Source organism: Paenibacillus sp. tmac-D7 (assembly GCF_006519665.1).
GTDB lineage: Bacteria > Bacillota > Bacilli > Paenibacillales > NBRC-103111 > Paenibacillus_G > Paenibacillus_G validus.
On record NZ_VIDW01000008.1, the window covers coordinates 57672 to 169870 of the forward strand.

113 protein-coding genes, 3 pseudogenes and 1 riboswitch (1 of these 117 only partly in view) are annotated in these 112199 nt (G+C 50.9%); of the genes and pseudogenes, 18 read left to right on the plus strand and 98 right to left on the minus strand.

The features are described from left to right. The 26 genes from FKP33_RS08000 to FKP33_RS08120 form a co-directional block, all read right to left on the minus strand. On the minus strand, nt 1-795 hold the 5' portion of the coding sequence (locus FKP33_RS08000) for a carbohydrate ABC transporter permease (RefSeq protein ID WP_127607514.1). Its footprint begins 21 nt before the window's first position; only the first 795 of its 816 coding nucleotides appear in the window; it begins with the start codon at nt 793-795; its stop codon lies off the left edge, out of view. A gap of 12 nt (nt 796-807) precedes the next feature. After that, nucleotides 808-1713 carry a carbohydrate ABC transporter permease gene (locus FKP33_RS08005; protein WP_127607516.1) on the minus strand — a complete coding sequence of 302 codons (906 nt, stop codon included), beginning with the start codon at nt 1711-1713 and terminating at the stop codon, nt 808-810. A gap of 72 nt (nt 1714-1785) precedes the next feature. Further along, complete coding sequence (locus tag FKP33_RS08010) at nt 1786-3129, minus strand: ABC transporter substrate-binding protein (RefSeq protein ID WP_054795686.1); 1344 nt, start codon at nt 3127-3129, stop codon at nt 1786-1788. Between the two features lie 90 nt (nt 3130-3219). Next, complete coding sequence (locus FKP33_RS08015; protein ID WP_141334449.1) at nt 3220-4233, minus strand: LacI family DNA-binding transcriptional regulator; 1014 nt, start codon at nt 4231-4233, stop codon at nt 3220-3222. A gap of 80 nt (nt 4234-4313) precedes the next feature. Next, the gene (locus FKP33_RS08020) at nt 4314-5678 is read right to left on the minus strand and encodes a glycosyltransferase family 4 protein (protein WP_141334450.1); all 1365 of its coding nucleotides are present in this window, start codon (nt 5676-5678) and stop codon (nt 4314-4316) included. Nucleotides 5679-5894: 216 nt separating this feature from the next. Further along, nucleotides 5895-6587 carry a TerC family protein gene (locus FKP33_RS08025; protein WP_141334451.1) on the minus strand — a complete coding sequence of 231 codons (693 nt, stop codon included), beginning with the start codon at nt 6585-6587 and terminating at the stop codon, nt 5895-5897. Between the two features lie 169 nt (nt 6588-6756). Further along, nucleotides 6757-7980 (minus strand): benzoate/H(+) symporter BenE family transporter, encoded by a 1224-nt coding sequence (locus FKP33_RS08030; protein WP_141334452.1) that lies wholly within the window; start codon nt 7978-7980, stop codon nt 6757-6759. Continuing rightward, on the minus strand, nt 7977-8690 hold the full coding sequence (locus FKP33_RS08035) for an ABC transporter ATP-binding protein (RefSeq protein WP_483874533.1): 714 nt from the start codon (nt 8688-8690) through the stop codon (nt 7977-7979). The genes FKP33_RS08030 and FKP33_RS08035 overlap by 4 nt, the downstream gene beginning before the upstream one ends. 5 nt (nt 8691-8695) lie before the next feature. Beyond that, a complete protein-coding gene (locus FKP33_RS08040) occupies nt 8696-9457 on the minus strand; it encodes an ABC transporter ATP-binding protein (protein WP_127607527.1) in 762 nt (253 codons plus the stop codon). Between the two features lie 19 nt (nt 9458-9476). After that, nucleotides 9477-10340, minus strand: a complete 864-nt coding sequence (locus FKP33_RS08045; protein ID WP_141334454.1) for a branched-chain amino acid ABC transporter permease — start codon at nt 10338-10340, stop codon at nt 9477-9479. 3 nt (nt 10341-10343) lie between these two features. After that, nucleotides 10344-11228: a branched-chain amino acid ABC transporter permease gene (locus FKP33_RS08050; protein ID WP_141334455.1), complete on the minus strand. Its 885-nt coding sequence runs from the start codon at nt 11226-11228 to the stop codon at nt 10344-10346. Between the two features lie 13 nt (nt 11229-11241). Then, nucleotides 11242-12471, minus strand: coding sequence for an ABC transporter substrate-binding protein (locus tag FKP33_RS08055; protein ID WP_127607531.1), 1230 nt, complete (start codon nt 12469-12471; stop codon nt 11242-11244). A gap of 462 nt (nt 12472-12933) precedes the next feature. After that, on the minus strand, nt 12934-13914 hold the full coding sequence (locus FKP33_RS08060; RefSeq protein WP_054795673.1) for a beta-ketoacyl-ACP synthase III: 981 nt from the start codon (nt 13912-13914) through the stop codon (nt 12934-12936). Between the two features lie 17 nt (nt 13915-13931). Then, complete coding sequence (locus tag FKP33_RS08065) at nt 13932-14717, minus strand: enoyl-CoA hydratase-related protein (RefSeq protein ID WP_054799015.1); 786 nt, start codon at nt 14715-14717, stop codon at nt 13932-13934. Nucleotides 14718-14731: 14 nt separating this feature from the next. Next, nucleotides 14732-15703, minus strand: a complete 972-nt coding sequence (locus FKP33_RS08070; RefSeq protein ID WP_141334456.1) for an MBL fold metallo-hydrolase — start codon at nt 15701-15703, stop codon at nt 14732-14734. A gap of 48 nt (nt 15704-15751) precedes the next feature. Next, nucleotides 15752-16201: an acyl-CoA thioesterase gene (locus tag FKP33_RS08075; RefSeq protein ID WP_054795670.1), complete on the minus strand. Its 450-nt coding sequence runs from the start codon at nt 16199-16201 to the stop codon at nt 15752-15754. A gap of 115 nt (nt 16202-16316) precedes the next feature. Continuing rightward, nucleotides 16317-17096: an enoyl-CoA hydratase/isomerase family protein gene (locus tag FKP33_RS08080; protein WP_054795669.1), complete on the minus strand. Its 780-nt coding sequence runs from the start codon at nt 17094-17096 to the stop codon at nt 16317-16319. 26 nt (nt 17097-17122) lie between these two features. Then, a complete protein-coding gene (locus FKP33_RS08085; RefSeq protein ID WP_127607537.1) occupies nt 17123-18598 on the minus strand; it encodes an aldehyde dehydrogenase family protein in 1476 nt (491 codons plus the stop codon). Nucleotides 18599-18611: 13 nt separating this feature from the next. Next, nucleotides 18612-19811, minus strand: a complete 1200-nt coding sequence (locus FKP33_RS08090) for a thiolase family protein (RefSeq protein ID WP_054799013.1) — start codon at nt 19809-19811, stop codon at nt 18612-18614. Further along, nucleotides 19808-20557, minus strand: coding sequence for a 3-hydroxyacyl-CoA dehydrogenase family protein (locus FKP33_RS08095; protein ID WP_141334457.1), 750 nt, complete (start codon nt 20555-20557; stop codon nt 19808-19810). Before FKP33_RS08095 ends, FKP33_RS08090 begins: the two co-directional genes overlap by 4 nt. Next, nucleotides 20541-21404, minus strand: a complete 864-nt coding sequence (locus tag FKP33_RS08100; RefSeq protein WP_054795668.1) for a 3-hydroxyacyl-CoA dehydrogenase NAD-binding domain-containing protein — start codon at nt 21402-21404, stop codon at nt 20541-20543. The genes FKP33_RS08095 and FKP33_RS08100 overlap by 17 nt, the downstream gene beginning before the upstream one ends. Before the next feature lie 12 nt (nt 21405-21416). Then, on the minus strand, nt 21417-21593 hold the full coding sequence (locus FKP33_RS27050; RefSeq protein WP_164751797.1) for a PaaD-like zinc ribbon domain-containing protein: 177 nt from the start codon (nt 21591-21593) through the stop codon (nt 21417-21419). Then, nucleotides 21586-22221 (minus strand): Phenylacetic acid catabolic protein, encoded by a 636-nt coding sequence (locus FKP33_RS08105; protein WP_141334458.1) that lies wholly within the window; start codon nt 22219-22221, stop codon nt 21586-21588. The genes FKP33_RS27050 and FKP33_RS08105 overlap by 8 nt, the downstream gene beginning before the upstream one ends. Then, nucleotides 22218-22454: a hypothetical protein gene (locus FKP33_RS08110; RefSeq protein WP_141334459.1), complete on the minus strand. Its 237-nt coding sequence runs from the start codon at nt 22452-22454 to the stop codon at nt 22218-22220. Before FKP33_RS08110 ends, FKP33_RS08105 begins: the two co-directional genes overlap by 4 nt. Then, nucleotides 22451-22777, minus strand: a complete 327-nt coding sequence (locus FKP33_RS08115) for a metal-sulfur cluster assembly factor (protein ID WP_127607543.1) — start codon at nt 22775-22777, stop codon at nt 22451-22453. Before FKP33_RS08115 ends, FKP33_RS08110 begins: the two co-directional genes overlap by 4 nt. Nucleotide 22778: 1 nt before the next feature. Beyond that, nucleotides 22779-23714, minus strand: coding sequence for a Phenylacetic acid catabolic protein (locus FKP33_RS08120; protein ID WP_141334460.1), 936 nt, complete (start codon nt 23712-23714; stop codon nt 22779-22781). A 262-nt stretch (nt 23715-23976) separates the two neighbouring features. Here FKP33_RS08120 and FKP33_RS08125 point away from each other — a divergent pair, with 262 nt between their 5' ends. Then, complete coding sequence (locus tag FKP33_RS08125) at nt 23977-24426, plus strand: hotdog fold thioesterase (protein ID WP_141334530.1); 450 nt, start codon at nt 23977-23979, stop codon at nt 24424-24426. Here FKP33_RS08125 and FKP33_RS08130 read toward each other — a convergent pair. The 16 genes from FKP33_RS08130 to FKP33_RS08205 form a co-directional block, all read right to left on the minus strand. Continuing rightward, entirely contained in the window at nt 24399-25379 is a 981-nt protein-coding gene (locus tag FKP33_RS08130) for an MBL fold metallo-hydrolase (RefSeq protein ID WP_141334461.1), read from the minus strand. The two genes, FKP33_RS08125 and FKP33_RS08130, sit on opposite strands and share 28 nt — an antisense overlap. 29 nt (nt 25380-25408) lie before the next feature. After that, the gene (locus FKP33_RS08135) at nt 25409-27175 is read right to left on the minus strand and encodes an adenine deaminase C-terminal domain-containing protein (RefSeq protein WP_141334462.1); all 1767 of its coding nucleotides are present in this window, start codon (nt 27173-27175) and stop codon (nt 25409-25411) included. 95 nt (nt 27176-27270) lie between these two features. Beyond that, nucleotides 27271-28143, minus strand: a complete 873-nt coding sequence (locus tag FKP33_RS08140) for a PaaX family transcriptional regulator (RefSeq protein WP_054799011.1) — start codon at nt 28141-28143, stop codon at nt 27271-27273. Nucleotides 28144-28266: 123 nt separating this feature from the next. Beyond that, nucleotides 28267-29835, minus strand: a complete 1569-nt coding sequence (locus tag FKP33_RS08145) for a benzoate-CoA ligase family protein (protein ID WP_141334463.1) — start codon at nt 29833-29835, stop codon at nt 28267-28269. A 115-nt stretch (nt 29836-29950) separates the two neighbouring features. Next, complete coding sequence (locus FKP33_RS08150; protein WP_127607555.1) at nt 29951-30748, minus strand: enoyl-CoA hydratase/isomerase family protein; 798 nt, start codon at nt 30746-30748, stop codon at nt 29951-29953. Between the two features lie 412 nt (nt 30749-31160). After that, complete coding sequence (locus tag FKP33_RS08155; protein ID WP_127607557.1) at nt 31161-31421, minus strand: YciI family protein; 261 nt, start codon at nt 31419-31421, stop codon at nt 31161-31163. Between the two features lie 72 nt (nt 31422-31493). Then, a complete protein-coding gene (locus FKP33_RS08160) occupies nt 31494-32399 on the minus strand; it encodes an alpha/beta hydrolase (RefSeq protein WP_141334464.1) in 906 nt (301 codons plus the stop codon). A gap of 95 nt (nt 32400-32494) precedes the next feature. After that, complete coding sequence (gene pobA, locus FKP33_RS08165; RefSeq protein WP_141334465.1) at nt 32495-33679, minus strand: 4-hydroxybenzoate 3-monooxygenase; 1185 nt, start codon at nt 33677-33679, stop codon at nt 32495-32497. A 32-nt stretch (nt 33680-33711) separates the two neighbouring features. Continuing rightward, nucleotides 33712-34650, minus strand: a complete 939-nt coding sequence (locus tag FKP33_RS08170) for an amidohydrolase family protein (protein ID WP_141334466.1) — start codon at nt 34648-34650, stop codon at nt 33712-33714. Between the two features lie 34 nt (nt 34651-34684). Continuing rightward, nucleotides 34685-34876, minus strand: coding sequence for a 4-oxalocrotonate tautomerase (locus FKP33_RS08175; RefSeq protein WP_127607562.1), 192 nt, complete (start codon nt 34874-34876; stop codon nt 34685-34687). Between the two features lie 17 nt (nt 34877-34893). After that, nucleotides 34894-35676 (minus strand): 2-keto-4-pentenoate hydratase, encoded by a 783-nt coding sequence (locus tag FKP33_RS08180; RefSeq protein WP_127607564.1) that lies wholly within the window; start codon nt 35674-35676, stop codon nt 34894-34896. Between the two features lie 20 nt (nt 35677-35696). Then, entirely contained in the window at nt 35697-36710 is a 1014-nt protein-coding gene (dmpG, locus tag FKP33_RS08185) for a 4-hydroxy-2-oxovalerate aldolase (protein ID WP_054795663.1), read from the minus strand. Between the two features lie 16 nt (nt 36711-36726). After that, nucleotides 36727-37611: an acetaldehyde dehydrogenase (acetylating) gene (locus tag FKP33_RS08190; RefSeq protein ID WP_141334467.1), complete on the minus strand. Its 885-nt coding sequence runs from the start codon at nt 37609-37611 to the stop codon at nt 36727-36729. A gap of 44 nt (nt 37612-37655) precedes the next feature. Then, complete coding sequence (locus FKP33_RS08195) at nt 37656-38438, minus strand: 2-keto-4-pentenoate hydratase (RefSeq protein WP_127607566.1); 783 nt, start codon at nt 38436-38438, stop codon at nt 37656-37658. Nucleotides 38439-38459: 21 nt separating this feature from the next. Next, nucleotides 38460-39920, minus strand: a complete 1461-nt coding sequence (locus FKP33_RS08200; protein WP_054795661.1) for an aldehyde dehydrogenase — start codon at nt 39918-39920, stop codon at nt 38460-38462. Nucleotides 39921-39949: 29 nt separating this feature from the next. Beyond that, a complete protein-coding gene (locus FKP33_RS08205) occupies nt 39950-40750 on the minus strand; it encodes a DODA-type extradiol aromatic ring-opening family dioxygenase (protein WP_054795660.1) in 801 nt (266 codons plus the stop codon). 232 nt (nt 40751-40982) lie between these two features. On the opposite strand from FKP33_RS08205, the gene FKP33_RS08210 reads away from it, so the two are divergent. Together FKP33_RS08210 and FKP33_RS08215 are read left to right on the plus strand one after the other, a co-directional pair. Beyond that, the gene (locus FKP33_RS08210) at nt 40983-41759 is read left to right on the plus strand and encodes an IclR family transcriptional regulator (protein ID WP_141334468.1); all 777 of its coding nucleotides are present in this window, start codon (nt 40983-40985) and stop codon (nt 41757-41759) included. Nucleotides 41760-41778: 19 nt separating this feature from the next. Beyond that, the gene (locus FKP33_RS08215) at nt 41779-43020 is read left to right on the plus strand and encodes an MFS transporter (protein ID WP_236595839.1); all 1242 of its coding nucleotides are present in this window, start codon (nt 41779-41781) and stop codon (nt 43018-43020) included. Nucleotides 43021-43065: 45 nt separating this feature from the next. On the opposite strand, the gene FKP33_RS08220 is transcribed toward FKP33_RS08215, so the two are convergent. Both FKP33_RS08220 and iolG read right to left on the minus strand, forming a co-directional pair. Next, on the minus strand, nt 43066-44067 hold the full coding sequence (locus FKP33_RS08220) for a Gfo/Idh/MocA family protein (protein WP_258313410.1): 1002 nt from the start codon (nt 44065-44067) through the stop codon (nt 43066-43068). A 56-nt stretch (nt 44068-44123) separates the two neighbouring features. Continuing rightward, nucleotides 44124-45131 carry an inositol 2-dehydrogenase gene (gene iolG, locus FKP33_RS08225; protein ID WP_141334469.1) on the minus strand — a complete coding sequence of 336 codons (1008 nt, stop codon included), beginning with the start codon at nt 45129-45131 and terminating at the stop codon, nt 44124-44126. Nucleotides 45132-45311: 180 nt separating this feature from the next. Between iolG and FKP33_RS08230 the strand changes: the two genes are divergently transcribed. Beyond that, nucleotides 45312-46184: a helix-turn-helix domain-containing protein gene (locus FKP33_RS08230; RefSeq protein WP_181410080.1), complete on the plus strand. Its 873-nt coding sequence runs from the start codon at nt 45312-45314 to the stop codon at nt 46182-46184. A 17-nt stretch (nt 46185-46201) separates the two neighbouring features. Here FKP33_RS08230 and FKP33_RS08235 read toward each other — a convergent pair whose 3' ends face one another. The 4 genes from FKP33_RS08235 to FKP33_RS08245 form a co-directional block, all read right to left on the minus strand. Further along, nucleotides 46202-47602 carry an MFS transporter gene (locus tag FKP33_RS08235; RefSeq protein WP_141334471.1) on the minus strand — a complete coding sequence of 467 codons (1401 nt, stop codon included), beginning with the start codon at nt 47600-47602 and terminating at the stop codon, nt 46202-46204. Nucleotides 47603-47787: 185 nt separating this feature from the next. Beyond that, on the minus strand, nt 47788-48336 hold the full coding sequence (locus FKP33_RS08240) for a DoxX family protein (protein ID WP_141334472.1): 549 nt from the start codon (nt 48334-48336) through the stop codon (nt 47788-47790). 369 nt (nt 48337-48705) lie between these two features. Continuing rightward, entirely contained in the window at nt 48706-48855 is a 150-nt protein-coding gene (locus tag FKP33_RS27055; RefSeq protein ID WP_181410081.1) for a hypothetical protein, read from the minus strand. A 147-nt stretch (nt 48856-49002) separates the two neighbouring features. Then, nucleotides 49003-49713: a Crp/Fnr family transcriptional regulator gene (locus FKP33_RS08245; protein ID WP_141334473.1), complete on the minus strand. Its 711-nt coding sequence runs from the start codon at nt 49711-49713 to the stop codon at nt 49003-49005. A 299-nt stretch (nt 49714-50012) separates the two neighbouring features. On the opposite strand from FKP33_RS08245, the gene FKP33_RS08250 reads away from it, so the two are divergent. The 3 genes from FKP33_RS08250 to FKP33_RS08260 all read left to right on the plus strand — a co-directional run bounded on the left by FKP33_RS08250 (nt 50013) and on the right by FKP33_RS08260 (nt 52294). After that, nucleotides 50013-50453, plus strand: coding sequence for a GAF domain-containing protein (locus tag FKP33_RS08250; protein ID WP_141334474.1), 441 nt, complete (start codon nt 50013-50015; stop codon nt 50451-50453). A 90-nt stretch (nt 50454-50543) separates the two neighbouring features. After that, nucleotides 50544-51197 (plus strand): response regulator, encoded by a 654-nt coding sequence (locus FKP33_RS08255; RefSeq protein WP_127609336.1) that lies wholly within the window; start codon nt 50544-50546, stop codon nt 51195-51197. Nucleotides 51198-51223: 26 nt separating this feature from the next. After that, on the plus strand, nt 51224-52294 hold the full coding sequence (locus FKP33_RS08260; RefSeq protein ID WP_141334475.1) for a PAS domain-containing sensor histidine kinase: 1071 nt from the start codon (nt 51224-51226) through the stop codon (nt 52292-52294). Nucleotides 52295-52304: 10 nt separating this feature from the next. On the opposite strand, the gene mobA is transcribed toward FKP33_RS08260, so the two are convergent. Then, on the minus strand, nt 52305-52907 hold the full coding sequence (gene mobA, locus FKP33_RS08265) for a molybdenum cofactor guanylyltransferase (protein ID WP_141334476.1): 603 nt from the start codon (nt 52905-52907) through the stop codon (nt 52305-52307). Between the two features lie 243 nt (nt 52908-53150). Here mobA and FKP33_RS08270 point away from each other — a divergent pair, with 243 nt between their 5' ends. Continuing rightward, nucleotides 53151-53528 (plus strand): hypothetical protein, encoded by a 378-nt coding sequence (locus tag FKP33_RS08270; RefSeq protein WP_054795651.1) that lies wholly within the window; start codon nt 53151-53153, stop codon nt 53526-53528. 119 nt (nt 53529-53647) lie between these two features. Here the strand turns inward: FKP33_RS08270 and FKP33_RS08275 are convergent, their stop codons facing one another. The 8 genes from FKP33_RS08275 to FKP33_RS08310 all read right to left on the minus strand — a co-directional run bounded on the left by FKP33_RS08275 (nt 53648) and on the right by FKP33_RS08310 (nt 62654). Then, nucleotides 53648-54499, minus strand: a complete 852-nt coding sequence (locus FKP33_RS08275) for a C40 family peptidase (protein ID WP_236595837.1) — start codon at nt 54497-54499, stop codon at nt 53648-53650. Between the two features lies 1 nt (nt 54500). After that, nucleotides 54501-54645: riboswitch (cyclic di-AMP (ydaO/yuaA leader) on the minus strand. A gap of 218 nt (nt 54646-54863) precedes the next feature. Further along, the gene (locus tag FKP33_RS08280; RefSeq protein WP_372814173.1) at nt 54864-55820 is read right to left on the minus strand and encodes a formylglycine-generating enzyme family protein; all 957 of its coding nucleotides are present in this window, start codon (nt 55818-55820) and stop codon (nt 54864-54866) included. A gap of 31 nt (nt 55821-55851) precedes the next feature. Then, complete coding sequence (locus FKP33_RS08285) at nt 55852-57330, minus strand: sulfatase family protein (RefSeq protein ID WP_141334478.1); 1479 nt, start codon at nt 57328-57330, stop codon at nt 55852-55854. A 30-nt stretch (nt 57331-57360) separates the two neighbouring features. Next, nucleotides 57361-58182, minus strand: coding sequence for a carbohydrate ABC transporter permease (locus tag FKP33_RS08290; RefSeq protein ID WP_141334479.1), 822 nt, complete (start codon nt 58180-58182; stop codon nt 57361-57363). 11 nt (nt 58183-58193) lie between these two features. Then, the gene (locus FKP33_RS08295) at nt 58194-59111 is read right to left on the minus strand and encodes a carbohydrate ABC transporter permease (protein ID WP_141334480.1); all 918 of its coding nucleotides are present in this window, start codon (nt 59109-59111) and stop codon (nt 58194-58196) included. 80 nt (nt 59112-59191) lie between these two features. Then, on the minus strand, nt 59192-60493 hold the full coding sequence (locus FKP33_RS08300; protein ID WP_181410082.1) for an ABC transporter substrate-binding protein: 1302 nt from the start codon (nt 60491-60493) through the stop codon (nt 59192-59194). A gap of 263 nt (nt 60494-60756) precedes the next feature. Continuing rightward, nucleotides 60757-61905: an ROK family transcriptional regulator gene (locus tag FKP33_RS08305; protein ID WP_141334482.1), complete on the minus strand. Its 1149-nt coding sequence runs from the start codon at nt 61903-61905 to the stop codon at nt 60757-60759. Between the two features lie 302 nt (nt 61906-62207). After that, entirely contained in the window at nt 62208-62654 is a 447-nt protein-coding gene (locus FKP33_RS08310; protein ID WP_127609344.1) for a GreA/GreB family elongation factor, read from the minus strand. A gap of 304 nt (nt 62655-62958) precedes the next feature. Between FKP33_RS08310 and FKP33_RS08315 the strand changes: the two genes are divergently transcribed. Next, nucleotides 62959-63159, plus strand: a complete 201-nt coding sequence (locus FKP33_RS08315; RefSeq protein ID WP_141334483.1) for a sporulation protein Cse60 — start codon at nt 62959-62961, stop codon at nt 63157-63159. 83 nt (nt 63160-63242) lie between these two features. Here FKP33_RS08315 and FKP33_RS08320 read toward each other — a convergent pair whose 3' ends face one another. The 4 genes and pseudogenes from FKP33_RS08320 to FKP33_RS08335 all read right to left on the minus strand — a co-directional run. Further along, nucleotides 63243-63575: an antibiotic biosynthesis monooxygenase gene (locus FKP33_RS08320; protein WP_054795643.1), complete on the minus strand. Its 333-nt coding sequence runs from the start codon at nt 63573-63575 to the stop codon at nt 63243-63245. Between the two features lie 220 nt (nt 63576-63795). Beyond that, the gene (locus tag FKP33_RS08325; RefSeq protein WP_141334484.1) at nt 63796-64614 is read right to left on the minus strand and encodes a YheC/YheD family protein; all 819 of its coding nucleotides are present in this window, start codon (nt 64612-64614) and stop codon (nt 63796-63798) included. Between the two features lie 118 nt (nt 64615-64732). Continuing rightward, nucleotides 64733-65899 carry a YheC/YheD family endospore coat-associated protein gene (locus FKP33_RS08330; RefSeq protein ID WP_141334485.1) on the minus strand — a complete coding sequence of 389 codons (1167 nt, stop codon included), beginning with the start codon at nt 65897-65899 and terminating at the stop codon, nt 64733-64735. 36 nt (nt 65900-65935) lie between these two features. Then, nucleotides 65936-66265 (minus strand): annotated as a pseudogene (locus FKP33_RS08335) (KamA family radical SAM protein); the annotation flags it as partial. A 56-nt stretch (nt 66266-66321) separates the two neighbouring features. Between FKP33_RS08335 and FKP33_RS27430 the strand changes: the two are divergent. Beyond that, the gene (locus tag FKP33_RS27430) at nt 66322-66450 is read left to right on the plus strand and encodes a hypothetical protein (RefSeq protein WP_258313411.1); all 129 of its coding nucleotides are present in this window, start codon (nt 66322-66324) and stop codon (nt 66448-66450) included. Here FKP33_RS27430 and FKP33_RS08340 read toward each other — a convergent pair. The 13 genes from FKP33_RS08340 to FKP33_RS08395 all read right to left on the minus strand — a co-directional run bounded on the left by FKP33_RS08340 (nt 66422) and on the right by FKP33_RS08395 (nt 80241). After that, nucleotides 66422-70018, minus strand: a complete 3597-nt coding sequence (locus FKP33_RS08340) for a tetratricopeptide repeat protein (RefSeq protein ID WP_141334486.1) — start codon at nt 70016-70018, stop codon at nt 66422-66424. The genes FKP33_RS27430 and FKP33_RS08340 overlap by 29 nt on opposite strands. A 36-nt stretch (nt 70019-70054) precedes the next feature. After that, nucleotides 70055-71164, minus strand: a complete 1110-nt coding sequence (locus FKP33_RS08345) for a PD-(D/E)XK nuclease family protein (RefSeq protein ID WP_141334487.1) — start codon at nt 71162-71164, stop codon at nt 70055-70057. Nucleotides 71165-71216: 52 nt separating this feature from the next. Next, on the minus strand, nt 71217-72458 hold the full coding sequence (locus FKP33_RS08350) for a DnaJ domain-containing protein (RefSeq protein WP_127609356.1): 1242 nt from the start codon (nt 72456-72458) through the stop codon (nt 71217-71219). Between the two features lie 221 nt (nt 72459-72679). Then, nucleotides 72680-74563, minus strand: a complete 1884-nt coding sequence (locus FKP33_RS08355) for an ATP-binding protein (RefSeq protein WP_141334488.1) — start codon at nt 74561-74563, stop codon at nt 72680-72682. 12 nt (nt 74564-74575) lie between these two features. Further along, nucleotides 74576-74854, minus strand: a complete 279-nt coding sequence (locus tag FKP33_RS08360; protein ID WP_054795622.1) for a hypothetical protein — start codon at nt 74852-74854, stop codon at nt 74576-74578. A 128-nt stretch (nt 74855-74982) separates the two neighbouring features. Then, nucleotides 74983-75435: a hypothetical protein gene (locus FKP33_RS08365; protein ID WP_127609360.1), complete on the minus strand. Its 453-nt coding sequence runs from the start codon at nt 75433-75435 to the stop codon at nt 74983-74985. A gap of 23 nt (nt 75436-75458) precedes the next feature. Next, a complete protein-coding gene (locus FKP33_RS08370) occupies nt 75459-75983 on the minus strand; it encodes a hypothetical protein (RefSeq protein WP_141334489.1) in 525 nt (174 codons plus the stop codon). 237 nt (nt 75984-76220) lie between these two features. Then, on the minus strand, nt 76221-77249 hold the full coding sequence (locus tag FKP33_RS08375; RefSeq protein ID WP_141334490.1) for a hypothetical protein: 1029 nt from the start codon (nt 77247-77249) through the stop codon (nt 76221-76223). 156 nt (nt 77250-77405) lie between these two features. Next, a complete protein-coding gene (locus FKP33_RS08380) occupies nt 77406-78638 on the minus strand; it encodes an aminopeptidase (protein WP_127609365.1) in 1233 nt (410 codons plus the stop codon). 225 nt (nt 78639-78863) lie between these two features. After that, the gene (locus tag FKP33_RS27625; RefSeq protein WP_306439342.1) at nt 78864-79130 is read right to left on the minus strand and encodes a DoxX family protein; all 267 of its coding nucleotides are present in this window, start codon (nt 79128-79130) and stop codon (nt 78864-78866) included. After that, on the minus strand, nt 79106-79237 hold the full coding sequence (locus FKP33_RS27630; protein ID WP_258313415.1) for a DoxX family protein: 132 nt from the start codon (nt 79235-79237) through the stop codon (nt 79106-79108). The genes FKP33_RS27625 and FKP33_RS27630 overlap by 25 nt, the downstream gene beginning before the upstream one ends. 159 nt (nt 79238-79396) lie before the next feature. After that, the gene (locus tag FKP33_RS08390) at nt 79397-79672 is read right to left on the minus strand and encodes an NAD(P)-dependent oxidoreductase (RefSeq protein WP_127609369.1); all 276 of its coding nucleotides are present in this window, start codon (nt 79670-79672) and stop codon (nt 79397-79399) included. A gap of 137 nt (nt 79673-79809) precedes the next feature. Then, nucleotides 79810-80241: an RrF2 family transcriptional regulator gene (locus FKP33_RS08395; protein ID WP_127609371.1), complete on the minus strand. Its 432-nt coding sequence runs from the start codon at nt 80239-80241 to the stop codon at nt 79810-79812. 243 nt (nt 80242-80484) lie between these two features. Here FKP33_RS08395 and FKP33_RS28065 point away from each other — a divergent pair, with 243 nt between their 5' ends. The 3 genes from FKP33_RS28065 to FKP33_RS08410 all read left to right on the plus strand — a co-directional run bounded on the left by FKP33_RS28065 (nt 80485) and on the right by FKP33_RS08410 (nt 82509). Continuing rightward, the gene (locus FKP33_RS28065; RefSeq protein WP_181410083.1) at nt 80485-80814 is read left to right on the plus strand and encodes a cytochrome P450; all 330 of its coding nucleotides are present in this window, start codon (nt 80485-80487) and stop codon (nt 80812-80814) included. A 145-nt stretch (nt 80815-80959) separates the two neighbouring features. After that, a complete protein-coding gene (locus FKP33_RS08405) occupies nt 80960-81547 on the plus strand; it encodes a TetR/AcrR family transcriptional regulator (RefSeq protein ID WP_141334492.1) in 588 nt (195 codons plus the stop codon). A 23-nt stretch (nt 81548-81570) separates the two neighbouring features. After that, nucleotides 81571-82509: an SDR family NAD(P)-dependent oxidoreductase gene (locus FKP33_RS08410; protein WP_141334493.1), complete on the plus strand. Its 939-nt coding sequence runs from the start codon at nt 81571-81573 to the stop codon at nt 82507-82509. A gap of 32 nt (nt 82510-82541) precedes the next feature. On the opposite strand, the gene FKP33_RS08415 is transcribed toward FKP33_RS08410, so the two are convergent. From FKP33_RS08415 to FKP33_RS27440, 11 genes and pseudogenes are all read right to left on the minus strand, one after another. Next, the gene (locus FKP33_RS08415; RefSeq protein WP_141334494.1) at nt 82542-82802 is read right to left on the minus strand and encodes a metal-sensitive transcriptional regulator; all 261 of its coding nucleotides are present in this window, start codon (nt 82800-82802) and stop codon (nt 82542-82544) included. A 91-nt stretch (nt 82803-82893) separates the two neighbouring features. After that, nucleotides 82894-83375, minus strand: a pseudogene (locus FKP33_RS08420) (DsrE/DsrF/DrsH-like family protein). Between the two features lie 171 nt (nt 83376-83546). After that, nucleotides 83547-84452: a rhodanese-like domain-containing protein gene (locus FKP33_RS08425; protein WP_141334495.1), complete on the minus strand. Its 906-nt coding sequence runs from the start codon at nt 84450-84452 to the stop codon at nt 83547-83549. Nucleotides 84453-84824: 372 nt separating this feature from the next. After that, entirely contained in the window at nt 84825-85946 is a 1122-nt protein-coding gene (locus FKP33_RS08430; protein ID WP_141334496.1) for a fatty acid desaturase family protein, read from the minus strand. Beyond that, complete coding sequence (locus FKP33_RS08435; RefSeq protein WP_141334497.1) at nt 85931-86908, minus strand: sugar phosphate isomerase/epimerase family protein; 978 nt, start codon at nt 86906-86908, stop codon at nt 85931-85933. The genes FKP33_RS08430 and FKP33_RS08435 overlap by 16 nt, the downstream gene beginning before the upstream one ends. Before the next feature lie 119 nt (nt 86909-87027). After that, complete coding sequence (locus FKP33_RS08440) at nt 87028-88026, minus strand: sugar ABC transporter substrate-binding protein (protein WP_054795615.1); 999 nt, start codon at nt 88024-88026, stop codon at nt 87028-87030. A 223-nt stretch (nt 88027-88249) separates the two neighbouring features. Next, the gene (locus FKP33_RS08445; RefSeq protein WP_141334498.1) at nt 88250-89248 is read right to left on the minus strand and encodes a LacI family DNA-binding transcriptional regulator; all 999 of its coding nucleotides are present in this window, start codon (nt 89246-89248) and stop codon (nt 88250-88252) included. A gap of 152 nt (nt 89249-89400) precedes the next feature. Continuing rightward, entirely contained in the window at nt 89401-90420 is a 1020-nt protein-coding gene (locus tag FKP33_RS08450) for a Gfo/Idh/MocA family oxidoreductase (protein ID WP_141334499.1), read from the minus strand. 102 nt (nt 90421-90522) lie between these two features. Next, entirely contained in the window at nt 90523-91518 is a 996-nt protein-coding gene (locus FKP33_RS08455) for a Gfo/Idh/MocA family protein (protein ID WP_141334500.1), read from the minus strand. A 137-nt stretch (nt 91519-91655) separates the two neighbouring features. Beyond that, complete coding sequence (locus FKP33_RS27435) at nt 91656-92111, minus strand: type 2 periplasmic-binding domain-containing protein (RefSeq protein WP_219996643.1); 456 nt, start codon at nt 92109-92111, stop codon at nt 91656-91658. Next, entirely contained in the window at nt 92015-92692 is a 678-nt protein-coding gene (locus FKP33_RS27440; protein WP_258313414.1) for an ABC transporter substrate-binding protein, read from the minus strand. Before FKP33_RS27440 ends, FKP33_RS27435 begins: the two co-directional genes overlap by 97 nt. A gap of 23 nt (nt 92693-92715) precedes the next feature. Between FKP33_RS27440 and FKP33_RS27965 the strand changes: the two are divergent. Then, nucleotides 92716-92898: pseudogene (locus FKP33_RS27965) on the plus strand (ABC transporter substrate-binding protein); the annotation flags it as partial. A 136-nt stretch (nt 92899-93034) separates the two neighbouring features. On the opposite strand, the gene FKP33_RS08470 reads toward FKP33_RS27965, so the two are convergent. From FKP33_RS08470 to FKP33_RS08485, 4 genes are all read right to left on the minus strand, one after another. Continuing rightward, complete coding sequence (locus tag FKP33_RS08470; RefSeq protein ID WP_181410084.1) at nt 93035-93487, minus strand: helix-turn-helix domain-containing protein; 453 nt, start codon at nt 93485-93487, stop codon at nt 93035-93037. 280 nt (nt 93488-93767) lie between these two features. Next, complete coding sequence (gene sigK, locus FKP33_RS08475; RefSeq protein ID WP_141334503.1) at nt 93768-94304, minus strand: RNA polymerase sporulation sigma factor SigK; 537 nt, start codon at nt 94302-94304, stop codon at nt 93768-93770. Beyond that, nucleotides 94258-95901, minus strand: coding sequence for a recombinase family protein (locus tag FKP33_RS08480; RefSeq protein WP_141334504.1), 1644 nt, complete (start codon nt 95899-95901; stop codon nt 94258-94260). The genes sigK and FKP33_RS08480 overlap by 47 nt, the downstream gene beginning before the upstream one ends. 266 nt (nt 95902-96167) lie before the next feature. Further along, entirely contained in the window at nt 96168-96932 is a 765-nt protein-coding gene (locus FKP33_RS08485) for a hypothetical protein (protein WP_141334505.1), read from the minus strand. A gap of 274 nt (nt 96933-97206) precedes the next feature. Between FKP33_RS08485 and FKP33_RS27060 the strand changes: the two genes are divergently transcribed. From FKP33_RS27060 to FKP33_RS08500, 4 genes are read left to right on the plus strand one after another with little or no spacing between them, the layout of a single operon-like run. Next, on the plus strand, nt 97207-98112 hold the full coding sequence (locus FKP33_RS27060) for a hypothetical protein (RefSeq protein WP_181410085.1): 906 nt from the start codon (nt 97207-97209) through the stop codon (nt 98110-98112). Between the two features lie 23 nt (nt 98113-98135). Next, on the plus strand, nt 98136-98711 hold the full coding sequence (locus FKP33_RS08490) for a tyrosine-type recombinase/integrase (RefSeq protein ID WP_181410086.1): 576 nt from the start codon (nt 98136-98138) through the stop codon (nt 98709-98711). Nucleotides 98712-98723: 12 nt separating this feature from the next. Further along, nucleotides 98724-99851, plus strand: coding sequence for a tyrosine-type recombinase/integrase (locus tag FKP33_RS08495; protein WP_141334507.1), 1128 nt, complete (start codon nt 98724-98726; stop codon nt 99849-99851). After that, the gene (locus FKP33_RS08500; protein WP_141334508.1) at nt 99848-100789 is read left to right on the plus strand and encodes a tyrosine-type recombinase/integrase; all 942 of its coding nucleotides are present in this window, start codon (nt 99848-99850) and stop codon (nt 100787-100789) included. The genes FKP33_RS08495 and FKP33_RS08500 overlap by 4 nt, the downstream gene beginning before the upstream one ends. A 433-nt stretch (nt 100790-101222) precedes the next feature. Here the strand turns inward: FKP33_RS08500 and FKP33_RS08505 are convergent, their stop codons facing one another. The 9 genes from FKP33_RS08505 to FKP33_RS08545 all read right to left on the minus strand — a co-directional run bounded on the left by FKP33_RS08505 (nt 101223) and on the right by FKP33_RS08545 (nt 112045). After that, entirely contained in the window at nt 101223-103307 is a 2085-nt protein-coding gene (locus FKP33_RS08505; protein WP_141334509.1) for a DEAD/DEAH box helicase, read from the minus strand. Nucleotide 103308: 1 nt separating this feature from the next. After that, nucleotides 103309-104913, minus strand: a complete 1605-nt coding sequence (locus tag FKP33_RS08510) for a BREX system ATP-binding domain-containing protein (protein WP_141334510.1) — start codon at nt 104911-104913, stop codon at nt 103309-103311. A 3-nt stretch (nt 104914-104916) separates the two neighbouring features. Next, nucleotides 104917-105120, minus strand: a complete 204-nt coding sequence (locus tag FKP33_RS08515) for a hypothetical protein (protein WP_141334511.1) — start codon at nt 105118-105120, stop codon at nt 104917-104919. 68 nt (nt 105121-105188) lie between these two features. Next, nucleotides 105189-106136, minus strand: a complete 948-nt coding sequence (locus FKP33_RS08520; protein ID WP_141334512.1) for a BREX system ATP-binding domain-containing protein — start codon at nt 106134-106136, stop codon at nt 105189-105191. Further along, nucleotides 106133-107296 (minus strand): BREX system ATP-binding domain-containing protein, encoded by a 1164-nt coding sequence (locus FKP33_RS08525; protein ID WP_181410088.1) that lies wholly within the window; start codon nt 107294-107296, stop codon nt 106133-106135. Before FKP33_RS08525 ends, FKP33_RS08520 begins: the two co-directional genes overlap by 4 nt. Nucleotides 107297-107322: 26 nt before the next feature. Beyond that, on the minus strand, nt 107323-108135 hold the full coding sequence (locus FKP33_RS08530; RefSeq protein ID WP_141334514.1) for a hypothetical protein: 813 nt from the start codon (nt 108133-108135) through the stop codon (nt 107323-107325). A gap of 14 nt (nt 108136-108149) precedes the next feature. Further along, nucleotides 108150-110330, minus strand: a complete 2181-nt coding sequence (locus tag FKP33_RS08535; protein ID WP_141334515.1) for a HelD family protein — start codon at nt 110328-110330, stop codon at nt 108150-108152. Nucleotides 110331-110453: 123 nt separating this feature from the next. Next, nucleotides 110454-111236, minus strand: a complete 783-nt coding sequence (locus FKP33_RS08540; protein ID WP_141334516.1) for a M20/M25/M40 family metallo-hydrolase — start codon at nt 111234-111236, stop codon at nt 110454-110456. After that, a complete protein-coding gene (locus FKP33_RS08545; protein ID WP_141334518.1) occupies nt 111236-112045 on the minus strand; it encodes a hypothetical protein in 810 nt (269 codons plus the stop codon). The genes FKP33_RS08540 and FKP33_RS08545 overlap by 1 nt, the downstream gene beginning before the upstream one ends. Nucleotides 112046-112199 lie beyond the last annotated feature (154 nt).

The window sequence follows — 112199 nt, forward strand, 5'->3', positions numbered from 1 at the left end:
CATCAGGCCTTTGACAAATTGCTTCTGTACGCTGAGGAATAAAATCAGCACCGGAATCAGCGAAAGTACGTTCGCGGCCAAAATCCGTGACCATGGAATCGCGATGCTCTCCTGCGCCAATAGGGCGAGCCGCAGCGGAATCGTGAATTTGTCTTCGGATTGAAGCAGCACGAGAGGCATTGTAAAGGAATTCCAGTTATGCACAAACTCGACAATGATCAAAGTAATGATCGCCGGTTTAATAAGAGGAAGCACGATCTGATAAAACAGGCGGAACTCCCCGCTGCCGTCGATTCTCGCGGCTTCCAGCATTTCCGTAGGCACATCGTCAATGTACTGCTTCGTGAAAAAGATCCCGAACACCGTTACGCTGAAAGGCACGATCAAGCTGATCAGACTGTCGTATATCCCCATCTTCGTAATGATGAAATAGAGCGGCAGCAGCAGCACCGTCGGTGGAACGGTCATGGTGGCGATCAAGGCGATGAACAGCACATTTTTGCCGAAAAATTGCTTCTTGGCAAAAGCGTAGCCGGCCATACTGGTAAATATCACGATGAGTGCGGTCGTGGAAATGGTCACGATCATCGAGTTCATGAACGTCGTGCCGAATTTCAGCGCTTCCCAGATTTCAGGGTAATTGCTCCATTCGAGATGTTCCGGCCAAAATGTCGGAGGAAACCGCGTAATTTCCGAGTCGCTTTTCAAACTGGACACGAACAACCAGTAAAGCGGCAGAAAAAAGATCAGGCCTAAAGCCCAAAGCACGATCGAAGACAGCCAATTTTTTTTCATCGTTTCCCCCTCCTATCCTAACCGTTTGTCGACTATTTTTTTCTGAACGATCGTGATGATGAGCACCAGGAAGAACAAAATATAGGACATCGCTGCGGAAGATCCGATCCTGTAATATTTGAACGCCTCATTATAAATGAGGAACGGTACAGTCGTCGTCGAATCGGCAGGTCCTCCGCCGGTCATGATGTAGATTTCCTGAAACACATTGAGCGAATCGATCAGCAACAGGATGAACACGACTAACGAGATGCGGCCGAGAAGAGGCCATGTGATTAAACGCAGCCGTTGAAAAGGCGTGACCCCGTCAACATCGGCCGCTTCATACAAATCTTTCGGAATATTTTGCAGACCGGCCAAATAAATCAGCATGAAATAGCCGATTTTTTTCCAGCAGGTCATGATGGCAATGACCGGCATGGCCCAAACCGTGCTGGCCAGCCAATTCGGACCCGAGATGCCGAACAAGTTCAACAGCGCATTGATTAAACCGCGGTCCCCGTTAAAGAGAAACATGAAAATCAAGCTGGCGCTGACTACCGATAAAATATAAGGAATAAAGAAAACGGTGCGGACCAGATTGACCCCTTTTAATTTCTGGTTAAGAAGAAGTGCCAGGCACGCCGAGGCGAACATCGTAACCGGAATGAAAATAATGCTGAAATAAACGGTATTTACAAGCGCTTTAATAAACAGCTCATTCTGCAAAACCCTTGCATACTGATCGAATCCGACAAAGGCGCCGGGAATTTCGAAAAGCCCTGAATTTTTCAGCGTAATGGGCTTAATATCCTTAAAGCTGGCGATAAAGGACCAGATGATCGGATAGATCAAAAAAAGTCCGAGAATGATGACCGAAGGCAAAATAAACACATAGCTGGTCCAGTCTCCGATCCTGCTGCGGATTCTTTTTTTCATGTTTTGCCTCCTTAGGCAAGCAGAGCACCTAGCTGGTTAGGTGCTCTGTCCTGACTTGATTACTGGATGGACTTACTTCGCTTTTAAAATGGCGTTGCCTTTTTCTTCGAGCGTTTTCAAGCCTTGTTCGGCCGTGATGGCGCCGGAAACAACCTGGTTCAGTACGCTTTGATAGACTTCCGCCTCCACTTGAGCCCACTGTGGAACCGGCGTCGATATGCTCGGGTATTCCAGGCCTTTGATAAAGACGAGGAATTCCGGATGCTCTTTAAAATAAGGCAAGTCGTAAAGGTCTTTGCGAATCGGCACGCGGAACGGGTAGAAGTTGCCGTCGTCGGCTTTTTCCCCCTTCATTACCAGCTCCTGTCCTTCTTTAGAGCCCAGGAACTTGATCAGCTTCACGGAAGCGGACAGCTTGTCGCCTTTCACGCCCGTCGGCACGGAAAGCATGTAAGGTCCGATATCGGCTGCTTTGCCTGCAGGTCCGGCCGGCACTTCGGCCGTTGCGACTTCAAATTTGTTGGCCGCCTTCCAAGCATCGGGAACCCCCCATGGTCCTTGGAATTGCATAGCCACCACCTGATTGCGGAAATCGGCCATAACAGCCCCGCCGTCTTTATTCACTGTATCCGGAGGCGATACTTCTTTGACGAGCTTCGTATAAAATTCCAATGCCTTCTTGCCCTCAGGAGAGTTCAAGCCGACCTGATAATTGCCCTTGCCGTCATCTTTGACAATGTTCGCTCCGGCTTGATTCATGAACATATTGACCATCCAGGTAATATCGTAAACTTGCTTCCCGACGAGTCCTATGCCATATTGATCCGGTTTGCCGTCACCGTTCGTATCGACGGTCAATTTCTTGGCGGCGTCATAAAGCTCATCCCACGTTTTCGGCGGATTTTTAATACCGGCTTTGTCGAACAACGTCTTATTATAAATTAACTGAACGGAATGTCCGAGCCATGGAAAGCCGTAAAGCTTGCCGTCCCAAGTCCCCAAATCCCAAAGCTGCTGATAGTAGTTGTCCTTCTCCGCATTCAAATCCTTCGACAGATCAAGGTACGCTCCTTGCGGCGCAAGACCGCGAACGTCGCGGTAAGCGATCTGCATGACTTCCGGAGCATCTCCGCTCAAAATTTGAGTCAACAGCTTTTGACCGTTTTGGGCGCTGCCGAGCAGTTCAACTTTAACATCCTGGTTTTTCTTCTCGAACTCGTCCAGGATGACGCGAATCGCTTTGCCGCGCGGCGAATCGCTTGCCCATGCGATCTGCATGCGGATTTGGGTCGTTTTACCCGGCTCCGCTTGCGCTTGCTCTCCTGCGGTATTAGCCGATTCCGGTTTGGCGGACCCGCAAGCGGTCAGTGAAATAGCGAGCGTGCCAGCGACTACAACTTTTGGCCATTTGTTCATATGAGGTAACTCTCCCCTTTTTAGGTACTTTTATATAAAAATCCAATCATCAGCACCTTTGCCAACGTTGGCATTTTTATCTAAAAAAATTTAGGTCGACTGTCTTTCGCAAATCATCGGTGAGATCAGCACACGCGTGCCGTTTTTTTCAGCCCCGTCAAGCTGCTTGACCAGGAGCTGCATGACCGTCTGAGCCATGGATGTAATCGACTGGTCGATGGTCGTGATCGGAGGATGATAAAATTCCCCCATCTCGGTCTTATCGATGCCGAGTACGGCAACCTGCTCCGGAATGCGCAGTCCTTGCTCGTAAACCGCGCGGTATACGCCGATAGCCCTTTCATCGCCGGAGATAAAAATGGCGTCCGGATGCTGCGGCAAGGCCAGCGCCTCCTTCGTCCGCAGATAAGCCGATTCAATGCTTGACACATCGTACAGAATGTTCCACTCGATCGCCTGTTCTTGATGTGCGGAGAAATAGCGGCTGATTCCTTGCGCCCGTTCCTGATTCACGATGTAATCCGCATGGCCCAGCAAGAACAGGATGTTCTTGCGGCCCTTCGAGGCCAAATATTGGGCGGCCAGGTAACCGGCGGACACATTGTCCAAATCCACATAGGAGGTGTCGAAATGATCCATGTCTTTTCCCAGAATAACGAATGGGATTTGTCGTTCCCGCAAATACTCCACCCGTTTATCTTTTTCTTTGGTGTCGAACATGACCGCACCGTCAGCCATGCCGTGCTTCAATAGATAAAATCCGTCGTTCTCGTTCTCCTCATAGCTCTCGGCCGATGAAGAGGAAATAATCAGACGGTAATCCATCCGGTGCGCTTCCTTCATCATCTTCTGCAGAATTTCATTATGAAAAGCGCCCCAAAACCGTCCGCTATGCTGATCTACGAAAGCAATCAAGGTGTTTGTCTTCTTCTCCCTCAGGCTTTTGGCCAGCATGTTGGCTTTAAAGCCGGTTTCTGCGACCACCTTGAGGATTTTCTCTCTCGTTTCCGCCTTCACATGGGGATCTTCGTTAATGACGCGGGAAACGGTTCGAATAGACACGCCTGCCAGCTTTGCCACATCTTTGATTGTTTGCGTTTTCATTTAGGGTCCCTTACTCGAATCTAGTTTATGCCATCGTTGGCATTTATAATTGTAACCGTTCTCGCTCGGGGTGTCAATATCTAGCTTTTTGAAACCGGCGTTTTAAAAAGTCCAGTTAAAATTTGCTTCAGCGCATCGTAGGAATAACGCTCTTCCCCTAATCGAAAGTTTTGTTCCATGCGGGCGTTGCGGAATTCGCCATCCTGTAAATAACGGAGCACTTCCCGGCCGGCCGCCTCCATCACTTTGCTTTCCACATGGACCAATCCTTCTTCGTCTACCGTATGCTCGCTGCCCAAGGATACGATGTGAAACCCGCATGGCTTAATGTCTGTTCCATATACCGGATATTCGTATACGGCCATCGGCTTCTTCGCATACAGGCCTTCGAGGAACTGGTTGCCCCAGCCTTCCAAAACACTCGGGTACGTGATAAAGTCCGCATGCACGTAAGCGTCCCACAACGAGTAAAGCTTCTTGCCGTTTCTGGTAACGCGGGTCGCTTCGATCCATTCGTTAATATACAGCAGCTTCACCTTCTGCCTCTCGGCTCTTCGGTTCAAGCCTTCCACGTACGCTGCCGAGGCTTCCTGAAGACCTGCGAGCACAAGCACGATTTCCCCGTCATCCCCGAGCATTCTCCCGTCATAAAGCGGGCTTTCTTTCAACAGCTTCATATTGTCCGGCTTACCGACCTCTGCCGCCAAATCAATCGCAAGCTCAATCGCTTTCCGTTCGGCGATCCGGGTTGCCTGCAGGAAAAGGATGTCGTTATCTTTCACGCCGATCACCTTGCGAAAATCGCCGTTGTAATCGTCGAGCGTCCAGGCAGGAGCGGTAAAGTCGAATACGTTAGGCACGACGGTCGACGGTTGTCCGGTGCGCTTCAGCAGCTCCTCTTGAGCGATTTTATTAATCACGACTTGCTTGACATTCGGAAGCTTCGGCGGAAAATATTGCTCCAGCCAGTCTGAGATGCAGGCATCGGTCGGATTGCTGTACCTTGTCCGCTCCCAATGGAAATCATGATTGTGCGCGATGCAGGCGATGTTCCTCTTGCGCGCGACTTCCGCGAAAGCAATCCCTGCAGGCAGCCCCCAGCCTAACGACCAAATATTGTTGGGCACCAGCATATCCAGCTTGTATTCGTCAATCGCACGGCACAGCGCTTCCTCGATCCGGGCCGCAAACGCCAGTACATCCTCCCGGAATGCCTCGGCATCGGGATAATCCGAGAGCCGGTCGTAGGCGTTGGCGACGAATTTGTTGTTGACCGGGTGCTGATAGTGCAGCTCTTCGAGCACAATCCCTTCTTCTTCTCCCAAACTTCCGGCTAACAGATACACCCGATGACCCAATTCCTTGAGAACCTTCTTCCATTTTTCCATTTCCAAGGAAACGCCGTCGGTCTCCCCGACACGAAAGTGACATAATGCAATATTCATGCTGTGGGTTCCTCCTAAAACATAAAGTTTTCATGATGCAAGCTGGCGGCTTGCATTTTTGCCAACGTTGGCAAAAATGATGATAACCTGATTCTAAACGAATTTATCCGAAAAAACAATTCATTATTTCATACAAAAGCCCGAAATGCCTGCTCTGAGGCATTTCGGGCTTGTTAGCCGAATCCGGCCATTGGGTAACGGCCGGAAGCGGGGCGATCAGGAAGCGGCCGATGTAGCGTTCCCTTCGCCATCTTCTTTTTTCTTGCCGAGCAGTTTGCCGGCAATCACAACGACAATAGCCAGCACGATCGGAATGATGTAATGTCCGGCATGGAAATACGTTTCGAACCAGTGTCCCACCGCTTTATCCGTCAGCATCATTTCCCCTGCCGTATAACCGAGCAGGCCGGCTCCAAACCAGACAATAATCGGGAAACGGGTCATCAGCGTCATGAGAAGCTGACTGCCCCAAATAATCAACGGGATACTGATGGTAAGCCCCAGCGCGATCAGGAGCACGTTGCCTCCCGCCGCTCCCGCGACAGCAAGCACATTATCCAGGCTCATAACCAGATCGGCGATCATAATCGTCTTAATCGCTTCGGCTATGGTATTTCCCGATTTCAGATGCTCTTCTTCTCCTTCGCCTTTCACCAGCTTGACCGCAATGTAGAGCAGCAAAAGTCCCCCAAGCACTTGCACATAAGGAATGGCAAGCAGCCAAACCGCCACAAACGTCAGGATGATCCGCAAACCGATCGCACCGAAGCTTCCCCAGAAGATCGCACGTTTCTGTTGGCGCGCAGGCAACGCACGGCAGGCAAGCGCAATCACTACCGCATTATCACCGCTCAATACGATGTTGATGAGGATCAATTTTAATAAGCCTACCAATAAATCGCCTTCCATACTTCGACTCTCCTTTAGTAGTTACTCATTTATGTCTATTACATTATAGTGCAGACCTGTCTGTTGTAAAAGAAAAAAAAATAGAAAGCTGAACAAGTCCAACCGCTCCAAAAATAAGAACCCCTCACCCCGGGCTATCGGTTTGGGGTGAAGGGTTTATTCAGCGCCGTTACTTCGTTACAACGGCCTTGATGTTGATTTTGCGCCAATCCTGCTTCTCCAGGATGAACGAGAACACGATTCCGCCAGCCAATCCCCAGAACGGCGCTCCGATCCTGAATAACGTGATATCCGATAAGGTAATCATGAAGGCAAACAGAGCGCCCAATTTATGACCGGCCGAGAAACTCATTTGCAGGGAATTCACGAGCACTCCGATCATGGCCAATCCCCCGAGCAGCTTAATCAAGGAGGCGGGGATCGAATCCGTCAAGAGCACAGCCATCGGCGCCAATAAACCGAATAAGACCCACAATGCCCCCATCACGATCGACCCCAGGTAACGGTGTTCCTTGGGTCCGTTCTTCTCATCGGTCAGAATCGCCGTCATCGGACCGGCAATACAGGCTGAATGTGCGCCCATCAACGCATTCGCCAAAGAACCGATTCCGCTCCATCGGGTCATCGCATTCACCGGCGGCTCGTACCCGTCTCCTCTGAGAACCCCGATGCCTTGCGCGTTCTGGACGGCGATAACGGTCATCGCCAGCGGAATGACAAGCTCGCCGACGGTGCTCCAATCGAACGCGGGACTATACACATGCGGCTTCGCTATCCGGAATACGATCTCTCCTGCGGGACTCCCCCCGAAAAAAATGAGCCAGACGGCGGAAACGGCGATGGCCCCCAGAATGGGAGGAATCCGTTTGGCCCACCGGGTGAAATAGGACAAAACCAGAAACGTAAGCAGCGTCAAGCCGTTCAGCAACGGAGCGTCTTTCAGCGAGGTCACGACATTGGACCCGAAGGGGAGTAAGACACCCGAAACCATCCCCATCATAATCGGCAGCGGAATCGATTTCATCAGCTTCTCCACCAGGCCGACCATGCCAAGCAGGAGAATCAGCAGCCCCGTCAGCACATAAGCCCCGATGACGACGTTGAAGGGATGGTTGGAAAGCGACGTACCTACAAGGACAGCGCCCGGGATGGAGAAAGCTACCGCAATAGGCTGCTTGTACAAGACGGACAGCATGATCGTCAGCGCCCCGCCGGTCGCATAGACGGCGAACACCCAGGAGGAAGTCGCTTCCGGCTGGAGCTGTCCCTGTGCGGCCGATTGCAGAATGATCAGAAACGGCCCGGTGACGCCAAACAACCAAGCGATAAAGCCGCTCGTACAATGATTCATGGAAAACGGGTTCAAGCTTGTAAATCGGAACCGGCCTTTCATGCGCTATGAGCGCCTCCGAGATACGCTTGCAGGATCATGTCGTTATGCAGCAAGGCATTCGCCCGGTCGGACAGCTTGATGCCTCCGTTTTCAATGACGTACCCGCGGTCGGCAATGCGCAGCGCCTGGCGGGCATTTTGTTCCACGAGCAGGATGGTCATGCCGCTGGCTTTCAACGTCTGAATCAACCCGAAAATTTCTTTAATCACGAGGGGAGCGAGACCCAGGGAAGGCTCATCGAGCATCAGCAACTTGGGCTGCGCCATCAATCCGCGCGCGATCGCAAGCATCTGCTGCTGTCCTCCGGAAAGCGTCCCTGCCGGATGATGCCTGCGGTCTCTCAGCAGAGGAAAAATGTCATAGACATGTGCCAATAAATGCGGCGTATCTTGCTTGCTTGCATACATGCCGCCGGTGAGCAGATTGTCTTCGATCGTCATCCTTTTCAGAATCGCCCGGCCTTCCGGAACATGGACCAGCCCCGACTTTACGATCACATGCGTCTGTTCTTGATGGATGGGCGCGCCGTTGAAACGGATTTCCCCGTTCGTAGGCCGGATGATTCCGGAAATCGTCTTGAGCAGCGTGCTCTTCCCCGCTCCGTTCGACCCGATGAGAGCGACAACCTCTCCTTCGTATACGTCCAGATTTACGCCCCGAAGCGCTTGAATTTGCCCATATGCGGCAGAAGCTGCCTTCACTTCAAGAATCGCGGTCATACGGCCTCCTCCTCCTCGCTTCCCAAATAAGCTTCAAGCACAGCCGGATGATGCCTGATGTCCTGCGGCGTTCCCTCCGCGATTTTTTGGCCGAAATTAATGACGGTGACGATGTCGGAAATCTTCATGACCACGGACATGTCATGCTCGATAAGCAGAACCGTCACTCCATGATCGCGTATCGTCAAGATGAACTCGTTCAATTGCGCGCTCTCTTCCGGATTAAGCCCGGCCGCCGGCTCATCCAGCAAAATTAACTTGGCCCCGGAGCAAACCGCCCTGCCGATTTCCAAACGTTTCTGCTCCCCGTACGAGAGCTGGCTCGCCGGCAAATCTCGCTTACGCTCAAAACACAGCAAGTCAAGCACTCTTTCCAATTCGCCCTCAAGGCTCTGACGCTTGTTCCCATGCAGGTAAGGAATCAGGCTGGACAGGCCGAAGGAGATTTGCGTGCCTTGACCCATCCGCAAGTTTTCCTCTACCGTCATATGCGAGAACAGCCGGATGTTTTGAAAGTTCCGGCTGATCCCGAGCTTGGCGATCCGATGCGGCTTTAACGGATTCAACAACGTTTGTTCGAAGCGAATGTCGCCGGAATCCGGTTTGTATAAGCCGGTGATCAGGTTGAACAGCGTCGTCTTCCCCGCACCGTTCGGGCCGATAATGCTGTGAATCCGCCCGGCCTTCACGTGCAGATTCAGGCCGGATATGACATCCATTCCACCGAAGCGTTTAGACAAATTTTGAATGTTCAGCATGGACGGGTGAATCCCTCCTTTAGCGAAGTGAGGATATGGATGAAGGCGACTGCCGCTGTTTGCGCGCGAACCGGCTGCGGATCCTTTTCACCGTCTTCTCCGAAATGAGACCCTGAGGCCGTACCGCCATCATGACGACGATGATGATCCCGTACACAACCAGCCTCCATTCCTCGAGCCCCCGGAAAATTTCAGGAATCAGCGTGAGAAGGAACGCGCCCGTCACCGCTCCCCAAGGGGTCTGGTACCCGCCGATCAGCACGTAGAACAAGATGAGCAGCGACGTATGAAAACCGAAGCTTTGCGGATCGATGAAAAACATGTAGTGGGCGTAATAGGCGCCGGCGATACCGGCAATGCCCGCACTGATCGTAAACGCGCATATTTTGAAAAACGTGACGTTCAATCCCATCGATTGGGCAGCGACTTCATCCTGCTCCACGGCCTTGAACGCCCAGCCTAACCGCGTGCGGTTCATATATAAGACGGCGGCAAGCACGACGACCGTGCCGACGGCCACATTCGCAAGTGTCGTTCCCGACATCCCGCTCAGCCCGGAGGCGCCTCCGATATAGTCCACATTGCGCAGCACGACCTCGATCATTTCATTAAATCCGAGCGTTCCCACGGCCAGGTAAATGCCTTTAATCCGCAGCGCCGGAAAGCCGATCGCAAACCCGACGAGTGCCGCAGCCGCAGCCCCTGCCAGAAACGATAGAACAAGCGGAATGGAGAAATGGACCGTCAGGATGGAAGAGACATAGGCGCCTAGTGCCATAAATGCTCCATGCCCCAAGGAAAGCTGCCCGGTCGCCATCGTCACGTACAAGCTTAACGCGAGGATAATGTTGATTCCTGCAAATATAAAAATCGATTGCTCCATCGGCTACACCCTTTCCGTCTGCACGCTTGAACCCATTAATCCGGTTGGGCGGAACAATAAGATAAGAATGAGCATCCCCCAAACGACGGCATCGGCGTACTCGGTCAAACCGAGCGGAAGCGCGATAGCCATGACCTCAAGCAGTCCCATCAAAATACCGCCGATCATCGCGCCCCTGATGTTCCCTAAGCCGCCGATGATCATGACCGCCAAGCCCTTCAGTCCGACCATCGTTCCCATAAACGGGGACACCGTTTCGAAACGGATCGCGTACAGCATGCCGGCGACTGCCGCCAGCAGCGAGGCCAAGACGAAGGTCGAAACGACGACGAAGCGTACATGGACGCCCAGCAGCTTCGCCGCCGTTTCGCTTTCCGAGAGCGCTCTCATCGAACGCCCCAGTTTGGTGCTTTTCATAATATAGCTTAGGCCCATCATGGAGACGAGCGATACGAGCAGCAGGATCATTTGCGGACTGCTGATCAGCACTTCGCCGATTTGCAAATTCGACAGGTGGATGACAGAAGGAACGGACTTGGCGTCGGAACCGGACAAATTGACGACCAGTTCGGAAATGACGATGCCAAGCGCAATTGTGCTTGCCAGCGGTGCATAATGATAATCCCGCCGAATCGGCCGGAAACTGACGAGCTCGATCACCATGCCGAGCGCAATGGAGCCTGCCAGAACGATCGGAACGGCGGCGTACAGCGGGAGGTGAACTTTATCGATCAGGATATAGACCATAATGCCCGATGTCATGAAAACTTCGCTGTGAGCCAAATTCATCATGCTGAGTACCCCGAATATCAGGGTGAACCCGATCGCCAGTAGCGAGTACAAGCTTCCCTGCAGCAGGCCGTTAATCAACTGCTGGATCAACTCCATGGTGGCGCCTCCCTTACTTTAACGGAGCGTAGTTCCCGTCTTTTATCGTAACCGTATGCACTTCCTTGACGCCGTCGCCTTCCGCATCAATCGTCATTTTGCCTTGCGTGCCTTCATAGTCCTTCAGCTTTTCCCAGCCGGATCTCACCGTTTCGCGCAGCTTCTTCACATCGCTGTCTCCATTCAAGCCGGCGTCTTTAAGCTGTTTGGCAATAATTTGGATATTGTCGTACGCATTCACCGCATACGGATCCGGCTTTGAAGCATCCGGTGTCAGCTTTACCGCTTCCGGCTCGAACTTTTTCAGAAACTCCTGGGCCTGCGCCCGGTCGATTTCCGGATACCAGTAAGTGCCTACCACGATATCTTTAGCCGCCTCGCCGGCTAATTTCGGGAAAGCCGACGCATAGATGCCAACCGTACCGATGATCGGAACGTTCACGCCCTGCCTTCTCAGCTCTTTCACCAACCCGGCCCCTTCTTGATACAAGACGCTGACGGCGATAGCCTCCGGCTTCATGCCTTTGACCTTGGTGACGATCGCGCTATAATCGGTATCTCCTGTCTTAATAGCCAGAGGATTGCTCTTGTTGACCCATTCAAAGCCGTTCTTCTCTATCGCGACAGGCAGCACATCCACACCCGCCGATTTGGAGACGGCGTCCTTCTCGTCATAAATAACGGCAAATTTCTTGACGTTGTAATGCTTGGCGAATACCGGAAGCGCCGTACTCAGCAGCTTGTCGTCCGTCATGGAGTTCCGGAACGCCCATGGACGATTGGCTGCGGAAATACCCGGCTTGGCGGAAGCGTAAGAGATGATCGGAATCTTCAGCTCGTTGGCGATCGGAAACGTCACCTCGGCTTCACCGCTGAAATGGGGGCCGGAAATCGCAACGACGTTTTCCTTTTCAAGCTTCCGCGTCAACAGCACCGCCTGCTTGTTGTCGCCGGCCGTATCCTCAGTCACCAATTCAAGCTTGCTGCCGTTAATGCCGCCTGCGGCGTTGATTTCATCGACTGCGATTTTAGTGGCGATTTCCTCTTTTTCTCCGTAATCTTTCCCTTTTCCCGTTTTCGGCACAAGAAAGCCGATTTTGATCGGTTTCGCTGTCGCCGTCTTCTCCTGATTTGCGCTTGGCGCGCTTGCCGGTTTCGTATCGGCCGAGCCACAGGCGCTCAACACGGAAATGACCAAACTTGCGATTGCCGCCAAACGAACCACTTTTTTCCCAAAACTCATTTTGTTTGCCCCCTCAAGAGTATTTGGTACCGCTTTCAATAAGAAGTATGCGTCACACCTGTGTACCCATGATGAAACACGACATGATCACAAGCGTTTTATGAACTTTCGTAAAATAAACATATCATATCAGAATGTGGCAAACACGGCAGTCTTCCAGGATCATGCTTTGAAAATACGGAGCGATGGCAATGAAGTGATCCAAGATCACTTGAAGCCCTCCTTTATCGGTTGCCGGATCGGAAGCGGTTTCAAAAACTGGGCGGGGGGACACCTCCCTATATCATTATGTTTTTGTAACTTTCGTGTTATATCCATAATATAATATGATCCCCGTCACACCGTCAATGCCCAAGTTTAAATCTTTTTCACGGCGGGTGCCGCATCTACGCAAACAGGCGCACAGCAAGGCAATCTGCCTCCGGTCTTGTCCGAAGTCCGATCGCCGCGTGCCGGCTGCCGCTAATAGTGCAATAATGCGGAGCCCCAGCCTAAGCCTCCGCCGAATGCCGCTAAAGCCACGACATCTCCTCGCTTGATTTTGTTTGCCTTCACCGACCGGTCCATGGCCAAAGGGATGGTTGCGGCCGAATTGTTGCCGAAATACCGGATCGTGCTGATCATTTTATGCTCCGGGACTTCGAGCGTTCTTCCTACGGCATCAATGATTCTTTGATTCGCCTGATGCGGAATCACCCAATCGACCTGCTCCAGCGTATACCGGCAATGCTCCAGCGTTTCCATGATGCTCTGGCTCATCAGGTTGACCGCCAGTCTGAAGATGCGGTTGCCGTTCATGTGAATTTTATTTTTGTTGCTTTCATCGCCGGCCCCCGGGTACCTGCTGCCGCCTCCGGGAACGATCGCAGCGTCGAAGTATTCGCCGTTGGCATGAACCGCCGTATGCAGCAGTCCGAGCGTGCCGCCGCCTTCTTCACGCGATAATACGAAGGCGCCCGCTCCATCGGCAAAAATGATGCAGGTCGAGCGGTCCGTATAGTCCGTAATCCGCGATAACGTATCCGCGCCAACGACGAGTACGTGCCGGTGCGGACCGGCTTTGACAAACTTCTCGGCGACGTGCAGCGACGCGATAAAGCCCGTGCACGCTAAATGGACGTCAAATGCGGTGACTTGCCGGCAGCCGAGCCGCTGCTGCAGCTGACAGGCTACGGGCGGAAACGGATGGTCCGGCGTTTCGGTGGCCACGATAATCATATCGATATCGGCGGCGGTAATTCCCGCGCTTTGAATCGCTTCCAGTGCGGCAAAATAGGCCAAATCGGAAGTGGCCTGATCATCCGTAACGATTCTGCGTTCGGCTATACCCGTTCTTTCGAGGATCCATTGGTCCGAGGTATCCACCAGCTTCTCCAGATCGTGATTGGTTACTATATGCTCAGGGACATAAGAGCCGGTCCCGCTGACAATCGCCTTGTACATGCGCACACCCCGCTTTGCTATTCGCCTGTAAACACAGGCTTTCTTTTCTCTTGAAAGGCAGCCAGAGCCTCCACCCGATCCTTGGTCGGAATGATGACCTCATAGGCTTTGGATTCAAAATCCAGCCCCGTCTGCAGATCGCCTCCCGCTCCCACATCGATCGCGCGCTTGGCTTGATAGACCGCAAGCGGAGCATTGTTCAATATTTCGCCCGCCAGCTTCCCGCACAGCTCGGCCAGGTGTGCCTGATCGTCGGCCACCGCGTTCACGAACCCGATGGCGTGCGCCTCGTCGGCCGTTATTTTGCGGGCGGTAAGAATCAGCTCCTTCGCTTTGGAAGGGCCGATTAACCGGGGCAGCCGCTGCGTGCCGCCCGCGCCCGGAATAATCCCCAGACTGACCTCCGTAAGCCCCATCAATGCTCCGCGGATCGCATAGCGGAAGTCGCATGCCAGTGCAAGCTCGAACCCGCCGCCGAAGGCATAGCCGCTTATTGCGGCAATCGAAGGCTGCGGCAGCCGTTCCAAGGCGCTGAATACATCGCGGATTTTCCTGACGTTGCGGCGAACCTGCTGTTCATTTAACGATTTCCGTTCCTTCAGATCGGCGCCCGCGGAGAAAGCGCGCCCCTCGGCTTCCACAATGACGACGCGGATCGCTTTCGGATCGTTGGCAATTTCGTCCAAAATATTATCCAAACAAACGAGCGTTTCATAATTAAACGTGTTCAGTTCCTCCGGACGGTTCAATCGGATGCAGCCGACATGACCCCGTCTTTCCAATAGGACAGGTTGATCTCCCACCTTCGTTCCCCTCCCTACGCTTCATAGTGCCAGACGCCGCTGCGCATAGCCTTCCCGATTGACGCTTTGGACTCCGCATAATCCAACAAACCGATAATCTCCGACATGACCGCCGAGAATTCAGAATCATATTTATGCGGATATAAAACTTGCGCCAATTGAAAGGCCGTCGTGCTTCCGCTGCGAATGTAAGCTTTCAATTTCTCCGCCTTTTCCTCAATGCGCGCCAACCGCTTGCCGATAAGCTCATGAGGCCGGTCCACCGGCTCGCCATGACCGGTATAGACGATGTCCGCCTTCAGCTCCAGGCACTTCGTCAAGGACCGGGCGTAAGCAACCAGCGTCGGTATCCGATTCCCTTCCCGGTCCGGTTCGACAAAGGCGTTGCTGGAAATATGCCTGATTAGATGATCGCCGGCAAACAGCCTCTTTTCCCGCTCATCCCAGAAGGCAAGATGATCCGGCGAATGGCCGGGAACCTCGATGACCCGGTAAGCTCCGATCCGGTCCGATTCCCGGAGCGTCCGGATGGGGGCCTTTATTTTACTTGGATCGTTGTTCCTGATCGCGCGTTGAAGGCGTGCGGCATGTCGTTCTCCTGCTTCCCCGCAGCCCATTTCCCGGTATAACCGCTTGTAGAAGCTTGCGCGCATGGACAAAAAATCGGGTTCTCTCGTTAATCGCGGAACCGCCTCCGGATGTGCATAAACGGGGACATCCGTGAGCGCCGTAATCCGATTGACCAACCCGGTATGGTCCGGATGGCTGTGCGTAATTAAAATTTGCGACAAATCGCGCAAAGCGAACCCGGCTCTCTCCAGAGCGCCATGGAGCGCATCCCAGCAAGCCTCGGAGTCGTCCCCGGCGTCGATTAACGTAAGCGTACGCTCATCGGACACCAGAAACATATTGACGTCGCCCACGTCGTAAGGCGTCGGCGCAACGACCGGAATGACACGGCGGGAAGCCGTAACTTCACCGTTCATCAGATATTCACTTCCCTACGTTTGTGCTTTGAACGGCCCGATAGCCTCTCAAGCGTTCAACCATGGATTAATTTGAACCGTCTCGGCGGCCGTATCCTCTTCCAGCAGCGCGCGGGCTTCGTCCGGAATCGGCACGGCAAAGATGCGATCCCCCTCCTGCTTGACCCAGCCCCGCAATTCGTAGCCGTGCCCCGTTCTCGCTTCTCCCCGGAATACCTCGTGATTCAGCTTCACCGTTCTGCGGTTGACCTCCGTTACCTCGGTGGCAATGGTGATGATATCGTCATAATACAGCGGTTTCTCGAAGGTGCAGCGCACATCGAGCAATGGGAGAATGATGCCGTGCTTCTCGCCAAGCTCGGCAGGCGGGAGACCGATGCTCCGGAAAAATTGATGGCCGGCGATATCGAACCATTTGAAATAGTTCGGATAATAAACGATCCCCGCCTTGTCCGTATCCCCGAAATTGACCCTGATTTGAAACCGGTTGCGTCTCATTCGCACGTCTCCTTATTGCCGGTTACCCAACGTTTCAAAAAAACGATATGGATTATGAACATCCATAATCCATATCGCATTCCGGCGCTTATTCAGATCGTACCGGCGGTTCCTGTTATTGGCCTTGCCAGTTCGGCTGGCGCTTCTCCAGGAAGGCCGCCAAGCCTTCCTTCGCATCGGCGGAACGGAACAAGAGGTTTTGCAGCTCGCCCTCGTATCGGATGGCAACGTTGAGCGGCATTTCGATCCCGTTCTGGATCGACAGCTTGATGTTCGAAACGGCGTACGTGGCGCTGTTTGCAATTTTACGCGCATATTCCAGCGTCTTCTCTCTCGTCTGTTCTTGCGGGAACACTTTATTGACAAGTCCGATATGAAGGGCTTCCTCCGGCGTCAACAGGTCGGCCGAAACGTTCAGATCAAGCGCGCGCGACGGCCCGATCAGGCGGGCAAGGCGCTGAGTGCCGCCCGTTCCGGCAAGCACGCCGAGCGTCACTTCCGGCAAACCGATCTTGCCGGCTTTGTCGCCCATGAAGCGCAGGTCGCAGCCGAGCGCCATCTCCAGACCTCCGCCAACCGTATGCCCTTCGAGGCAGGCGATGAACACTTGCGGCGAGCGCGCGATTTTATCGAGCGTTTCGTTGCAGAACAAGCAAAATTGCGTTTTGAACTTCGGATCGGCCGCTTTCAGGAAGTTGATGTCCGCGCCGGCCGAGAAGAAATTCGGCGTATCGCTCAGCAGGACCGCGACTTTAATGGAAGGATCGAAGCGGATATCGTCGATCGCGGCATTTAATTCTCTGTAGAAGTCCAGACTGTAAGAGTTCGTTTTGTTGATATGAAGGTGAATTTCGGCAATTCCGCTTTCTTTCGTCAACGTTAAATTTTGTCCCATGATCAGTTCCTCTTTTCTTATATGGATTAGAGTCCGAATAAATTAAGCGGCTTCGGCCCGACGTAAGAAACGACGCTTTTCGTTTCGGTATACAAGTTGAGCGTTTCAAGAGCCAGCTCGCGCCCGAAGCCGGACTGCTTATAGCCCCCGAACGGAGTGCCGGGAAATGCCGAAATTGGTGAGTTGACCATCACGATACCCGCCTTGATTGCGCTTGCCACGCGATGGGCTTTGCCGTGGTCCTTCGTCCATATCGCCGAACCGAGGCCGAAGATCGTATCGTTGGCCTGACGGATGACGTCCTGCTCATCGTGAAACTTCATGACGACGACGACCGGTCCGAAAATTTCCTCCTGCGCGACGCGCATATCGTTGCGGACATTGCCGATGACGGTCGGCATGTACCAGTGGCCCTTCTCGAATTCCGGCCCTTCCGGACGTTTGCCGCCGAGCAGCACTTCCGCCCCTTCTTCGACCGCAAGTTTTACATACCCGTCAATGACCCGCTCATGGCTAGCCGAGATGACCGCTCCCATATGCACGCCTTCGGCGAACGGATCGCCGACGCGCAGGCGCTTCGCCTTCTCGATGAACTTCTCCATGAACCGGTCATAAATGTTCGCGTGTACAAACAAGCGGGACCGCGCTTCACAGGATTGGCCTGTATTATAGAAGATTCCGTATAAGGAGCCGTCTACCGCACCGTCGATATCGCAATCGTCGAACACGATGTTCGGCGATTTCCCGCCGAGCTCCAGCGTGATCCGTTTTATCGTTTTCGAAGCGCGCGCCATAATGTCTTTACCCGTTTCCGTTTCGCCGGTAAACGCAATCTTGTCGATGCCCGGGTGCTCCGTCATATAGGGTCCGATTTCCGAACCGCTGCCTGTAATAACGTTGACCACACCCGCAGGAACGCCGGCCTCCTGGCAAATCTCCGCAAGCATGTAAGCGGTAATCGGGGTAGGGCTGGCCGGTTTCAGAACGACCGTACAACCGGTAGCCAGCGCAGGCGCAATTTTCCAGGCGGCCATCATCAAAGGATAGTTCCAGGGAATGATTTGTCCGCATACGCCGACCGGTTCCTTCACGGTATAGTTAAAAAATCCGTTCGGCACTTGATTGACGTCTCCGCTTTGCGTCATGGCTGCAGCCGCGTAAAACTCGAAGTCCTCTATCGCTTGACCGATCTGCCCCTTGGCGGCGCTGACCGTTTTACCGCTGTTCAGCACTTCCGCTTTAATTAATTCCGGCAGGCGCTCGGTCATGATGCTCGCGATTTTAATCATGATCTTGGCTCGGCGAGCCGCATTCATTTTCGGCCATTTGCCTTGCTCGAACGCCGCTCTCGCGGCGGCAACCGCCTTATCCACGTCTTCCCGGTTCGCTTTGGCGACCGTGCCGATCACCTCGCCGGTGGCAGGGTTGAACGTTTCAATGACTTCCCCGCTGCTGCTTTCCACAAATTCACCGTTGATGAATAAAGGATAATGCTGCTTCATCGAACCTACCCCCTCAGTCCCATTTTTCCACAATTGTGGCGATTCCCTGGCCGACGCCGATACACATGGAAGCCAAGGCATACCGGCAATCCCGCCGTTTCATTTCGTGCACCAGCGTCGTCATGATCCGGGCGCCGCTGCATCCCAGAGGATGCCCGAGCGCGATAGCCCCGCCGTTCACATTGACCCGCTCCGCATCAAGCCCGAGCTCCTTCACGCAAGCTAAAGACTGCGAGGCGAAAGCTTCGTTCAATTCGACCAGATCGATCTGGTTCGCGGTGAGTCCCGCCTTCTGCAGCGCTTTGCGGACGGCGGGTATAGGTCCCACCCCCATGTAATCGGGATGGACGCCTGCCGTCGCCGAAGTCACGATCCGGGCTATCGGCCGCAAGCCCAGCCGTTCCGCCGTCTGTCTCTCCATCACGAGAAGCGCGCTCGCTCCGTCGTTGATGCCGGAGGAATTGCCGGCCGTTACGGTGCCGTTCTTGCGGAACGCGGGCTTTAATTCAGCCAGCTTCTCCAGCGTCGCATCCGCCCGCGGATGCTCGTCGGTATCGAACAGAACCGTGTCGCCCTTGCGCTTGATCGGGAACGGAACGATCTCATCCTTGAACTTTCCTTCGCGGATCGCCTGCTGGGCGCGCTGCTGGCTGGTCAAGGCGAATGCGTCCTGTTCCTCGCGGCTGATCCCGTATTTGCTTGCGACATTCTCCGCCGTCTCTCCGAGCGTGATCGGCGGGTATTTCTCTTCCATGACCGGATTCACAATCCGCCAGCCCAGCATCGTATCATAGAGCGTCTGGTTGCCTCGAGCCCCGGAATGCTCCGGCTTGAGCATGACATAAGGCGCTCGGGTCATACTCTCCGTGCCGCCGGCAATAAACACGTCCCCGATATCGGCTTTGATCGCGTTCGCCGCCTGATTGACGGCCTCCAGCCCCGATCCGCACAGTCTGTTCACGGTAACCCCGGGTATCGATAAGGGGAGACCGGCCAGCAGCACCGCCATTCGGGCCACGTTCCGGTTATCTTCACCCGCCTGATTCGCGCAGCCGAAGAACACGTCTTCAATCCGTTCCGGCTCCACCCGGCTGCGGTTCAGCAGCTCGCGAATCACGTGAGCCGCCAGATCGTCCGGCCGCGTATCCTTCAACGTTCCGTTGTATTTGCCGATCGGCGTTCGAACGGCATCCACAATGACAGCTTCCCTCATGATGGAAACTTCCTCTCTTCCGGGTAAGTGTAAAATCCGCGGCCGCTTTGAAGGCCGAGCCGCTTCGCGTACAGAAGCTTCCGCAGCAGCGGCGCGGGACGATAGCGGTCTTCGCCGATTTCGCGGTGAAGGCCGTTCAGGACGGCGACAATATCATCCACGCCGACCGTATCCGCCCATTCCAACGGCCCCATCGGATAGTTCGTTCCTTGTCGCATCGCCGTGTCGATGTCCTGCGGCGATGCGATGCCTTCCATCAGCCCGAAGGCCGCTTCATTGATGATCAGGGACAAGATCCGCGCATAAACCAGGCCGACCTCATCCTGCACCGTCTCGGTTTGTTTCCCCAAGGCTTCAAAAAAACGGGCGGCCTGGCGTAATTTCGATTCCTCCGTCTGCAAGGCGGGAGCGATTTCAACCAGCTCCGACTTCTCGATCGTAGCGAACGCCGAGAAGCCGACTAACCGCGTGGAATCTTGAAGCCAAGATGCGCTTTCGGTCGCGCTGATCCCGAGCACGGTGGAAAGAATCAGCGTATCCCCGCCTGCGGCATAGGTTTCCGCCGATGCGAGATTTGCTCTCTTTTGCGCCAAATCGGCATTCGTCGTCTCCACGATGACGTCCATCTCCCGTTCAAGGCGGCTGCCGTCCGACAGCTGCACGCGTCCCGAATCGGAGCAAAGCTTGCGTAATGCCGCTGCCAGGGAGTTATTCCCCAGAATAAGAACGTTAGGGAGTTCCCTCATACGAATAATACCCCTCTCCGGTTTTTCTCCCCAGCCGGCCCGATTGCGCCATGCGCTGCTGATAGTAATGGGGACGGAAGCGCGGATCCCCGTAAAAGGCTTCATACACCGACACGGTCGTGGAGAAGTTGATATCGATCCCAATTAAGTCCTGCAGTTCAAAAGGCCCCATCCGGAACTGCCCGCTCCGCTTCATAATGCGGTCAATTTGCTCCGCCGTGGCAATGCGGTCCCCGAGAATGCGAAGCGCTTCGTTGTAGAAGGGGCGCGCCACCCGATTGACGATGAAGCCGGGCGTGTCCGCGCAAGATACCGCAGACTTCCCGATCGACGCGGCGAACTCAAGCAGCGCCCGTATCGTTTCCTCGCTCGTTCGAATGCCCTTCACCACCTCGACCAGCGGCATGAGCGGGGCCGGATTGAAGAAATGCAAGCCGGCCACCCGAGCCGGAAGACTCGTTTCGGCTGCGATCGCCGTGATCGAGAACGAGGACGTATTCGACGCCAATATCGTTTCCCCGGGACAGCTTTCGTCGAGCTTCCGGAACACATCCCGCTTGATGTCCATCGATTCGGGCACCGCTTCGATCACGAGCTGGCATTCCTGCATATCCGAGAGCCGCACCGTTGTCCGGATGGCGCCCTTCACATCTGCGGCCGCTTCGGCCGACAATTTGCCCTTCTCCGCCAATCGGTCGATTTGCCTGTCTATGGCTGCCTTGGACTTGTTGACGATTTCTTCGCTTCGATCGAAAAGAACGACCTGATAACCGTGCTGAGCCGTCGTCTGCGCGATACCGGCCCCCATCGTGCCGGAACCGATGACCCCAACCGATCGTATAACCATGTCCCTCACTCCTTATGATTCGTCCGGGTGCTCCTCTTGCCAACGAACGAATTCAAAGACGCTTTTACATGCGTTGCAATAATATTGGCGGACGAGCTGGGCCGTGCCGAACGGCGCGATCAGCGTGACGTCCTTGGATTCGCAGAAGCAGCAGAACGGTTCGGCGCATCTCTCTTCCCGGTCAACCATGGGCCGCCGTCCTGTGCGCCACGTCCGCCTCGATCATTTGATCGAACCGGGCGGTCAACGCCGTGCCCGCTTTCATGTAACCGCTTGCATAAAGCTCTTGATCCGCCTCCAGCTTGACCAGCCATGCGCGCGCTTCGGCCACTCTTTCCTGCAGCGCTTCACGAAACTTGCGCGGTACCGCCCCTGTATCGTTCGCCAGCTGAACCGCCCAGCCTCTACAGTAGGCGACATGATCGCCCTGCTCTCTCAGCAGCTTATGAATGCGCATGACGATATCCGGGTGACCGGCTTCAAACATCGCCTGAAGGACCAAATTAAAGCTCACGTTGATCGTGTAAGCGGATGCAATTAATCCGATCCAATCGGTCGTGTTCCCGGCGAAACGGAACGCTTTACCCGTCTGGTCGCGAACGTCCTGCTTCTTTCCGGTTAAGCCTTTCAGATCGAAGGCCCAATTATATAACAACCTCGCATGACCGAGTTCACCTTGCGCCATCGCAATCGATGACAGGCTTGCTTCCAAATTCGGCCCGCCGACCCCGATTTCCACCAATCGGTCGCCCAGTACAAACTTATTGTCCGCGATCGTCTCCACGATGTGAATAAAAGAGTCTCTGCCTTTCGTCATCGCCCGTCACCCCATTTTTCGAAAAGCCCTTCAGGCTGTCGGATCCAAGTTATTTCCTCTCTCGGAACGACGCACATTTCCACCCAATCTTCCTCGTCATACACGAAGGTCGCGTATACCTTCGCAAGCTGGTCCGTCTCGGCCGCAACGGTGCCGACCATGACCAAGTCGTCGCCGCGTTTAATCCTGGTAAACACGTTGTATTCCTTCTTCTGCTTGCTGCTGCTGTTCATCGCGCGCTAACCCCCCACGTTTTTAATTTCTCGCGAGCAGCCGCCGAAAGGCGATCTACGGTCCAAGGAGGGCTCCAAACGACATTCATGCGCACTTGTTCAACTCCGGGTTCCTTCAACAAACGTTTTTGAATATCGCCCTCAATCCATTCCATACAAGCACAGGAGGCGGCGGTATAGGTCATCGTAACTTCCGCTTCGCCGTCTTGAACCGAAATCCCGTAGATTAATCCCATATCGACGACACTGACCGGGAATTCCGGATCCATCACTTCATATAGAGCATTCCAGCAGCGTTTCTCGATCAGGCTAATCTCGCTCATCTCAGACCACCTCTTGGCGAAGCGCTTCCAGTTCGTGGGCCCCCCGTTGAATGCGGTTTACAAATTCCTGATTGCGCGGGCCTCTGTTCTTAAAGCGCTGAATCACGTTATCCCAGGTATCCGGCTGATCGTACAGCCATTTCTTCTGGTCAGCATCGAATTTGCACGGGAACGGTACGTCCAGCACGTATTTCTGCTGCGCATCGTCGTAATGCGCCGGCGGCTTCAATCCGATTGACTCCAGGAACGGAACGGCCGTCGACAACCATTTTTGGCGAAGCCCGTCGTTCGTCTTGCCTTTGAGCTTATAGTCAAGCTGCGCGGAGCGGCTCTTCAATTCGTCGGAAACGCCGAAGAACTCCAGCGCCATCAGGAACATCCAATCCATCGCTCTGCGAACCTGGTCCGCCGTCTCCGGATGGTCCATGGCCGCCTTCAGAATGATTTCGCCATTGCGCAGATGGAACAATTCCTCTTTATCCACTTTCACAAGCGCCCGCTTCCACGGTCCGTACGAGGTATGCTCGAAAGCGTCGCCGAGGAGCGTATAGCCCGCGCGGTCAAACAAAGCGTTGAACATGCCGAGCTCCACCCAATTTTCCAGCTCGAAATCGAAGGCGTACGGATTTTTCCACTTGTTGGCCGGCCGGTCGTACACGATGGAATCGACATTTTCCCCAAGATCTTTCAGCAGGCGGTACGCGATATGCGCGTGTCCGATTTCATCCTGCATGATCGCCAGCGCCGTAATTTTGTGGTTCAGCGTAGGAGCTTGATCATACACGGTCAACAAGGGCGGTACGCTTAACAGCTCCGTATCGCCGACAATAAGCAGTGTTTGTTTTAAGGCTTGCAAATACGCCTCATCCATATCCTCCATACGTTCAACAAAAAAACCGGCATTCACTTTTTCTTTGAGTAAAGCGGAACGATCCATAACATTCACCCCATTACGTTTATTTCACTTTCGTTTCATATACATAATATATCAACGATCCAACTTGTAGTCAATACGTTTATTTTACGTTCGTGATAAAAATGTAATAAAAGATCCCCGTTCGTCAGAAACGGGGATCTTTGGGGAAGCGCCAAGATCATGCTATAATATAGGTTCATTCAAAACCCGGAAGGAGTCCATCACGTTCATGGCATCCCCACACGATTTTGTCGTATCGGACGAATTATTGCAAAAATACGAAATGACCCGAACGGAATTGGCGAATCGGCTGAACGCTCATCTGCAGCATACTTTATTGGGAGCTCTGGACATGCGTTACACCGAACTAAGCGCGGATCGGGTCGTCATGCGTATGCCCGTCAGTGCAAAAACAAGGCAGCTGTTCGGATTTTTGCACGGCGGAGCCTCGGTCGCGCTGGCCGAAACGGCCGCCTCGGTCGCTGCCTTGCTCAATATCGACTCGCGTACGCACGCCGCCTTCGGAATGGAAATCAACGCCAACCACATCCGCAGCAAAAAAGACGGCACGGTAACCGCCACAGCGGTTCCTTTGCACAAAGGACGCACCTCGATGGTATGGGATGTCCGGATTACCGACGAGCAGGAGAACCTGATTTGCGTATCGCGGTGTACGGTTGCCGTCGTCCCTATTCGCGAAGCCGATCAGGAAAGCTGGCCCGCATTTCCGTAGTAATAATGCCTGCCCTCCCGGATCTCGCTGGACAAGCGTCCCGCATCCTCCAGATACACCAAATGCGCCAACGTTTCCGCGAGCGCAAACCGCCATTGGTGCGCGTTTAATTCCCTGTGCCCGAACAAAACCAGGGCCGTTTCGTATGCAGTTCGGCCGCCGGAAGCGAGCTGAAGCACACGTTCAAGACGGCCTTCATGATGCGCCAATATTTCATCGATCCGCTGCCGCGTATCTGGAATGACGTCCGCATGAGACGTTAAAGCCAGCTGAATGTCCAGCGATTTCAGCCGGTTTAACGATTCGATGTACAGCTTCAGCGGATTGGGCGAGGCGTTCGGCCATCGGCTGATATTCGGAGTAATTTTGTGCAAAACGTGGTCGCCGGCAAACAGCAGCTTATGTTCGGGCTGGTACAAGCATACATGCCCGTCGCTATGCCCGGGGGTAATGAGGATGTCCCAGTCCATGTCGGCCAGCCGCACCGTTTGCTGCGCGAGCGGCGTAATGACGGGGAGCCGCACCCCGCCGGACAATACTTTCATTTGCGCCTTAACCTGCTCCGCCAGCTCATCCGGCATGCCGTGCGAAAGGCACATCTGCCTGACCTCCTCGGCTTGGGTGCTCCCGGGTGACCATACCTGCTTCGCCATGGTCATTTCCTGGGGGCTCATGTAGACGGGAGCTCCCGTCCAATCTTGAAGCAGCCCCGCTAAACCGAGATGATCCGGGTGAAAATGCGTCACGTACAGGCTGTGCACCGCTTTCGGGTCGATCCGCAGCCGGTCGAATACCGATTTCCAGGCTCGAACGGCCTCCTCATGCTGCATCCCCGCATCGACAATGCTCCACCCCCTGCGGTCTCGAAACAAATAGCAGTACACAAACTTCATCGGGAACGGCACCGGTATAGGAAGGCGGAATAATCCCTCCCGAATCTCACGGATCTCCATCAGGTTCTCTCCCTCTTATTCATTCGTCCTTAACCTTGGAGCGGAACGGGCGGCCGAAGTACAGAATGGCTTTTCACATCGTAAACCCCCAAAGGAACAATACGCAGACCGGGTAAAAAATCACAGGTCAAAAACAAGAGCGTGTATAAAATGTCATGAAACGGATAGCCTAGCCTCTTCAAAGCGGCCAGCAATTCATTCTGGTAGTTGACGGCTTGAGCAAAGGACGTATGATCCGTCATCATGCCGCCGACCGGCAGCGGAATCTCAAGCGCGAGCTTGCCGTCCTGTACAATGGCGATGCCGCCGCCCATCTCATGAACGCTTGCCGCGGCGCGAGCCATGGCTTCCGGGTTTTTGCCGATCGCGAGCAAATCCGTCGGGGTGTTGTACGTGGAAGCCATCCCCTCCAGCTTGTCGGCAAATCCTTCGATCAGTCCGTTCGTTCTCCACTTGCCGAAACGATCGATCAACGCCACATGCAGCAGCCCGTCTTTGCCGGCAATGTCGGCATACCCGTCCTTGGACGGAAGCGTCGTCTCCATCCCCTTCGTAATGACGGTGCTCCGGAAGCCGATGACGGGAACAGGCACATCCGGGTTCGGATGAGGGAAGCGGTATATATCCGGATTCGCCAGAACGGACTTCTCCACCTCCAGGCATCGGCCGATCCTATACCGGCTCCAGTCGATGTGCGGCAGCTCCTTCTGCAAACTTCCTCCCTCGAACACCGTCTCGCCGCCGGAAATGACGAGGCTCGGCTCGAATTGCTCCAAATCCGGCAAAATGATAATGTCCGCTCGCCGCGAAGGCGCAATGCCCCCGATTTCTTCATCCAGCCGCAGGAAGGTAGCTGCATTGACCGTTACCAATTGTATCGCTTGGACAGGCGGCAGTCCGAGCCGGACCGCTTTGCGCACCAGGCCGTTGACGAAGCCTTCTTCCAGGATAAATGCGGGATGCGGGCCGTCCGTCGTCATCAGCAGCCGGTGCGTGTCGACCTTCCCCTCCGTAATCGCCTTAATCAGCTCTTCCAAATCGGGACGAAGCGAGCTGTTTCTCAGGTTGGTCCATAACCCGAGTCTTAACCGGTCCAGCGTTTCCTGCGCGGTGATCGCCTCGTGGCAGGCACTGATGCCGGAAGCTGCAATCGCATTCAACTTCTCATAGGAGCAGCCTGCCGTATGTCCATCCGACAATTTCCCACGCTTCTTCGCGTATTCAATCGTTTCAATCAGAAAGGGGTCGCCCTCATACAGCAGAGGCCATCTCGTAACTTCCGCGGTCCCGACGACCTCCTCCATATCCAGCAGCATCCGCAGGTCAGCGTGGTTAAACCAGTCCCGCTCCCCGATGAATTCCGCCTGCGAAACCAGACGCGCAAGCCAGAGCTGGTTGCCCGGCAATTCGCGCAAATCTTCCACCATCCGTTTAAAGCCCTGTGCACCCATATGCAAATAGAAAAAGAGATTGTCGTTCACTATCGTCGTCGTTCCGGTCGAGACGCTTTGAGCGGCCAGACTGACCGGATTATAGATGACCCATGGATGGGCATGCACTTCGATAAAACCCGGGCAAACGAATTGGCCTGCGGCATCGATCACGCGCGTGTTCTCGCCGACCATCGCGCAGCTCTCTCCGACATAGGCGATCCGGTCCTTATACACGGCAACGTTCTGCGGCAGCAGCTCGCCCGAATACACATTGACGACTGTGCCGCCCTGGATAAAGAGATCGGCCGGCCGCTGGCCTTTCGACACTTCGATGAGTTCATAACGATTGGCTCTCCATTTCAACGTGACAACCTCCTCCTATATGGCAAAGTCCCCCTATCCCAGCGAGAGGGGGACTTTGCCCATATCCGAACAGCCTTGTTCGGCTATCCGGAGCCTTACATTTCCACAAAAGGATTAATCGCGTGTTCGCGGTCGCCGACAACTTCATGCCCCGGGGCCTGCTCGATGACGGATTCAAAATATCGAACCGCCCCGACCGATACGATTTGGTGAACGCTTCGAAACAATTCCCGTGCCGTATTTCCCGTCCAATCGCCCGGCAGCAGCTCGGAAGGAAAGAGCGGATCCAGGAAAAGGAACTTCCGGTATTCATGAACAAGCTCCGTCCGCTCAATAAAGCAATCCCGGTCCGTCAAGGAATTGTCCCATATCCGGGCCTGAAGCTCGGCGAATTTCTCCCGGTATTTCTGGATGAAAGGAACATACTCGTTCGCAATCGCTTCAAAATCCCAGCCGCGCTTCACCACTTCGCTGTCGCTGTGAGACATGACGGTGCTTGCGCTAAACAGCATCGTGTAGGCTTCCAATTGATACGTCTTGATCATTTCGAGCGTCTGCCGCTCGAGCGGGTTCGGGCTTACCCAGGTGCTGTTGGATATCATGCCGAACCCGGTCCAGACCAATTCCTTGCGGACTTGATTTCTCAGCTCCCGCTTCTCCTCCGGCATGGAATACGTAAGAATGCGCCAATAGCCGTCCCACTTGTGAGGCGTTATCGTATACACCTTCTTAACCCCGTCTTCGATTCTTCGCTTGCCCTTGTCCGTTAACCGGTAATAGCTGTTCAGCCCCATTTTGCGAACTTGAAAAAGCTCCTGCTGAACCATGCGAAGCGTCGCGCCGCGGACGGAAGACTCGGAAATGCCAAATTCACCCATCAGCTTAATCAGGCTTCCAATCCAAATTTCCCCTCCGTAATATTGAACATAATCGCCGAACAACGTAAACATCAGTGATCTGGGCTTCATGCTGGGTTCTCCTTATATACGACCATTTTTCGAATTACAATCACTGATACTAGATTATGCCAGTTCGTTTACGAATTCAAGGCGTTTCCGGCGAGAAATGGACGAAGGCCCTCTTCAGGATGATTAAGATCCGGTCCGTAATTTAAAACGCTGAATTTTACCCGACTGTGTCTTCGGAAGCTCATTCACAAACTCGATCAGCTTCGGGGATTTATAGGAGGCAAGCTCGTTCTTGACGAAAGCTTGCAGCTCGGACTTCAAACTTTCGTGAGCAACGATCCCCTCCTTCAGTACGACATAAGCTTTCGAGACCGTAAGATCATCCTCCAGCTTCACTCCTACGACGGCAACCTCAAAAACGGTTTCATGTTTGATTAAAGCGTTTTCAATTTCAACGGGGGAGACCCAGATGCCATTCACCTTGATCATGTCGTCCGACCGTCCGCAGTACCAGAAATAGCCATCCTCATCCATATAATATTTATCGCCGGTATGCAGCCATTCTCCGATAAACTTACGTTTGTTCTCCTCATGCAGGTTCCAATACCCGTGGGCGATGCTGTCCCCCTTCACGAGCAGGTCGCCGACCTCCATAGCCGATGCGGGCATCCCGAGTTCGTTCACGACTTTCGCATCGTATCCGGGAACGATCTTGCCGGTGCTGCCTGGCCGAATATCCCCGATACCATTGGACAAAAAGATATGCAGCACTTCCGAAGAACCGATGCCGTCCAAAATATCAAGGCCGTACAGCTGCTTCCATTTCTTCATGAACTGCGCAGGCAGCGCTTCTCCGGCCGATATGCAGATTCGCACCGAGGAGAGATCGTATTTGCGCTGCGAACGTTCTGTCAGATCGATCATCGATCCGTATAAGGTAGGAACGCCAAAAAACACGGTCGGCCTGTATTTCTCGATCGTTTCGAGCACAACATCGGGCTTCGGACGTCCCTTAAGCAGAACGGTCGAAGCGCCTGCGCCGAACGGGAAATACATGCCGTTGCCTAACCCGTAAGCAAAATATAGTTTGGAAGCCGAGAACGTGATATCGCTTTCGTTCAATTGGAGCACATTTCGGGCGTAAGCGTTAAAGGCATACTCCATATCATGCTGCAAATGAATGATCCCTTTCGGATTGCCTGTGCTTCCGGAGCTGTACAACCAGAAGGCGGAATCGCTGTGCGTCGTATGCGCCCCTTCCAAGTTCGTCGATTCTCCGTTCGTCAATTGACGGTAATCCATCACGTCAGCTTCATGGTTAGCGCTTTCATGAATGACGATTACATGCTTGACATAACGCAACCGATCCCGGATGTCGCGGATTCGATACCATAAGCTTTGATGGGCCACAATGACCTTGGCTCTGCTGTTATTCAGAAAATACTCGTAATCTGCCGGAGCCATCGCCGTGTTGACCGGAATAGGAACGGCGCCGACCTTCACGGCCCCGAAGAAGCTTTCCACGAATTCCGGCGCATCGTCGCATAAGAGCAGCACACGGTCTTCCATCGTAATGCCCAATCGGAGCAGCGCATTGCCGAACCGGTGAACCGCCTGCTGCAGCTCGTCGTAGGTGATGGAGATATCCTGGAAGTAGATGGCGACTTTATGTCCTAGCCCGTTTTCCACATTTCGGTCTATAAAACGAGAAGCGGCATTATAAGGCAAACCCATTCCTTTCAACGTATCCATTGCATCCTCACCTTCAATCTGAAGTTGAGCGGCAATATTCTTTTTTTAGTCTGTCATCTAAAAATATTGCCGCGCAAGTACGCTCTCCACCATACTTTTCGCAAGATAGGCTCTGTTATTGTCCCTTCCAGTTCGGTTGACGCTTCTCAAGGAATGCGCTCAAGCCTTCTTTGGCGTCTTCCGAACGGAACAGCAGGTTTTGCAGCTCGCCCTCGTAACGAATGGCAACGTTCAGCGGCATTTCGATGCCGTTCTGAATCGACAGCTTAATATTGGATACGGCATAGGAGGCGCTGTTCGCCAGCTTCCGGGCGTATTCCAGCGTCAGCTCCCTTGCTTGCTCCTGAGGGAACACTTTGTTAACCAAGCCGATCTCAAGCGCCTCCTGCGGCGTCAGCAGATCGGCGGATATATTCAAATCAAGCGCGCGGGAAGGACCGATCAGACGGGCCAAACGTTGGGTGCCGCCCGTGCCGGCAAGAACGCCCAGCGTAACTTCAGGCAATCCGATTTTACCCGATTTGTCGCCCATAAACCGGAGGTCGCAGCCGAGAGCCATCTCCAATCCGCCGCCAACGGTATGCCCTTCCAGACAAGCGATGAACACTTGCGGCGAGCGCGCGATTTTATCCAATGTTTCGTTGCAGAACAAACAGAATTGCGTTTTGAATTTCGGGTCCGCCGCCTTCAGGAAGTTAATGTCCGCACCCGCAGAGAAAAAATTCGGCACGTCGCTCATCAAGACGGCAACCTTGATGCTCGGATCGAAACGGATATCGTCGATAGCCGCGTTAAGCGCTTTGTAAAACTCTAGGCTGTAGGAGTTCGTTTTGTTGATATGAAGATGAATTTCGGCGATGCCGTCTTCCTTCTTTAGCGTCAGCAAGCTTTCTTGTTTCGTTTCAGTTGCCATAGGGTATAGCCTCCTCTTAATATTATGTTTTTAATTCAACCGTCTACAATACATAATATACACAATTAACCGTTTACATTCAACAACTGAAAATCAACCAAACCACGCGTATATATGCGGAAAATAGGAGTAAATCTTGGATATGCTCCCTTATTCTCATATATTACGTTTTTTAGACGAATGTTCAATAAACATTTTACTCTCTCTTTTCGGTCGAATGCCGAATGGGAACGATCCCCTCACTCGCATAATTATTCCATGTCCGTATGGCAATTCCCTGCTGAACGGTCTTCCAACTTTCCCGCATTCCGGTTGGGTAGGCGCGCAATCTACAAAAAAAAGCCTGAATCATAAGATTCAGGCCTGCTGTTGAAACACCCGTATGTTTTTTATCCCAACCATCAGCTCACTTCTACTGCACCATATCCCACTCGTGAACTTCATAGGAGCGTGCGCCGGAACGCACATAGGGATCGTTCTCGGCCCACGTCCGCACGTCTTCTATCGCCTCGGCTTTATAAATGACCATACCTCCCCAGCCATCGGCAAACCGGCCATTGGCGAATATGTGCCCCTGTGCACGCTGCTCTGCAAGGTAGGCCAAATGCTCATTTCTATGCACCTGGCTTTTTTCTGCATCAAGCATCGGCAAAAAAACGACGAACATTTTCATGACGGAAACCTCTTTCTATACGTTATCTTTCAAGCAACCTCGTACGAAAATGGAAGCTGCATACTTTTCTCGTTATACATATGCCGTCAAAAATTTTCGGACGATCTCTAGGACGTCAGGCGTCCAGAAGCGGATGCCGTGCCCGGCGCCTTTCACTTTGTAGAACGTGACGTCTTGTCCCGCTTCTTTCAACGCTTCGTACAGCAATACGCTTTGATTAAACGGAACCAGCTCATCCTGGTCTCCGTGCATGATCAGGAACGGCGGCAACGCTTTTTCCCTGGAAATATAGGTGATCGGATTCGCTCTCGAAACTTTGTCCGGATGCTCCTGAATAGGACCGCCGATGAGCAAGGATTCAGGCGAGTCCCCGGCATCATGGTCCACTTTGGAAGGATACTTGTTCATTTGCAGCAAATCCGTAGGGCCGTAGAAATCGACGACGGCTTTCACTCCGCTGGACTGCTCCGTATACCGGTCCGATTCGAACTCCGCAAAACCTTCGCATACGCCGACTAAAGCGGATAGATGTCCGCCCGACGAATCTCCCCATACGGCAACCCGTGCAGGGTCAATCTGATACTTGTCGGCATTGGCCCTCAAATAGCGGATGGCTGTCTTAACGTCTTGAATTTGTGCAGGAAACGTTGCTTCGAGGGAATGCCGGTATTCGACACTCGCCACAACATACCCGTGATGGGCGAAGTCGGACAATTGAGGAATAGCCATATACAGACTTTGAGGAAGCCAGCCCGATCCTTGTACATACACCAGTAACGGATAAGGCCCCTTTGCTCGGGAAGGCATGACGATATTTATCTTTAAGGAGCGGTCTTCGTATTGAGCATACTCGATATCGGGCAAATATACACACGCATAGCCGTCATTTTGATCGCCATATACGATCTGCATGCCCTCCGGACTTTCTTGATCTGCAGGAACATGCATATCCCTGAATTTTATTTTCGGTGCAGACATCGGTCGGAGCTCCTTTATTCTGTATTGGGTAACGTCCACAAACTAAAGCAGCCTTGATCCTGTAGACCAGATCAAGGACGCTCAAGCGACTCCCGTTAAAACTCCATAGGCAGTCCGATATAATTTTCCGCGAGACTGGTCGATGCGGCACGCGAAGACGTGACGTAATCCAGCTCGGCCAATTGAATACCTCGTTCGAATGGTGTATGTCCTATGTCCCGGTGCAGCATCGTGGTCATGAACCAAGAGAAGCGCTCCGCCTTCCAGATGCGCCGCAAGCAAATTTCCGTATACCGATTGAGGATATCCGTCTTTCCAGCCTTGTAAAACGCTTCAAGCCCCCGCGCCAGCACTTGCACGTCTGCCGCTGCGAGATTCAGCCCCTTAGCCCCTGTCGGCGGCACGATATGAGCGGCATCGCCGGCCAAGAACAGTCTTCCGTACTGCATCGGGTCGCAAACGAAGCTGCGCATCGAAACGATGCCTTTTTGAAAAATCGGACCTTCGATGAGCTTAAACCCGTCCTTCGTCTCAAGCCTTGTGTGCAGCTCCGACCAAATCCGGTCGTCGGACCAGTTGTCGATATGGTCTTTGGCGTCGACTTGAAGATACAGCCGCTGAATTTGCGGGGAACGGGTGCTGACCAGCGCAAAGCCCTGTTCATGGTTCGCATAGATGAGCTCATGCGACGATGGAGGCGCTTCCACAAGGACGCCCAACCAACTGAACGGATAGATCTTCTGATATTCCTTGCGGACCGATTGCGGGATCGCCGGACGGCTCGGGCCGTGAAACCCGTCGCAGCCGGCAATATAATCGCATGCGATCTCTTGCAGTTCGCCGTCCTTATTCGGGCGGAATCGTATTTTGGGCGCGCTTGTATCCACATCGTGAAGACTTACGTCTCCGACATTGAAGTAAATTTGGCCCCCTGCTTGAAGCCGTGCCGCAACCAAATCTTTAATGACCTCGTGCTGCGCATAAACCGTGACATACTTGCCCCCGGTGAGCTCGTGAACATTGACCCGATGCCCGGTTCCGTTGAACCGCAGCTCAAATCCTTCGTGAAAATGCCCTTCTTTCATCATTCTTACGCCCACGCCCATCTGATTCATGAGATCCACTGTACCTTGTTCGAGCACGCCTGCACGGATCGTTCCCTCGATCTCCTCGCGGGTCCGGCTCTCGATAATAACGGACTCGATGCCTTGCAAATACAGCAGATGGGAGAGCAACAGCCCGGCAGGACCGGCTCCGATAATGCCAACCTGAGTACGCATAAATACCTCCTGTTGCTCCTTGATAGCGGTTATTATTTGTTCATCAGGGATTGAAAACCTTTCGCTCCGTTGATTGCCGGAGGCCACTCACATAAGTCGAACGGATAATCCGTGCCCGGCACAACCCGATCCTCTCCGACCAATTCCACCAAGTAGTTCAATCCATCGGGATTCCAGAGCACCGTATCATACCAGAATCGCCGGATCTGCTCCTGCGGCGATTGCTGCAGGTGGGCGAATGCCCCGCCCCACTTCTCATACCCTTTGGCCAGCCTTCCGATTTGGTAAGGAAGAAAGCCTCCGCCGTGCGCAAGCAGTACTTTGGCGTCCGGGTAACGTTCAAGCGTCCCGCTCAGCAGCAGGTCCGTGGCGCTAACGGTCGTTTCCCACGGTACGCCGATCAGGTTGGGCATCATCCGTTTGCTTAATCGCGGATCGCTGCACAACAAGGGATGAACGAATACGACGGCTTTCCGCCGGTTGGCCGCTTCCCAGAAAGGAGTGAAGCGCTCTTCGCTTAACAGGTGGCCGGACCAGGAGGAGGCCAGGATGGCTCCCTGAAGTCCGCCGTCCATGGCCCGCTCCAATTCCCGGGCAGCCGCCTCCGGATCGTTCATCGGCAGCGTAGCCAGTCCAGATAATCGGCCCGGATGGCTCCGCGCCCACTCCGCCAAGCTATCGTTATAAACGGCAGCCAGCTCCTTGGTGATGTCCGCTGGGAAATCATACAGAAACAGCTGGGGGATCGGGGAAACCAAGGAGTGGACAACCCCTTGCTTCCCCTGCTCTTCCAAATATAGAAGCGGATTCACGAACGCTTCCTTCAGCTCGAATTCCCAGTTTCCGTTGACGCTCAGGAACTCGGCTTTGTTCGGGTCCTTCTTGACCCAGCTGGCGTTAACCGAAGCCTTGTTCTCTTGCAGCCACCGCAGCACGTCGGGAGGGATAAAATGCGTATGAACATCGTACATCTTCAAGACCTCCAGGTAAGCTGATGGATACGTTTTACTTCCGTCTCTCCGATACCGGAACCCCGGCGATACCCCAGTGCGTCTTCGGAACTTCCGTGACGAGCACCCGGATATTTTCTTTCGGGGCATCCAGCTCTTCGGACACCGTATCGGTCACGCGGGCAATCAGGCTTTTCACTTTTTCAGGCGGACGGCCCTCCAGAATCTGGATGTTAATAATCGGCATATCTGATCATTCCTTTGCTATTCTTTTACAATAAAATCGACGGTACCCAGTCCATCGAACTTGGCCGAAACGGAGTCGCCCACATTCAGCATGACGGCGCCCGTTATTCCGCCGCTCAAAATAATTTGTCCGGCTTTCAGCTTCAGCCCTTTTCTTGCGAGCATATTGGCCAGCATCGCGACGGAGTTCGCCGGATGCCCGACGACAGCGGCTCCTGCGCCAAGATCCTTGATTTGTCCGTTAATGCTCAACGTAACACCGAGTAAGTCCAGCTCCAGATTGTCGGGACGCTTAATCGTGCTGCCAAAGAAAACTCTGGACGAAGAAGCGTTGTCTGCAATGACATCGGGAAGCGTAAACTGGAAGTTTTGGTAACGGCTGTCGATGATCTCGAGCGCAGGCAGCACGTAGTCCGTAGCCGCGAGCACTTGAGCTCCCGTAATGCCGGGGCCCTCGATATCTTTGCCCAGTACGAAAGCAATCTCCGCCTCCACCTTCGGGTGAATGAGATCGCTTATGGCAAGCTCCTGACCGTTCACTACCATATAATCGAAAATATATCCGTAAATAGGCTCGTTCACATTCATTTGCTTCATCTTCGCTTGGCTGGTTAACCCCATCTTCGGACCTACGATGCGGTAGCCTTCTTCCAGCTTCATATGCACCAATTGCTCTTGAATGGCATAACCGGCTTCAACGGTCAAATCGGGATGCTCGTTCGTTAGCTTGAGCACCTCTTTCTTCTCCACTTCCGCATTAATCAGGAAGCGGGCGAGGTCTTTGATAACAGTCTTATCCATCTTCGTCCTCCCGAATTTGTTTAGTTGCGTTGTTTGGCCAGCTCTGCGGCCACATCCACGATCATATCTTCTTGACCGCCAACGACTTTACGCTTGCCCAATTCAATTAACACATCCCGCGAGTCGATGTTGAACCGTTTAGCCGCGCGCTGTGCGTGAAGCAGGAAGCTCGAGTATACGCCCGCGTAGCCAAGCACCAGATTATCGCGGGTAATTTCTTGAGGAACCTGCAAAATCGGCGCAATCACTTCTTCTGCGACGTCCATAATTTTATAGAGATCGATCCCGGTCCGGATGCCCATATGCTCAAGCACGGCAATCAGCACTTCCGTTTGCGTATTGCCTGCGCCGGCTCCCAGGCAGCGGATGCTGCCGTCGATGCGTTTGGCCCCTTCTTCGATCGCAGCCAGCGTGTTGGCCATGGCCAGAGACAAATTGTTATGGCCGTGAAAGCCGACGTCCACCTGCAGGTTTTGACGAAGCGCGCGAACTCTTTCCTTGACCTGATGCGGGAGCAAGGCCCCTGCGGAATCGAACATGTATACCGCATCCGCACCGTAGCTTTCCATTAATTTGGCTTGCTCGACAAGCTTGTCGACCGGCGCCATATGCGACATCATCAGGAAGCCAACCGTTTCCAGTCCCAGCTCTTTAGCCTTGGACAGATGCTGCGCCGCAACGTCCGCTTCCGTCACATGCGTTCCGATCCGGGCCATCTTGACTCCAAGCTTGGCCGCTTCCTTCAATTCATGGACCGTACCGATGCCCGGTAATACAAGCACCGCGATTTTGGAGTCGCCGCTGACGGAGACGGCCGCTTCAATTAGCTCCATTTCATTCGTATGGGACAAGCCGTATTGCAGGGAAGAGCCGCCCAAGCCGTCGCCGTGGGACACTTCGATATAGGGGACACCCGCTTCGCCGAGCGCCTTGGCCACCTTCGCGACTTGCTCAACCGTATATTGATGGGCGATGGCATGGCTGCCGTCGCGGAGGGCCACTTCCGTAATCAGTAGATCGCGTTCTGTCGTCATCTTCGAGCTCGCCTCCTTACTTAGTCGTTTGGGCCAGACGGTGGCGTGCGATTTCTTCCGCCACTTTGACCGCAGCTGCCGTCATAATATCGAGATTACCGGAATAGGTAGGCAGGTAGTCGCCCGCCCCTTCCACCTCGAGAAACACCGTTACTTTGTTGCCGTCAAAAATCGGAGCCGTCCGAAGCCGGTACCCCGGTACGTACGATTGAATGGAGGCTACCATCTCTTCGATCGAGCGGCTAATCGCCTCTTCGTCCATCTTGTCGGGGTCGACTAAGGCATAAACGGTATCGCGCATCAGAATCGGCGGTTCGGCGGGGTTCAGAATGATGATCGCCTTGCCCTTCTTCGCTCCACCGATGCTTTCGATGCCGTGGGCCGTCGTTTCCGTAAACTCGTCGATGTTGGCACGGGTGCCGGGACCCGCGCTCTTGCTGGAAATGGTCGCGACAATTTCCGCATATTCCACCGGACACACCCGGTTCACAGCATGAACGATCGGGATCGTCGCTTGACCGCCGCAGGTGACCAAATTGACGTTATCCGCTTCGATATGCTCCTTGAGGTTGACCGTCGGTACGACCAGCGCGCCTACAGCGGCCGGCGTCAAATCCATGGCCAGCTTCCCTGCGTTTCGCAGCGCCTTCGCATGACGAATGTGGGCTTTAGCCGAAGTGGCGTCGAATACGATATCCGCCAGCTCCGGTCTTTCCAGAAAGCCCTGCAGACCGTTCTCAATGGCAACGTATCCCCGTTCTTTCGCACGAGCCAATCCATCCGACGCCGGATCAATCCCGATCATCGTCGTCATTTCCAATACTTCGGACCGCTCAAGCTTATACATTAAATCCGTGCCGATGTTGCCTGAACCAAGCACGGCGACTTTTATCTTGGACATGACATGCACCATCCCTTCATTATGTGTCCTGAAACCAAATAGCTTTAACCTTCGAAGCTTACGCTGACCTCGCCCAAGTGGGCAAGCCGCGCGCGGAAATGATCTCCCGGCTTGGCATGAACAGCTGCGGACAACGCGCCCGACAAAATCACTTCGCCGGCTTTCAGCGTAATGCCGAACTCGAACAATTTGTTGGCGAGCCACGCCACGCACGCTGCAGGATCTCCGAGAGCCGCGGCGCCTACGCCGGTATTCATAATCTCGCCGTTCTTATACAGCACCGAACCTACGAGAGTCAGATCGACGGCATCCGGCTTGACCGGTTTGCCCCCAAGGACATAAAGTCCGGAGGATGCGTTATCCGCAACCGTATCCTGGAGCTTGATCTTCCAATCGGCCACCCGGCTGTCAACAATTTCAAGCGCAGGCAGCACGTAATCGGTTGCGAGCAGCACATCCAGCGCCGTTACGTGCGGGCCGATCAAATCTTGTTTCAGCACAAACGCGATTTCCGCCTCGACTCTCGGCTGGAGCAAGCGGGAGAACGGAATGACTCCGCCGTTCTCCACAACCATATCGTCCAGCAGATGTCCGTAATCGGGCTGATCCACCTTCAGCAGCTGTTGCATCGCCAAGGAAGTCAGACCGATCTTCTTCCCTACGATGACGCTGCCTGCCTTCACTTTCTTATCGATATTGATAAGCTGCACCTGGTAAGCGTCTTGTATGGTCAGATCGGGGTCTAATGAAGTAAGCGGATCTACGCCCTTGCCTTGCCGGACCGCCTGCTCCAAATGATCTGCATAGTTGATCCATTTGCCATCCATTCGATTGTACCACCTGTCTGATTAGAGTTTGATGCAAATATTGGTTAACTCGGAGTAGAACTCGAAGCTGTGTACGCCTCCCTCGCGCCCGATGCCGCTTTGCTTCATACCGCCGAACGGCGTGCGAAGATCGCGGAGGAACCACGTGTTCACCCAGACGATACCGGCTTCGATCTGACCGGCCACCCGGTGCGCCCGGCGCAAATCGTTCGTCCATACGGAGGCGCTGAGCCCGTAATGCGTATCGTTAATTTGCTCGAGCACTTCTTCTTCCGTATCAAACGGAATGACCGTAACGACCGGTCCGAAAATTTCTTCTTTGACGACGCGGCAGTCGCGAGTGAGCCCGGTAATGATCGTCGGCTCCAGGTAGTAGCCTTTCTCCAAGCCTGCCGGACGTTTGCCGCCGTGCAGGATCGTGCCGCCTTCTTCGACGGCCAGTTTAATATAGCCGGTCACGCGCTCATAGTGCTCTTCGCTGATCAAGGCGCCGACTTTCGTCTTCGCGTCGAACGGATCGCCGACGACCAGCTCCTTCGTTTTGGCAACGAATTTATCCAGGAACGCTTCATAGGCGGAACGTTCAACATAAATTCTGGAGCCGCACAAACATACCTCGCCTTGGTTGATAAAGCTCGATTTGAGCGTCGTCTCGATCACTTCATCCAGATTGGAATCGGCGAAGATGACATTCGGATTTTTGCCTCCGAGCTCGTAGGACAACCGTTTCAACGATTTGGCTGCGGCAGCCATGATGATTTTCCCTGTCGTCGTTTCTCCGGTAAAGCTGATTGCATTCACATCCGGATGCTCGGTCAAGGCCGCGCCCGCCGAATTCGGGCCGAAGCCATGCACCAGATTCACGACGCCGTCCGGCACGCCCGCATCGCGACAAATTTCGGCCATTACCGTCGCCGTCATCGGCGTAAGCTCCGCCGGCTTCATGACGACCGTGTTACCGGCAGCAAGCGCAGGGGCCAGCTTCCAAGTCATCAAGAGAAGAGGCAGGTTCCACGGGTTAATGAGCCCGATAACCCCGACCGGACGGCGGATGGCATAGTTGATCGCCACATCGTCCATTTGGGTCGCTTCGTTCGTAATCGTGCGGATATAATCCGAGAAGAAGTGGAAGTTATACGCCGCCCGCGGAATGTCGATGCTGCCGGACAACCAGGTCGGTTTGCCGGTATCCAGCGATTCCAGTACGGAAAGCTCCTCTTTCCGCTCCAGAATCAGATCGCCTACCTTGCGCAGGATGGCGATGCGTTCATTCGCGGTCATCTTCTTCCAAGGACCGTTCAGCGCCTTACGGGCGGCTTGGACCGCCAGTTCGATTTCGGCCGCTCCACCTTCCGCAACGGTCCCCAGCTTCTCTTCCGTCGCCGGATTGATATTGTCGAACGTTTTCCCGTCAAGCGAAGGTACAAATTGGCCGTTAATAAAATGTAAACAATCGATTGGTTTCACCTTGGTTTGCTGCATGTCGAATTCTCCTCATCTATCTATATAATTTAAGATACGAACGAAATAATGGCGTTGGCGCTGCCGGAAGATTGGCCGTAGCCCCAGAACTCCGCGCGCTGCTTATCATCCAGCACACCCAGCAAAGCGGCCAAATGGCGGCCTCCCGATTCAACACCAGCGATTCGCGCGTATTGGGTCAACATTTCGCGGGCAGCGGTGTAATCTCCATTCATTAAATAGCCGATGAATTGGTTATCCATCGCCTGTTCCGACCGGGTCGGCATATGCTCACGGCCCCGGACCAGGTTGTGGGACAAGGCGCCGCTGCTGACGAACACCGCCCGTTTCTCGCTTTCCCTCAGCACTTTGCCGATTTGAAGGCCCCATTGATACGATTCTTCCAGGCTGGAAGCCAAGCACACCGATAAACTGATGACGGAGATGTCCTGGTTCGGAACCATGTAACGAAGCGGAACAACCGTACCGTAATCCCAAACATAAGTCGGATCGTTGATCTCCAGAATGGGAATACCGGCCGCTTTGCCCGCAGCCACCAGCTTGCGCGCCAACTCCTCATCGCCTGGATAGTCATACGGCACATCCGAGATAAGATCCGGGCACTCCATCGCCGTCAAGATTCCGGAATGCCTCGGGGTTGCATCCACGTAGTGATGAAAGGTTGCCGGAAAGTGACAAGACATCAGCACAACTACATCCGTCTTAAGCTCCTTGATGCGGTCCCGCATCTGCTTGAGTCCCTTAACCAAATCCTGTTGGAAGTCAGGCGTATTGGGTTCATGACAAATGCTTGGAACGTGCGCGGCTAACATAGCCATTTCCAAAGACATATGATCCCTCCCTAAATTTACCTTGATGAAAGCACTTACAATGGTTATGATTCAATATTACTCACTTCCGGTTCTGCAATCAACATCGCCGTTCCTCTATATGCAACGAGCTTTATTATTTTTTTCTCCTTCCTTTCGCCGTTCCGCTCATGCTATACTTGTTTTCAAAAAAATTCGTGCCGTATTCTTGTATAGGCAACAACAAACGAATGAGGCCATGTGGGGGATTTGTATGCCTGACAAACCAGCAGGGGAATCTACGCTTTCATCCGTCAAAAATTCGCTGCGGATCTTGAATAGCTTTACGAACGAGGAGCCTGAAAAACGGGTGATCGATTTAGCGAATGAGCTTCAGCTTGGAAAAAGCACCGTTAGCCGATTGTTAAGCACGCTGGCGAGCGAGGGCTTCGTCACCAAAGACCCCGAAACCCAGAAATACAGGCTGGGCTTACGGATCCTTACGCTAAACAGCATTGTCATTGCAAACCTGGAGGTTAATAAGGAAGCCCGTCCGATTCTCCGCAATCTGGTGAATGAAACCGGAGAAGCGGCCCATATTGCCGTATTGGAAAACCAGGAGGTCGTCTATACCGAGCAAATCGAGTGCTCCCATCCGGTACGTATCCTGTCTTATGTCGGACGCCGCAACCCGGTTCATTGCACCAGCTCCGGTAAACTTTTGTACGCTTTTTTAGACCGCGTGGCTATCGTGAAGCTGCTGCAGCAAGAACTGAAGGCGTATACGCCTAATACGATCACCGATCCTGATATCTTGAAAAAGGAACTGATGGAAATCAAACAGGCGGAATTTTGCTACAGCGATTGCGAGTTTTTACAGGACGTCGTCTCCTTTGCGGCTCCGATCCGCGATTATACGGGAAAGGTGATCGCCGCGATCTCTTTGGTAGGCCCGAAGCACCGGATTCTAAAGCATCAGCATGCAACCATCAAAAACAAGGTGATCAAGGCGGCCAAAGAAATTTCCAGAAATCTCGGGTATATGGCGTAAGGAAAGAGGGGCGGCTCGTGTGACAAAATTTCATTACGCGTGGATCATTCTTTTCATGTCGTTCGCAGGCGTATTGGGAGCCCAGGGAGTCCGTTTATCATTCGGTGCCTTTGTCGAGCCCTGGCAGCAGGCATTTGGCGTAGGCCGCGATTCGATCTCTCTCGTTTCCGCCGTCAGCTTTATCGTTTACGGGGTGACCGTCCCCATCTTCGGCAAACTGACGGACCGCTTCGGGGTTACGCGCGTGTTTGCATTCAGCGTGTTATTTACCGGCCTATGCACGATCGCCGTCGGCTTTACAAGCGACTTGTGGGAGCTTGCCCTCGTATACGGCGTTGCCGCGTCCATCGGATTCGGCGGCGCGTCCGGCGTCGTTGCGACCGTTGCGGTTACGCGATGGTTTGCCGCCAAGCGCGGCCTCGCTTACGGCATATTAGAGGCGGGCTTCGGTGCCGGACAGATGATCATCGCACCCGCTTCCCTGCTTCTGATCCATTCGATCGGATGGGAGCGCACCTCCGTCTATATGGGCTTGATGCTGATCGTCCTGTGTCCCGTATTGCTCGCTTTCTATCGTTCCAAACCGTCGGAGAAAGGCATGCTTCCCTTGGGGGGCGTGCAGGCTGAAGAGCCAGCGCCAAGTAGGCTTGAGCCTGCCAAGAAAGCTTCGACCCTGCACATCTTGAAGCTGCGTTCCTTTTGGCTGCTGTTCATTCCCTTCTTCATTTGCGGATACACCACAACCGGGCTGATGGATACGCACCTGATCGCTTACTGCAGGGGCGCCGGATACTCCACGGCTTTAACGGGAACCGCGGTCAGCGTGCTGGCGGCTTTCAATATCGTCGGATGTCTGCTATCGGGTAAAATAGCCGACCGCTGGAACCCTGCGATGATTTTAACCGTGTTATATCTCATTCGCGCCGCCACGCTGCCGATTCTCTTCCTGACATTCGATCCAGTTTGGCTGCTGGTGTTTTCCATTCTGTTCGGACTTGTCGATTTCGCCACGGTTGCTCCAACGACACTTTTGACCGCGGACCTGTTTCAAACGAACTCGCTTGGGCTCGTCCTCGGTCTTCTCACCTTGGGCCATCAGTTCGGTTCGGCCCTCGGAGCTTATTTCCCGGGCTGGCTGTATACGCAAACCGGCAATTACACGCTGCCTTTTCTTACGGCGGCGATTCTGCTCGTCTTCGCTTCCCTGTTAAACCTGATGTTTCCGCAAGCCGTGACGAAAAAAAGCGACCTTCCCTGCTGAAGGTCGCTTTCTTGTTAACGTATATTCGCCCGTACGGCGCGATGTTTATCTTATGCTTACCGGAGCGTGGTTATGGCTGGCTATAGAGGCGAGACAAGCATCGATCACTTTCATGTTACGGATGCTGCCTTCCGTGCCGTATCTTGGTTGGGTCCGGTCCAGAAGGCAGCTGGAAAGATGCTCCACGCCGAGCTTATAGTAGTTGCCGTAATGTCTTTCCTCCTGCATGTTCCCTTGCTGATCCGTCAGTTGGATAAGGCCTTCGCCGTCCGTTTGCGGGATGAAAGCTTTCGGAACGCGAATCGTCCCCCGGGTCCCTACAATTTCATACTCATGGCGCGTGGACATATTCATTCCGCAGTCAAAATAGGATTTCGTGCCGTTCGCAAAGTCAAGTATGGCAATAGCTGACAAATCAACCTGGTGGGACGCTGAAATACGGCCCCAGCTGGAGACACTTTCAGGCTCGCCCATGATTTCCCTAATCGCGTGGATACAATAGCAGCCGATATCGTATATACTTCCGCCGCCATTCTGAGGATGGAGACGGAAGTTGCCTTCGAGCTTTTTCAGCATAAAGGTAAAGGAGGAACGCATCAAGACGACCTCGCCGATGGCGCCGGATCGAACCATCTCTTTGACCCTCTGGTGCTGCGGGTGGAATTGATACATCAAGGCTTCCATAAAAAGAACATGATGCCGCTCGCATACGTCGATCATTTCGCTTGTTTCCCCAGCGGTCAATGCCGCCGGTTTCTCGCACAATACATGTTTGCCGCGAATCGCGGCAGCTTTCACCCATTTCGAATGCAGTCCGTTCGGCAGAGGAATATAAACCATGTCGATGTCCGGGTCATCCAACAGCTCCTCGTAAGTTCCATAAGCTTTAGGAATCCGGTACTTTGCGGCAAACTCCCGCTCCTTCCCGCTCCCGCTCGCAATGGCTGCAAGGGTGGCGTTGGAAGCCGATTGGATCGCAGGTATGACTTGAGTCTCGGCAATTTCCGCCGTACCCAAAATTCCCCAATTTATTTTATCGCTCATCATATTCCCCTCTCCTTTGCTGTCATCTTCATGCCTTGATCCCCTTTCGGATGCAAAACCTAGCCGGGGAGACGGACGGTTTGTCCCGTCTCGAACGATTTTTGGGCGGACAGCGCGATTTCAAGCGCTATTTTCCCATCGATTTCATTGACGGAGGGCGCTTCGCTTTTTCTTAGACAATCGACGAAATGATTCATTTCATTCAAATAAGCATCTTTAAACCGCTCCGGAAAAGCGGGCACAATATCATGGGTGCTTCCTCTCTTGGTCAGTATTTGAACGTCATGATAGCGTAAGGACCCGATGAGCAGGCTGCCTTCGCTGCCTATGACTTCTCCCCGAATATCGTACCCGTAGAAAGCATTCCGGCTGGCTTCTATATCCGCAGCGGTGCCGGAGTCGAACGCTACATAGGTAAGCGCCTGGTCGACGTCACCGTATTGTTCCATAAAGGAGTGGACCAGAATGTTCCCATGCGCCGAGACGGAAGTGACTTCCGCATTCAACAAAAATCGGGCGATGTCAAAATCGTGGATCGACATATCGAGGAAAATGCCCCCGCTGTTTTGGATAAATGCCGCAGGCGGAGAGCCCGGGTCGCGGGATACCCCTTTAAAATAAAGGGGCGTTCCGATGTCTCCGGCCTGTATTCTTCGCTGGGCTTCCCTATAAGCGCTGTCAAATCTCCTCATAAAACCGACCTGACAAACGACGTTGTTCTCTTTGATGACCCGAATCGCCCGGTCGGCTTCCTCTAAGTCATGGGTAAGCGGTTTTTCAATAAAAATATGTTTCCCGTGCTTCGCCGCTTGTTCGATCATATCCGCGTGCGTGCTTGTCGGCGTTGCTATAATAACCGCATCAATCGCAGGGTCTTCAAAAACTTCTTGATGATGTATCGCCGATTTCTCTATACCCAATTCACGGGCAACGGTTTCCGCCCGATTCTCGAATGGATCCAGAACGCTTACCAGCTTTGCTCCTTTCACTTTTGTGGCCAAATTTTCAGCGTGCCAATAACCAAGACGTCCCAGTCCAAGGACCGCGCAGCGTATTTGCTCCTTCATTGTCTACACTCCTCGATGTTTAATGGTGCTATATATACAAGAATAGCTGCCCAAGCCCCAAGTAAACATTCGATTTTGTGATTAAAAATTATACTTTTGTTGTTATTTTTTATGTTAAACTACATATGTATGCGCAATTATTTCACAGAAAGCGGCTGATCCTTCGTGGAGCAATTGTTTATGATCTCGAACCTGATTGGCTCGATACGGCTGGTGGACCTTCAATACACAATAGGACATAAAGGATATGCCTACGGCTCTCACCGCCATACGATTTTCGAGTTTATGTATGTCATTTCAGGTCAATTCGAACAAATCGTCAACGGACAGCCCTACGTATTAGGCACGGGGGACTGTCTCATCATCAAGCCCGGCATGTTCCATCATACCCCTCCTATTCATGAGGATGCCGAGTGGTTTGTTTTCCATTTTGAAGTGGAAGATAAACGAATACATGAAATTCTTCAACTGATCCAACACCCTGTCATTAAGAAGGACAAAGAAAAAAGTATCCACAACTTTGTGAATACCTTTATTGATGAATATGGGTACTTTCTCCATAATCTAAGTGCGCCGGAAACCGAAAAAACGTCTGAATCGAAGTATGCGGCCGTCATTATGCTGAAGGTTCAATCCTCGATTCTGAATCTGATCAGTCTGTTATCCGACTATTTCTATCATCAATCGGAATCCTCCGCTCCGCCATCGATTCAACCCTCACTGCTTAATTTGGCCCACGAGGCCGCTTACTGGATTGAAAAAAGAGCCATCGACCCCATAAGAATCGGTGAGCTGGCGAGTCAATTAAATGTCGACCGTTCCCATTTAACGAATTGTTTCAAAAAGGTTTATGGCATTTCGCCTCGGGGGTATTTGACAAAAGTGAGAATTCGAATGGCGAAAGGCTTGCTGACGGATACCGATTGGAGCATCGAAAAAATCTCTCAGGAGCTCCAATTTTCCTCCCCTGCTCATTTCATTAAATTTTTTCTTAAAGATGTCGGTCTGACGCCGTTAAAGTTTCGCAATCATACGAAGACAAGGACGGTTTAAGATAAGGGTTCATTTCCTTATTCGGCGTATGGCGTCTGGGGACGATGGCTCGGCATTTTCAAGGATAAAACCAGGATAGCCACGCTGATGACGGCACAAACGGCAGCCATCGTGTGCAGTCGCTGTGTCGAGAACTCGCTGCTGAAGATCGCTCCCAGCAAGCTGGAAGAAAGAATCGTCCCCATGAATCTGGAGGTCATGAACAAGCCTGAAGCGATTCCCGTCTCCTTCGTAGACACGTAGGAATAGAGCGCCGTCTGCAAACCGAGATTCTGAAAGCCGTTGCTGATTCCGAATACGGATAAGAAGGCAAAAATCACATAGGGCAAGGTGTTGTCGTGCAAGAGCAGCAAGAGCAGCGAGCCGGCCATAACGAATAGCGAACCTGCGATTAGCGGACTTTTGGAACCGGATTTGTCGATCCATCTGCCCACCCATGGCGTTACAAACACGCTGAATCCGGATACGGCCAGCATAATCAAACCGACCCGCTGCGCATCGAAGTGCCGAACTTGCTGCAAATAAGAGGGAATGCTGAACATCACCGAATAGAACACGATATTCACACAAATAAACTGGATATAAACCATGCATACGTTTAGATTGTTTTTCAGAAAAAACACATCAATAAACGGCTGCTTCCGCCGCTTTTCAAACTGATAAAATAAAAAGCTCATCACCAGGCTGACGATAAGCAGCCAGACGTTAAGGCCCTGTTCGAAGGATAGAAAGAAAAACAGCCAGCTCACAATCAGCGCGGTGAAAAAGACGATTCCCCAAAGATCCAGACCTCCGGAAGCGATCGGTTTGCGAGGGCCGTCCTTCGGCAAAATCTTGATGGACATGAAGAAAGATATGAGAATGACGGGGAAATTCACAAAGAAAATGGCCGGCCAATCTCCGTATTGGATCAAGAACCCTCCGATCGAAGGTCCAAAGGCAGCTGACGTTGAAGAGAAGATCGACATGACGCTCAGCGCTCTCGCCTGATTATCCGTAATACTGCTGCGGATCATGCCCATCCCCGCAGGAAACAGCGAAGACGTGCCGATTGCCTGGATGACGCGAAAGGCCATCAGCCAGCCGATGCTTGGAGAAAATGGAGCCAGCATCGACGAGATCGTCACCAGCAGCAGACCCAGCAGAAATATGCGCTTGCGCCCGAGCATATCGCTCAGCTTTCCCATAACAGGCTGTGCGACGGCGCTTGCTACGTAATAAGTGGCGATGAGCCAGGATATGGCGCTATACGGCACTTGGAATTCTTGCTGCAGCCTGGAGAAGGCAACCGAGATCATCGTCGTATTCAATGGATTTAAGAGCACTCCGAAGCCTATGGCTGTAATTAATAACATCTGACTTTGGGGAGACATCTGCCCCTGCTTATGACGCATCTCGGTCTCAGAGGGTTTAGACATTCGCGATCGCTCTTTTCTCTCTATTAGTTTGGAATCTTTCAGGCACGACGAACTGACGTTAAACTGAGTGTAACATGCCCGGCTGCTCCTTGCCAGTACGTTACACTCGAATTGCCGTTCGGCGAGCTGTTCGCAGAAACAGGGGAGCAGGTCGTCAAGTCGACCTGCTCCCCTGTTTCTGCTTATCAAACTCGTGCCGGTTTGATTACGCCTCCGGTTCCGTTCGGGTTATTCTTCTTTCCAGCTTTATTACGGGTGACAAGTTTACGGAGCAGCGGGAGCAAGTAATAATCCAGACCTAATTTACCGGCGTTGGCCCCCGCCATGAACAAGATCCCGCCGATTAGAACGAACCACGGGTTCGTGCTTACCGTGCCCGCGAACATGAACATGAAGTTCATCAGAAGTCCGAAGAAAGCGGCCGCGGTAGTTAAAGCCCCGAGGATTAAACCAAGACCGACTAAAAATTCGCCAAGCGGTATGAGGAAGTTAATCATCTTTACGTTCGGAACGGCAAAGGTGTTGATGAAAGCGGTGAAGGTCGGGTACACCAGCTCATTCGTCGCTTTATCGATTACCGGTTTGGCGACCGCGTTATTCAAGAAACCGCCTGCATTGAATCCCCCCGTTAATTTTTGCCATCCATGTGTGAGCCACTCGTAACCGAGATACAACCGGATGAATAAAAGGACCACAGCTGCGTATTTATTTTCTCTAAGACATTGAACGAACATGACGATCATCTCCTCGTTGTGAAATTTTTCACTTGATTTGGCGCAATAAACGAACCTTGATTATTTCGACTCTCGCCGGGATCGGAATTGGGATCGGAAATGTTTCATCTCTCATTTTCCTTTCGTTGTGGTGTGGTTTTGCTTCCCGTCTACACCTTTATTGTACTACAGGGTTGCTGGCGCAGCTGTGATCTAAATCACCGGGTGAGCCGAAACCGGCCAATGACTTTCCTGCTTCTGAAGGCAGCCCGATTCCAGACGGTATGACGGTATGACGGGGCACCCGGTTCAGAAACTTCCTTATCGCGAATGCCGGTACCGACCGGACCGGCATTCGATCATCTATATGAGCCTTGCAAAGTCTCAGGCTTATAACGGCTCCCCGGCAGCCCGATCCTCGCCTGCAGGCCTGTTATCGCCTTCACGAACCGGCGGCTCTACCTTGCAATCCTCGCAAATCCAGCTTTCCCCTACCGGACCCTTGCCTGTTTTTTTGGCGCACTTTTCACAAGTAATCATCTGCAGCACTCTCCTTTATCAAGGTTTATACGTACTTACACCGTACTTCTTCCCGGGCGAAGCCGCTGTGATCTTCCTCACAATGTGAAGTCAACGAGGCTGTAAGGTTGGTTGCGGCATCATAGGGGCGGTTCTCGCCCCCCATTCTTACATGCGGCAAATTTCTTTCGGGCAGCTCTCGCATTGACAAACATCGCGAAGATACGTTAAGTCCTTGATTAGAATATGCCCGTCTTTATATTCAACGACGTCTTCTTTTCTCAAATCGCTTAACATCCGGTTCACGCTTTCCCTCGTCGCCCCAATCATATCGGCCATTTCCGAATTGTTGATCTTCAGGTCGACAAATATATGATCTTCTTTCAGGACGCCGTAGGAGTTGCTGAGCCGAATGAGCAGTGAACATAGCGCGCCGGTTTTGCCGAACATCATCAAATCCCGAAACTTGGTCTGGGTCAAGCGGTGCATCAAGCCCATCCACTTCATGAACTCCACAGCCAAGTCCCCGTGCTGCCACAGCAGCACCTCCAGGTCTTTGCGCTGAATGATGCCGATCTTGCCGGGCTCGGTGACTTCCGCGCTGAAGGTATGCACCGAGTCTTGAAATGGATCCAATTGCCCGAATAAATCGCCTTCTTGATGCAGGTACATCGTCAGACTTCTTCCGCTATCGGTTGTCTTCGTCGTCCGGACCCGGCCGCTGATAATAAAGTACAGCTTCTCCGCCGAATCCCCTTCCCAGAACAGATAAGATCCTTTCTCCACCTGCTTTATATACATAATGCTTTGCAGCTTATCGAAACTATCCTTGGAAATAACGTCCAAAATGCCGCAGGTTGGATTGACTTGAGCCATCATGTCGCCGTCCTCCTTCGAACTGTTTGCGCTATAGGTATCATATAACGGCCAGCCACTTATTCACATCGGGGGTTCTCCTGATTTATGAGGGGAGAATCTCCCGATCCCGGTGTCAGAAGAGGCGCAGAAAACCCCGATTTCATTCCTTTTACCTTCGTATTCGGCGCTTGGGCATCAGGAGATCCCCGAAACACATTTAGGGGTTTTCCCTGAATTACAAAGAGAGGCGGAAAGACTATAATGGGAGGTAATGAAAACGGTTCAACCGTAAAAGCTGCAGTGGGGGGAGGAGGCCTGACATGCCGGCATTCATACAGATCATTACCGGGGAGCTGGAAGCCTTGTGCCGCGCAACCTCCAGCGACTTCTCCGCCTTATCTTTCGCGCCGAATCATGAACCTCGTATTCGCTGGAAGTATGCTTTCGGCAATCGCAGCGAACGCTATAAGCAGATGGTTGTAAAACCCGGATTGGGTCCGGGCGGTTTGACCCTGAGAACAGGCAAAACGACCCGTTGGACGGATTTTCCGGCTGCCCGGCCCGGCTTGCCGATGGAATGTCCCCTCGTTGCCTCCGAGCTGCTTCATGCCGCCGCGGCGGTTCCGATCACCATGCGCGAGACGGTATACGGCGTGCTCCTGATCGCAAGACGCTCGGCCGAAGCTTACGCGGACAGCGACATCGACACGCTTTATCAACATGTTCAAACGCTGCAATCGCTCCTCGAGCCTACTTTATGAATCCAAGCAGAATGCTTATTGCTGGGGTTCTTTTATTTTTGTTAAGATAGATGAAGATTCGGTTGGTGACGATAGGGAGAGGAATCCATCATGGTTAAAATCTTAGTAGTGGACGATCATGCGGTGGTCCGTTCAGGGCTGAAAATGCTGTTGGAAGGCAAAGCGGAGTTCCAAGTGATCGGCGAAGCCGCTGACGGAGACGAAGCGATCCAAGCCGTGAACGCCTTGCGGCCGGATGTCGTGCTCATGGATTTGAATATGCCTCAGGGCAAAGACGGGCTCACGGCAACCGCCGAGCTGAAGAAGCTTCACCCGGATGTGGCCGTACTCATCTTAACCATGCATGATGACGATGAGTATTTGTTCCGCGGCATCCATGCCGGAGCGTCAGGCTATATCCTGAAGAGCGCGCCGCATGAGGAGCTGCTGACGGCGATTCGCTCGGTTTCCGCCGGGAACGCTTACCTGTATCCAACCGCAACCAAGCGTCTGATGGGAGAATATTTGGAGAAGTTGAAACACGGGGACAGCACCAATACGTACGAGACGCTCTCAGACCGTGAGAAAGAAGTATTAGGGTTAATCGCCAAAGGCTACAGCAATAAAGAAATCGCAGAGCAGCTCGTCATCAGTGTGAAAACGGTGGAAACGCATAAGAGCAACGTGATGGAGAAGCTGGGCCTCAGAACAAGACCCGAGCTTGTGAAATATGCCGTCAAAAAAGGTCTTCTCAGCTTCGAATAATCGACGTAGGTAGGTGATTCCTTGCCATGCTAGGACAAGACGTAGACCGACTCTTGCAGCATCTGGACGAGCACATTCTCGACCCCGGCTTCCGCGATACGTTGAAGCATTCGTTAAAGCAGCTGGTTGATATCAAATTTGCATTGGACGAATCCTCCATCGTAGCGGTTACCGACCGCCGCGGAGTCATCCGATACATTAACGATAAGTTTTGTGAGATTTCCAAATACGAGCGGGAAGAGCTTATCGGCCAGGACCACCGGATCATCAATTCCGGATTTCACGACAAAAGCTTCATGGCCGATCTGTGGAAGACCATTACCTCGGGAAACGTCTGGCGCGGCGAGATCAAAAATAGAGCGAAGGACGGCACCTATTACTGGGTCCATACGACGATTGTCCCCTTTTTGAATGAACAAGGCATTCCGTATCAGTATTTGGCCATCCGCAATGAAGTCACCCAGTTGAAAAAAATCGAGGAAGAGCTGCAGCACATGATGACGCACATGATGAAGGTGCAGGAGGAAGAACGAAGACGGTTCTCGCGGGAGCTTCACGACGGCATCGGGCAAAGCATCTTTTCGCTGCTGATCCAGCTGGATCGCCTCATCAGCGAAACCCGGATGACCGAGCTGAAGCAGCTTCGCAATCATGTAGCCGCGGTCATTGAAGATGTGCGCGGACTGGCCTGGGAGCTTCGCCCTTCGGTGCTGGATGACCTCGGCGTCGTACCGGCGCTCCGGACCTATATCGACAATTACTCCAACCATTACGGAATTCGCGTCCATTTCCGCAGCAACCTGCGCCAACGTCTCGATGCCAATAAAGAAACGACCATCTACCGGATCGTTCAGGAGGCCCTGACGAACACCGCGAAATATGCGGATGTAGCTGAAGCCCGCGTCGAGCTGCTCGAACACGATACCTATGTCGAAGCGCATGTGGAGGACGATGGGAAGGGCTTTGTCCGCGATACCTCGTCCCAAGGCGTCGGGCTGTTCAGTATGGAAGAAAGGGCCCGCAGCGTCTACGGCACATTCACGGTCCGTTCCAGGCCCGGGCATGGAACGAAGGTTTCATTCATCGTACCGAAATGAAAGGCCGACTTCACAGCGGCCTTCCTCCAAGCCATAACTTCTCATCGTCTTCCTTCGTCTTGATCGAGGCGACGAACCGGCTGTCGATGGCTTTCTCTTCAAAAGCGGACTCCTGCAGCTCACACCAGTATAACTGCTTTAAGAGCGTGGAGAGCGTCGCTTCGTCTTGCTCCAGCAAGGCGCCGATCTTCACCGCGCAGCTGCGGTCGTACACCCCGTGCAGCGGATGCGCGCTGCCGCCTATGGCAGGGATGGCCGCTTCAAACCCTTCCTGCTCACGGGCGAGCAGCAATTCCGCCGCCTTCGAAGAGATATAAGGCATGTCGCAGCTGACAACCCATACATGCGGTTGCTGCGCTAAGGTTAAGCCCGCGTGCATCCCGCTTAGGGGACCCTTGCCGGGGAAATAGTCCGTAATGATTCGAACCCCCCGGTCTACCTTTCGCAGGAAGGGGGTCGGATCGTTCGTAGCGATGATGATCTCCTCACAGCATTTTTCCATCTCACGAATTTGACGCTCCACGATCGTCATGTTGTCCAGCATGAAGAACGCCTTGTTTTCTCCGTTCGCCCCCCGGTTTCGCCCCCCTGCCAATATCAGTCCGGACATCATAACCATTCACTCCTTCTCTGCATTGGGCTTGTTTTATATGCTTATTACATCATTTCCGCTGTCCAAAGGCAGTGATTTGCATCACTTCCGAAAGACGGTACACACCATGCGGTTCTCCGATAAGGTTTCCATGTTTTTGACAGCAGGCTTCGACAGCTTCCTTAGAAAAACTTGTGTACTATTAAACTAGCAGATGAAACTAGCAGCAATACCGTCATTTTCTATGTAAAGGAGGCCGTTACGTTGGCAAATGAGGTATTCCAGGAAGAAGAGTTGAAGTATCTGTTGCCGTTCGGACCCAGAGAAAACCATGAGACGCCCGCTCCTTCGAAGAAACCGAAACTAACCATTCGATATCTCCATAATCTGATTACGGAGCTGCAGCAGCAAAACTTGCTGCTTGCTCAGCAGGTTCATGACTTGGAGCGGCAGTTGTTTGAATGTCGTCAGACGCATATCGAGTTAGCCGCAGCCGCCGAACAACAAGCTCTGAAGGAATCGGAGACGAAGGATGAACCCGATTCGTTCCATGATGACCAGGAGGCTTTCCGAATTTCCCGTTCCAAACGTCATCAGGCTGCCAAGAAGGTATCCTTTTGGTCCGTTTTATTCCGTTTTTAGCGTGCAAACGGCTTGCAGCTTGGAATAGCTTCCGGCTTATGAACCCCATCAATATGAAAAACCTGGCCGACGGCCAGGTTCTTTTCTGTGCAAGCCCCTACGATTGAGCTTGAGGATTATTATGACGTGACTCGTTTAGCTCCTACATACTTTTTACTCCAGTAACCGGTTGTCAAACTTGCCACCGAGACGCCGCCGGAATTGGTCGCTGAAATAAATTGTTGATTGCCTAAATAAATCCCTACGTGGGAGGTTCTGTTTTTCTCCGCAAAAAAAACAAGATCTCCCTCCTGAGGGATGCTCACCGCCTTGCCTGCAGTCTCGTACATTTCCAGGGATGTTCTGGGCAAATCGATGCCGTTGAGCCCGTATATATAGTCCACAAATCCGGAGCAATCAAAGCCATTCGGTGTACGGCCGCCCCATACATAAGGAACTCCCAGGTACTTATAGGCAATTTGCGTGACAGACGGTTTTGGCTTCGGCGCATACCAAGCCGGGGCATGATATAATCCGTCTTCGTTAATAATAGCAATCCGGTTATCCGCATCCCACTGGACTCTATAGCCGAACGTCTCGGATACGAAGCGTAGAGGGAGATATACGCTGCCTTGTATAAATTGCGCAGGAGCATCCATGCTGACAACCTTTTTATTAACCAGAGCTTTTCGATCCCCGGTTTGCAAGGCGATCGTTTTGTTGTTGTTGGTTAACGTAACTTTCACCCGCGCTTGTTCCATGCTCCACTCAACCTTGTAACCAAGCTTCTCAACGAGCACACGTAAAGGGATTTGCAAAGTGTTGGTGTTATCGATATAAGGCTGTGCTTCGGGGAAGGAAACCAGGCTGTCGTTAATCTGCACTTTAACATCATTGGCGGCAGCTTGTGCTGTTCCCGCATGAAACATGGCAAGCAGTCCGATCGAGGAAAAAGCGCACGACCAAATAAGCTTCTTGCAAAAACGATTCAAATCAAATTCCTCCTGCGGCCTTCGAGGTTAGTTGACGGATTCGGAAGAGGCTGCTCCCTAGTTCGATAGTTAACGAACATTCACCCCATGGTAAAGAATCCCCCGTACCAGATCTTCTGCTGAACTGGATTCGGCCCATTATTTTTATTAGAGTAGCATAGTGGTTTCATGGACTTCAAACTTATAACTGCCATGAATTACATTGATTTCCTTTCTTTTCGTTTTATTTTGGGTTTTGACACATCTGTGCTAAATTTTGTAAAAAAAGCCCGCGACCGCTCATTAGAGCCGTCTCGGGCTTTCGACATATCAGACAAGGCTTGCGACGGATGGTCACGAGTTCTACAGGAGCTCTTATTCCCTATCAGGCGTCGGCCGCACAGCGAAAACCGATATTCCCCGTGGAGCTATCCGGTGTATTTTTACTGCGGGCAGCGACTCTGTACCGGTTGCAATACGATTTGTGGCACAAATAGGAGCCTCCGCGCAGCACCTTCTCCTGACCTGTTGGCGGACCTTGCGGGTTTATTAGCGGGGCGGCCGGATGATTCGCGCTAAACCAGTCCGAGCACCATTCCCATACGTTGCCGGAAACATTATACAGCCCGTAATCGTTCGGTTTATAAGCATGGACAGGCGCGGTTCCGGCATAACCGTCGCTGCAGTTATTTTTCTCCGGAAACTTGCCCTGCCAAATATTGCAGCGATGCTCCCCATCCGGTTTGAGGACATCCCCCCACGGATAACGCTTTTGCACAAGACCGCCTCTTGCCGCATACTCCCATTCCGCTTCGCTCGGCAGCCGTTTACCGGCCCATTGGCAATAAGCATACGCATCATGCCAGGAAACATGAATCACCGGATGGTCCATGCGGTCATCAATGTGAGAATCCGGACCTTCCGGATGCTTCCAGCATGCACCGTTCACGGCCCACCACCAGGGCGTCTGCCGAACCGTTTGTGTCACTCCTTGCGCAGTTTCGGCGGAAACGAACAAGTGGAACACAAAGGACCAGCCAAAGATCTCCGCTTCCGTGCGATAACCGGTAGCATCGACAAATGCCTTGAATTCCGCATTGCTCACTGTATAAGGATCGATATAAAAGGGATCCAGCCGAACCGAACGAACGGGGCCTTCGCCATCTTGGGCAAACCCTTCCTGATCCGCAGTTCCCATTAAAAACTCACCGCCGGGCAAATAAATCATGCCTTCTTTAGGATCTTTGGACGAGGGTATGATGTTCAGGGGCAAGGAATGAGCATCCGGTAAGCTCGAATCCTCTCTGCTGGCCGAGCAGCAGCCCGGTTTTTTTGCATTCATTTCAATCATCCTCCACGATTAAACAGAGCCCCTACAGCTTCGGATAGCCGTGACCGAATTCCGCAGGATGTCTCCGTTTCAGCTCTGAAATAGCATGACCGCGTCCTGTCTGCTCCAACCACTGCGTATACTTCGGCAAGAAACCTTTGGCATGATAAGGTCCTCCCTCTTTCATAACCGTCCACAGCGGATCTACGTCGAAAGGCATCGTCTCCATCATGTGGTCATGCCATTCATTTAAATAATATACCGCATCTCGGCAAACTTGGCGATGCTCCGCAGCCAGATTCGTTTGCTCATGAGGATCGTTGTCGATATCGAACAGCATCTCTTTATTGAATAAATGGTACCCGTCATGATACGTTCGGATATAGAGCCATTCCCCGAAACGAACGCTTCTTTGACAAACGTGAGCACATTGTGAAACGACAAGGTAGTCGCGGCCCGCCTCCTGGCCATTCAGCACGGCGGGTGCATAGCTTTGGCCGTCCCAGCTTGGCAGCGGCTTACGTCCGAGCAGCTCGGCAAGCGTTGGATTCAGATCCAGATGATAATGCAAACCATGATCAACATGGGGCTGTGTTACACCCGGCCAGCGAATAATCATCGGAATTCTGCAAGTACCCTGATCCGCGGTTCCGTGCTCCCCGTAAATTCCAAGTTCGCCCATGTTCTCGCCATGATCCGCCGTTATGATGACGACCAAATCATCCATCACCCCTTGAGCCTCCAAAGCAGCGAAGATGGAACCGATATGCTCGTCCATATAACGGACGCCGCAGTCGTATCCGTCGATCATTCTCCGTAACCCTGCCATATCCTTGATTTCTCCGGGATGACGGGGAAATTGTTCGCTGGTCTGATTATCGTACATATTAATTTCGCTTGCGCTATGCGGTCCGACCTTGAGCTTATGGGCTTCCAGCACATCCTCCGTAATCCACGCAGGCAGAGGATCGTCAGCAAACGGATTGCCGAAATCTTCCGGTGCCCGGTACGGCGTATGGGGGTCCCAATAATTCACATAAAGAAACCAGTCGTCCTTCCGGGCATTGTGCTCAATCCAATTCAGTACGGCAGGCGTCACTTCCTCGGCCGATTCCATCCCGCATTTCCCGGTATTATGAATTTCATTAAAGCCTGCATAAAACGTCCAGGACGAATGCCGTTCCGCGAAAGGGCTTATTAATACTGTCTTTAATCCGGCAGAACGTAAAAAAGCAGGCAGACTCTCCTTGGCTAATGTATCTTGAAATTGTCGCCGCTCTCCTTCATGACGCACATCGCCGGCGGTCCCGCCATGACCGACAACCCCGTTGTGGATGCCGAACTTTCCCGTCATTAGCGCTGTCCTCGATGGAAAGCAGGGGGCATCGGACGTGTAATAGTTTGTAAAGCGAACTCCTTGCTCCGCAATTTTGTCAATATGAGGCGACGTATTACGGTGATAGCCGTAGCAGCCCAAATGATCGGGGCGTAATGAATCCAAATCCAGCAATAAAAATCTCATGGTTTATCATCCTTTGCGCGTAATATGGTGCTACCCTTTCACGGCTCCGTTCGTCAGTCCGGCAATAATCTTTTTTTGGAATAAAAAAATCAGGAAGACGAGAGGTACGACAGACAGAACGATCGCCGCGGATATAGTCGCCCAAGGAAAGTCGTGCTCCCCTTGAAACATCATGACCCCTACCGGTAAGGTACGAAGCGAGGCCTTGGACATTAAAGTAAACGAGAATAAAAATTCATTCCAGCTATGCACAAACACCAGAATGGCTGCAGTAACGGTCGCCGGGGCGGATAACGGCAAAATAATTCGAATAAACGTCTGCATCCGGCTTGCTCCATCCACATAAGCGGCGTCATCCAATTCCTTCGGAATTTCATTCAGCAAGGCAGACAACAGCCAGATCACCATAGGCAACGCGAACGCTGCATGCGTCAGGCTTAATCCGGTGTAGGTGTTAATCAAGCTTAAATCGCGCAGTCCTACAAATATAGGCAGTACCATCGTCATGGGCGGAAACATCGACGTTGTGACGACCAGCATTAAAATTAACGGTTTCCCCCGAAACTGCAGCCTCGACAACGCATACCCCATCATGAAGCCCAATACCAGAGCAATTATCAGCGTATAGAAGGCAACAACCGTGCTGTTCCAGTAATATTCCGCGAAGGGCTGTTCAAAAACACGGATATAATGTTCCAGGACCGGTTTCCAGGTCATCAACCTGGGCGGAGTATCGAACAGTTCAACAGTCGGCTTGATCGAAGTAACAAATAGCCAATATAACGGAAAAAAGGAGACGACGACGAGCAGCAGCACCGTACTATAAAAAAACAGTTTATTCGCAGACTTCAACACCAGCCCTCCTATCGGTCGGGATCATACAATACTTTGACATAAACAAAGGAAAGAACGAATAAGGCGATAAATAGCAGCACCCCCAGAGCCGATCCATAGCCCCACTGCATATCGATAAAGGTTGTGGTGTGAATATACATAGGCAATGATTCCGTTTCGTTGCCGGGCCCGCCTTGAGTCAAGCCGTACATCAAGTCGAAGGCCTGCATCGCCGATAAGGTGCGTAAAACCAAAGAAACGAGAATGACATTGCGAAGCAGGGGCATAGTAATTCGAAATAAAATTTGCGTACGGTTCGCTCCATCGATTTTAGCGGCTTCGTATAAGCTGCCCGGAATAGATTGCAGGCCGGCAAGCAGAATGATCGCCATGAACGACGATGTTTTCCAGATAGCCACTATACATATCGCGGTAAAGGCCAGCTTGCCGTCTCCCAGCCAATTGAGCGGCTTCTGAATAAATCCCAGCGCCTGAAGAATCGCATTAAACAAGCCGTAATCCTGATTAAACATCCAACGCCAAGTCAAGGCGTTCGTAATCGTGGGCAGCGCCCAAGGAAACAAGATAGCCGCCCGGACAAATCCCCGGAACCGGAACGCTTTGTTAGCCAAAATCGCAAGGTACAATCCGATAATCAGCTCAAAAATGACCGTAATCGATGAAAACGAGAGCGTAAATCCTAACGATTGCCAAAACCGGTGGTCACGGAATGCTGTCGTATAGTTCTCCAAACCGACAAAAGGCGATCCCAGCCAAGGCTCCGTGATCGAGATATGGTAAAGGGACATCCAGAACACCCGGACAATGGGATACAATGTAAATATCAATAAGAACAAAACCGGCGGTAAGATTAACAGGCAAGCCACCTGCTTATCGGTCCATCTTCCGGTCCTCCATGGCCGCTTCAGCGGTTTGACGGATGGCAAGGTAACGCCTCCCCCTCTTCGTGCTAATTAGGAAACACCCGGCAAGAGAAGCCTCTCCGACCGGGCTGACTTTCTCTCCTTTATTTTAATTTCTCATCAATTTCTTTCTGTGCGTCACGCAACGCGGCCTCAGGATCCTTCTGACCGGACAGAACGAGGTTCACCTGCGTTTGTACACTTCGGCTGATCTGCTCGTAATTTCTTAAGACGGGCCGGCTTTTCGCTTTTTCCATCACAGCAGGCAGCTGTTCGAAGATAGGCTGTGCCTTTTTCAACTCAGGATCGTCAAACACTTTCCTGACCGACGGAATTTTGCTCGCATTCGTGCCCATCGACTTTTGCTCCTCGTCGCTCAAGAAAAACTTCATCACTTCCCAAGCTTCTTTCTTATGTTCGGAGAACTGGTTGATAGCGTAGACCCATCCGCCGGTGGAAGAATGCGATTCCGAACCGTCCGAATGCGGTATCGCGGCAATTCCTACCTTGCCTTCCACTTTCGTGCCTTTGAGCTGAGTAAAAGCCGCAGGCCAGTTTCTCATGAAAATGGCGTTGCCCGCGCTAAAAGCGATCGTATTGTCATTCGGATTCGAAGTGCTGACACTAACGGGAGAAACCTTGTCCTGCGTAATCAGGTTGTTCATCGTTTTCAACGCTTGAATGCCTTTATCGCTGTCTACCTTCACCTTGCCCTGATCGTAAATATCTCCATTCTGACCCCAGAGATGCTCCAGCCAGTTGATTGTAGCACCCTCGATTTTGGCCCCCTGGAATAAATAGCCGGTCAATTTCGGATCATTTTCCTTCTGGAGAATTTCCTGGGATACTTTCGTCAGTTCAGCCCACGTTTGGGGAACGGGCAAATTGTACTTATCCAGCAGATCTTTACGGTAAAACAACACCCCGACATCCATATAACCTTGAATCCCGTACTGTTTGTTATTGACTTTGCCTACTTCAACAGCAGCAGGCCAGAATCGCTGCAGATAGGAAGCATCCGCATATTCATCAATCGGCGCCAGCCAACCGGCGGAGGCAAACATGGCAGGCCATGTGACGTCGGTCATAAACAGGTCCGGAGTATTGCTTTTACTGTTGAACCAAGTGCTGTACCGGGTCATTTGTTCATTAGGCACCTGCGGAAGCTCGACATATTTGATCTTAATGTTGTCATGGGTACTGTTAAAACGGGCAATCGACTTTTCCAGTTCACCGGAAGCATCCTTCCCCGCGGCAAATTCGATGGATACAGGCTCCGATGATGCCGGTTTCGCGGAATTGGAGGCTGTCTCGGCCCCGTTTTGATTCGGAGAACCGCTTGAGCAGCCTGCAGCTGCAATCGTTAATACAAGAGTCATGGTGATCAAGGGCATTTTTTTCTTCATGGCCAGTCTCCTTCTTCCCGTCATTTTTCGGGCATTATTTGATTAATCATTTTAATTAATTAAACGAACCTATTCCCCCTTACTTTTACTTGTTGCAGAAATATATATAGATAAGTTTCCGGACGTCCGGTCAACACACTATTCAAAATAAACCTATGTATTTAGTGGGAATTATTAGTTTGTATGATAGCATCGCCTCTTTCGGCTGTCAACCGTTTTGCTTGACATTCTGCTTCATGAGGCCAATGATTGCAATAATGGCTTCATCTTATAAATATTTCATGCTGAAGCGCCAGGCTGGCGGCACCGATCAGACCGATATGCTCTCCGAATGAGGAGCTTTCAATCTGTACCTTTTCTCTTTTGAATAAAAAAGACCGCCATTCGATTTCTTTCTTTAACTCGCTAATCAACGGAAATCCAGGTCCAGCCATGACTCCTGCGACAACAACCTTCTCGACATGCAGAATGTTAATATAAGAGGCAAGCACCGTCCCAATAGCCCTTCCCGCCTGACGCATGGCTTGAACGGTCTCGGAATCTCCCTGCTCGAAGGCATGCAGCACACGGGGCCACGAAGCTTGAAGCTGCCGCGATATCGCCGTATTCGAAGCATATTGCTCCAGGCACCCCCTGTTCCCGCACCAGCATGAGATGCCGTCCGGCATATACGTCATATGACCGAATTCCCCCGAGCCCGTGGGTCCCCCTCTGTAAAGCCTATCGTTGAGAATAAGCCCCGATCCGATTCCTTCCCCTATATAAATACACAAGAAATCGGATACCTGTTTGCTTTCTCCAAACATCTTTTCGGCCAACGTCATGGCACGGACATTATTGTCTATATATACGGGCAATTGTACGGCGTTCGTTATTTGGGCAGCCAGCGGGACAGGTCCCCAGCCTAACGGCTCGACGTTGAGTATTTCGCCTTTGTCAAAGCTGATTAAACCTAGACATCCAATGCCTACAGCCGCTATCTGCACGTCGTTGATATCCGAAATAAATGCTTTCAATTCCTTGATCAGCATTTCGGTAAATGCAGCTTCATTTATTCCCGGGGACAAGGGGAATTGACGTGTTTTTTTGATAAGTCCATGAAGATTAATGAGTCCAAGTTCCACTTGACTCACGTGGATATGAATACCGACCACCCAAGACGCATCTCCATTTAAAGCAAGAGCAATGAATTTGCGGCCTACTTTTTTTTCCTCTTCTTGCAAATAACCGACTTCCCGGATCAACCCTTCCTCAATAAGCTCAGCCGTCAAATGGCTGATCGTTGCTGAAGTCAGTTGCGTCATTTCCGCAATATGCTGTCTTGAAGTGGGTCCATATCTTAGAAGGGATTGGAGTACCCTCGAACGGTTCGTTTGTTTGGCTCGAATAATATTTTGCCCCTTAAGTGACATGCCGTTTTACTCCTTATGCGGTGACCGCTGCCTGTGTGTTAGCGTCTCATTATGGGTGTATAACATGGCGCTTGGCAGAATCTCCTTGGTTTATTCCCATAGTAATATGCTGCAGCCCCTTTGAGCAACTCCTCAATAAACAGGAGCAGACGCCACCTCTACCCTAGGTGTAAACGCATGACTGCCGCACCTGAAAAAAACGTCGGGCAGATCATCAACACGATCTGTCACCCGACGCTTTCCCTATGCCTGCCAATTATAAACGGATCAGTAAGCCGGCTCGTTTCAATCCTCTATATGGGCTAATTTACATCGCCGCTGTTAACGAACTTGATGCCTTCTACTCTTAGCCGGATTTCACCGGAAGGTACATCAAGCCGATAGGTCTCTTGAGATTTAGCCATCAATAACTGAAACCCGAGAGGAGACAAGAAAGATATCTTGTTGTTATTGGGGTCCGCCAGATGCGGGAAAACAATGGTGTACGACTCGGGCGAATCGTCATCTAAATACCGCAGCTCCAATTGACTGCCAATCAGTGCGACGGAATTTAGATTCTCTTCGGTTAGATCAGCGACTATCTTCTCAAGCGTGGTCGCATAAACAGCCAATACCTGCTCAACCGTGCTGCGTTTCAGGTTGTGTTCCGGAAAATACTGATTCAAGAAATTGAACTTTTCTTCATCAAAATAAACAAGTTGATTAATCAGTTGGGTTCGTGAACCTTGATACATAATACTACGGTTCATAGTAGATTTCCCCTCCCTTACTGAACACAACCCATTTAGAGTAGCTAGTGAACATTCTCATACAAATCCCTCCTAAGTAAATAGAGGTCTCCACAAGGGAGACCTTCAGATCATTATACCAAGTAATATCTGTAAATCCAATCCAAATCTCATCGACAACAAAAGATCGATTGACACTTATACTTTGGGGTGCTAAGCTTACTTAAGTGCAGGCATTCCGCTATTATCGCGGGATGCCTCGATCCATTTTTATACTCTTTTTACATTAAATGTTACCTGAAACTAGCTGAAAGGAGGTACTTCGATGATCCAAGTTAAAGAATTCGTTGATACGGATAACTCTTATGCGGAACATAAGGCTAACGAGTTTTTGGCGGGATTAAATGAGACTCAGGTCGTAAATGTGTGTTACGGCTCGGTTATAAAGACAACGCCTTCCGGGAAAGAGACCCAAAGAAGCACGATTTTGATCGTTTACAGGACCAAAGCCAAGCGAGAGACTTAGACAAGAAGTATCTAACGGCAACAGGCTGCCCCGCACCCTCAAGATGAGGGAAGGACAGCCTTTGGTTATTTCGCGATTTCCAGTTACGTCGTTTGAACGAACTTGCCTTTTCTGACGGCTTTCACTTCATACATGCTCACATTCGTGCTGATCACATACTCAGGCGGTTGTTGTCCCTTGCTGTTCCGGTGCCCTTGAATGTGCTCGGGGCTCTTCTCCCAATTTTTCCAGGCTTCCTCCGATTCCCAGCGAACGACGATGACGACCTCTTCGTTTTCTTTACTTCTCTTGTTCACCATGACGGTAATATCGATCAAGCCTTCCCTCCCGTCAAGCGGACCTTCCTTGCTGAAGCGTTCAACGACTTTGTCCGCATTGCCCTTCTCCACCGTGACGGTTCTGGTTTGAATAAGCACGGGTTCCTCCTCCTTCTGCTTGCCTTATTGTGCCGCTTCTTGAAACATTTAGGCGCCGGTGCTCGCTCTTATTCAAGTTTAATTGATAACGATTATCATTGTCAAATGGACATCACACAAGTCCTAAATAACATTCACCGTAACCAGCTGGCCTGTTCGCCGGTAAGCTTCTCCACAATTGGCGATAGCTCATCCACTTTTACAACCTTACTTAATATCGTCATCCTTCATTCGCTCGTTCCGGATGACGCCTGGGGATTTCCTTCCCCGATCCTGATATCTCTCTATAGGCATAATCTCGCCCTCTGGCTGCCAATTTTTTTGCTTTGAGATATCTGCGATACTGCCTTAGATCAAGCTTCCCTAAACCCTTAAAGTCCGGCCTGGTATTCGCTTCGATAAACCATACTCTTCCTTTCTTATCGATGCCCATATCTAAACCGACGATCTTTAGAGAGAAGCGTGAGTCCAGTATTTGAACAATCTGGTAGGAGACATCGATTAATTCTCTCATCACTTCTAATCTGTTTAAGGGCTGATCCATTCCTTTCAATGTCCTGTTTATCCTTACGTCCCTGGCTCCTTTGGCTACATTGGTTACAACAGATGATTTCTGAGGCGCAACCTTGGCACTGACCCAGGAAAGATGCCATCGGTTCAAAGGCTTTTGCAGGACAATGCGCACATCAAATGGGCGCCCATGATAGGTTGCCAAATCAATGCCCTGCTGAATCAGGTATTTCTTATTAGGATTCAATATCTTCTGCAGCTCATCATATACATCTTCAGTAGAGCATCGGATCGTTATATCTCTATACGAAATCTCACTTGTGGAGCTATTACGCTTTTTCACGCGAACGATTCCGTTTCCTCTTCTGCCGATATCCGGCTTGATATATACAGTAGAATAGGATCGGAGCATTCTCCTAAGGCTTGTGGCATGAAACCAGTCTGTTTTCGGTACATAACGCGAAATAATCGGGTCGTCCATGAGTGGTGAACCCTTTTTCATTTTACTTCGGATAACCGTATGCCTCATATGGCACCCTCTTTCAAAAACCTCTCCAACCGTTTCTTCGTTTCAAAAATATGCGAGACCGTCATCTATCCTCCTGTTGAAGCATGGGTTCGAGACCGCGTCATTCTCGACATGGATATCACCCTCTTATAGATAACTTGGGGTACATCATGTCGCTCGGGATAACTGTATTGCTGCGGTCAGTGCCCATAATTGCTTTTGCATATTCCAATGGATTCAGAAACGCTCTGCGTGACTTCGCTCCATAGGCCTTTACGATTGATACCTTGGCCGATTGCGCGTTGCATTCAATGAGCCAGATCTTCCCCTTCCGATCTACAGCGAAGTCTATCCCGATTTCTCCGAACTTTCCGTATTTTTTTTCAACCCCTGTATAGATATCGATCAAAAAAGTATTGATTTTTTCTTTTAAGGCTTCGATCTGCTCGTTCGTGTAATGTGGGAATATATTCTTTAGATGTGTATCATATCGATAGGCAGAGGAGTGGGTGGTGATCGGGGAGTTTTGCCGGCCTACACGGACGCAAACCCCAACGATATCGATTTCTCCTTGTTTGTTTCTTTGGAGCTCAGCTCGAAAATCGCAGAGGCGGTTGTTACGGACTCTGACCAAATCGATCGCACGCTGTACGATCAACGCCCGGTTCCCGAAGAAGGATTTAATTGCTTTTTCCAAGTCAGTAATCGTATTGACTCTCTTGCGAACCAAATATCCCAGAATTGAATAGCTGTACAGATAACCGTTATTACGCAGTTTTTCAATACGCATCACCTTGGTACCCTTTCTTCCGCGACGCGCTTTCACATACACTGTGCCTTGCTTCCGTATCATGCTCCTGATTTCATCCATCGTTTGAACATTTTGGGTAGGCGGCAAATAGGAGCGTACATTCTCATCCTGGTTTAATAGCTCGTAGAGATCACCTTTATTAAATGCATGAATAGGATTAATTTTCTTGATCCCCAAACGGTCGAACTCCGCTAACAGATTATCAATCGCCTTACCTGAGCCGCCTCGGACATAGACGACATCGGGATAAGAAAATTGCTTTTTCTCCCATCTCTTGGTCTTGTAATTATAATAAGTTCCATTAATTGTTTTGTTGAAAATATCCACATCGTCGACGCAAAAAAAGGTAAGGGTCGTTTTGGCTTCCAAGTTCGCATCGGCAAGCTTTTTCAATCGGGGATATCTATTCATCCTATACAGCGGCATTGGCTTAATACCCAAAATGACGCCGACAATCGGACGATCGAGAGAAGTATCATGGCTCGGTTGTTCCATTGCATTTCACCTCATACAGGTTTTGTAAACCAACGATCAATCTATTTCCTTCTGAGGAAGATCCGGCATTTCGTTGACGGAAACAAACCAGGCAGCCTCTTTCGGGCAATCCAAAACCATAAGCTTTCCATATTGACCTTCGCGAGACTGGTGATATTTTAAATACGCTTTCCCGTCTTCAATGGCCAGGATCTCTACTTTCCCCGAGGTATGACTCATACAAAGCCTAACTCGTTTTCCTAAACCGGACGTTCTTGCTTTCGCTTCTTCTACGATATGATAGACTTCCTCCAGTGTGAGCACGAAGGCTCGGTTCCCTGCAACCGGCCTGTTGACAAAAAAGTAATAGGGAGTAACTCCGGCCCACGGAGCAAATAGAGCCTACCCCTTGGGCTGGTGGAGTCAAAAAAGGGAACAAAGAATTGAATGATTGGATTAACAGCGAGCTTGAAGCATTAGGGAAAGAGCAGTTTTTGCATAAACTTTATGATGAATACCTGAAGAAGGAATTTGGTCCCGAAATCAATCCGGATGATATTGTTGTAGAATAGCATTCGATGACTTCGCTCCAGCCTTCGCCAGCCACTCCCTTGCCTTCTCCGGACTCGGTTCGACGCCGATGCCCAGCTCGTAGCATACGGCTACTTGCTGTTCAGCCAAGGCAAAGCCCTGCTCAGCCGACTTTACATACCACTCCAATGCAGCCCTTTCATTCCGCTCCACACCGTAGCCGTTCTCATAACAGAAGCCCACATTATACTGCGCCTCGGCATGGCCCTGTTCCGCCGCGTAGGAGCAATACTCAAACGTCTTGCTATAGTCCTGTCCGACCCCTTGTCCAGTGAAATAGCACTCCCCAAGCGCGTTCAACGATTCGGGATCTTTCAAAGCTTCACCTCGTTTATAGGCTTCTATTGCCCTTTCGTCACTTTGCCCGATCCCCTTGCCGTGTCTATAGCAATGTCCAAGCTTACCGATCGCCCGGACATCGCCTGCTTTATCCACGGCTTCCTTGTAGTAAACGAATGCTTTCGCCATGTCCGATTCGACGCGAACGCCGAGCAGGGGGCTGTAGCCCGTTTCATAGGACAGGCCGATTTCATAGATCAATTCGAAGCATTGTCTTTCCTTGACTAAGAAGTCAGCAAACTTTAGAAGCCTTTGCCCGTCTTCGTTCGGGTATTTTAAAGCGCACAACGTTCTCATACTCTCCAGAGGACTCGGTTTCACGGAGGCGGTCCGGGCAAGCAAGCTTCTCAAGGGAGACAGCGGCTTGCATGTAAACCGGTAGGTGCGATTATCGAAGCCCTGTAAATAAGCCGCGGTCAGCAGCTCCTCCGCTTGATCCAAGTCCTGGGGAACCCCCATGCCCGACATGTATAGAAAGGCCAAGTTATGTAACGAATTTTTGTGTCTATTCTTGGCGGCCTGCTCATACCAGTACACCGCATTCGTAAAGTCCCGTTGAACGCCGTCCCCGTTGAGATAAAAGCCGCCCACATTGTACTGGGCGGGGCTAAATCCCTGTTCCGCCGCTTGCTTACACCAATAGAAGGCCTGAACGAAATCAGGCTGTTTCCCGTTCTTCCTGATGTAGGACAAGCCTATGGCATTTTGAGCCCGGCCCGTCTGCCGAGCCAAATTTCCGGACTTCTTGTACCAATTCCATGCACCGTAATAGTCTTCGCTATCATAAAAATGATCACCGATCTTCTCTATATAGGCGTCTTCTTCTTCACCGAGCCGCTCATGTTCTTCCGCTTGTTCATAATGCTCTGCCGCCAGCCGATAGTCCTCCGCGTCTACCGCAGCTCTTGCCAGATGACAGTAGCATCGGTGAAGACTCTCTTTCGTTGAATCCCCATATCCGTACTTTCTAGCTTCCTTATACATCGCTATGGCCTGTTCGATATTTCTGTTTTCCCACGCTTGTTCACCAAGCTTGATATAGCAGCGGTATAAATGATATTCGCCATCGTCATCACCCTGCTCCAGGGCTCTAAGATACCATTCGATCGCGGTCTCGTACTCGGGGTCGTCATTATAATCCTCTTCCCCGAAATAGTAATTGCCCAGCGCGACCATCGCTTTTCCGGCGCCTAAGTCAGCCGCTCGTTCGTACCATGCCAAACCGCGCTCAATCTCATAGTGATTGAAGCACTTCTCGGCCGCTTCCATATAGTGTTCCTCAGCCGAGGTCCTCGCGGACCAGACTTCAGCCGCCTTCACGTACCACTCGGCAGCGGCATGGTCGTCCATATTCACTCCCTTACCTTCAAAGTAACACTGCGCCAAAGCGATCATCGCATCTTCATGGTCCATTTCAGCCGCTTTTTCAAACATCGCTATAGCCTCGTCATAACTCTCTTCCTCGTCGTACTCTTTACCATACTGATAATAGGCGTCCGCCAACCATTCATAGGCTTTGTCAATCCCTTTGCTTAGTGCCTGTTGGTAATATTCAATCGCTTTCGCATAACTTTGCTCCACGCCATGTCCATACTCGCAGCATACGGCCAGGTTCAGCAAGCTCTTGTCATGGCCATGCTTGAGTGCCTTGGCGAAGTATTCAAAGGCCTTCCCTTTTTCCTGCACATCCCTGGATTTATAGAACTGCTCGGCGATCCAATAAGCGCCTTCGGCGCACTGGCTCCTAGCTTCCTCGTCGCCTAATTCCGCCGCCTTCTCAAACCAGTGCACAGCCCCATAGGCATTCTTCGGACAGCCCCTTCCCTCTTTATAGCAATAGCCCATATTCCGCATGGCTACCTTACTGCCATTGTTCGCGGCCTGCTCATACCAATAGAGCGCTTGACCGTGATCCTGTGTCACTCCATGACCATTCGCATATAAAACCGCCAGATTGTTTTGCGCTGCTGCTGAGCCCCGCTGTGCGGCTTTTTCGTAGTATTCGGCCGCTTGACGATAGCTTTGATTCACGCCAAGGCCGTTTGCATAACTGTGCGCCAAGTAAAACAGCGCCTCCTGATTCCCGTACAATAACGCCTTCTGGTAGTAATCAAAGGCCTGCTTCCGATCCTGCTCATCCGTTGATTTGCCGAGTCTTCTCCCCAGCTTAAACGCGATATCAGCACATTGCTTCTTTGCGTCCTCATCCCCAAGGCCGGCTGCCTTTTCAAACCAATATAAAGCTTGGACATCATTTTGCTGAACGCCGGAGCCGTTCATCCATCTGTAGGCCAGATTGCTCATCCCGAACCGGTTGCCATTCTTCGCCGCCAGATCGAACCAATACACAGCCAGCTGATCGTTCCGGGTCACACCCTCCCCATTCGCATACAGCACGCCGAGATTGTTTTGAGCGCCGGAATGACCGGCCTTCGCCGCTTTTTCATAGCTTGGAACTACCGTGTTATATAATTTTAAAGCCTTCGCGTTCAGAGCCAACTCATAATAAAAATCCCCATACTCAAGCTTGGCCTGTCTGCAGCCGCGCTCCAGCGCCTTCGCAAACCAGCCTTGTGCCGCTTGAAGATTTTCCGCCCCATAGTGCCCGCGATCTCTATAGTAAACGGCTAAATAATAAGGAGCATCCTCATGGCCCAGCTCCGCAGCCTGTCTAAACCCATCCACCATGTCCCGGTTGTGATTTCTCGCGTTCCAAAGCCCGATCGCTTTGTTATACAGCTCGGATGCCGTAGGCTGGTAAACCACCGGACGAGGTGCAGGAGCCGGCTTCGGGACCGGGGGCTTCAATCTCTGCACAGGACTTTGCTGTACGGGCCTTTGCACGTAAGTCTGCCTGGGAGGAGCAGCCGGCGGCTTCGCGACCTGCTTTTTGTGCTTGGCGATAAAATCGGCAAACGTCGTCCGTGCCTCGACATTTCCCGGATAATGCAGGTTCACAAACTTGCTGACAAGCTCTCTCTCCGTGCCCCTGTATTTGCCGCGGTCCGTACCGGATCGAAAGCTTCCGGTCTTGTTCTGATTAAAGTTATAGGCCCGGATAATCGAGGATACCGTCCACTCCTCTATGCCGGTTAATGCCGACACCTTCTCCTGGGATTTATTCCCTACTATATACTCGTAAATGACCGATACATGCTGATCTCTGCTGTATGATTTGATTTTATGGAGCTCATCCGGATTAAAAGCCACCGTTCCCTCACCCTTTAGCCGTCTCGGAATAGGTAATCATTGCTCTTCTTGTTCGTCTTTGGTTAACTCCGCTCTTAACTCGGACAATTTCCCTTTAAATCTGCCGTTCACATCGTAGACATCCCAAAAGTTCCAGCCGTTCGCATTCTTTTGGGTAATCGCGGTGGCCGCTTTCGAGGGACTGTTAAACAGCTGATCGTGGAACTGAATCTGAACCGCATCGTCTTCCGGAAGCTTAATCAAGGCAGCCGTATAGTCTTTGCCTTTGAAGCTTGCCTTGAATTGATCGCTTAAAGACAGAATCCCCTTCTCCATCAGCTGCGACAGGGAAATATTGTAGCTTTTAATTTGCTCCGCCGTTGTTCTGGAAGCAGGCGCCTCACCTTTGACGGATACGTAAATCTCATCGAAAACATCCTTATATGCATTATAAATAGTCAGACAAAGATCTCTGTTCGGTTGGGCCATCACCTTTCCTCCTTTAATCGGTTTGCCTAGATTCGCCAGATATTGCAGGATCAAAAACTTATTCTCCGGGGTAAGTTCCGGATGCTGAAGGCACGGCTTAATCACATGATCGCAGAGCAACTGATAATTGATCTGAATAAACTTGCTGGAGGAAGGCGCCTTGGCCTCGTCCGGGGATAAATAGATCATCAGATCGTATTCAAAATTGCCGGTCGATTGCTGGAGATAGTGATAGTACCTCTCGGTCTGATCCTTCGATTCGTTCGCTTTAATTTTATTTTCAATCGTAATTCTCAGCACATCGTTCGTTCCGATGATGTCCAGCCTAAGCTTATCCTCTCCGCTTCTGTCCGCATATTCGGTTTGGAACAGCATTTCGCTGAGCTTGAGCTTTTCCTCGTCCACAATGGCGGCTAAATCCAGTACGACCACCGCCTCCTCATGAAACACGCCGTAACGGCTGACCATAAATAAAAAACGCTGCAGCGGAAAGGTGCCTAAGCCCAGGCTGGACCCGGGATCGATGAGCCATTTCACAAAGGCGCTGTGCCACATTTCGGTATGAGAGGCCGCGATAATTTCGAACAGGTTGCTCTTGGATTGAAGCGATTTTAGTTTGAGAAAATTGGGGTCCTGCAGCAGCTCGTTTATTCGGATTTCCAATGTATGAGTCTCCAACGTCTATCCTCCCTAGAGATACTTAAACGATCCATTCGCACCGTTCCCGAGTTCAATCCGGTATTTTCTTTACCGTGACACCCTTGCCTTCGAGCTCCTGCCACAGCGATTCATACCGCTGCAGCACCGAATCGCTGACATAGCTCACATCGACAAATCGCAGGGTGTTCATCTGAAGCAGCGGTGAATAATCTTCGACCCGGGTCCAGTTGAGGTTGATGTACGCCAGATCCGGAAGCTGAGCCAGCTCGGAGATATTCGTGATCGGATTCAAGGAGATATCCAGCCGCTTGAGCTGCTGAAGACGGCCGATCCCGTCCAGCCTCGTCAGACTGTTGTTGTATATGATCAAGTCCGTTAAGGCGGTCAATTGCACGATCGGGCCTAAATCCGTAAGGTCATTGCCTGAGACATCGAGCAATTCCAGCTGTGTCTGCAGACCGATATGCTCCAGCTGGAGGTCGCTGCAATAGCTCATATACAGCTCCTTGACCCTTAAAGGCGCGGATGGAGGGTACGGGATATCGCTTTTGGAAAGGAGCAGGGTATCCAAATGCTTCAGCTGTTCGATTGGATTCGTATCCTCGATGCCCGTGAACGATACATCCAGCACTCGAATATTCGGAATGTACTTTAAATCCTCGATATCGCTCAGCATCGGGCACGATAGATCCAGCTCCGTAATCCGGTTAAGCTCCTGCTGTCGGATCGGCTCCGTGACTTTGCCCAGCACGATACGCAAAATGATTTCAAAGCACATATCCGCAAAGGTTACCGCATCCGTCCACACTACTGGAGCATCCGGCTTCGCTTGCCGAGCAGCCTTTATTCTTTTTTTCTTGGGATGAAGCCTGTCGTAAATATGTGTAAAAATCTCATCGAAGTGCTGCTCGGCAAAGTCCCCCTTGCCCATACGCTCCGCCAGACTTAGGATGGGGCCTCTATAGCTTAGATGCAGCAGCTGAAATTCACCGATGGAAAAGTAACCGCCGCCCATACCGGGTACGCTGAACGTATGCATGGCCTCCTGCCCAGTTTCAAAGGAAGCCTCCCCTCCCGACTCCGCACCCTCCATGTCAGGAGCATCCTGCGCATCGGAAGCATCACGATGCCGGAACTTTTTCAAGACCATTTCATAGGCCAAATTGATTTTCTTGGCAATTTCGGTGCTGTTGATTTCGGTGCTGATATCGGGATGGTATTTTTTCATCAGCGTGCGATACGCTTTTTGTACGGTTTTCTCGTCGGCATCCGGCAAGACGCTCAGCACTACATAAGGATCATTAATATACATCTTACACCTTCATCCCGGGTTGAAATTTTCTGAGCCTTTTCTATATTCTACCTTACTAATGAGTCTAGTGAAATGGGATGGACCCAAAAAATGGCGTCATCCTAGTTCTTCCTGCCTAAAGACAGCATTGTCCATTTCCTCCATGCTCCCGAAGGGGCGGCAATTCATCCGAATCGCCGCCTCATGGCCAAAGTGCGGATCAGCTGTATACAACGGGTGCTTCAAACGACAAATCCGATTCTGCTGCCTGTCGCATGCTGTTCGCGCAAGACCGCCGCTTCCGCTCTGAATAACTCAGCTGCCGCCTGTTCGACATCGGATAATGTCAATGTTCTCAGGTCCTGAGCCTCCCGCTCCGCCATATAGCTGACGGCCGACTTAAATAGCTTACGCATGAGTCTGCCGTTCCCCGTATTCCCGGGGCCGAGCTCTTTCATCTTCTCAATAAACTCCTCCACCCTTTCCTTCACGAGGGGAGCATCCGCCAGAACATACTCCTCCTTCGTCACAAAGTAATTGAAAATCCCCCACATTTGCTCATGCGTATAATCCTCAAAGGCAATGATGTTGGTTAGCCTTGAACGCAAGCCCGGATTCGCTTCTTGTATAAAATGCTTCATTTTATCCGTGTAGCCGGCAAAAATAACAAGGGTATCCGGATTGTTCTCCATCTGCCTGATAATCTCCGACAGGGCCTCGTCGGAAAAGCCATCCTTCTGTCCCTCACTCATAAGGCTATAGGCTTCATCTATAAAAATAGTTCCACCCTTCGCTTTTCCGAATAAACCTGCTACGGTGGGGGCTGTCCAGCCGACATACTTCCCGACGAGATCTTTACGGCTCACTTCGACAAATTGGTTGTTATTGAGCACCTCTTCTTCACAGAGCATTTGGCCGAAGATGCGGGCTGTCGTCGTTTTGGCCGTGCCGGGGCTGCCCATGAATACGGCCGCCATGTGGGTTGCCGACGTCTTCAGGCCGCTGGCACTGCGCTGCTTATCGAACTTCATCCGCTTTACGACCCGGACTAATTGAGCCTTCACGTCGTCCAGCCCAATCATTTGATCCAGCAGTGCTGCGGCACCGGATGGCTTCAAAGCAGCGGAAGCCTTCTTGTGCGTTTCGCCAATGATAAACACCTTGTCGAAATCAGCCTTGGTTAATGTTTTCGAGCGGCTCTTCTTCTTTTTAATTGCTTTGCGGACCAAGATTTCCATATCCTGATAGCTGGCAAAGCTGTGACCGCGGTAGCTTTTGAGGAGCTCAATCAGCTTGACGCGGTCCACCGTCTTCGATAGGCTGTACCCTTGTTCCCTGGCGCATTCGGCAATCACACCCTGTAAATAAACGCTCGAAGGAGAGGCAATCCGGCAGCTCTCAAAGTCCAATTCAAACCGCAGCGTTTTCTCAAAGTTGTCAATCGTTTCCGTATCCGTTGGAAGATCCTCTTCCGGAAAAAAACTCGATTCCTCCATGATGTAAATGATAAACCGGCCCACATGCTTAAAGGCCTCCGTCGGTTTCACAAAGCTCATGGGCCCCTCGGTAACCACTAGAGGATACTTTCCCTCAAACCAGTAGGGCTTTTTAGTCTTACTCTCCTCCCCCCAACTAGGCTGATAGGGATGGAAGCCGAAGCCGCCGGCCATCGGCGGCGATTGATTGTAAGCGTTGCTTAATTCCCGGGAAGTGATGACCGGAAGGCTCGTTAGGTTCTCCTCCTTGTAGAGGATGGAATAAACCTCATGCGGTACGTTCCCCTTCGGTTCACCGTCATACGGCTCCTCGCCGGAAGGGTAGTCCGCATCCGTCTCGGCGTCGTCATCCTCCTCTTGCTCAGCCACATTGAGCTGATGTCCTGACTGCAGTTCAAACTTCTTAAACAAGTAGGCTGCTGCCAAAATTCCATCCTCGCGGTACTTGCATTTGACCAGCACTCCCCCTGCCCCCGACAAATCCAGCTCGTCAATCACGGCCAGATGCGGCGCAGCTTTGAAGTCGGCTTTTAGCTCCTTATACGTTAACTCCGGCAGCGGAAGGTACTGCATGATCTCTCCGGTCTGTAAACTATGGGAACGAGTCCTTGCGCTAATCAGCTTGAGCATTTGAAGTCCTCCTTAAGGATACACCGTGATTTCGGCAATAAATTGATGGGGCTTGGAAAGGACCGAGGCGATGAACTCCCATTCATACGAAGCGTCTGCCGGAAGCATGGCTTCAATGGTGTCAGCCAAGTCCGTGATCACGATCAGCGAGCTTTCGGGATGTCCTGTGATCGTGACTTGAACGCTGCGGGCCTGCCATTGGCGCATGAAGGATTCCTTATCCTCGAGTAGAGGACCGGTCAGCCGGCCTTCCTGAACCAGAAATTGAAAAGGGATGCGATGCTGGATCACGGTAACTCCTCCTTAATTCGTCATCTTCTTTGATGAAGCAGCTTGTACGTCTTTCGTGTTCTGTAAAACAAGTATAGGTCATGCCGGCCGGCCGAAACGGGGTCCCCGAAATCCCCGCTTCCCCCGTTTTACGCGAGCAGCTTCGCAATTTTAAGACTAAGCGAGGACACGGTATCGTAGGCGTAGTGAATGGTTTTCATATAGCCATCCGCTTCGTAGGTTTTGATATAAGATCGTTCGATATGATCCACACGGACTTCCGGGCTCCCTGCGTTCAGCTGCTCCATAATCGATGAGATGGCTTCCTCCATCGCGTCATACAGATGGATGACCACCTCATCGTCCATAGGCCCCATGGAAAGGACATAGATCCTGTTCTCCAGGGGGGCTTCCACAATACGAAAAGCCGTATCTCCATAATCGGAATGTAAGATGACCGTTTCCTGCTTCCTTGTGACGATATAGCGGTCGTAATCCGCGTTCTCAGCTATACGCTCCCATGTCGTTTCAGCATGGATGGTATTCATCTCTTCAAGAAAGCCCTCGATCATCTCGTACAACGGAGTAACCTTAATGTCCATTCGGAATAAGGCCCCCTTCTGAATCAGGCGTAGCTGTAGATCTGAAGACCTACGCTATGCCGAGCCAGTCTTGTAACCTGCTCCGCGGTGAACAGATGGAGTTGCTTATCCCGCTCCGATTCCAGGATACGGACCGCAACGGTACCGTTCTCCAGGCTCTTCATGAGCCTCTCACGGTTTGTCGACAACTGCTCCATCTCCTCGCAGCCGAGTCCGCAGAAGTCCAGCTGTACCTCGAGCTTCTCACAGAGATCGTAAGTCAGCTCCTTCAAGACCTCGTGAAATTGCTTGCCCATACGATAGGTCCCGTTCCCCGAGCATTGGAGCGCATGGGATTTGACCAGCGCCGATAGCGCCCAACGAATGCGCTTTTCGAATGACTTGTTCGCCCTTTCCACGCCGACCTGCAGCCACTTCGCTTTATTCTCGTAAAGAATCACGAGCAGGTTTCTTGCCGCTATGCCTGAGCTTTGGTAATCCGGGTCGTCAAATATCGAGCATAGTATCAGGTACTGGATCTGTTGGGACACGCACTTCGAACTGGACATGAGAATCAGCCTCCTTGGAATCGTGGGTTGTCAGCACCAGCGGCGGGTGGCAGCTCAAGGTTCTTTATTACTGCCCTCCGCTGAAGTGCCGCATGCTTTCGATAGGTTTAGTATACGGCTTGAACACGGCCTGTAACGCGATCCCCGCAATCCCCGTTCTCCCCGATTTCACCGCAGAAGGGAACAAAAAAACCAACCGTTCCCCGAGGGAAGCGGTTGGTTTGCGTTTGTTTTAGCCTAGGACAGCAGCTTGGCTATTTTGTCGCTAATCGAGGACAAGGTGTCATAGGAATAACGCTCGGTATGGGTTACTCCATCGGCCAATTCGTACGTTTTCGTATACGTTCTTTCCAAGTGATCAAGCGCATAATCATGATTTGAATGGATAAACTCCATAATCACGGAAATGGCCTCCTCCATCCGTTCGTAGGTCACCACTTCGACCTCATCGTCCATAGGCCCCAGCGAGATCACATATACATTATTTTCAACAGGGGCTTCAAAGACGGTAAACACCATATCCCCATAATCCGAGTTGAACCGAAAGGTCGTCTGTTTCTTCATCACGATAAAGCGGTCATATTCCGCATGGTCGGCTATATGTTCCCAGGTCGATTCCGCATGGAACATATTCATCTCATCGAGAAAGGTCTCCATAAGCTCATTCAGCTTCACTACCCTGATGTCCAAGAGCGTCGTCCTCCCTTCCCCTGCCTTAGTGGAATGGTGCATGATAGCTGCATGGGCTGCAGCCTTCCCGGCCGCTTGAGCGGCTGAGTTCTCTTCCGCAGGTTCCAGGTTCACCGTCCCTTCCGGGGGCAAGGCAGCCGGAGCGTCCTTTTCCTTCACGACGGGATGAGTAAGGTTGTAATTTGCCACAAACTCTTGGATCGTGGTTAAGTAAAGCTGCAGGTCTCTTTGTATGCTATCGCTTATCGTCTTAAGGCTCGGCTCGGCGCCTAGCCCTTCGGAGAGCATCGAACAATAATGGACAAACTGGTTATAGCATTTCCTTTGAGGCGGTTCCATGCCGCAAAAATCCTTCAGCTGCAGTTTTTTCAGGTCTCTGAGCTTTCGCGGCAAATCCTCGGGGAGATCGAAATCATCGTAGATGCGATCCCACACATTAGGCTTCTCCTTCTTCTCTCTCTCCTCTAAAATCGCTTTTCCCGCTCGAATGGTCTCCGAGATGACCCAGTCCTTCAATTTCGTTCTGTTTTTGACCATCGTGAGGATGATCTGGTACGGCTTCTGATCTTCTCTCATGCCTGGAGGGCCTCCTTCAAGGGCTTGCTGATGTTGGTACAAAAAAGCATATTAGGTGCAAAAGCGGGGCACCTAATATGCTTACTTCGATCTCCGGGACCAGCTGACTCTTCCTCAATGCTGAGCCGTATTTAGCCTTTCTTCATGCACGTCTTATCAAAATGCCCAATTGCCCTGTTTAAATACGGGCTCCTCTGTACCGTCGGCCGTCACACCGAAAATATCCATTTCCCCCGAACCGATCATAAAATCGACATGGGTAATACTCGTATTGAGCCCCTTTTCCTTCAGCTCATCCTGTGACATCTTTTTTCCGTCCTTCAAGCAGAAAGCGTAGGCGCTTCCGATAGCCAAATGATTAGAAGCATTTTCGTCGAAAAGTGTGTTGTAATAAAGGATGTTGGACTCTGAAATCGGAGACCGGTGGGGAACCAGCGCAACTTCGCCCAAGTAATGCGAGCCTTCATCCATCTCGACCAAGCCTTTCAGTGTTTCTTCACCCTGCGCGGCGGTTACATTGACAATACGCCCGTTCTCAAATGTAAGCGTGAATTCATCAATCAGATGGCCTCCGTAGCTTAAGGGCTTCGTGCTGGATACTGTACCGTTGACCCCGCCGGCTAACGGCGCGGTGAACACTTCCTCGGTAGGCATGTTCGCGACAAAAGCATTCCCCCGCTCGTCGATGCTGTCGGCAGCTACCCAAATATGGCCCTCGGGGAGCTCAATGGTCAGGTCTGTGCCGGGAGCGAGATAATGCAGCTTTTTATACTTCTTGGCATTGAGATAGTCCGATTTCCGGTTCAAGTTGCTGATATGCTCCTCCCACGCTTTGACCGGATCAGGCTGATCAACCCGCACCGTCCGGAAAATCGCCTCCCACAGCTTGCTAACCTGTTCTTCCTCCGGCAGCCCGGGGAATACCTTCGCAGCCCAACTTTTCGAAGGAGCCGCAATGACGCACCAGCTGAACTTGTCGGACTGCACATACTGCCGGTACTTAGCCATCGCTTTACCGTATGTTTTCTGATAGTTGACGATCCGCTCCTGGGCCACGCCTTTTAGCAGATCCGGATCCGACGATACGATACTGATAACCGCCGCGCCCTTCTCGACAAGCTCCAGCATTTCCCCGGCATACCATTTCGGCTCCTCCAGGAACGATTCATCTGCCGCCATATCATACCGCAAACGGGATACCGTATCGTCGGTCCAATTCACTTTGACCAAATAAGCGCCTGATTCGTAAGCTTTTTTTACAATCAAGCGAACCAGTTCGGCAGAATCAATCGTACCGTTTACGACCAGCGTCTGTCCTTTCTGAATATTTACACCGATCTTGACGACTAGCTCGGCATACTTGCTTAATAATTGTTGAAATTCAGACATTGTCATCCCTCCAAGGTGCTATGTATTTCTTATTATTGTATAGCAAACGCGACGGAAAGCAAAAAATGGACGGTCGACCACCGCCTATGATCACTTCTGGCCGTACACCAGCAGGAAAATCATAAAATATAGGCAGTATAAAACTCAGCTGGCGAGTTCTATACTGCCTTTTTTAATCATTGCCTCATAACCATTTGAATATTTTGTAACAGAGCAGTTGCTTCATCAGTTAAACCCCGGAAAATCGGAAAGCTCGGACGAGCGGATAAAAAATACAATGAGAGATAATAGGCCAAGAAGTACGATCGGGAACGTTTGCTTGAACGAATCCTTGACTCGTACGTGAACCAAGATTCCCCCAATGGCCGTAACACCAAGCCAAAGCGCGCCCGCGGCCGCCCAACTGGATTCCCAAAAGCCGATAATCAATGCCGCAGCACCAACGAATTCAACGATACCGGTAACAACTAGGAACCATTGCGGCAACGCCAATGTTTAAAGCCCTCAACATGCATCTTGGAACCTGTTATTTTCCCCAATCCTGCCATTAAAAACGCTAGAGCCAGCAATCCTTGCAAAACGAATGCCAAAATATCCATCTGATCACTCCTTCTTTTTTATTATATGCAATCAATTAAGGCACATATAACATTAAGTTTCCCCATGCTTCACCCCGTAGTATGAACTAATTGCTAATTGCAGGCGATCTTCTAACATATTCAGCGGTTGCCGCTTGATCCAGCATAAATTGAGCAATGCTAGCTCTTGATATTTACTCCATCGCTCAATTCGGTGTTCATTACCTTTCCTTTTGGACCCAGTAAACTGATGACGGCATCAACTCCAGTTACAGCACGTTCGATTTCTGTCCGATTAGACAGGTCACCCTTGATTATGTCCAATCTTTCGTGTGTAAGGTGGCTGAGCTTTTCTATACTTCTGGCAAATGCAACAACCGCATGCCCCGCTTCAAGTGCCTGTTTAATTAACTCCATTCCTAAAGGGCCGGTTGATCCAAAAACGGTTATCTTCATTCTCTTGCTCCTTCGTTTATTTGTGCTTATAAGAGGCACATTATATTTAAAAATAAAAGAGCAGCCGAAACTGCAACTCAATTAAGCACATTATAGTTGGTTTATAATGGTTTGACTAGTACCTTGCAGAAAAAATATTACATCACGAAAAATTCGACGCGATTCATTACATCCGCAATCGTATATTGACGCAAGTATTCAATCGTTCGCTGTTCGGCTTCATGGAGAATTTTTTCCAGTTCAACGTCGAGTTGTTCACCGGCTTCTCCGCAATTAACATCAGGCTCCACGAACCCCGTACTAACTGCACTGTAGATCTCACCTAACGTAATTTGATCTGCTGGTCTCCGTAAGATATACCCTCCCTCTCGGCCACCCCTTGACTCAACGATACCTGCTGTCGCTAACGCATGCATGACTCTGCGCATAAAAGTTGCGTGCGAATCAACCTGGTTTGCGATCATGGCACTCGATAATACGCTGCCGCTTTTAGCTAACCAGACGATCGAGTGAACTGCTATTTTAAAACGGGGAGGCCCAATGTTAACTCCGCGGTTTGCTGTACTCATTTAATATCACTCCTTAGAACAGCTGTATAAGCTCTAAATGCAACTGTATTAAGCACATCATAGAACAAGATATTTGTATGTGCAAGTGAGCGTCATGAAGTGACAGATGAAAGAATCCGCTTCATAAACTTCAGCATCATTTCTTCTAACGAGTAATCGCCATTGTTGACGCACCATTCAAGTACGATTCCCCTGACAATGACCAGCAAATAATCAGCCATTTCCTCTTCACTCATTTTAGTCGTGAAAGAGGATGTTGAGATCCGGGGCAAACACCTGAAAAAGGGACAACCTCTAATTGTTTTCGTAGGATCCGCAAATCGGGACGAGAACAAATTTGATCGCGCTGATGTATTTGACATTCACCGTCATCCGAATCATCATGTAGCATTTGGACACGGGAATCATTTTTGTTTGGGTGCTCCTTTAGCCCGGCTCGAAGCTGAAATTGCCTTAACCGAATTGATCAAAAAATACGCTTCACTCTCGTTACCGGAAAACTTTACTGTAGATGCGATCGAAAACAGTGCCGTATACGGACTGAGAAGTTTTCCAATCCTCTTGGCTCCATAATCAGATCGGGCAACGACAGCCGATGAGACGTTAAAAGGATCGATTGGCAGCGTAATCTAACCACAAAACTGAAAATGTTGTATAATGATCGATATAGATCATATGATATGTATCACAAGACACACATGGACTCAAGGAGTACGAGATGGCACCTAAATCAAAGTTCAAGAAGGACCAAATCATCGATGCAGCTTTTGAAATCGCAAGAACAGAAGGCATTGATCGCATTACGATCAGGAAGGTGGCTGAGAAGCTGGGGAGTTCCATCGCTCCCATCTATGTCAATTTTAAAGAGGTAGACGAACTGATCCAAGAGGTTATCAAAAAGACCTTTGCTATTAGCAAACAGCTGTTGATGGAACAACATACAGGGCATCCGTTTCATGATATAGGAGTCGCCAGTCTGCGGTTCGCCAAGGAGTATAGTGTCCTGTTTCGAGACCTGGTCATGAAGAAAAATGAGTACATGAACGATCATGATCATGAAATGGGCATGCTTGTGGAGCTGATGAAACAAGACCCCCATCTCGAAGGCCTCACAGACGGGGAACTGATGACCATTTTATTAAAAATGAAAATTTTCCAGACAGGTCTTTCCGTCATGGTGGCCAATGGATTGCTGCCGGACGATTTTGATGAGGAAAAGATGATTCACCTATTAAATAGCACGGCCATGGATATCATTGACGCTGCTCAAATGCGTAAGGCAGGGAATTTGGAAGGACAAAATTAGGGTGAAAAAACAGGAGGATCGATATGAAAGACAAAACCGTTATAATTACAGGAGCAAATTCGGGAATAGGTAAAGCGGCAGCACTAAAGTTTGCGACAGAAGGATATCGTGTTATCATGGCTTGCCGCAATATGGAGATGAGTAGAGCCGCACAAAAAGAAATCACTGAAGTTTCAAACCATACTCACGTAGATCTGATGGAGCTTGATGTTTCTTCTTTCGATTCTATTCGTACATTTTGCTCAGCTTTTAAAGCCAAATACCCGCGCTTGGACATTCTGATCCATAACGCCGCCTACTTAAGCCATGGTGAAAAAGAGTATAAACTTAGCCCCGAGCATATCGAATTGACTTTTGCTACGAACACATTCGGTCCTTTTTTGATGACTCGTTTATTGGCAGATCTTCTCGAAAAATCGCAAGACCCGAGAATCCTTCATGCTTGCACCACAAACATCAAACATTTCTTCGACCCGAAAAGGAAAATCGACTTCGATAATCTGCGCGGCGAATTCCGCGACACGCGGCCTTATAGCGTTTATAAAATGTACGGTGATTCGAAAATGGCGCTATTGATGCTAACCTTCAAAATGGCAGAAGAATTTAAAAGCCAGGGGATCAAAGTCAATGCCCTTCAAATTAACCGGGTAAAACTATCAAAAGAGACGATTAAAAAAATGCGTTCCTTTTGGAAAGTACTTGCTTGGGCCCAAAATCTGACTAATCCTTTACCGTCAGGCATGGCCGATAGCTATTTTCACATTTGCACCTCGGATGAATTTAAGAATGTTACCGGCCAGCTTATTAACCATAAGAGAGAGATTGTTCAGCCATCACCAAACGAAACAGGCATCGCACAATTGAAGAACATATTCGGATCAGGGAGTTATCCCAGCTATGCGACTGATGCTCAAAATGTTGAAAAAATATGGAAGTTGAGCACTACGCTGACTGAAGGTTAATTTTTCGGAAGGGATGCCCGGGAAGGGTTGCTTTAATGGCTTTTCACTAACAACTCAACCGCTTGTTTAACCATTTTGCTTGTATCTCTTCCGGCTTCCTTTTCCTCCATAATACATTGCTCCAAATTCACCGCTACAATGTAAGCAATCGCTTTATCCGCAGCGCTTCTAACGGCGGAGATTTGGTTCACGACATCCTTGCAGTCTTGATCCTCCTCCATCATTTTCAAGACACCGCGAATTTGACCTTCTATACGTTTTAATCTTTTCTTTACATCATCATCGTATTTCATATTAAATCCTTCCTTTCGATTGATACCGGTATAGGTATATTATTGCCGATATGGGTAACGAAAACAACCAGGAAGGAAGGAAAATTCACTACTAAATAAACAAATTCACTTTCGCATCGGCAGCATCACCTAAATAAGCTGCTAACCCGCATATTCAACACCTTCTAAAGGCTCTTCCTTCTGCAAGCCGAGCAAGTCCATGGTCATGGTACAAGCCACTAATGTAACGCCTTGCTCTTGCACCAATCCGATTAATTGGGGTAAAGTCAAGGCATTATGTTTTTTCATGACGTGCTTGATCATTTTCGGACCTATGCCGCCGAAATTCATCTTAGATAGTCCAAGTTTGTCTGCGCTGCGCGGCATCATTTTAGCGAACATGTTCTCCAGAAATCCCTTTTTCACCAAAACGTCTTCATCTTTTCGAAGTGCATTCAGCCCCCAAAAGGTACAGAAAATCGTTACTTCGTGGTCATACGCGGCGGCTCCATTTGCAATAATGAATGCCGCGGTAGCTTTATCCAATACCCCGCTAAAAAGAACAATCGTTGTTTTTTCTTTTTGTTCTCCCATGAATTCCATCCCCATTTTGTTTTAATGAACGAAGACTACCATATTCCGGTTGCTTCTCCTATAAACTCAGAAAATGCATCGGCATCTATATATTTCACAATATTAAGAATATTGTCACTTTCGATCCTCCTCCATCCAACCCCCATGCGGTATATAATTGAATTTCTATCCTTATTGATCTTCGTCTTTTTCGACTTCATAAGCCCATTGCGACATACCAGGGGTTACATTACTAACGCTTTTGAATCCTTTTTCGGTTAACCTTTGGCATGCTATATCACTCCGGTGTCCGGTACGGCAAACCACATAATACTCACCGCTTGGATCAAGCTGGCTTATCTTCTCCTCAAGCTCTCCCATAGGAATTGATATGGCGCCGGGGATCCGACCAAAAGCATATTCTGCCGGCTCCCGCACGTCGAGGATCTGAACGTTATCTCCGGAGGTTACTGTAGCTTGGATCTCGTCATTCGTCACCGTATGCGGATATTGCTTCTCCGCTTTGGTTTCGGAAGGTTCTGCTTTTCGAATGAAGTGACGGAATACGCCATTTTCCTCTTTTAAGCCTACATATTGATGCCCATTTTCTTTTGCAAAGCTTGCAAAAACTTCAGTCATCCGAACGGCATCAATCACAGCAGCTTCACCATTGGATATGACCATGTAAGACAGGCATCCTTTGCCGATTCGTACAAATTGATAGATTTCTCCTCCATCTTGCAGATCCCCAACTTTGACCGGTTCCAGATGTTCACTCCAAGACTTCATACCGCCAAGGAGATAAGCGATGTTTTGTTTACCTTGTTCAAGCAATTGCTCCGCTACAAATATTGAGGAACCTTCCTTCGCACAAACAACCAGAACTTCTTGATCATCCGGAATTTCATCAAGAACGGCATCAACACCCTCAAGCAGTTCAAAGTAAGGCATATTGATTACTTGAACTTGTTTACCTTCTATTTTCCAATCATTAAAGTCGCTTTCATTACGAACATCTAAAATAAAAATGCGTTCATGGTTCAAAACTTTATTAGCCAATTCTGCCGAGCTCATTCCACACAATTGCACATCATTCATCTTATTTCCCTCCGGTATTCACAATTAAAATAAAATTGAAATCCATGAATGAGCTCAAGAAGCCGATGACGAAGATGGTAATGAACCATGTCATATCCCATAGGGCTCTTCCCCTTCAAATACCCATAGGGGTATATAAAAGAGTAAAAAAAATCCCGACTTAAACCAAGTTTTTGTACGGAGACATGTATTGGATTTGAAGTTAGCCCCTCTTATTCTACATATACCCATATAGGTATGTAAACACCTATAATAAACATTTTCTCATTCGTCAACTTTTAAATTACTTTAGCAGTTCCGCATTTGTCTTTAAGAAAAGTTGTAATAATCATAAAGAGCAGATCATCATACATGATCTGCCCGAATCTATTTTCACCGCGTAGCCTTTAGTTCCTGTACATCTGTCACGTCTGAAACCACCGTTCCAAACGGGTGGGGACCATATCGATACGGCCGCGCTGTGGCCGGCAATGGACGGACAACATTATACGCGGGATCCTTTCGTTGCCTTATAAGCACCGAAATAACTTCTTTTAGAGCCGCCCATAGACTTGGGGCTGCCGCTGGACAGTCAGACTTCATCTCTTTATGTAGGGCTGGCAGTGCATGATACGGTACCATTGGAAACATATGATGCTCGATGTGATAGTTCATGTTCCAATAAAGGAAACGAATAATTGGGTTGGTATAGAAGGTACGACAGTTCAAACGATGATCAAGAACATCTTCATTAAGACCCAAGTGTTGCGTAAGAACAAATAACCAACCAAGCCAAGAGCCGTAAAAAACCGGCAAGCCGATAAACATGGCCGGCAGTATGCTTCGCATGTAAACGCACGCAAGGATCACAGCCAAACAGGCGAGTATAAAAACACGCGCTTCCCAGTACACTTTTTTGTGCTCTGAGGAAGGAATATATTTTTCTTCCTCTTCGTTCATCTTACCAAAGAAATGTATCATAGTCCTTTTAAAATCTTTTACGACGACAAACATCCGGAAAAATTCAATCAAAATAATTTTCCATACGGGAGGCCGTTCGGTGACAATTTCAGGGTCACTTCCTACAATGATGGTATCGGTATGGTGACGAGTGTGACTCCATCGCCAAACCGTAGCAGGCCGGAGAATCATAAAGGATGTAATTTGATAAAGGGCTTCATTCATCCAAGGCGTCTTAAATGGTGTTCCGTGTCCGGATTCGTGCTGTCGGGAATCACCGCATGTACCCCAGAGAACGCCGTAAACTGCGAACGCCGGAACCGCCCACCATGTCCCCCATGCGCGGTACGCTATAACACCCGTGATTAGGAGTGCAGCGAACCAGATGATGGTATCTCGAATTGCCGGTCCATTCTTGCGCTTCATGAGTTCTTTCATTCGCTTCCGAGGTATCGGACAGGTGTACCACTCCGCACCAACAAGCCCTTTTTCCTTTGCCAATCTACTCTCTGGTCCGGTTATACTATAGTTCCTTCGTTTCACAGTGACAGACATGATCTTCTCCTCCTGGCTTCTTCTCTGCTTATTCGAAAATTTTGGGCAACGTTTCTTTCAGTATTTTTTACCGCAGTCAATTGATCCATAGTTTGATCTTCATTTTCAAGGCTTACGGGTCCGCTATAACCAATCATTCTGAGTACCGTGAAGAACTCGCTCCACCAATTCGCATCATGGCCGTATCCCAATGCTGCGAAATTCCATGAACGCTCAGCAAAACATTCGACGGTTTTGGTATCAAGTGCCCCATCCCTGCCAATGATTCCTCTTTCAAAACGTACGTCTTTGGCATGAACATGATAAATGGCTTCTCCTAAATGCCTTGCAGCCAGAATGGGATCTCCTCCCATCCAAAACAAGTGGCTCGGGTCAAGATTCATTCCGACCATTTCCCCTACACGGTTCCTTAATTTATATAGGGTCTCCGCATTATAAACCAATTGGCATCCGTGATTCTCCAGAGCGATCCTTTCTATGCCGTGTTCTTTCGCTTGCTTCACAGTTTTCTCCCAATAAGGGATCGCAATTTCATCCCATTGCCAGTTCAGAACTTGTGTATTCAACGGCGGCCAGCTTGTTGTGATCCAGTTAGGGATTTTATCTTCGGGCCCTCCGCCGGGAAGTCCGGACATCATCACAATCTTTTTTACTCCGAGAAGCTCCGCGAGTCTGAAGGTTTTTTCCACTACTGCCTGATGCAATCTTCCTTCTTCATTGGGAGCCAATTGATTGCCGGAGCAATTCAACGCTGCTATTTCGAGCCCTGCGTTTTTGATGGCATTAACAAAAGCGTCGCGTTTCCGTACGCTCTCGAGCAAATCATCCAAGTCGACATGCGGTGCTCCCGACCAATTGCCGCATCCAAACTCTAAAGACTCATAACCTAATGATGCGGCTGTTTGGAGCATTTCTTCCAAAGACATATTCCCCAATGAATCCGTTACAAGACATAGTCTCATAAGATTTCCCCTTTCCATCCCATGTATTTGTTGACTTTCTTTATTTCCAAGATGTCAGCTGCAAAAGGACACTTCTTCGCGAAGTGTCCTTTTGCTCTGACCTTAGCGCTACAAAATGATTATTTCCATTTCTTCACATACTCTTCTACGTTTTCTTTCGTTACAAGTTGATAGGGAATAAAATTGTCATGTTCAACATGTTCACCTTTGGCCGCCTTAATAGCCGCTTCCAACCCGCCTGCGCCTTGACCATACGCATCTTGGAATACGGTTACTTTAAGTTCGCCGGACTTAATAAATTCTAAAGCGTCCGGTGTAGCATCAATTCCTGCAACCAAAATGTCCTTCATTTTTCCTGCCGCCTTGATCGCATTGATCGCACCGATCGCCATCTCATCATTGTTAGCTACAACAGCGTCAATAGGTTTGCCGGAGTTCAACCAGTTTTCCATCAAGGACATGCCTTTGGCACGATCAAAGTCTCCCGAACCTTGTAACACCACTTTCATGTCCGGGTACTTGGTGATGACTTGCATATTTCCTTCCGTCCGTTTGATTTGCGCCTCTGCCCCCATCGTTCCGTCCATAATGGCAATATTGCCTTTTCCATTGAGTAATTTGGCTACTTGCTCCATTTCAATCGTCCCTGATTGGATAGAACTGCCGCCGACATAAGCAGTTGCTTTGTCAATGCCATCAAAAGTCCGGTTCACAATAATAATCGGAATATTCGCCTGATTTGCCTTTTCTACTATAGTCGGTGCAGAAACCGTATCGACCGGGATGATTACAATCGCATTCACCTTCTGTGCAATGAAGGTTTCAACCTGGCTAACCTGTTTATTAGCGTCATTTTGCGCATCATTATAGATGACATTCACATCAGTCTGAGACTCTGCATATTTCTTCGCGCCTGCAAGCAAGTATGTAAAAAACATAGCGCTAAAGTCAGGTATGGATACACCAACGACAATTTTCTTACCCTTGTCAGAGGAAGCATTGCCCGCCGGTTGGTTTTGGGAACTTGGCCCGGCCGTTCCACCGGAGCAACCGGAGAAGATCAGTGTCACAAACAACAAGCAGCTCAACAACAATACCATGCTTCTTTTCATTTTCATGGATAAACCCTCCTCAATTCATTTTAGTCAACCGATATTTTCGCTGCAAAGCATCAAAATAACAGCGCTTTCGTGAAATTGTCTGCTTATCATCCCGTCATATTCGAAAGCGATTTCATTTTAGTGTGGACGGATAAACGTTTAACCACGAGCATCGCGTTCACAGCCTACACTCGCTATCAGGCTGGAGCATCGCTTCCGTCCTGATAGCTTCTTGGCATTGCTAACTTAATGGCGGTTTCACCGATTCCCGAATGACCAATTCCGGAGCCATAACAATTCGTTTTTTAATCTTCTTTTTCCCAGTAATTTCCTGATACAATAAATCCATCACTTGTCGGCCCATTTCACCGACAGGCTGGTTCATCGTTGTTAATGACGGAGTCGTAATTTCAGCTAAAATCGTGTTATCGTAACCTATGACCGATAACTGATCAGGAATGATGATACCCCGTTCTTTGGCGCTAAGCATGACTCCAATCGCCAGTAAATCGTTGCCGGCTACGATGGCCGTCGGCGGTTCGGAGTATTCCATCAGTTTAGCTGCCGCTTCCTTTCCGTCTTCTTTTGTAAAGCCGCTCAGAATGAGTTTTTCATCACACGGCAGTCCTGCTTCCTCTAATGCATGCTTATATCCTCGTAACCGCTCGCGTCCATTGTCTAAATCCAATACGATCGTGCCTATTCTTCTATGTCCTAAACCGATTAAATAGGAGGTCGCTTGATAACCGCCCATAAAATCGTCAACCGTAACCGTATCTACAGCAATTGTCTTGCTGTCTCTGGTAATAAGCGCGATAGGAATATGTTGTTCAACTAAATCTCTTAGCATGTCTTCGTTTTGGAAGCCGGATGCAGAAATAATGCCATCTACCCGCTTCTGGTTCAATACGGAAATGTACCAAGCTTCCTTTTCCGGATCATAATCGGTATTGCACATAACCACGCTATATCCAAGTTCTTTGCCGCGGTCTTCCACACTGCGGGCAATTTCACTTGAGAATGGGTTAGAAAGATCGGGGATCAAAAGACCAACCGTGTAAGTCGACTTTCCTTTTAGTGCCGATGCCATCATGTTTGGTCGATAATTCATATCCTGCATGATGGTTAAAATTTTTTTTCGGGTTTCTTCGCTCATCCGCCCGGTATTATGAATCGCTTTGGATACGGTAGCAATCGAAACGCCGGCTTCCCTGGCAATATCCACAATGGTTGGTTTCATCACATATTCCCTCCTTCCTAAACCCGAATTGATCTGGCGATGCTATGCCCGAAATGTGGCCTTGCCGATATTATACAAAAAAATAAAAGTTGCCGCCAATTCCCACATTATCGCACGAAAACACATTCATAAGGAATTCATGTTGCCGCCGCTTAACGGTTCAACTTGACTTCTCTGCCTGTTCGATAGGACTCCGTAGCGGCAATGGCAATTTCTAAGGCCGCTTTACCGTCTATCTCCGTACAGGAAGGCCGCTCGTTGTTCTTTATACACGCAATAAAATGCGCCATCTCGAGCGAATAGAAATCCAACAACCGATCAGGGAATATGGGTATCATGTCCTGATTCCCTTTTGAAGTTAATAGGGTTAGATCATGGTTTCTAAAGGCACCGATCTGAATCGCGCCTTCCGTCCCGATAATTTCGCAGCGCAAATCAAAACCATATGGAGAATTCCGGCTGGATTCAATATCACCCGCAGCGCCGGAAGCAAATTGTAGATAGGTATTCGCCTGATCCGCATCTTGGTATTCTTCAATAAATGGATGCAGGTAAATGCCGCCTCTTGCAGAGACCGATGTTACTTCGGAACCCATAAGAAACCTTGCCATATCGTAATCGTGAATAGCCAAATCCACAAAAATGCCGCCGCTATGCTTTATGAACTCAACTGGCGGGGAAATGGGATATTTTCCGATAGGGTTATCCCTTGTAATTCCTTTAAATAAAAGCGGCTTGCCTATTTCTCCTGATTGTATTCTTTTTTTCGCATCGACAAAGGCCGGGTCAAATCTTCTCATAAAACCAACCATACAATGCACCCGATGCTCTTGTACGATACTAATCACTTCATCGGCCTCTTCCAAAGTTCGGGTTACAGGTTTTTCGACAAAAATATGTTTTCCGCTTTTTGCGGCGCTCTTGATCATTTCGGCATGGGTCCCTGTAGGAGTAGCAATAATAACAGCATCTATGCTCGGATCATTAAAAACCTCGGACGGATCTGCCGACCATTTGGCTACATGCAGTTCGCCGGCGACTTGTTCGGCTCTGCCTTCGAGCGCATCGACCACATGTGCCAACTGAACATCATTGTTTAATGCAAGCTTTTTTGCGTGAATGTAGCCTAAACGCCCCAGTCCCAATACGGCAAATCGCACCTGTTTCATCATTCCCATTCTCACTCATTTCCACTAGTTATATTCCTGGTTTATGGATAAACGTTTAACCATCGTTCATGATAAAGCATGAAGGAATGCGATTACAATGATGATTTATATGAGCAAGAACGTTTCTCTATTCATGGATTCAAGACACGCTTCCATCACTTTCATGTTTTGAATCGTATTTTCCGGCGTATAGGTGGGCGTTCGCCCTTCCAGCACACATTGAGAGAAGTGTTCGACTTGAAGCACATACTGATGTCCGATCAACTTTTCTTCCCGGAAAATTCCATCCTTTGTTTGGGTCACGATGAGGGCTTCGCCATTCACCATTTGCGGAACAAAGGCCCTTGTCGCTTTAACGCTGCCTTTCGTTCCAACGATTTCATAATGATCTTCCCGCGTACGATCCATCGAGACATCGAATAAGGCGGTCATTCCATTATCGAGCTCCATAATCCCGATGACGGACATATCCACTCGGCCCCCGGAATCCTTCCGTCCCGAAGCAAAAATTCGAACAGGTTCAGCGCCCAGGGCATTTCTGATGGAATGCACGCAGTATCCGCCCAAATCATACATACTGCCGCCACCCATTGCCGGATTTACGCGAATATTTCCAGCCCGGTCATCGAGATAAAACGAAAGACTTACCCTCATAATTTTCGGCTCGCCGATTTCGCCGGAAGCAATAATCTCCCGTACTCTTTGATGCTGCGGATGAAATTGATACATAAAGGCTTCCATAAAAAGAACATCGCTCTTTTTGCAAACTTCTATCATTTCTTCAGCTTCACTCGCGGTTAAAGCCGCTGGCTTCTCGCAAAGTACATGCTTCCCGTTTTCCGCAGCTCTCTTTACCCATTGCGAATGAAGCGCGTTCGGCAGCGGAATGTAAACCGCATCGACTTCCGGGTCTCTCAATAAGTCCTCATAGGTTTCATAGACCTTAGGAATGCCGAACTTCAAAGCAATGTCTTTCACTTTAGTATTGGAACTGGCGATGGCAACGACTTCTGCATTCGAAGCATCCATAAAAGCAGGCAGCAGTTCATCTTGAGCGATTTGTGCCGTACTCAAGATTCCCCAACGAACAGATGCAGTCAATGATTTCAGCTCCCTTAGGATTATGTAGATTATGCCTGATCTTCATGCATGATTTTTTTATAGCTTTGTTTTCCCTCCTCGACGCTCAAATGGTTGGTTAAACCTTTTTCCACCTTTATATTAGCTCACCCATACAATTATTTCAATATAATTTTCAGGGTGCCGGCGCCTGCTCTACATTCCCGCGTCACAGCCAGCGTTTTATCCACGAATTTGCCTACATCAACCTTGGAGGGAAGTACCTGCAGCTCGGAGAATATGTCGCTGACCTGCTGGACCTTCTTGATATCGTCGTCGCTCACCTGACGCAAGCTTTGCTCCCCTCGTCCGACAACGGCCTTGGCTGTATGTTCTCCTAGCCGGGTTTGATCCTGATATACCTTGGCATACGCGTCCTGGTTCTGATTGCTCCAATCCCAGGCTTTGGCGAATCGTTGTAGAACGTCTTGAATCGCGGCCCTTTTGCCCGGATCCGCAAGCGCTTTGTCGGATGCGGTTAAGAATCCGATGCCCGTATTGATATCCGTGCCATCCCTAAGTACACGTGCCCCTTGCCCTTGGCGATGGCATTGTAGGGATCGAAGGTCGCCCATACCTCGATCTTTCCGGAGGTAAAAGCGGCTAACGCATCCGTTGGTAACACAAAACTAATTTTTACGTCATCGACAGTAAGCCCCGCTTCCTTCAGAGCGCCGATGAGCAAATATTGGGCAACGCTGCCCTTTGCGGAAGAGACGACTACGGTTTTCCCTTTAAGCTCTGCAATCGATTTAATCGGGGAGTCTTTAGGAACAAGAATCGTAATGCTCTTGCTAGGGCTCGTCGTCGTCGCCACGATCTTAATCGGAACGTCGGATCCGGCAGCTGACAGAACAGGCGTATCCCCAGCAGGAGCCGTATCCACTTCACCTGATCTTACCGCTTCAAATAAAGGGGCGGCCCCTTGAAAATTCGCCCACTTGATTTTGTACGGCGTGCCTTCCAATACCTTGGCCGCTTCCACTCTCGCACGGTACTCTCCGTCTTGATCTCCCAAGACCAGCGTAACCTGCGAGAGGTCTATTTTCTTTTCTTCCGGTTTGGCATTCTCCGCTTGACCGCTAGCCGTGCCATTAACAGGAGCGTCCGTCTTTACACCGCAAGCTGCTAGAACGAAGACAGCAAGCGCCGTCATCGCCAAGAAAGCTATAATTTGCTTTCGACAGCCTGGTCGTGGAATTACCGGATCATACCTTTAAGCCTTGGCTAGCTACATCATGGGAGGTAACGGAAGATAAGAAGACTTACACATTCAAGCATCGGGATGATGTGAAGTTTCATGACGGCACCCCGTTTGATGCCGAAGCTGTTAAATTTACGTTTGACCGAATTAAAAGCCCTCCGTCGGCCGGCGTTCCTTATTCGTGAAATTGAAATAAGTGAAGATTTTATTCAAAAAAAATGAACATTTGAACAACCGTATGCCCCTAATAATGAACGGACGGCTCGTCTGGACTAAGCCGCCCGTTATGACCCGTTATGCCAAAGCTTTTTCTATCGTTTGCAACAGTTGTTTATTATCCAGTTTTCCGTTTATGATTTTCAAATCCTGCAGCTTCTGCAAAAAATCTGTATCGTCGCCGATCAATTCGATCAGATGCTGCAGCTTTTTCGATTGGTCAGCCAGTCTGGTTATAAAATCTTGAATCATTTGAATATCCTGAGACGAAAGAACAGCACCATCGAAGGTCGGCTTTTTCAGCAAAATCGCTTTCAGATCGTTCCCGCTTGAGCTATTACGGCTCAGCAGCTCGTCAACGGAAACTCCGAACACATCGGCGAGTTTGAGCAGAACGTCGATCGTAAATTCGGTAATATCCTCCTCCAGGCACCTGTATTTGACAATGTTCGGCGATAACGATTTAGCCACCTCTTCATCCGTGTAACCTCGTTGCTTCCTAATTTGCGCCAATTTACTTCCGATTCTCATAAGCCTATCCCCCATATCATTGAAATAAAAAAGAGACGCAGCATCGCCGCGGGAATTGTCCCGCAGAAATGTTGGTCTCCAGTTGCCCGGTAGACGGCGAATCATCTTCTAAACAATCCGCTTATACCAAGTATTATACTTGGATTAATTTGTATTTCAATACATTTTATAAAATGCACCCTATTTCAGGAAAAATTTTTGTTTTTCTGCTGCTTCAACGCCACCCAATAAATCGAAAGGCCTGCCTAGTAGGCAGACCAAATTTAATATGCTTATTCAACTACCGCTTCGACTTATAAAACTCATGATACAGCTTCATCAGCGCCCTCTTCTCGATTCGCGAAACGTACGAACGGCTGATCCCCAGCTCCTTCGCAATCTCCCGCTGCGTCCGCTCCTCGCCGCCATGCTCCAGCCCGAACCGGCCGACGACAACCTCCCGCTCCCGCTCATCCAGGATATCGAGGTTGCGGTATATTTTGCTCTTCTCAATCTTCAGCTCGACCTTATCCGCAACATCGTCGGCCTCCGAGCCGAGAATGTCGATCAGCGTAATCTCATTTCCCTCCTTGTCCGTTCCTATGGGGTCATGAAGGGATACATCCTTCTTTGTTTTCTTCAGGGATCGTAAATGCATCAGGATCTCGTTTTCGATACAACGAGCTGCGAATGTAGCCAACTTCGTTCCTTTGTTCGGTGAGAACGACTCGATCGCCTTGATCAGCCCGATCGTACCGATCGAGATCAAATCCTCCAAATCTTCCCCCGTATTATCGAATTTTTTGAGGTTGTGAACACGAAACGACGTAACCTTCATGCTGAATAAACGGTTGGCGTTTCAACTCGTCAAGTGCCCCGACTGCTGTAATCTGTACTTCGTTTCCGTCGTAGCGAATAATCACTTCATCCACCAAGGTCTCCACGATGTGCCGCTTCTCTTCAAGGGTAAGCTCGTCGCCGGCGCTCTCAATAAAGCTTCGGACAGCTTGAGATATTTCTGCAATCCGGTTGGCCGATATTTCCTTCTCTGCTTGTTCAGACAGCTGCCTTTCGTACCCGGCAAGCTCCTGCTCCAGTGACTTCAGACCGGCATTGATCTTTTGCATTTCGGAAAGCATCTCCTGCTCATCAATGACCTCGCGCTTGAACATGATTTTGATTTTTTCCTTCTCCTTTTCCTTCTGCTCCAGTTGACGTTTGATATGGTCCGCGGCGGATTGAAGCTCCAGATTGATTTCATTGGCTTTGCTTTGCAGCCGCTTCATATAATCATCTGGATTAGACAGTGTCTCCAGGATCAGCTTCCAGACGTAATGGTCCAGCATATCGGCTCGTAACGTTTGAGTGGGGCACTTCTCAACCCCTTCGCCATACTTCTTGGGAAACAGATTCGGACACCTGTAACAGGTGTAACGGATCTTTTCTCCCGTTGCCTTATTTACCCGCCCTGTATAAGTTGTGGCTTGCCACATTCTTCCACAATGGCCGCAGCGAATCATCGATTTTAACAGATACTCATACTTTACATTTCCTGATCGTTTCATGTTCTTCTCTTTCTGCACCTGGGCTAATTCGAACAGATGCTGGTCGATGATACTTGGCACGTTAACCTCGATCCAGTCCTTCTCATCACGAAACGCATATGTTTTTTTCGGTGTACCGTTCTTGGTTTTCTCGCCGCGAATCTTCCGGGTTTCTCTACGGTTGTAATAGAACTTTCCAATGTATACCTCTGAAGTAAGGACCCTTCGAATAGAACTGGCGCTCCAGTTCCGGCTTTCTCCTCGTTTGGGCACCGCCCCTAGGGAATAGAGGCGATCCCCAATTTCACGAAGCGTATAATTGTCATGCACATACCATTGGTACATTTTACGGACAAATTCGGCTTCCTGCTCATTGATGATCAAGGTATGTTCTTGAAGGTCATATCCGTAGGGGGCCACACGCATGGGCATGATCTTCTTATCCTTCTCCACCGCTTTAAGCCTTCCGCGTACCGTCCGCTTCTTGATTAAAGACAACTCGTACTGCGCTATGGAACTCATCAGGTTGAAAAAAAGCTGGCCCTCCGGCGTATTCCGGTATTCCGTGTCTACGAACACCAGCTCGATATTGCTCCGCTCCAGCTCTCGGCAAAGGATTAATTTATCCGTCAAGTCCCTGGTCAACCGGTCGGGATGGGTAACAATCAAGCGACGGACCAGACCTTGCGTCACATCCTGCCTGAATTCATTCATCGCAGGCCGATCAATATCTTCTCCCGTAAATCCTTCCTCACGATACACCTTGATCATGGATTCGGGAATTCCCAAGTCCTTCGCTTTCCGCAAACAAATTTCAATCTGGGCGTCAAGGCTTGTTCCCTCCGAGGCTTGCATACCAGTCGAAACCCGTGGATAGATGGCAGTATACATGAGAGTCCGCTCTTCTCCTTTCTTAAACGATTACTTCCCAGTATGGACAAAGCAAGAAACAAAAAAACCGGCTTATTCAGTCGGTTTCAAGATCAGACGCTTTAGGATGTAATCGATGACGGCATTTTTGGCTTCAGCAGCGGATAAGGTGTTTGAGATTTGTGCTGGTTCGCTACACAAAGTATGAGGCACATATACGATTTTGATTGTCGGCATTCGCTCCATACTTTTCACCTCAATACACCTTATTCCATCTGCGGTTTGTCCTAGCACAGGCGCATGGTGTTTTGGATATACTTGAACTCTGTTTCCATGATCCGAGCAATAGCTAAATCATCTTCAGCACCTATGAATGTCCAGTACCGGTACCCAGGTATAACGGATTGGGTAATGAATCCAGACCATGTAAAGGACGTTGATTTTAGAACGTTCATCAGCTGATCCAGACCAACCGTGTCACTATGATAGAAGTCAACAACAATCGCATCTGCTCGAGTTTCCAAACGTAAACAAAGGTCTTCTTGCAGATTTGACCGGATTAAGAATCCTTCCACGTCAACTTTCTGTTTTTTGGACAGTTCCAGTAACGGGGCAACATCTTTCATTTTGCTAATTACCGTTGCACTAAAGCGAAAAGCAATCGAATCCCAACGATCCAAGAGATCCCCATTGAGACTCACCCACATATACGGGACCCGATGTACAATGCTGAAACGTCCGTAGAGTTTTTCACCAGAGTTTTTTGCAATTTTTTCTATATTAAATAGATCAGAAATCGTTGAAGCCGACTTAGAGAATTCACCAATCAAAAATCTCCTTAGCTCCGCATCTTTCCAATCAAAAGCCTGTCTTAATGCTTTTCTACGATAAGGCAATGATAGTTTCCGTAGTAGAATTCCGAAAGTAAGAGGGTCAGTAGCTGCCAGTTCCTTAACCTCATACCAGTCTCGATCATGCCTGCTGATATAAGTGATTTCATCTATTTCATCTTGGATGAATTTGAAAGCCAGTTGAAGAAGATCTACCTTCAACCTAAGCTTTACCCTCCATCATCTTAATCCCGTATCAAGACATCCATCATCATCTCTCCACAAATGGAGCAGATTCTTGTTTCTTTCGACCAAAATCCTCGCACAACCTGAAAATCCAATCTGTTTTTGCTCCAAATGTGGAGCAACCGGGACAGAAGTGCAAAGCAAATGATACCTTTACATCAATGATGAGGGTCACCGGACCCCACCTCCTTTCTAAGCAAAAACTGCGGTCTGAACGGTCGAAGAATCAGAATCTGAGGGAGAGATGTAGATGGATAGCGATCAGGATATTAGAGATATGGATTTATTCCGATCAGATCATTGGAAGCACGAAGCGAAAACTATGTCGTGGATTGCTTCTTATGAGAATTCTACTTCGCGAGAATGTTTACAAACCTCCCCAACTGGCAATCATGATATTAAAAGTCTAAGTTGGGGGAAGGTGCTGTTATTCTTGAATTCCATGTATGCATTCAGATGGCCTGAACATGATGTCGAGATATTTTCACCAGCAGGTGGTTCTCTTGCATTAAATAAATGGATCTTTTCAAACCAGATTCAAGGCAAAATCTTTACTCCCGTACTACTCAATTATCTGGAAAGTAAGAAGTCCATTAAATCAACCAGTTATTTCTCTCTAATGGAATACGCACAAGAGCTCATTGATTTTTTTAAAACCCGTTTCGGGCTCGATGCTCGCTCCGTTAAAAATGAAGAAATGGCAAAAAAAGAGGTACTAATCCTTTTCACAAAGCAGTCTTACCCGAACTTTATTCAGCGGGATATGATACTTCACATATCTAGAAAATTACTCTCGAATGAATTCAATCTAAAGAAACGTACTAAGAGTCAGTCTCCTGAAGAAGCTATTCAAGTTATCCATCACCCTGCGATAAACGCGCACATCATCGATTTAATCCGATCAGGGGTAAAGGAAAAGTCCGTCGACAAATACAAAGCCAGTCACTCCATGTTTGTCCATTGGCTTCTTACCAATTATGTCCAATTTCAGGACAGTTCGACCGATGACATTCCTTTATCGATGGTACGGAGGAGCTACTCATCGAATTCAAGCAGAACTTATTACGCTTGGCATCGAAAGGTGTCTATAGCAAACACACGGTTAGTGACCGTTTCTACGATATCCGATACTTATTTTCTAACCTTTACAAGTTAGGCTGGCTCCCTAAAGACATCACGTTGGATGTCTCTGGAATCCCGTTTGACAAGTACCTTTATCGCGATCTACCGAACGATGCTGAGCTTCAAACCTTTTTTCAAACGATCCTACGATATTCCGACCAACCAATACTTGAGCTCGCAGCATTTGGGTTGATGCTCTTACTTGGGTTACGGATATTTGAGGTGGCAAGCATTCGTTATGAGGACATCAATATTGAGAATAAAACCATCTCTGTCTTCGGTAAAAACGGGAAATCGGCCTTGCTCCCATTACCTGCACCATTACTAAAGTATTTTCAATCTCTGATGGCAAACCGTTCTCGCAATGGATATGTGTTCGGAGATAATATCCAAGCAATTATTCGCGAATTACGAGCCCACTACAAGCTCTATTCCTTTGTTGCTGGTTGGAACTACCCGGGAGGTCCCCATTTACTTCGGCATACATTCATTAGCAGGTTGTCGGAACGTTCGGATTGCCCGCCACAGTTACTGATGTATCTAGCAAGACATGACCGGCCGGAAAATACTGCCCGATACGTCCACCGAAACCCCAACCAATTACAAATTGCCGTAAACAAAATCAATTTCTGAGGAGGTTCATCCATGCCTAAAGTAATCAGCGACACAACGTACTCAGAACTTAAAGAACAACTGAACCAGTTGTTAAGTCTTTATGGACCGGAGAAAATGCGGCAAGTCATGGGAACAATGCCTGCCCACACACAGCCGCCACTAAATATCACCCAGGCAGTGCGGGACGTTTCATTTCTTGAAGCCATTGATAGTTTCTTTGAAAGCGCCAAATTTTCTGGACTAAGCCGGACTACTCAAACAACGTATCGTTCAGAGATGAAGCTTGTTCAGAAACATGTGAAGGAACACCTTGGTGACGATCCTCCGTTTGAAAAGGTAACAAACGGCGAATTCTTGTCCAATTATATTAAAATTAACGAGGATCTTAATACAAAAGCCAAGAAGTCTTCCTTTCTTCGGACCTTCATCAAGACTTCTTACAAAAAATACTATGGCCATCAAGATCTCGGGGACCTGAAGACCATTCTACGAGTTCGGTGGTCAAACGACGAAGCTCCTAAAGCCTTTACAAAAGTGCAGATCGCAGAGATTCTTCGAATCGCACAATCTCGTAACCATGACAGCCTTTACACCGCCATTATCTGGACTTTCCTTGGTAGTGGCATTCGTATTAATGAGCTTTGTAACCTAAGAATAGGGGACATAGAACCGGAGACTCAAACGATTAAAGTAGTCCCCAAAGGTGCCGAAAATACGAAGAAATCTCGGAAGATTAATCAACTCGCCCTTATGATGCTCACTGACTATATTGATAAGAAGTACAGTCAAGCTCGTGAGATTCTTTCGGAATCTAAATATGAGGAACTCTACATTTTCTCTAGCAGAGCGGGGGGTAAACCTATCACTTCGCGCGCCATTCAGCAATTTATGAAAAGTATTATTCACGAATCTCGGTCAATAAAAGATGAAGATAAAGATCGTTTAGGTCCCCACTCTTTTCGGCATTCTTTTGCCATACAAGGCCTTGAGGCGGGAATCGATATCTACACGCTTGCTAAGCTTCTCGGTCACGAGTCGATCGATACTACGATGAATTATTTGCGTTTTTTTGATGACCAACTTCGGGAAGCGATTAACAAGCACCCATTTGCTCGAGAGATTATTCAGCAAATTAGAGAAAGGCTGGAGAAAAAATGAACCATTTATTAATGGACTCCCCATACTATGCCAACTGGAAGAAACATACCCATCTTAAAGAATCGGCAATTTACACTTATAGTCGCCAGTTCATGAAATTTGAGCAATATTTAAGTTTAGATTTTGAGGGTGAGCTCGATTTTGATAAATTTTATTATGATACTGAATCCGAAACTTATCGCTCGATCGATATTGTGTGCATTGACGGTTATATCCAGTTTCTCAAGCAGAAGTTTCAGGCGAGCAAGAATACACTCTACAACAACATTGTTTATCTAAAACATTTTTTCACGTTACTTCACGGTCTTGGGATGATTAAACATAACCCCATGAAAAATTACCCAAATCCGTACTATGAAAGAAGAATTATTGATCGTTCCCTGTCGCTTGAAGAATGTCAGAGACTATTTCAAGTGGCTCTTAAAGCCGATCCATTTGTCCGGAAGTATTTCACCCTATTTTTATTAATGGCCACGACCGCTCTTCGAAACAGGGAGATCGTACAGCTAACTTTCGACCAAATTGATTTTGACCGCAGGGTTATTATGGTCAATAAAGGACAGAAAACCACATCCGAAGTCGTTTACATGCCCGATTCCCTCGTTGATGAACTGGAACGTTATATACATCATCCGGTTGTAGAAGAATGGCTGAAATCCGGGCATTCGGAGGTTTTCTTCGAGAATAATCGTCCATTAACCAAGGAAGCATTAAACCGAATCATCAAGTCATTTTGTCGGGAATCCGGAATACAAAAGAAAGTCACAGCCCATAATTTCCGGCATACAACGGCATACTTGATGCAGACCAGCGGGATTGACATTATCGCCATTAAACGACAACTACGCCATAAGCAGCTGTCGACAACTTTGCGATATGTTCCTCCAGTTGACGCTGCCAAGCTGCTGAATGACGCGTGTTCCGATCTTCTTCAATAAAGACAAAAACGAACCCGAAGAAAGCAAAGAAACATGCTTCATTCGGGTTCATTATGAACAATTATTGTACACAAGGACAGACTACTCCCGTGTTGAAATTAATCACCATAAAGGGAATTGGATACCGTTTAGCTCTTAGCTAGTGGATTGGTACCGATCAACTGCCCCTTGGGGACATGATTTGAGCCTGAGGATGGCCACTCATTAGGCTTCCGTTGGGAACAGAAGCGATAAAAGGAACGATTACATTATAAACCTAGAAATGATTTATTTCAATATTCTTATAGACTTCGCAAAATTAGATAAGTCTCTTCTTCAAACAGCGATAGAAATGATGATACACTTTCCATCAAGCACTGATTTCTATTTTGGTCCTTTAATGTCGACAATTACTACTATAGGCCTAACAGCAGCTGTTAATTTTTGACTAGCCCTAATTTCCAATAAACAACCCCAACACCTCTATCGTTTCCTCCTCCGCCCGCGTCCAAACCGACTCCCGCAACTCTTGCACAAGCCCCTCCGGCCGCAGCCAGCCGAGCACGTCCCGTAGGCGGAGCTTGTCCGGTAGCATCCGGCTTGCCAGCGGCAGTCCCAGCTGGCTCTCAGCAGTGTCCAACCGGCTGCTCACAGCGACGTGTAAGAGGTCTGCTGCAGGATGAACCAGCCAGCGGGGCTTCGGCTCCTCGCGGAAGCTAATGAAGTACGGCGTGATTTTCGAAGGGAGTTCCTCGGGGGCGACATAGACGGATAGCAGCCGCAGGGCAAGGCTCATACGGACGCCGCCGAGGTGGAAGGCGCAGTAATGCCCGTCCTTATCCTGCATGACTGGCCACTCCCCCTCCGCCAGCTGCAGCTTGTGGCGCAGCACCATCGGATGCTCGGTCCTCCGGTTTGCCGGACCGCTCACGTATGACCAGTGACTCTCGCCATCGGGCAGTCGGGCCGAGGACTTGACCTTGAGAGAGTAAGCAGAGCGTTCGACCACTTGAAAGTGGTTACCACCGATGCTAAGTCCTTTGCCCTTCACGTGCTTCACTTGGTTAGCCAGCCGCTGCCCTGTGACCGAGTCCACGGCGGTTTGACCTGGCAGCGTTTCGATGACAGAGTGAAGCTCACCCCGTAAGGCCCGATCTCTTGCCTCGGTCGTTAAGCGAACGCCCCTCGGCGTATCCTGAATATCACCGTCGTTAGCCATCATCGTTAGCAGTTCCTGCATAATGGCGCCATCCACTTCCTTCTCGAACAGACGGCAAATAAACTCCCGACTGCGTACTCCACCCTTACCCTGTAATATGTAAGACAGCACCTGCTGCCGCAGCACGGAGCTGATCGGGCCCACTGGTTGATTAGCAAACCAACCTACGCGGGCCGCTTCGAGCATCGCCTCCTGCAACACCGCATCCAGTTCAGAGCGGGCGCACAGCATGACCTGCGTATGCTGCGAGCGGCGGTTGCCGCGGCCGATGCGCTGCAGGAAGGCGGCCATATCCGGCGGCGGGGCGTCCAGGGCGACGCCGTCGACGTCGCCGATATCGACCCCTATCTCGATGGTCGAAGTGGCGACCAGAACGTAGCGGTCGAGTCGGCGCACATCCCGCTCAGCAGCCTCGCGCAACGTCTTCCCCAAACTGCCGTGGTGTGCACCAACGGAATACCCAAAAAACCGCAGTTCCTCGCGCAGCAGCTCGGTGAGCTCGTCCACGCGCTTGCGGTTATTGCAGAAGACGACCCATTTCTCAGAGCTTCGTCCCTTTGCACCGAGATACGCCGGGAGGGCTCGCTCCACAGGAGCAAACCGCATGCCAGGCGGCACCACTTCAATAATCTCCCGCTTTCCGGGTACGAACACGAGTCCGCCGCCGGGAAGAAAGGTGTCAATGACGGCCTGAGGCTCGGCGACCGTTGCGCTGAGGCCGACGATCTGCAATTGTTTGCTCCGAGTCCAGCCTGAATCATAAGCATGAGCCACCAGCCGTTTCAGCCGCTCGATTAGCCATCTTGTCTGCTCGCCGCGCGGAGATCCGTGCAGCAGATGAATTTCGTCGAGTACGACGGCGCGGACGTGAGCCAGAACGTGAGCGCTTCCATCCTCGGCCAAACCACGGCACAGCATACTGTCAAGTGACTCTGGCGTCGTAACAAGAATATGCGGAACCGCCTCCGACTCCCATTTGTATTCCCCCGTACGGCGCACGAGACGAAGCCCGAGCCGCTCTGCGGCCGGACCGAGCCTTGCATGGATGTCGTTGACGAGCGCCCGGGTAGGTGACAGATACAAGATCGTCCACGGACCGGACATCCCCTTCAGCCGCTCTACTAGCGGAGCATAAGCTGCCTCGGTCTTGCCGCTGGCGGTTGCTGCACAGATGAGAATGTTCCGACCGTCCAGAATCGGCCCGATCGCTTCCCGCTGGACCGGAGTCAGCCGTCCGAAGCGCTGGAAGAACACCGGCCATACCGCAGGAAGACGCCTGCTCAGTTGACGGTCCTTCTCGAGCTCCTGTGATGTTGTCAAACTAAGCCATCTCCTTCGGCGGTCCGTACAGTACGTCCAGGAACGCCATATACCATTTGATAAACTGCCTCAGCAGCTCGCTCTCTACATACCCGCGTCCGTCCAGCAGCGTATGCACGCGGTCGGCTACATTCGGATCGTAAGGGCGCTGAAGCTGATACGCCTCTTGATAAAAGCGGTAAATTCGATTGGCGAGTTCGAGCCGCTCCTCCTTTTGGAAAAAACGCAGTTCCAATGCGGAGCCTCCACTTGCTTCGACCAGATCGTTCAGGTAGACGTCTCCCTCGTCCATCGAGTCTCCCACGGTACCAAAATAGAGTGCTAGCGGCACCTTTGGCAAATTGCGTTGTCCACTGACATAACATTCTATCGCCCTCAAGGTCAGCATCAGCTTCTGCTTCTGTGCCTTGGTCAGATGCTTGTTCTCCGTCTCGAATTCGTCGATCGTAATGATAAGCCCCTTATACCCTGCAGCCTTAGCTAGCCAAGCCGTTCCTAGCAGCGATTCGACTAAGCCGTTCGGGCGGTCGAGAAGAGAGCGCGGGACCGCAGGGAAAACCTGCACACTCGCTCGTGTTTGCTTACGCAACGCCCGGTCCAGATCGGTCGCCGATACTTCGTCGCTCCCGCTGAAGACGGCCTCCAGCTGCTCGGTCCAAATATCCAGCGTACCGGCATGCTGCAGCATCGAGACGACGCCCAAATGAGCATCAACCGCCCGCAGCCCGGATAAAGGCAAATACGAGGATGTGCTATTTTGGATCACCTTCTCCAACAAGCCTACCAGTGGATACTCTGTCTCCTCCTCCTGGCTGTGAAGCGTGCTGTAGATCGCATGGATTAGCTTAGCCGGGTCGGACAAGGTCATACCTTCGCCGTTTACCTCGACGTGAGCAACCATGTAGCCTTCCCGCTTCGCAAGGGTCCGGATGGCGGACATCGTATGGCTTTTGCCTGTGCCATATGCACCAATGACCTTGTGCACGCGTGGCTCCAAAACAGGGAAGGATGAGTTAATCCACTTGCTTAGCTGCTCATAACCCAGGGTAAACTGCTCGATGTGACGATGCGGCACGAGTCCGAACCGCAGCGCCTCCAGCGAGCAGCGAGCCTCGAAGCCCGGGTCGGACAAAGGCGGTGCTGGCATAGGCGATGGGGCCGCCGCAGGTGGAGTCCCCCCAGAAGTCGCAGATGCACCTGGCCCAGGCTCTAGCGAAGGTACTTGCACCCCTCCTGAACCGGGCGGCTTCGGCCTCGCACCGATCAGCTGGCCGATGCGTGCCAAATGCCCGGACGCCGCTGGAGCAGCCTTGCTGAGCGGCGGGGAGTGTGACTGTGCTGCTCCAGCACCAGCAGAACCGGCTGCTACAGCAGGCCCGTTCCCCTGCGGTGAACTGTGGCTCGCAGCAGCCCCAGTCCTGGCGGCCTGCATCCCAGATGAACCTGCAGCTCCTTCAACCAATGAAATATTCGCCGTATTAAATTCTGCTCTTGTCGAATATGGCGCATCCAGCTCGACGATGGCTCCTCGTGGCGTAGCCTTGACAACGGTGCCTAAGCCGAGACCGGTAACGGCGACCCGTTCTCCGTGCGCAGGTGTCCACATAGCCTATACCTCCGTTTCCTGGCCTGTCGCAACGAAGGCCCAGCCGTCGTCGTAGATGTTCATCAACATGGTACACACTTCCTTCACCAGCGTCCGGCGTACGCTCGAACTGAGGTCCTCTGCCGCCAGACGTGATGCGGCAGCCTGAGCCCGCCCAAGCGCCTCTGCTTCCGGAACCGCCATGCTATCCGCCCAATGGCTGTACATAAGACTCACCAGCCGGCCCGCAATCTCGACCAGCTCCTGGTCACGGTTTTGCCTCCGCTGCAGATCGATCAGAGGCGCGAGCACGTTGCCCTCAAAGAAATCGGCCCCGGGATGCAGCACGCGTGCTGCAGGGCAGGGAACGTATCGAAATCGGCAACGATATCCGGTGTAAGCGCATAAGCCATGAGCAGCGAGCCGTTTTGCAAAGCGTTAAGCCCGTTAATGTCCGCCATCAGCATGGAGAGGATGCGCTGCTTCTTGCGTGTGTCCACCTGGAAGCCCTGCTCGGCCTCGTCGAAACCGACGACTGTTCCGCTCCAGCCCACCTGACGGACGAACTGGGCCAGCGTGTGCAGCGCACGGATCGCGTACAGGTTGCTTTCCGCGCTGGTGATCTTCGGCGCCTTAAGCAGCTTGACGTGCTCGGCGTTGTCCATCTCTCCTCCCAGCCAGCGGCACAGCGATTCCAGCCGTTCCTCCTGGTTCTCCGCGCAAGCCGCACATGCCTGCCGAAGCAGCTGCCCATAGAAGGGCCACTTGTAATCCACATCCGACAGAGCGGAGATCCACCCGTTCAGCAGCATCTCGGCAGCAGCCGGGTTATCCGGCACCTGATTTCGTTTGTACGCAACCGCCTCCTGAATAAGGGCGCGGATACCATGCCGCTGGGAGCGCGGAGTGCGCAGCTCATGGGCAATTTCCCGGAACACGAGCATGTAACGGGTAAAATCCACATTTTTATTCAACGTGACCTTAGCTGTAACGCAACTCTCCGATCGGGCCACCTCAATCAACTGATGCAGAAAATGCGACTTGCCCGAGCCAAAGGGACCGACGATGAATTTCTCCGAAGAACGTCCCCGTTTAAACTGGTCGCGGATGTATTTATTTCTCAGCTTCTCAAAAGCCGCATCAAAGCCGACGCCAAACAGACTGCAGCCCTCCTCCGGGGCCGTGCCGTTCTGGGCCATCGTTTCAATCATCGAGAGTACATGGTTGGCGCGTTCTTGAGTCATCGATATTCCTCCTGCTCCAGTCGTAATAAGCTGTTATACGCCAGCGTTTTCATTAGCATACGTTTATGCCCTTCGTCCGCTTGCTTCTGAAGCACCTCCATGCCCTTAGCCCGCAGCTCCGCGGCAAGACCCTCCGAACGGCCGCCAAGAATACGTACCAGCTCGGTAAAATGATCCGCCGCCTCCTCGAGGAACGCTTCCGGCGTCGCATTCGCATTCACTTTTTCTACGCTCGAGGCGGTGAGACGCCAGGCCTTCCCGAGATCGAGATGAGGCGGAATCAGGCGCTGCCCCAAGGCCGGATACTCCTCCGTACACATGGAGATAAAGCCAGGCAGCACCGCGAACACGGCAACTGTTCCCGGCAGCGCGCCAGTTGTGCATCCATCGATGAACCGGCGCATCAGATTCGCTGCAATGTTGAGTTTACGCGTAGGCATTTTGCCCTTCGGCTGAAGCGTCCGCTCGTTCTCGTCGAACAAGAGCAGCACACCGGGCACACCCAACAGACGGAGCCCTGCAAGAACGGTTTTCATGTATTGCTCGGCATTGCGCTGAGAAAGGTAGCCCTTAATCCCGGTCAAGCCATATCGCTTGAAGTCGGCAGCGGCTACACGTCCGCCGTTCAAATACTCATGGAGAAGCCTACGGGAGTTGTCTCCATGCTGACCGCGGTGAACACCCCACCACATGGCATGCTGCATCCCGGGGTGAGGGAGCTTCGCTTTACGCAGGCTCAACGCTCGCTCCGACTGGTCTGCCTCCAGAGCCTCAAGGATGTGTGGCAAAGAACGAACCGTTCGGCCCCCGTTCCTCCACTCCAGCTGCTCCAGGAAAAACTGCGTAATCTGCTTCCAGTCCTCTAGCCGCATATCCTGCGACAGGTCAAAGTAAGCGACGGCCATGCCGCAGGAGAGTGCCCGGTGCCTAAGCAGCTGAAGCAGATGCGATTTCCCCGCTCCATAGGTGCCCTCGAACAATTTGACCGTAGCGCCGCCCTGCATCGCCAAACCGCGAAACAGCTCCCGTTCCGCGTAATTCAAATATGGGCCGTTCCCGACGTCAATGAGGTGGGCCGAATCTGGAGAAACGATGCCGGATTGCGCGACTTGCTCAAGAGTATCCAAAAGCTTTTCCCGATCCTCTGATGTCTGTATCATAATAGCGCTCATAGCTTGGTCCCGTCCTAATTCGCAGCCAATGCCGCAGCTACGTGGCAGATCATGTTATAGTCGACGTTCGGGTCGAGTCCGTTGATCGTCAAGCCTTCCTTGGACGTCTCCGTTTGGCTGCCTGTCAGCAGTCCGAGCCGCTGGTGGTTCGGGAGGCTGGAGGCGATTTTGCGGTACGTGTCCAAATTGTATTGGAACGCCCACAACGGATACTCTGCAGAGCCTTTACCCTTTGCTCCATTGTGGGTGAGATCGGCGGCGAGGAAGCCAAACAGCTTCGCTACCGTCCGGACGTACACCCGCTCGCCCGGTGCCTTGCCCGTATAAGCGAGCGCCATCTGGTACGCCTTCGTGAACAGCTCCCCGAGCTGCTCTTCTGGAAGCGCCTCCTGCTGCAGCTGCGTCAACGCCGCCTGAAAGCCGTCCATCACAACCGCTTCGCTATCCGCCTGTACCACACCGCCGATCGGTGTCCGGTTATAGCTGAATCGCACCTTAGCATCCGTCGTATCCAGTTCTAGGTATAGCGGACCGACCCGCCAGCCGCCTGCCATCTCGCGGAGGCCGAAGCCCGCATCCTTGGCGGCCTGGAGGAACACCGACAGCGTCTTTTTACATTGACTGTTGCGCTTGTCAAGCTCCTCCTCTATCAGAGGCAGAAACGCTGCCTTCAGCTCCTTATCCTGAAATTTGGACAAAAGCTTATGCGCCTCGGTGAGCGCCCCCGGATTGCCCGGCTTCAACTGGATAAAAGCAAGCTCCGCCTTGAAGCGGTCCTTCAGCACCTTCGAAATTTCCTTATGTACAGCGGCTAATTGAAATTCCATGTATGAACGTCCTCCTATGGCATATTCGTATGGGAAGCGAGCCAGCGACTTGGCTGGTCGTAATAAATAAGTTCCAGCGCCTCCTGCGCCCGCGTAATGCTAATGAAGAGCAGTCTCGCATCCAGTTCTGTATCGTAGGACAGCTCGCTGGCGTTCGGGATAATGACGGCTTCGAATTCCAGACCCTTCACAAGCGTGGACGGGATAAAAACAATCTGCTCTGTCAGCTCCTGGTCCAAAGCAGATACATGCTGCAACCCCTCAAGCCCTTCCTCATTCAGGTGTAAAAATAAAGCCTCTGCCAGCTCCGGCTCCTTCGGAATGATGGCGATGCGGCGATGGCCTGCAGCCTTCATTCGCTCAATGGAGCTGCGAAGCTGCAATACCAGCTCCTCAGGGGAGTCGACGCGGGTCATCGCAGGCAGATCGCCTGCATGCCGCACCGCCTGAATCTGCGGCAGCGTCTCGGACAAGCAGCTAAGCACATGATTCGCCAGCTCCATAATCCGGCGGGTCGAACGATAGCTGATAGCCGTCTCAACGTAGGTTAATTCGGGACCGAGCACCTCGTTCAGCCCAGACCAGTCCTGCATTCCGATCCATGGATGAATGTTCTGCGAGATGTCGCCGAGCAGCGTCATCGACTTGGCAAGCGGCTTCAGCGAGGCGATCAGGTACGGGTACGTGTCCTGTACCTCGTCGATGACGAGATAGTCGAGACGCTTATCCAACCCACCGAGGCGAGATTCGACGTGAAGGAGCGCGCCGAGGTCCTCATAGCCGACACGTTTGCCGTCCTCCGGAGGCACGGCTAGGCCTGCCCTTTCACAGAGGCTCCTATACCACTCGTAGGGGACGATCGGCTTCCACGCCGATAAATACGCATCCACCGGCTTTGTCAACGCCTCAGTTAACGCCTGCTGTTTGCGGTTAAGAAGCCGCTGCACCGCCTTTTCCGCTTGCTGGGCCTCCTCGTCCTCCAGGGCACCGATCCATTCCGACCGGAATGCTAAATATCGGCTTTTCAAATAGTCTTGCTGCCGGTTCAGCTCTGTCTCGAGCCAGGAACGAATCGACTTGGTCGTTTCGATACGGCGCTGGTTGAGCGGCAAATGCTTGTAGCCGTTGTAAATCTCGCGGAAAATATCCCCGATTGGCCTCTCGATCGGGGTGGCGCTGTTTAGCTGCGGAAAGTTCGTTGGAAGATACGCTTCCTCCAGCTCTCGAAGCCGCTCCTCGACGTAGGCTTGGTACTCGAGCGACGTCTTGTAGCGCAGCTGCGGACCATACACCGCATCCATTTGCGGGTCGGACGCAGCTTGGAGCCACAGCGCCAGATCCTCTTGCGGATGGCTGACGCTTTTTACCTGAGGGAGAAGCTGAATGCACAGACCGGAGACGGTATCTTGTGCGATGCTCTCGATATCCAGGTCCTGAATGACCTGCTGTATATATTGAATAAACATGCCGTTCGGCGCGAGAATAAGGATCTTCTCCGGGCTGAGCTGCTTCGGATATTGGTATAGCAGATACGAGATCCGGTGCAGAGCGATACTCGTTTTGCCGCTTCCAGCTACGCCTTGGATCAAGATCGGAGAGGAGATGCCGAGACGAATCATTTCGTTCTGCTCGCGCTGGATCGAGGCGACGATATCGCGCATCTTATGGTCTTCCCGGCTCTCGAACCAAAGCTGCATGAGGCGGTCGTCGTTCAGGGATGGCGCGGTCAATTCGTCCGGCTCTGCCTGATCGCTCAGGATGTCCTTTAGGTCCTCTACCTTGCGTTGACGAATGACAACATTCCGTTTACGGGTAATCGTAATCTCCTGCTCTCCGGCAGGTGTCTGATAGGTTATACATCCGTTGCCGCCCTGGAAGGAATAAAACACATCCCCGATCGGCGACTGCCAATCAATGATCAGGCTGTCCAGCCCATCGATCGTCGTCACGGGCACCTTGCCGATTCGATATGTAACTCTTACCCCGTCCTCCACCACCTCAAGCTTGCCGATGTACGGCACTTCCATCGCTTTTCGATAAGATTCCCGTCTTTTCTTATCCCGGGCCGCCCGGTACTGACCGTCGACGGTTGCGGAGTAACGATTATTTTCCTCCAAATAGGTCACGATCTGTTCGATGGATTGAATCGTTTGGTTTACTTCCTGCTGCTCTTGTAGAATAATCTGCTGCTTCATGTCTCTCACCTATAGGCAAATCATTATGTATATGGGTTATTTCGACAAAAGACCACAATATTCCTGCAATCGTTGTTGTCTGGGGTATTTTGGTACACAACTATATTATGACTATCGCCTGTGTCAATGAGTTGTCAGCGAATGTATGTTCCGCTGTTTTTCTGTGCTCATCGAAACCAGCGTCCCGACGATCAAACGGATCGTATCCAAACAATCATCAATATTTACCGTTTCTCTTGCCGTATGCTCCAACTGGTACCCCGTGGACAAATTCACACTCGGGATGCCCAGTGAGGCATAGGTAACGGCATCGCTCGTGCCGCCGGTGACCGCACGCCAGTCCGGCATCCCGCACAGGACCGCTGCCCGCTCGAAGCGAGCTGCGGTTAGGTCGTCGCAGAAGTCAATATAGCCGTTGCGGACGACAATATCCCTCGACCCGCGGCGGTCGACTACGATGGCGAGCTCAGCTTTCCTCAGCCAAGCCGGATCGATCTCACACGAGCCCACGCAGCCGACCTCCTCCTCCCGGGTAAAAGCGAGCCGAATCGTGCCATCGAAGCCGGTATGTTGCAGTTGGTCCAGCACGGACAAAATGATCGCAATTCCTGCCCTGTCATCCGCTCCGAGCGGACCGCTGCTGCTGCTCCACACGCTGCCGTTTCTTATAACGCTGCGGCCGGGATGAACCGGTACCGTATCCATATGGGCAGAGAGCAGTACGACCGGTCCTTCCCCGGAACCATAGACCGCTTCGCCGAGCACGTTGAAATAGGTATCCGTAGTTGCTTTCAAGCCTGAGGTCGTAAGGCGGTTGATAAGATATTCGGCAACCGGCTTCTCATATCCGCTGGGTGCTGTGATAGCAAGCAGTTGCAAGAATTCCTTCTCGAAGGCATGTCTCATTAGAGCAAACCTCCCATCCACTCGCAGAGCGCGGCAAAATCGTGCTGGAGCCGTTCTGCCCCGGCCAGCATGCTGCGGTGCTTGAACCGGTTGCGGCGTTCGGCGCGAAGGCTCTCCGCCTGACGGCGCAGCTCGTCGCCGATGGCGAGGACGTCCTGCTGGATGAGCTTCAGGCTCCAGCGGTCCGCCGCTGCGGAAAGGGATGCCCGCAGTTTTGCACTTCCCTGGGAGTCACCCGGTTCAACGACCTCCCACTTATAGTGCAGGGGCAGGCTGGCCAGCCGATCCTGCACGGCGATCTTGAACCAAGCAGCGGCATAGCTGCTGGCGAAATATACCTGCGGCTCGTGGCGCCCGTGGCCGTCGCAGCCGCCCGTCATGAGGAAGCCCGCCTCACTGAGTGCCTTGACGAGGTAAGCGATCCCTCTGTCGAGCGATAGCGTATTCCAGCGAAGCCCGTGATTGCGCTTGGTGAACGCGCGCCAAGAATAAAAGCCGTGCGGGATATGACTGCGGCCGTATCGTACCTGAAGCCGGTTTAGTTCCGCGCAGATCTTGCCCGTTATACCAGGGCACAGTACCTGAAGCCTGCAACCCTGTTCGGTGTAGCATATCGGAACGCCGCTCGCTTCCAGGAAGCTTCGCACATCACGAGCGTCCCGCTCCCCGTTGCCCGCCGACAAGACTACGGTATCGCCATCTACTCGGGTGAGGAAGCCTCTTCGCTTCAGTGCTTCGTGCAGCTTTTCCGCTGGAGTCACAAGGGTCGGGAAGTTGCTTCCGTTGGATGGACGGTTGATTGGGTTCATGGAGTATCAGCCTCTCTTCATGGAATGTGGTTTGTGTTGTCTATGTACAGTAAACCACGTCCTGGTCACATGCCTGTGACCAGGCGGATTGTTTAAGAGAGAGGTTTTATTTTTTCCTCCATGCTTGCCTGCGTCACACAGTTCGACTGTACCT

Bases quoted from the DNA above. Each gene is read 5' to 3' on its own strand.
- FKP33_RS08090 (WP_054799013.1), bottom strand. From the start codon at position 19,811: ATGAGGGAAGCTGTCATTGTGGATGCCGTTCGAACGCCGATCGGCAAA.
- FKP33_RS08175 (WP_127607562.1), bottom strand. From the start codon at position 34,876: ATGCCGATTATTAACATCCAGATTCTGGAGGGCCGTCCGCCTGAAAAA.
- FKP33_RS08410 (WP_141334493.1), top strand. From the start codon at position 81,571: ATGAAAGACAAAACCGTTATAATTACAGGAGCAAATTCGGGAATAGGT.
- FKP33_RS27440 (WP_258313414.1), bottom strand. From the start codon at position 92,692: ATGACGGCGCTTGCTGTCTTCGTTCTAGCAGCTTGCGGTGTAAAGACG.
- FKP33_RS08190 (WP_141334467.1), bottom strand. From the start codon at position 37,611: ATGTCCAAGATAAAAGTCGCCGTGCTTGGTTCAGGCAACATCGGCACG.
- FKP33_RS27435 (WP_219996643.1), bottom strand. From the start codon at position 92,111: ATGGGCGACCTTCGATCCCTACAATGCCATCGCCAAGGGCAAGGGGCA.
- FKP33_RS08545 (WP_141334518.1), bottom strand. From the start codon at position 112,045: ATGAACCCAATCAACCGTCCATCCAACGGAAGCAACTTCCCGACCCTT.
- FKP33_RS08170 (WP_141334466.1), bottom strand. From the start codon at position 34,650: ATGTACGATGTTCATACGCATTTTATCCCTCCCGACGTGCTGCGGTGG.
- FKP33_RS08110 (WP_141334459.1), bottom strand. From the start codon at position 22,454: ATGAACAGCAGCAGCAAGCAGAAGAAGGAATACAACGTGTTTACCAGG.
- FKP33_RS08085 (WP_127607537.1), bottom strand. From the start codon at position 18,598: ATGAAGCAGCATTATCCTTTATTCATCAACGGTGAATTTGTGGAAAGC.
- FKP33_RS08015 (WP_141334449.1), bottom strand. From the start codon at position 4,233: ATGAAAACGCAAACAATCAAAGATGTGGCAAAGCTGGCAGGCGTGTCT.
- FKP33_RS08075 (WP_054795670.1), bottom strand. From the start codon at position 16,201: ATGAGACGCAACCGGTTTCAAATCAGGGTCAATTTCGGGGATACGGAC.
- FKP33_RS08120 (WP_141334460.1), bottom strand. From the start codon at position 23,714: ATGGATCGTTCCGCTTTACTCAAAGAAAAAGTGAATGCCGGTTTTTTT.
- FKP33_RS08330 (WP_141334485.1), bottom strand. From the start codon at position 65,899: ATGGAACAACCGAGCCATGATACTTCTCTCGATCGTCCGATTGTCGGC.
- FKP33_RS08390 (WP_127609369.1), bottom strand. From the start codon at position 79,672: ATGAAGATAACCGTTTTTGGATCAACCGGCCCTTTAGGAATGGAGTTA.
- FKP33_RS08525 (WP_181410088.1), bottom strand. From the start codon at position 107,296: ATGATACAGACATCAGAGGATCGGGAAAAGCTTTTGGATACTCTTGAG.
- FKP33_RS08255 (WP_127609336.1), top strand. From the start codon at position 50,544: ATGGTTAAAATCTTAGTAGTGGACGATCATGCGGTGGTCCGTTCAGGG.
- FKP33_RS08105 (WP_141334458.1), bottom strand. From the start codon at position 22,221: ATGACGAAAGGCAGAGACTCTTTTATTCACATCGTGGAGACGATCGCG.
- FKP33_RS08445 (WP_141334498.1), bottom strand. From the start codon at position 89,248: ATGAAACCAACCATTGTGGATATTGCCAGGGAAGCCGGCGTTTCGATT.
- FKP33_RS08280 (WP_372814173.1), bottom strand. From the start codon at position 55,820: ATGAATGCAAAAAAACCGGGCTGCTGCTCGGCCAGCAGAGAGGATTCG.
- FKP33_RS08325 (WP_141334484.1), bottom strand. From the start codon at position 64,614: ATGAGGCATACGGTTATCCGAAGTAAAATGAAAAAGGGTTCACCACTC.
- FKP33_RS08520 (WP_141334512.1), bottom strand. From the start codon at position 106,136: ATGACTCAAGAACGCGCCAACCATGTACTCTCGATGATTGAAACGATG.
- FKP33_RS08235 (WP_141334471.1), bottom strand. From the start codon at position 47,602: ATGTCTAAACCCTCTGAGACCGAGATGCGTCATAAGCAGGGGCAGATG.
- FKP33_RS08010 (WP_054795686.1), bottom strand. From the start codon at position 3,129: ATGAACAAATGGCCAAAAGTTGTAGTCGCTGGCACGCTCGCTATTTCA.
- FKP33_RS08495 (WP_141334507.1), top strand. From the start codon at position 98,724: ATGCCTAAAGTAATCAGCGACACAACGTACTCAGAACTTAAAGAACAA.
- FKP33_RS08025 (WP_141334451.1), bottom strand. From the start codon at position 6,587: ATGGAAGGCGATTTATTGGTAGGCTTATTAAAATTGATCCTCATCAAC.
- FKP33_RS08130 (WP_141334461.1), bottom strand. From the start codon at position 25,379: ATGGAGATCCGTGAGATTCGGGAGGGATTATTCCGCCTTCCTATACCG.
- FKP33_RS08145 (WP_141334463.1), bottom strand. From the start codon at position 29,835: ATGGATACGTTGAAAGGAATGGGTTTGCCTTATAATGCCGCTTCTCGT.
- FKP33_RS08150 (WP_127607555.1), bottom strand. From the start codon at position 30,748: ATGGCAACTGAAACGAAACAAGAAAGCTTGCTGACGCTAAAGAAGGAA.
- FKP33_RS08365 (WP_127609360.1), bottom strand. From the start codon at position 75,435: ATGGACATTAAGGTTACTCCGTTGTACGAGATGATCGAGGGCTTTCTT.
- FKP33_RS08205 (WP_054795660.1), bottom strand. From the start codon at position 40,750: ATGTCTTTGGAAATGGCTATGTTAGCCGCGCACGTTCCAAGCATTTGT.
- pobA (WP_141334465.1), bottom strand. From the start codon at position 33,679: ATGCGTACTCAGGTTGGCATTATCGGAGCCGGTCCTGCCGGGCTGTTG.
- FKP33_RS08515 (WP_141334511.1), bottom strand. From the start codon at position 105,120: ATGTACAGCCATTGGGCGGATAGCATGGCGGTTCCGGAAGCAGAGGCG.
- FKP33_RS08230 (WP_181410080.1), top strand. From the start codon at position 45,312: ATGATCTCGAACCTGATTGGCTCGATACGGCTGGTGGACCTTCAATAC.
- FKP33_RS08370 (WP_141334489.1), bottom strand. From the start codon at position 75,983: ATGTCCAGTTCGAAGTGCGTGTCCCAACAGATCCAGTACCTGATACTA.
- FKP33_RS08220 (WP_258313410.1), bottom strand. From the start codon at position 44,067: ATGATGAGCGATAAAATAAATTGGGGAATTTTGGGTACGGCGGAAATT.
- FKP33_RS08395 (WP_127609371.1), bottom strand. From the start codon at position 80,241: ATGAGTACAGCAAACCGCGGAGTTAACATTGGGCCTCCCCGTTTTAAA.
- FKP33_RS08530 (WP_141334514.1), bottom strand. From the start codon at position 108,135: ATGGAATTTCAATTAGCCGCTGTACATAAGGAAATTTCGAAGGTGCTG.
- FKP33_RS08100 (WP_054795668.1), bottom strand. From the start codon at position 21,404: ATGGTTATACGATCGGTTGGGGTCATCGGTTCCGGCACGATGGGGGCC.
- FKP33_RS08180 (WP_127607564.1), bottom strand. From the start codon at position 35,676: ATGGATAAGACTGTTATCAAAGACCTCGCCCGCTTCCTGATTAATGCG.
- FKP33_RS08140 (WP_054799011.1), bottom strand. From the start codon at position 28,143: ATGAAGCCCAGATCACTGATGTTTACGTTGTTCGGCGATTATGTTCAA.
- dmpG (WP_054795663.1), bottom strand. From the start codon at position 36,710: ATGACGACAGAACGCGATCTACTGATTACGGAAGTGGCCCTCCGCGAC.
- FKP33_RS08250 (WP_141334474.1), top strand. From the start codon at position 50,013: ATGCCGGCATTCATACAGATCATTACCGGGGAGCTGGAAGCCTTGTGC.
- FKP33_RS08115 (WP_127607543.1), bottom strand. From the start codon at position 22,777: ATGAGCGAGATTAGCCTGATCGAGAAACGCTGCTGGAATGCTCTATAT.
- FKP33_RS08125 (WP_141334530.1), top strand. From the start codon at position 23,977: ATGACCCGAACGGAATTGGCGAATCGGCTGAACGCTCATCTGCAGCAT.
- FKP33_RS08300 (WP_181410082.1), bottom strand. From the start codon at position 60,493: ATGAAGAAAAAAATGCCCTTGATCACCATGACTCTTGTATTAACGATT.
- FKP33_RS08050 (WP_141334455.1), bottom strand. From the start codon at position 11,228: ATGGAGTTGATCCAGCAGTTGATTAACGGCCTGCTGCAGGGAAGCTTG.
- FKP33_RS08430 (WP_141334496.1), bottom strand. From the start codon at position 85,946: ATGTCTGTCACTGTGAAACGAAGGAACTATAGTATAACCGGACCAGAG.
- FKP33_RS08095 (WP_141334457.1), bottom strand. From the start codon at position 20,557: ATGAGGGAACTCCCTAACGTTCTTATTCTGGGGAATAACTCCCTGGCA.
- FKP33_RS27055 (WP_181410081.1), bottom strand. From the start codon at position 48,855: ATGATTACTTGTGAAAAGTGCGCCAAAAAAACAGGCAAGGGTCCGGTA.
- FKP33_RS08510 (WP_141334510.1), bottom strand. From the start codon at position 104,913: ATGTGGACACCTGCGCACGGAGAACGGGTCGCCGTTACCGGTCTCGGC.
- FKP33_RS08310 (WP_127609344.1), bottom strand. From the start codon at position 62,654: ATGAACCGTAGTATTATGTATCAAGGTTCACGAACCCAACTGATTAAT.
- FKP33_RS08500 (WP_141334508.1), top strand. From the start codon at position 99,848: ATGAACCATTTATTAATGGACTCCCCATACTATGCCAACTGGAAGAAA.
- FKP33_RS08305 (WP_141334482.1), bottom strand. From the start codon at position 61,905: ATGTCACTTAAGGGGCAAAATATTATTCGAGCCAAACAAACGAACCGT.
- FKP33_RS08535 (WP_141334515.1), bottom strand. From the start codon at position 110,330: ATGAAGCAGCAGATTATTCTACAAGAGCAGCAGGAAGTAAACCAAACG.
- FKP33_RS08480 (WP_141334504.1), bottom strand. From the start codon at position 95,901: ATGTATACTGCCATCTATCCACGGGTTTCGACTGGTATGCAAGCCTCG.
- FKP33_RS08040 (WP_127607527.1), bottom strand. From the start codon at position 9,457: ATGCTGAACATTCAAAATTTGTCTAAACGCTTCGGTGGAATGGATGTC.
- FKP33_RS08415 (WP_141334494.1), bottom strand. From the start codon at position 82,802: ATGAAATACGATGATGATGTAAAGAAAAGATTAAAACGTATAGAAGGT.
- FKP33_RS08245 (WP_141334473.1), bottom strand. From the start codon at position 49,713: ATGATGGCTCAAGTCAATCCAACCTGCGGCATTTTGGACGTTATTTCC.
- FKP33_RS08315 (WP_141334483.1), top strand. From the start codon at position 62,959: ATGATCCAAGTTAAAGAATTCGTTGATACGGATAACTCTTATGCGGAA.
- FKP33_RS08450 (WP_141334499.1), bottom strand. From the start codon at position 90,420: ATGATGAAACAGGTGCGATTTGCCGTATTGGGACTGGGGCGTTTAGGC.
- FKP33_RS08005 (WP_127607516.1), bottom strand. From the start codon at position 1,713: ATGAAAAAAAGAATCCGCAGCAGGATCGGAGACTGGACCAGCTATGTG.
- FKP33_RS08285 (WP_141334478.1), bottom strand. From the start codon at position 57,330: ATGAGATTTTTATTGCTGGATTTGGATTCATTACGCCCCGATCATTTG.
- FKP33_RS08240 (WP_141334472.1), bottom strand. From the start codon at position 48,336: ATGTTCGTTCAATGTCTTAGAGAAAATAAATACGCAGCTGTGGTCCTT.
- FKP33_RS08210 (WP_141334468.1), top strand. From the start codon at position 40,983: ATGCCTGACAAACCAGCAGGGGAATCTACGCTTTCATCCGTCAAAAAT.
- FKP33_RS08540 (WP_141334516.1), bottom strand. From the start codon at position 111,236: ATGAGACATGCCTTCGAGAAGGAATTCTTGCAACTGCTTGCTATCACA.
- FKP33_RS27060 (WP_181410085.1), top strand. From the start codon at position 97,207: ATGGATAGCGATCAGGATATTAGAGATATGGATTTATTCCGATCAGAT.
- sigK (WP_141334503.1), bottom strand. From the start codon at position 94,304: ATGAAGGTTACGTCGTTTCGTGTTCACAACCTCAAAAAATTCGATAAT.
- FKP33_RS08155 (WP_127607557.1), bottom strand. From the start codon at position 31,421: ATGAAAATGTTCGTCGTTTTTTTGCCGATGCTTGATGCAGAAAAAAGC.
- FKP33_RS08440 (WP_054795615.1), bottom strand. From the start codon at position 88,026: ATGAAAATGAAAAGAAGCATGGTATTGTTGTTGAGCTGCTTGTTGTTT.
- FKP33_RS08350 (WP_127609356.1), bottom strand. From the start codon at position 72,458: ATGTATATTAATGATCCTTATGTAGTGCTGAGCGTCTTGCCGGATGCC.
- mobA (WP_141334476.1), bottom strand. From the start codon at position 52,907: ATGATGTCCGGACTGATATTGGCAGGGGGGCGAAACCGGGGGGCGAAC.
- FKP33_RS08355 (WP_141334488.1), bottom strand. From the start codon at position 74,563: ATGCTCAAGCTGATTAGCGCAAGGACTCGTTCCCATAGTTTACAGACC.
- FKP33_RS08200 (WP_054795661.1), bottom strand. From the start codon at position 39,920: ATGCAGCAAACCAAGGTGAAACCAATCGATTGTTTACATTTTATTAAC.
- FKP33_RS08470 (WP_181410084.1), bottom strand. From the start codon at position 93,487: ATGAGAATCGGAAGTAAATTGGCGCAAATTAGGAAGCAACGAGGTTAC.
- FKP33_RS27630 (WP_258313415.1), bottom strand. From the start codon at position 79,237: ATGGATATTTTGGCATTCGTTTTGCAAGGATTGCTGGCTCTAGCGTTT.
- FKP33_RS08375 (WP_141334490.1), bottom strand. From the start codon at position 77,249: ATGAGAGAAGATCAGAAGCCGTACCAGATCATCCTCACGATGGTCAAA.
- FKP33_RS08045 (WP_141334454.1), bottom strand. From the start codon at position 10,340: ATGGAGCAATCGATTTTTATATTTGCAGGAATCAACATTATCCTCGCG.
- FKP33_RS08060 (WP_054795673.1), bottom strand. From the start codon at position 13,914: ATGTACAAGGCGATTGTCAGCGGGACCGGCTCTTATGTCCCTGAGCAT.
- FKP33_RS27050 (WP_164751797.1), bottom strand. From the start codon at position 21,593: ATGGTTGACCGGGAAGAGAGATGCGCCGAACCGTTCTGCTGCTTCTGC.
- iolG (WP_141334469.1), bottom strand. From the start codon at position 45,131: ATGAAGGAGCAAATACGCTGCGCGGTCCTTGGACTGGGACGTCTTGGT.
- FKP33_RS08020 (WP_141334450.1), bottom strand. From the start codon at position 5,678: ATGAATATTGCATTATGTCACTTTCGTGTCGGGGAGACCGACGGCGTT.
- FKP33_RS08070 (WP_141334456.1), bottom strand. From the start codon at position 15,703: ATGAACGGTGAAGTTACGGCTTCCCGCCGTGTCATTCCGGTCGTTGCG.
- FKP33_RS08405 (WP_141334492.1), top strand. From the start codon at position 80,960: ATGGCACCTAAATCAAAGTTCAAGAAGGACCAAATCATCGATGCAGCT.
- FKP33_RS08195 (WP_127607566.1), bottom strand. From the start codon at position 38,438: ATGGATGGCAAATGGATCAACTATGCAGATCATTTGGAGCAGGCGGTC.
- FKP33_RS08080 (WP_054795669.1), bottom strand. From the start codon at position 17,096: ATGGGACAAAATTTAACGTTGACGAAAGAAAGCGGAATTGCCGAAATT.
- FKP33_RS08435 (WP_141334497.1), bottom strand. From the start codon at position 86,908: ATGAGACTATGTCTTGTAACGGATTCATTGGGGAATATGTCTTTGGAA.
- FKP33_RS08425 (WP_141334495.1), bottom strand. From the start codon at position 84,452: ATGAATGATGTGCAATTGTGTGGAATGAGCTCGGCAGAATTGGCTAAT.
- FKP33_RS08030 (WP_141334452.1), bottom strand. From the start codon at position 7,980: ATGAAAGGCCGGTTCCGATTTACAAGCTTGAACCCGTTTTCCATGAAT.
- FKP33_RS08260 (WP_141334475.1), top strand. From the start codon at position 51,224: ATGCTAGGACAAGACGTAGACCGACTCTTGCAGCATCTGGACGAGCAC.
- FKP33_RS08055 (WP_127607531.1), bottom strand. From the start codon at position 12,471: ATGAGTTTTGGGAAAAAAGTGGTTCGTTTGGCGGCAATCGCAAGTTTG.
- FKP33_RS08380 (WP_127609365.1), bottom strand. From the start codon at position 78,638: ATGTCTGAATTTCAACAATTATTAAGCAAGTATGCCGAGCTAGTCGTC.
- FKP33_RS08160 (WP_141334464.1), bottom strand. From the start codon at position 32,399: ATGTCTGCACCGAAAATAAAATTCAGGGATATGCATGTTCCTGCAGAT.